General features: G+C 35.9%; 101 protein-coding genes and 2 tRNA genes (1 of these 103 running past the window's edge). 48 read left to right on the top strand and 55 right to left on the bottom strand.

Features of this window, described 5'->3' with window-relative positions:
• The 9 genes from ACFOW1_RS10310 to ACFOW1_RS10270 form a co-directional block, all read right to left on the bottom strand.
• On the bottom strand, positions 1 to 564 hold the 5' portion of the coding sequence (locus ACFOW1_RS10310; protein WP_379014078.1) for an NAD kinase. 315 nt of this gene lie to the left of the window's left edge; 564 of the gene's 879 nt are visible here — the first part of the coding sequence; its start codon is at positions 562 to 564; the stop codon falls past the left edge of the window.
• 26 nt (positions 565 to 590) lie between these two features.
• Positions 591 to 2,012, bottom strand: coding sequence for a POTRA domain-containing protein (locus ACFOW1_RS10305; protein ID WP_379014077.1), 1,422 nt, complete (start codon positions 2,010 to 2,012; stop codon positions 591 to 593).
• 285 nt (positions 2,013 to 2,297) lie between these two features.
• On the bottom strand, positions 2,298 to 2,774 hold the full coding sequence (locus ACFOW1_RS10300; RefSeq protein WP_379014075.1) for a hypothetical protein: 477 nt from the start codon (positions 2,772 to 2,774) through the stop codon (positions 2,298 to 2,300).
• A gap of 95 nt (positions 2,775 to 2,869) precedes the next feature.
• Entirely contained in the window at positions 2,870 to 3,175 is a 306-nt protein-coding gene (locus ACFOW1_RS10295; RefSeq protein ID WP_379014074.1) for a hypothetical protein, read from the bottom strand.
• Between the two features lie 230 nt (positions 3,176 to 3,405).
• Complete coding sequence (locus ACFOW1_RS10290; RefSeq protein WP_379014072.1) at positions 3,406 to 3,660, bottom strand: hypothetical protein; 255 nt, start codon at positions 3,658 to 3,660, stop codon at positions 3,406 to 3,408.
• Positions 3,661 to 3,827: 167 nt separating this feature from the next.
• The gene (locus ACFOW1_RS10285) at positions 3,828 to 4,718 is read right to left on the bottom strand and encodes a hypothetical protein (RefSeq protein ID WP_379014070.1); all 891 of its coding nucleotides are present in this window, start codon (positions 4,716 to 4,718) and stop codon (positions 3,828 to 3,830) included.
• A 424-nt stretch (positions 4,719 to 5,142) separates the two neighbouring features.
• Positions 5,143 to 6,612: a glycoside hydrolase family 10 protein gene (locus ACFOW1_RS10280; protein ID WP_379014069.1), complete on the bottom strand. Its 1,470-nt coding sequence runs from the start codon at positions 6,610 to 6,612 to the stop codon at positions 5,143 to 5,145.
• A 93-nt stretch (positions 6,613 to 6,705) separates the two neighbouring features.
• Positions 6,706 to 7,149, bottom strand: coding sequence for a MarR family winged helix-turn-helix transcriptional regulator (locus ACFOW1_RS10275; RefSeq protein WP_379014068.1), 444 nt, complete (start codon positions 7,147 to 7,149; stop codon positions 6,706 to 6,708).
• A 77-nt stretch (positions 7,150 to 7,226) separates the two neighbouring features.
• The gene (locus ACFOW1_RS10270; protein ID WP_379014066.1) at positions 7,227 to 8,258 is read right to left on the bottom strand and encodes a radical SAM/SPASM domain-containing protein; all 1,032 of its coding nucleotides are present in this window, start codon (positions 8,256 to 8,258) and stop codon (positions 7,227 to 7,229) included.
• Between the two features lie 130 nt (positions 8,259 to 8,388).
• Between ACFOW1_RS10270 and ACFOW1_RS10265 the strand changes: the two genes are divergently transcribed.
• Genes ACFOW1_RS10265 through ACFOW1_RS10255 form a run of 3 tightly spaced genes read left to right on the top strand, consistent with a single transcriptional unit; the run spans position 8,389 to position 11,274 of the window.
• Positions 8,389 to 9,627 carry a M16 family metallopeptidase gene (locus tag ACFOW1_RS10265; protein WP_379014065.1) on the top strand — a complete coding sequence of 413 codons (1,239 nt, stop codon included), beginning with the start codon at positions 8,389 to 8,391 and terminating at the stop codon, positions 9,625 to 9,627.
• Between the two features lie 3 nt (positions 9,628 to 9,630).
• Positions 9,631 to 10,911 (top strand): M16 family metallopeptidase, encoded by a 1,281-nt coding sequence (locus ACFOW1_RS10260; RefSeq protein WP_379014064.1) that lies wholly within the window; start codon positions 9,631 to 9,633, stop codon positions 10,909 to 10,911.
• Positions 10,912 to 10,923: 12 nt separating this feature from the next.
• Positions 10,924 to 11,274 (top strand): phage holin family protein, encoded by a 351-nt coding sequence (locus tag ACFOW1_RS10255; RefSeq protein WP_379014063.1) that lies wholly within the window; start codon positions 10,924 to 10,926, stop codon positions 11,272 to 11,274.
• Positions 11,275 to 11,283: 9 nt separating this feature from the next.
• Here ACFOW1_RS10255 and ACFOW1_RS10250 read toward each other — a convergent pair whose 3' ends face one another.
• The gene (locus tag ACFOW1_RS10250) at positions 11,284 to 12,714 is read right to left on the bottom strand and encodes an Ig-like domain-containing domain (protein WP_379014062.1); all 1,431 of its coding nucleotides are present in this window, start codon (positions 12,712 to 12,714) and stop codon (positions 11,284 to 11,286) included.
• Positions 12,715 to 12,784: 70 nt separating this feature from the next.
• A complete protein-coding gene (locus tag ACFOW1_RS10245; RefSeq protein WP_379014061.1) occupies positions 12,785 to 15,922 on the bottom strand; it encodes an ATP-dependent helicase in 3,138 nt (1,045 codons plus the stop codon).
• A 70-nt stretch (positions 15,923 to 15,992) separates the two neighbouring features.
• Here ACFOW1_RS10245 and ACFOW1_RS10240 point away from each other — a divergent pair, with 70 nt between their 5' ends.
• The gene (locus tag ACFOW1_RS10240) at positions 15,993 to 16,490 is read left to right on the top strand and encodes an SRPBCC family protein (protein ID WP_379014059.1); all 498 of its coding nucleotides are present in this window, start codon (positions 15,993 to 15,995) and stop codon (positions 16,488 to 16,490) included.
• A 41-nt stretch (positions 16,491 to 16,531) separates the two neighbouring features.
• A complete protein-coding gene (nagA, locus tag ACFOW1_RS10235) occupies positions 16,532 to 17,626 on the top strand; it encodes an N-acetylglucosamine-6-phosphate deacetylase (RefSeq protein WP_379014057.1) in 1,095 nt (364 codons plus the stop codon).
• Here nagA and ACFOW1_RS10230 read toward each other — a convergent pair.
• Positions 17,621 to 18,196: a peroxiredoxin-like family protein gene (locus ACFOW1_RS10230; protein ID WP_379014056.1), complete on the bottom strand. Its 576-nt coding sequence runs from the start codon at positions 18,194 to 18,196 to the stop codon at positions 17,621 to 17,623. The genes nagA and ACFOW1_RS10230 overlap by 6 nt on opposite strands.
• 86 nt (positions 18,197 to 18,282) lie before the next feature.
• Between ACFOW1_RS10230 and polA the strand changes: the two genes are divergently transcribed.
• The 7 genes from polA to fabG all read left to right on the top strand — a co-directional run bounded on the left by polA (position 18,283) and on the right by fabG (position 26,776).
• Positions 18,283 to 21,135 (top strand): DNA polymerase I, encoded by a 2,853-nt coding sequence (polA, locus tag ACFOW1_RS10225; protein WP_379014054.1) that lies wholly within the window; start codon positions 18,283 to 18,285, stop codon positions 21,133 to 21,135.
• Positions 21,136 to 21,153: 18 nt separating this feature from the next.
• Positions 21,154 to 21,444, top strand: coding sequence for a nucleotidyltransferase family protein (locus ACFOW1_RS10220; RefSeq protein WP_379014053.1), 291 nt, complete (start codon positions 21,154 to 21,156; stop codon positions 21,442 to 21,444).
• A complete protein-coding gene (locus ACFOW1_RS10215; RefSeq protein WP_379014052.1) occupies positions 21,437 to 21,784 on the top strand; it encodes a HepT-like ribonuclease domain-containing protein in 348 nt (115 codons plus the stop codon). The genes ACFOW1_RS10220 and ACFOW1_RS10215 overlap by 8 nt, the downstream gene beginning before the upstream one ends.
• Positions 21,785 to 21,789: 5 nt before the next feature.
• Positions 21,790 to 22,413 (top strand): YdeI/OmpD-associated family protein, encoded by a 624-nt coding sequence (locus ACFOW1_RS10210; RefSeq protein ID WP_379014051.1) that lies wholly within the window; start codon positions 21,790 to 21,792, stop codon positions 22,411 to 22,413.
• A 42-nt stretch (positions 22,414 to 22,455) separates the two neighbouring features.
• Entirely contained in the window at positions 22,456 to 24,240 is a 1,785-nt protein-coding gene (locus ACFOW1_RS10205) for a DUF885 domain-containing protein (protein WP_379014050.1), read from the top strand.
• A 163-nt stretch (positions 24,241 to 24,403) separates the two neighbouring features.
• A complete protein-coding gene (locus ACFOW1_RS10200) occupies positions 24,404 to 25,957 on the top strand; it encodes a GH3 auxin-responsive promoter family protein (RefSeq protein WP_379014049.1) in 1,554 nt (517 codons plus the stop codon).
• A gap of 63 nt (positions 25,958 to 26,020) precedes the next feature.
• Positions 26,021 to 26,776, top strand: a complete 756-nt coding sequence (gene fabG / locus ACFOW1_RS10195; protein ID WP_379014047.1) for a 3-oxoacyl-[acyl-carrier-protein] reductase — start codon at positions 26,021 to 26,023, stop codon at positions 26,774 to 26,776.
• An 88-nt stretch (positions 26,777 to 26,864) separates the two neighbouring features.
• Here the strand turns inward: fabG and ACFOW1_RS10190 are convergent, their stop codons facing one another.
• From ACFOW1_RS10190 to ACFOW1_RS10175, 4 genes are all read right to left on the bottom strand, one after another.
• Positions 26,865 to 27,638, bottom strand: coding sequence for a nucleotidyltransferase family protein (locus ACFOW1_RS10190; protein WP_379014046.1), 774 nt, complete (start codon positions 27,636 to 27,638; stop codon positions 26,865 to 26,867).
• Between the two features lie 50 nt (positions 27,639 to 27,688).
• Positions 27,689 to 29,131: a RapZ C-terminal domain-containing protein gene (locus ACFOW1_RS10185; RefSeq protein WP_379014044.1), complete on the bottom strand. Its 1,443-nt coding sequence runs from the start codon at positions 29,129 to 29,131 to the stop codon at positions 27,689 to 27,691.
• 119 nt (positions 29,132 to 29,250) lie between these two features.
• Positions 29,251 to 29,664, bottom strand: coding sequence for a Dabb family protein (locus ACFOW1_RS10180; protein ID WP_379014042.1), 414 nt, complete (start codon positions 29,662 to 29,664; stop codon positions 29,251 to 29,253).
• Positions 29,665 to 29,666: 2 nt separating this feature from the next.
• Positions 29,667 to 30,845 carry an N-acetylmuramoyl-L-alanine amidase gene (locus ACFOW1_RS10175; RefSeq protein WP_379014041.1) on the bottom strand — a complete coding sequence of 393 codons (1,179 nt, stop codon included), beginning with the start codon at positions 30,843 to 30,845 and terminating at the stop codon, positions 29,667 to 29,669.
• Positions 30,846 to 31,002: 157 nt separating this feature from the next.
• Between ACFOW1_RS10175 and ACFOW1_RS10170 the strand changes: the two genes are divergently transcribed.
• The 6 genes from ACFOW1_RS10170 (at position 31,003) to ACFOW1_RS10145 (ending at position 35,954) form a co-directional block, all read left to right on the top strand.
• On the top strand, positions 31,003 to 32,370 hold the full coding sequence (locus ACFOW1_RS10170) for a peptidylprolyl isomerase (protein WP_379014040.1): 1,368 nt from the start codon (positions 31,003 to 31,005) through the stop codon (positions 32,368 to 32,370).
• A gap of 768 nt (positions 32,371 to 33,138) precedes the next feature.
• Positions 33,139 to 33,546 (top strand): OsmC family protein, encoded by a 408-nt coding sequence (locus ACFOW1_RS10165; RefSeq protein ID WP_379014038.1) that lies wholly within the window; start codon positions 33,139 to 33,141, stop codon positions 33,544 to 33,546.
• A 5-nt stretch (positions 33,547 to 33,551) separates the two neighbouring features.
• Positions 33,552 to 33,776, top strand: a complete 225-nt coding sequence (locus tag ACFOW1_RS10160; RefSeq protein WP_379014036.1) for a (4Fe-4S)-binding protein — start codon at positions 33,552 to 33,554, stop codon at positions 33,774 to 33,776.
• A gap of 34 nt (positions 33,777 to 33,810) precedes the next feature.
• Entirely contained in the window at positions 33,811 to 34,080 is a 270-nt protein-coding gene (locus ACFOW1_RS10155; protein WP_379014035.1) for a hypothetical protein, read from the top strand.
• 136 nt (positions 34,081 to 34,216) lie between these two features.
• Entirely contained in the window at positions 34,217 to 35,065 is an 849-nt protein-coding gene (gene ygiD / locus ACFOW1_RS10150) for a 4,5-DOPA-extradiol-dioxygenase (protein WP_379014033.1), read from the top strand.
• A 37-nt stretch (positions 35,066 to 35,102) separates the two neighbouring features.
• Complete coding sequence (locus ACFOW1_RS10145; RefSeq protein WP_379014032.1) at positions 35,103 to 35,954, top strand: alpha/beta hydrolase; 852 nt, start codon at positions 35,103 to 35,105, stop codon at positions 35,952 to 35,954.
• A gap of 11 nt (positions 35,955 to 35,965) precedes the next feature.
• Here ACFOW1_RS10145 and ACFOW1_RS10140 read toward each other — a convergent pair whose 3' ends face one another.
• The gene (locus ACFOW1_RS10140) at positions 35,966 to 38,443 is read right to left on the bottom strand and encodes a DUF5916 domain-containing protein (RefSeq protein ID WP_379014031.1); all 2,478 of its coding nucleotides are present in this window, start codon (positions 38,441 to 38,443) and stop codon (positions 35,966 to 35,968) included.
• 277 nt (positions 38,444 to 38,720) lie between these two features.
• On the opposite strand from ACFOW1_RS10140, the gene yihA reads away from it, so the two are divergent.
• Entirely contained in the window at positions 38,721 to 39,365 is a 645-nt protein-coding gene (gene yihA, locus ACFOW1_RS10135; RefSeq protein ID WP_379014029.1) for a ribosome biogenesis GTP-binding protein YihA/YsxC, read from the top strand.
• Positions 39,366 to 39,434: 69 nt separating this feature from the next.
• On the opposite strand, the gene ACFOW1_RS10130 is transcribed toward yihA, so the two are convergent.
• Complete coding sequence (locus tag ACFOW1_RS10130; RefSeq protein ID WP_379014028.1) at positions 39,435 to 39,908, bottom strand: ribonuclease H-like YkuK family protein; 474 nt, start codon at positions 39,906 to 39,908, stop codon at positions 39,435 to 39,437.
• 279 nt (positions 39,909 to 40,187) lie between these two features.
• On the opposite strand from ACFOW1_RS10130, the gene nadC reads away from it, so the two are divergent.
• Genes nadC through ACFOW1_RS10110 form a run of 4 tightly spaced genes read left to right on the top strand, consistent with a single transcriptional unit; the run spans position 40,188 to position 42,623 of the window.
• The gene (gene nadC / locus ACFOW1_RS10125) at positions 40,188 to 41,048 is read left to right on the top strand and encodes a carboxylating nicotinate-nucleotide diphosphorylase (RefSeq protein ID WP_379014026.1); all 861 of its coding nucleotides are present in this window, start codon (positions 40,188 to 40,190) and stop codon (positions 41,046 to 41,048) included.
• 19 nt (positions 41,049 to 41,067) lie between these two features.
• On the top strand, positions 41,068 to 41,409 hold the full coding sequence (locus ACFOW1_RS10120; protein WP_379014024.1) for a translation initiation factor: 342 nt from the start codon (positions 41,068 to 41,070) through the stop codon (positions 41,407 to 41,409).
• Between the two features lie 12 nt (positions 41,410 to 41,421).
• Complete coding sequence (locus ACFOW1_RS10115) at positions 41,422 to 42,345, top strand: ABC transporter substrate-binding protein (RefSeq protein ID WP_379014023.1); 924 nt, start codon at positions 41,422 to 41,424, stop codon at positions 42,343 to 42,345.
• Positions 42,346 to 42,395: 50 nt separating this feature from the next.
• The gene (locus ACFOW1_RS10110) at positions 42,396 to 42,623 is read left to right on the top strand and encodes a hypothetical protein (RefSeq protein ID WP_379014022.1); all 228 of its coding nucleotides are present in this window, start codon (positions 42,396 to 42,398) and stop codon (positions 42,621 to 42,623) included.
• A 42-nt stretch (positions 42,624 to 42,665) separates the two neighbouring features.
• On the opposite strand, the gene ACFOW1_RS10105 is transcribed toward ACFOW1_RS10110, so the two are convergent.
• From ACFOW1_RS10105 to ACFOW1_RS10060, 10 genes are all read right to left on the bottom strand, one after another.
• Entirely contained in the window at positions 42,666 to 43,388 is a 723-nt protein-coding gene (locus ACFOW1_RS10105) for a LytR/AlgR family response regulator transcription factor (RefSeq protein WP_379014021.1), read from the bottom strand.
• Positions 43,385 to 44,452 carry a sensor histidine kinase gene (locus tag ACFOW1_RS10100; protein WP_379014020.1) on the bottom strand — a complete coding sequence of 356 codons (1,068 nt, stop codon included), beginning with the start codon at positions 44,450 to 44,452 and terminating at the stop codon, positions 43,385 to 43,387. Before ACFOW1_RS10100 ends, ACFOW1_RS10105 begins: the two co-directional genes overlap by 4 nt.
• A 28-nt stretch (positions 44,453 to 44,480) precedes the next feature.
• Positions 44,481 to 44,969 (bottom strand): hypothetical protein, encoded by a 489-nt coding sequence (locus ACFOW1_RS10095; RefSeq protein ID WP_379014019.1) that lies wholly within the window; start codon positions 44,967 to 44,969, stop codon positions 44,481 to 44,483.
• A 54-nt stretch (positions 44,970 to 45,023) separates the two neighbouring features.
• The gene (locus tag ACFOW1_RS10090) at positions 45,024 to 45,719 is read right to left on the bottom strand and encodes an ABC transporter ATP-binding protein (protein ID WP_379014017.1); all 696 of its coding nucleotides are present in this window, start codon (positions 45,717 to 45,719) and stop codon (positions 45,024 to 45,026) included.
• A 116-nt stretch (positions 45,720 to 45,835) separates the two neighbouring features.
• Complete coding sequence (locus tag ACFOW1_RS10085) at positions 45,836 to 47,311, bottom strand: DUF5687 family protein (RefSeq protein WP_379014015.1); 1,476 nt, start codon at positions 47,309 to 47,311, stop codon at positions 45,836 to 45,838.
• A gap of 37 nt (positions 47,312 to 47,348) precedes the next feature.
• Positions 47,349 to 49,751: an outer membrane beta-barrel protein gene (locus ACFOW1_RS10080; protein ID WP_379014013.1), complete on the bottom strand. Its 2,403-nt coding sequence runs from the start codon at positions 49,749 to 49,751 to the stop codon at positions 47,349 to 47,351.
• 111 nt (positions 49,752 to 49,862) lie between these two features.
• A complete protein-coding gene (locus ACFOW1_RS10075; protein WP_379014012.1) occupies positions 49,863 to 51,179 on the bottom strand; it encodes a MutS-related protein in 1,317 nt (438 codons plus the stop codon).
• A gap of 139 nt (positions 51,180 to 51,318) precedes the next feature.
• Positions 51,319 to 52,710 (bottom strand): dihydroorotase, encoded by a 1,392-nt coding sequence (locus ACFOW1_RS10070; protein WP_379014010.1) that lies wholly within the window; start codon positions 52,708 to 52,710, stop codon positions 51,319 to 51,321.
• A gap of 91 nt (positions 52,711 to 52,801) precedes the next feature.
• Complete coding sequence (locus ACFOW1_RS10065; RefSeq protein ID WP_379014009.1) at positions 52,802 to 53,122, bottom strand: DUF4907 domain-containing protein; 321 nt, start codon at positions 53,120 to 53,122, stop codon at positions 52,802 to 52,804.
• Positions 53,115 to 54,173 (bottom strand): Kelch repeat-containing protein, encoded by a 1,059-nt coding sequence (locus ACFOW1_RS10060; RefSeq protein WP_379014008.1) that lies wholly within the window; start codon positions 54,171 to 54,173, stop codon positions 53,115 to 53,117. Before ACFOW1_RS10060 ends, ACFOW1_RS10065 begins: the two co-directional genes overlap by 8 nt.
• A 324-nt stretch (positions 54,174 to 54,497) precedes the next feature.
• Here ACFOW1_RS10060 and ACFOW1_RS10055 point away from each other — a divergent pair, with 324 nt between their 5' ends.
• Together ACFOW1_RS10055 and ACFOW1_RS10050 are read left to right on the top strand one after the other, a co-directional pair.
• Positions 54,498 to 55,838 carry a DUF4270 family protein gene (locus ACFOW1_RS10055; protein WP_379014007.1) on the top strand — a complete coding sequence of 447 codons (1,341 nt, stop codon included), beginning with the start codon at positions 54,498 to 54,500 and terminating at the stop codon, positions 55,836 to 55,838.
• A gap of 37 nt (positions 55,839 to 55,875) precedes the next feature.
• Positions 55,876 to 57,159, top strand: a complete 1,284-nt coding sequence (locus ACFOW1_RS10050) for a hypothetical protein (RefSeq protein WP_379014006.1) — start codon at positions 55,876 to 55,878, stop codon at positions 57,157 to 57,159.
• Between the two features lie 61 nt (positions 57,160 to 57,220).
• Here the strand turns inward: ACFOW1_RS10050 and ACFOW1_RS10045 are convergent, their stop codons facing one another.
• The 4 genes from ACFOW1_RS10045 to ACFOW1_RS10030 form a co-directional block, all read right to left on the bottom strand.
• Complete coding sequence (locus ACFOW1_RS10045) at positions 57,221 to 57,622, bottom strand: arsenate reductase ArsC (protein WP_379014005.1); 402 nt, start codon at positions 57,620 to 57,622, stop codon at positions 57,221 to 57,223.
• A 370-nt stretch (positions 57,623 to 57,992) separates the two neighbouring features.
• Entirely contained in the window at positions 57,993 to 59,783 is a 1,791-nt protein-coding gene (locus ACFOW1_RS10040; protein WP_379014004.1) for an AMP-dependent synthetase/ligase, read from the bottom strand.
• Positions 59,784 to 59,923: 140 nt separating this feature from the next.
• Positions 59,924 to 61,012 carry a mannose-1-phosphate guanylyltransferase gene (locus tag ACFOW1_RS10035; protein WP_379014003.1) on the bottom strand — a complete coding sequence of 363 codons (1,089 nt, stop codon included), beginning with the start codon at positions 61,010 to 61,012 and terminating at the stop codon, positions 59,924 to 59,926.
• A gap of 144 nt (positions 61,013 to 61,156) precedes the next feature.
• Positions 61,157 to 62,119 carry a KpsF/GutQ family sugar-phosphate isomerase gene (locus ACFOW1_RS10030; RefSeq protein ID WP_379014002.1) on the bottom strand — a complete coding sequence of 321 codons (963 nt, stop codon included), beginning with the start codon at positions 62,117 to 62,119 and terminating at the stop codon, positions 61,157 to 61,159.
• A 118-nt stretch (positions 62,120 to 62,237) separates the two neighbouring features.
• Here ACFOW1_RS10030 and hflX point away from each other — a divergent pair, with 118 nt between their 5' ends.
• From hflX to ACFOW1_RS10015, 3 genes are all read left to right on the top strand, one after another.
• On the top strand, positions 62,238 to 63,422 hold the full coding sequence (hflX, locus tag ACFOW1_RS10025; RefSeq protein ID WP_379014000.1) for a GTPase HflX: 1,185 nt from the start codon (positions 62,238 to 62,240) through the stop codon (positions 63,420 to 63,422).
• 11 nt (positions 63,423 to 63,433) lie between these two features.
• Positions 63,434 to 63,790 carry a Rieske (2Fe-2S) protein gene (locus tag ACFOW1_RS10020; RefSeq protein ID WP_379013999.1) on the top strand — a complete coding sequence of 119 codons (357 nt, stop codon included), beginning with the start codon at positions 63,434 to 63,436 and terminating at the stop codon, positions 63,788 to 63,790.
• A 54-nt stretch (positions 63,791 to 63,844) separates the two neighbouring features.
• Positions 63,845 to 63,918, top strand: a tRNA-Asn gene (locus ACFOW1_RS10015).
• A 199-nt stretch (positions 63,919 to 64,117) separates the two neighbouring features.
• Here the strand turns inward: ACFOW1_RS10015 and ACFOW1_RS10010 are convergent.
• The 5 genes from ACFOW1_RS10010 to ACFOW1_RS09990 form a co-directional block, all read right to left on the bottom strand.
• Entirely contained in the window at positions 64,118 to 65,641 is a 1,524-nt protein-coding gene (locus ACFOW1_RS10010) for a response regulator (RefSeq protein ID WP_379013998.1), read from the bottom strand.
• Position 65,642: 1 nt separating this feature from the next.
• Entirely contained in the window at positions 65,643 to 66,785 is a 1,143-nt protein-coding gene (locus ACFOW1_RS10005) for an FIST signal transduction protein (protein WP_379013996.1), read from the bottom strand.
• A 21-nt stretch (positions 66,786 to 66,806) separates the two neighbouring features.
• The gene (locus ACFOW1_RS10000) at positions 66,807 to 71,081 is read right to left on the bottom strand and encodes a PAS domain S-box protein (RefSeq protein WP_379013995.1); all 4,275 of its coding nucleotides are present in this window, start codon (positions 71,079 to 71,081) and stop codon (positions 66,807 to 66,809) included.
• A 7-nt stretch (positions 71,082 to 71,088) separates the two neighbouring features.
• The gene (locus ACFOW1_RS09995) at positions 71,089 to 71,631 is read right to left on the bottom strand and encodes a heme NO-binding domain-containing protein (RefSeq protein ID WP_379013994.1); all 543 of its coding nucleotides are present in this window, start codon (positions 71,629 to 71,631) and stop codon (positions 71,089 to 71,091) included.
• A gap of 161 nt (positions 71,632 to 71,792) precedes the next feature.
• Complete coding sequence (locus tag ACFOW1_RS09990) at positions 71,793 to 73,139, bottom strand: sigma-54-dependent transcriptional regulator (protein ID WP_379013992.1); 1,347 nt, start codon at positions 73,137 to 73,139, stop codon at positions 71,793 to 71,795.
• Between the two features lie 695 nt (positions 73,140 to 73,834).
• Between ACFOW1_RS09990 and ACFOW1_RS09985 the strand changes: the two genes are divergently transcribed.
• Positions 73,835 to 74,629: a TIGR00266 family protein gene (locus ACFOW1_RS09985; RefSeq protein ID WP_379013990.1), complete on the top strand. Its 795-nt coding sequence runs from the start codon at positions 73,835 to 73,837 to the stop codon at positions 74,627 to 74,629.
• Between the two features lie 81 nt (positions 74,630 to 74,710).
• Here the strand turns inward: ACFOW1_RS09985 and ACFOW1_RS09980 are convergent, their stop codons facing one another.
• Positions 74,711 to 75,499, bottom strand: coding sequence for an amidohydrolase (locus ACFOW1_RS09980; protein WP_379013989.1), 789 nt, complete (start codon positions 75,497 to 75,499; stop codon positions 74,711 to 74,713).
• A 1-nt stretch (position 75,500) separates the two neighbouring features.
• The gene (locus ACFOW1_RS09975) at positions 75,501 to 75,989 is read right to left on the bottom strand and encodes a regulatory protein RecX (protein ID WP_379013988.1); all 489 of its coding nucleotides are present in this window, start codon (positions 75,987 to 75,989) and stop codon (positions 75,501 to 75,503) included.
• 228 nt (positions 75,990 to 76,217) lie between these two features.
• Here ACFOW1_RS09975 and dnaN point away from each other — a divergent pair, with 228 nt between their 5' ends.
• From dnaN to ACFOW1_RS09925, 10 genes are all read left to right on the top strand, one after another.
• Positions 76,218 to 77,333 (top strand): DNA polymerase III subunit beta, encoded by a 1,116-nt coding sequence (dnaN, locus tag ACFOW1_RS09970; RefSeq protein WP_379013987.1) that lies wholly within the window; start codon positions 76,218 to 76,220, stop codon positions 77,331 to 77,333.
• An 81-nt stretch (positions 77,334 to 77,414) separates the two neighbouring features.
• Positions 77,415 to 78,140 carry a 3-deoxy-manno-octulosonate cytidylyltransferase gene (gene kdsB / locus ACFOW1_RS09965; RefSeq protein ID WP_379013986.1) on the top strand — a complete coding sequence of 242 codons (726 nt, stop codon included), beginning with the start codon at positions 77,415 to 77,417 and terminating at the stop codon, positions 78,138 to 78,140.
• Positions 78,141 to 78,250: 110 nt separating this feature from the next.
• Positions 78,251 to 79,744, top strand: a complete 1,494-nt coding sequence (locus ACFOW1_RS09960) for a glycoside hydrolase family 32 protein (protein ID WP_379013984.1) — start codon at positions 78,251 to 78,253, stop codon at positions 79,742 to 79,744.
• 65 nt (positions 79,745 to 79,809) lie between these two features.
• Positions 79,810 to 80,883, top strand: coding sequence for an iron-containing alcohol dehydrogenase family protein (locus ACFOW1_RS09955; protein ID WP_379013983.1), 1,074 nt, complete (start codon positions 79,810 to 79,812; stop codon positions 80,881 to 80,883).
• 294 nt (positions 80,884 to 81,177) lie between these two features.
• Positions 81,178 to 82,203: a recombinase RecA gene (recA, locus tag ACFOW1_RS09950; protein WP_379013982.1), complete on the top strand. Its 1,026-nt coding sequence runs from the start codon at positions 81,178 to 81,180 to the stop codon at positions 82,201 to 82,203.
• Between the two features lie 215 nt (positions 82,204 to 82,418).
• Positions 82,419 to 83,390: an acetylornithine carbamoyltransferase gene (locus ACFOW1_RS09945; RefSeq protein WP_379013981.1), complete on the top strand. Its 972-nt coding sequence runs from the start codon at positions 82,419 to 82,421 to the stop codon at positions 83,388 to 83,390.
• Positions 83,390 to 84,193: an acetylglutamate kinase gene (argB, locus tag ACFOW1_RS09940; RefSeq protein ID WP_379013980.1), complete on the top strand. Its 804-nt coding sequence runs from the start codon at positions 83,390 to 83,392 to the stop codon at positions 84,191 to 84,193. The genes ACFOW1_RS09945 and argB overlap by 1 nt, the downstream gene beginning before the upstream one ends.
• 29 nt (positions 84,194 to 84,222) lie before the next feature.
• The gene (locus tag ACFOW1_RS09935) at positions 84,223 to 85,284 is read left to right on the top strand and encodes a M20 family metallo-hydrolase (RefSeq protein WP_379013979.1); all 1,062 of its coding nucleotides are present in this window, start codon (positions 84,223 to 84,225) and stop codon (positions 85,282 to 85,284) included.
• Between the two features lie 103 nt (positions 85,285 to 85,387).
• Positions 85,388 to 86,722: an argininosuccinate lyase gene (gene argH / locus ACFOW1_RS09930; protein WP_379013978.1), complete on the top strand. Its 1,335-nt coding sequence runs from the start codon at positions 85,388 to 85,390 to the stop codon at positions 86,720 to 86,722.
• Between the two features lie 20 nt (positions 86,723 to 86,742).
• Complete coding sequence (locus tag ACFOW1_RS09925) at positions 86,743 to 87,468, top strand: FKBP-type peptidyl-prolyl cis-trans isomerase (protein WP_379013977.1); 726 nt, start codon at positions 86,743 to 86,745, stop codon at positions 87,466 to 87,468.
• A 164-nt stretch (positions 87,469 to 87,632) separates the two neighbouring features.
• Here ACFOW1_RS09925 and ACFOW1_RS09920 read toward each other — a convergent pair whose 3' ends face one another.
• From ACFOW1_RS09920 to ACFOW1_RS09910, 3 genes are read right to left on the bottom strand one after another with little or no spacing between them, the layout of a single operon-like run.
• Complete coding sequence (locus ACFOW1_RS09920) at positions 87,633 to 88,511, bottom strand: phosphatidate cytidylyltransferase (RefSeq protein WP_379013976.1); 879 nt, start codon at positions 88,509 to 88,511, stop codon at positions 87,633 to 87,635.
• 34 nt (positions 88,512 to 88,545) lie between these two features.
• Positions 88,546 to 88,752 (bottom strand): putative signal transducing protein, encoded by a 207-nt coding sequence (locus ACFOW1_RS09915; protein ID WP_379013974.1) that lies wholly within the window; start codon positions 88,750 to 88,752, stop codon positions 88,546 to 88,548.
• Positions 88,753 to 88,756: 4 nt separating this feature from the next.
• Positions 88,757 to 89,779 (bottom strand): CPBP family intramembrane glutamic endopeptidase, encoded by a 1,023-nt coding sequence (locus tag ACFOW1_RS09910; RefSeq protein ID WP_379013973.1) that lies wholly within the window; start codon positions 89,777 to 89,779, stop codon positions 88,757 to 88,759.
• Between the two features lie 154 nt (positions 89,780 to 89,933).
• Between ACFOW1_RS09910 and dusB the strand changes: the two genes are divergently transcribed.
• A complete protein-coding gene (dusB, locus tag ACFOW1_RS09905; protein WP_379013972.1) occupies positions 89,934 to 90,971 on the top strand; it encodes a tRNA dihydrouridine synthase DusB in 1,038 nt (345 codons plus the stop codon).
• Between the two features lie 76 nt (positions 90,972 to 91,047).
• Here the strand turns inward: dusB and ACFOW1_RS09900 are convergent, their stop codons facing one another.
• From ACFOW1_RS09900 to ACFOW1_RS09865, 8 genes are all read right to left on the bottom strand, one after another.
• Positions 91,048 to 92,043, bottom strand: a complete 996-nt coding sequence (locus tag ACFOW1_RS09900) for a YncE family protein (RefSeq protein WP_379013971.1) — start codon at positions 92,041 to 92,043, stop codon at positions 91,048 to 91,050.
• Positions 92,044 to 92,120: 77 nt separating this feature from the next.
• Entirely contained in the window at positions 92,121 to 92,537 is a 417-nt protein-coding gene (locus tag ACFOW1_RS09895; protein ID WP_379013970.1) for an EamA family transporter, read from the bottom strand.
• A gap of 89 nt (positions 92,538 to 92,626) precedes the next feature.
• Entirely contained in the window at positions 92,627 to 93,058 is a 432-nt protein-coding gene (locus tag ACFOW1_RS09890; protein WP_379013969.1) for a PepSY-like domain-containing protein, read from the bottom strand.
• Positions 93,059 to 93,130: 72 nt separating this feature from the next.
• Positions 93,131 to 96,178 (bottom strand): efflux RND transporter permease subunit, encoded by a 3,048-nt coding sequence (locus ACFOW1_RS09885; protein WP_379013968.1) that lies wholly within the window; start codon positions 96,176 to 96,178, stop codon positions 93,131 to 93,133.
• A 9-nt stretch (positions 96,179 to 96,187) separates the two neighbouring features.
• Positions 96,188 to 97,117, bottom strand: a complete 930-nt coding sequence (locus ACFOW1_RS09880) for an efflux RND transporter periplasmic adaptor subunit (RefSeq protein ID WP_379013967.1) — start codon at positions 97,115 to 97,117, stop codon at positions 96,188 to 96,190.
• 3 nt (positions 97,118 to 97,120) lie between these two features.
• Positions 97,121 to 98,359 (bottom strand): TolC family protein, encoded by a 1,239-nt coding sequence (locus ACFOW1_RS09875; RefSeq protein WP_379013965.1) that lies wholly within the window; start codon positions 98,357 to 98,359, stop codon positions 97,121 to 97,123.
• Between the two features lie 107 nt (positions 98,360 to 98,466).
• Positions 98,467 to 99,723 (bottom strand): sensor histidine kinase, encoded by a 1,257-nt coding sequence (locus ACFOW1_RS09870; protein ID WP_379013963.1) that lies wholly within the window; start codon positions 99,721 to 99,723, stop codon positions 98,467 to 98,469.
• Positions 99,724 to 99,736: 13 nt separating this feature from the next.
• Positions 99,737 to 100,408 (bottom strand): response regulator transcription factor, encoded by a 672-nt coding sequence (locus ACFOW1_RS09865; protein WP_379013961.1) that lies wholly within the window; start codon positions 100,406 to 100,408, stop codon positions 99,737 to 99,739.
• A gap of 127 nt (positions 100,409 to 100,535) precedes the next feature.
• Here ACFOW1_RS09865 and ACFOW1_RS09860 point away from each other — a divergent pair, with 127 nt between their 5' ends.
• Together ACFOW1_RS09860 and ACFOW1_RS09855 are read left to right on the top strand one after the other, a co-directional pair.
• The gene (locus tag ACFOW1_RS09860) at positions 100,536 to 101,711 is read left to right on the top strand and encodes a pyridoxal phosphate-dependent aminotransferase (RefSeq protein ID WP_379013960.1); all 1,176 of its coding nucleotides are present in this window, start codon (positions 100,536 to 100,538) and stop codon (positions 101,709 to 101,711) included.
• 86 nt (positions 101,712 to 101,797) lie between these two features.
• Positions 101,798 to 103,747 (top strand): FAD-dependent oxidoreductase, encoded by a 1,950-nt coding sequence (locus ACFOW1_RS09855; protein ID WP_379013958.1) that lies wholly within the window; start codon positions 101,798 to 101,800, stop codon positions 103,745 to 103,747.
• On the opposite strand, the gene ACFOW1_RS09850 is transcribed toward ACFOW1_RS09855, so the two are convergent.
• A complete protein-coding gene (locus ACFOW1_RS09850; protein WP_379013957.1) occupies positions 103,744 to 104,079 on the bottom strand; it encodes a LytR/AlgR family response regulator transcription factor in 336 nt (111 codons plus the stop codon). The two genes, ACFOW1_RS09855 and ACFOW1_RS09850, sit on opposite strands and share 4 nt — an antisense overlap.
• 261 nt (positions 104,080 to 104,340) lie before the next feature.
• Between ACFOW1_RS09850 and ACFOW1_RS09845 the strand changes: the two genes are divergently transcribed.
• From ACFOW1_RS09845 to ACFOW1_RS09825, 5 genes are all read left to right on the top strand, one after another.
• Positions 104,341 to 105,057, top strand: coding sequence for an ABC transporter permease subunit (locus ACFOW1_RS09845; protein WP_379013956.1), 717 nt, complete (start codon positions 104,341 to 104,343; stop codon positions 105,055 to 105,057).
• Between the two features lie 44 nt (positions 105,058 to 105,101).
• A complete protein-coding gene (gldG, locus tag ACFOW1_RS09840) occupies positions 105,102 to 106,796 on the top strand; it encodes a gliding motility-associated ABC transporter substrate-binding protein GldG (protein WP_379013955.1) in 1,695 nt (564 codons plus the stop codon).
• A 39-nt stretch (positions 106,797 to 106,835) separates the two neighbouring features.
• Positions 106,836 to 107,804, top strand: a complete 969-nt coding sequence (locus ACFOW1_RS09835) for a TerC/Alx family metal homeostasis membrane protein (protein ID WP_379013953.1) — start codon at positions 106,836 to 106,838, stop codon at positions 107,802 to 107,804.
• An 8-nt stretch (positions 107,805 to 107,812) separates the two neighbouring features.
• Positions 107,813 to 110,284 (top strand): bifunctional UDP-N-acetylmuramoyl-tripeptide:D-alanyl-D-alanine ligase/alanine racemase, encoded by a 2,472-nt coding sequence (locus tag ACFOW1_RS09830; RefSeq protein ID WP_379013951.1) that lies wholly within the window; start codon positions 107,813 to 107,815, stop codon positions 110,282 to 110,284.
• 117 nt (positions 110,285 to 110,401) lie between these two features.
• Positions 110,402 to 111,067 (top strand): lipoprotein signal peptidase, encoded by a 666-nt coding sequence (locus ACFOW1_RS09825; protein ID WP_379013949.1) that lies wholly within the window; start codon positions 110,402 to 110,404, stop codon positions 111,065 to 111,067.
• Here the strand turns inward: ACFOW1_RS09825 and uvrB are convergent.
• The 4 genes from uvrB to ACFOW1_RS09805 form a co-directional block, all read right to left on the bottom strand.
• Entirely contained in the window at positions 111,064 to 113,100 is a 2,037-nt protein-coding gene (gene uvrB / locus ACFOW1_RS09820) for an excinuclease ABC subunit UvrB (RefSeq protein WP_379013948.1), read from the bottom strand. The genes ACFOW1_RS09825 and uvrB overlap by 4 nt on opposite strands.
• A gap of 252 nt (positions 113,101 to 113,352) precedes the next feature.
• The gene (locus ACFOW1_RS09815; protein ID WP_379013947.1) at positions 113,353 to 113,727 is read right to left on the bottom strand and encodes a YccF domain-containing protein; all 375 of its coding nucleotides are present in this window, start codon (positions 113,725 to 113,727) and stop codon (positions 113,353 to 113,355) included.
• Positions 113,728 to 113,894: 167 nt separating this feature from the next.
• Positions 113,895 to 114,551 (bottom strand): tetratricopeptide repeat protein, encoded by a 657-nt coding sequence (locus ACFOW1_RS09810; RefSeq protein WP_379013946.1) that lies wholly within the window; start codon positions 114,549 to 114,551, stop codon positions 113,895 to 113,897.
• A 76-nt stretch (positions 114,552 to 114,627) separates the two neighbouring features.
• Positions 114,628 to 115,083: a VOC family protein gene (locus ACFOW1_RS09805; RefSeq protein ID WP_379013945.1), complete on the bottom strand. Its 456-nt coding sequence runs from the start codon at positions 115,081 to 115,083 to the stop codon at positions 114,628 to 114,630.
• 52 nt (positions 115,084 to 115,135) lie between these two features.
• On the opposite strand from ACFOW1_RS09805, the gene ACFOW1_RS09800 reads away from it, so the two are divergent.
• A tRNA-Arg gene (locus tag ACFOW1_RS09800) sits at positions 115,136 to 115,207 on the top strand.
• Positions 115,208 to 115,343 lie beyond the last annotated feature (136 nt).

The following is a 115,343-nucleotide window of genomic DNA, read 5'->3' as shown; positions in this document are numbered from 1 at the left end:
TGTAGAACCTGTAGGTGTAGAAACAATTAACCCATCAGCCCAAAAGGTATTTAAAAACTCACCATTTAAGTAAGTGTGTATTTTAAGCATTGGCGAAGTATCTCGCTTATGTATGGCAAATTCATTTAGTGCGAAAGCTTCGTTTGGAAATAAAGTTACGCTGGCATCTAAGTGAATTAAACTACGCTTATCTTTTACAAATGTGCGATTAACAATAGCATCTACGGCAATGGTTAGTTCATCTTTACTAATACTTGCCAAAAAACCCAAGCGACCAAAATTGATACCCAAAATGGGTATTTTTTTATCGCGCACAAGTGTTACAGAATCTAAAATGGTTCCGTCGCCACCAATACTTATTAGGCATTCTACCTCTTTGCTTAAATCGTTGTGGGTGCTAAATGGTGTGAGATTGTGTAGTAAATCAGCGGGTAAAGCAAATTGCTTAAATAGCGGCTCGTAAATAAGTACCGAAATATTATGTTTTGCCAAAGCTTGTAACAGAAGTACCAATGGGTTTTCCTGTTCAAAATCTAAGCCTCTGCTATAAATTGCTACTTGCATTTTTGGGTTTTTAAATTAATGCGCTGCTAATCTCTACCACCGTGTAAATATAACCCCTCCGAACCTAACTGGTTAAAACTGAGCTCAATTTTAAAAACGAAATCATAAATAGATACAATATCTAAGCCTACACCACCTGAATATATTAATTTATTGTTTAGCAAACTATTGTCAGGATATTTATTATAAGCGTAGCCCATATCGCCAAAAGCTTTTAAGAAAAAGCGAAAGGGAATTAAATCGTGGGTTTTGCTTTTAAACGGATTTTTAAAAACGTATTTAAATACTTGTTTGTGTATTGTGGCCTTACCCAATAAACCCGCTGTACCATCTATTACATAATATTCTAAACCGCGCATTTGCAGATCGCCATAACCAAATAAACGTTGGTTAAAGTAAAATTCTTTGTCTTTAGTAAACTTTACCGTTGCCGCCCCTTCAAGATGAACAAAAGAACGACTACTTAAAGGAAACGCATACAATACTCTACCACCTATTTGCCATAAACTAGTTGTTTCGTCAAACCCACGTTTTGATACATATGCACCCGCAATAATACCGCTTGTTGGATAAGCGTTATAATCAGTTTTGGCATAACTAACTCCATAGTTTAAGGTTAAGTATTGAACTTCTTTTCTGTTTTCTGGGAAATAATTTGGATTAACTATTAGGGCGCTATCAGAAATGCCTTCATACATAAATACCGCTTGCAAGCTATGGCGCCAATATTGGTCTGGTCGGTAGGTGTAAGACAAATCTGCACGTGTAACGGTTCTTGTATAATCTTCTGCTTTATAAAACAATTGCTTGTTTAAACTAGTGTTGTAATTAAATTCTTTTTGTTCAGAATGGCCAAAGCCTACACTAAAACCTTGTTGTCTTTTTTTATCGAAAAATGGCAAGCTGTAACGCAAGCTTATTTGCTGGCTATAACCTGTAATTAACCAAATAGCTAGTTCATCATTTTGCCCTGTAAGATTGCCTTGTGTAAATTTTATACCATAGTTTACACGGTCTAAACTCGCTTTTTGGTCTACCAGCCACTGATTAAAATTCCTATCCACCAATCTAAAATATAGTAATGGAAAAAAATACCAACGCTCTTTTACATCTACCTCTACGGTAATACTATTGCCTATTTGTTGCCCCGCAGAAATAGTAGCATCTACAAACAAAGCGGTATTATATACTTGGTTTCGGCTTTGTTCTAGTTTTTTATTAAGGTCTTTTAGTAAAATAGTATCCCCTTGGTGTAGCACCATTTCACGTAAAATAATATAGGCCTTTGTACGCTTATTGCCCTTAATAACAATATTGCTTACCGTTACATATTGGTTGCTAGTAATAATAGTAGTATCAGCTAATTTATGTATCGTTAAGCTATCTTGCTGTGCCTGCAAGCTGCCGCCAAAAACAATGATTAACAATAACAAGAAACTACAACGCATTAATAAACATAGCTGATGAATGGTAAATATAAGAGAAAATGGGTTTAGGCCTTAGTTTGTCTAACCTTATTGCAAGGCGTTGCGAAGAAAGAAGCAAAGCAAAAAAGGTACGTGAAGGACACGTACCAAGGCTGAGTCTGTCCAGCACTATTATTACCTCTTGTTGGTACGCTTTTGCAAATTAGCCTTGGCTGCATCAAGGGCGAAAAGGTGTTTCGTGGGGACACGAACCACAGCTGACAATGTCCTGCCCAACTTGCATAAAACCCAATGTTGTAGGCAGTTTTAGTAGGTCTGTAAATGAAAAACTTTCTCAAACGTATTTCTAAGTCCATTCGTCATAAAAAGAATTAGTCCATAAAGTATGAGTTCAAAGAAAGGAAGAAAAAGCAAAATGTATGTCTTTGGTCCATTTAACATTGTTTTGATGCCGAAAAGTTCACATAAAAACAGAATAGCTATGAGGTAAATAAAGAAAACTAAACCAAAATTTGGTCTTAGTGTTGTTTCAATTACTGTGTCTTGTCCATTGCTACTAATACTTCCTTTAATTGTGGCAAAGTCATTTCCGAAAATTCCTCGAATATATCCAAATGTCCATTTATGTGTAAACTTAAAAGTATTGTCATTGTTAAGTGTTCCCGTAATATTATCAGAAAAGTCTGTCCACTTTTTATTTGTCACTTTTGAAAAGTCTTGAAGAACATTGTCAATTGGTTGGTTGACTGTGTATTTGTATGTTCTTGAAAAAAGAAAGTCCATAAATAAATGTATAAGAAGTCGGTAGTATTTTTAGTTTTTTTAGCCTTGGTACGTGTCCCCACGAACCACGGCTGAAAAAATATTCTAAATCAAGTTCATCCATCTGCATTCTTTTTTGATTGAGGTATAAAGTATGAAACAATTAATAATACCCCTAAAGAAGTCAAACCAAATAATGTTGCATTTTGAGTATTATAAACCTTCTCAATAGTTAAGAATTTTGTGTAATCGCTTTCCCAATTTATTGTTTTGTCAAAATACATTTTGTAGGTCTCATAAGTTATTTCTCGTTTGGGCTTAGATGGGCTTAAATAGAAATATTTTGTTTTAGCACTCATATAGCCGCTTAGTAAACCTATTAACAATGATACCCCAAAAATTACAATAAAAATTTTTCTCATAATGTTTATCATTTCATAATTGCAGCCAACTCAAAAATATACGCAAGTCCCTATTACTACTACCGCTATTTTCCTCGCTCTTCGGGATGTTCGCAAAGCGGCATCCCGAAGTTTAGATAAAACAGATGTGTCATCTGCCATCACTAATACAAAATACTATAGCATCTTAGATGCCCTTTATCTGTACTTCGACTTGTTCCGCAAGGGCAAGTCGAAGAGCGACGATACAATTAAATATCAGTCCGTTTCAGGTATTTGTCAAAAACAGCCATGACATCATTTTTTAATTCTTGTGGGGGATTGTCATTCCAACTTAATTTAACGGGTTCAAATGTATATAAATAAAAATGGGATGCTTTTTGATGATTACCCCATTGGTCTTTCAAGTCGGTGTATTTATCATCAATGTCTGCTAAGTCATTCGAGATTAATTCGTAAACTTTTGCAACGCTCTCTCCATGTTGTAATTTTAATGTTTCGTCCATTTCTTAAATATTTAAATGATAATAATTTTTTTTCGCCGCTGTTGGTGTTGCTTTCACCAACAGCATAATTAGTTGTTTGCAAAGAAGCCAATAACTGCTGTAATTACTTATCAAATTTAGTTATTAAATATGTACGTAGTGCTAGCACTACGTACATATTATACCTCTTATTCTTTCACCAATTTTACCACCACATCGGTATTAGCGCCTCTTGTTATTTTGGCGGTCATGGTTTGGCTTTTGTAGCCTGTAGCGGCTATGGTAAGCACTTGGTTGCCAGCAGCTATTTTCTCAAAATGCGCCACGCCTGTGGCATCGGCAGGTTCGGTTTTTAAAGTACTAGTAAGTGTGGCATGTGCTGTAGTTACAGGCGCTTGTGTGGCAGCATCTAAAATATGTATGCTTAGGCTATTGTGCCTTGTACCCGCAATTATTTGCTTGGCTGCAAGGTCCATCGCTTTGGCTAGCTCGCTTTTAGGAAAATACGAATGTGCCAACTCTATCAGGTGGTCAATATACATATCCATCTCATCAAGCAAAGGCTCTATTACATCTGTGCCAGCAGCTTTTTTATGTTGGTTAGCAATGGCAGGTTGTTCTTTTGCTTCGCTAAAAGCGGTAATAGTGGCTTTTATTTCGGCAATATTGGCTGCTGTAATATTGGTAAGTGTAGCCAAATTATCTTCTAACGCTTTTACAGTGGCATTTGCCCTAGCTACACTTGTGGTAGCGTCGGTTTGTACATAGTATTTTTCAGGATGGTCTAGCTGTGTAGCAAGGGCGGTATTGCCAGCACGCTTGGCTTTTACCACTGCACGGCCTGTATAAATAATAATTGTTTCGGCCATGGTGGTTTTTAGGGCTGCTTTAGTTTCGCTTTTGCCAGTAGTATCGGTGGCTTGCGTGGTTTGGGCAACTTCTAGCTTGGTAATACAGTTGTTGAGGTCGCTAATTTCTATAGCTGCCTCGGCAATAGTGGCTAATTGGGTGGCATAATTTACAGTTAGCTGCTGTATACGCTTACCAGCAGCAAATCGGGCTTCTTGACGGCTTGTCATAACTAATACTTTTATGTGTTGACTAATGGTAAGTGTGTATTTACTTACATACTTTTTTATATTGCTATGAAAGTAATATATAATTTTACAAATTGATTAATTATATAGTAAAATTTTTCTAAAAAACTTATTAATGATGCTGTTGAGTAGTGAATTGTACCTGTATATGGGCAAATCTGTGTGACAAACTGCTGTATCTAAGTGTATGCAGGGCTTATCTGTATGTTAAATGCATTTATCTATGTGTCTGCACCCTTTATCCATGTGTAATTACAACATATTTGCATGTAAGAAGGGCAAATCTGTAGGTTAAAGCCTTATTTCTGTGTGTAAGTATCACGTATCTGCATGTAAGCACGCATTATCTAAGTGTCAATATTCTTAATCTACTTGTAAGGAGGCATCACCCCAAATGCAGTTGTATCTATTTCAACTCAACCCATTCGCTCACATTATTATTGTTATCTACTGCGGCTACAAACAATCTATTGTCGGCTGGCGCTATAGATTTTGTTCTGTCAAAAGTGGTGCTTGTGGTGGTGGTTAAGTATAGCAATGTGGCTAGGTTCATTTTTGCATCTACCAAAGGCGGCAATGCAAAAAAGGCTAAGCCTTTAATGTTTTCGGTGCCTTTGTAGGCAATGTTAAACGTGGTTTTGTTTACAACGCTTACCATTGGTTTTGCAGGTGGTACACTATCTATCCAAGGCATGGGCGGTATAATGGCAGGCAAGGCGTAATAGTTTTGGCGCAGGCTATCGTTCCAGCCATTGGCATTGGTTTCAAAATTTTTACTGCTAAAATACACGCTGCCTTGTGTGGTGTTGTATTGCCTCAATGCTTGTATTTGTTTGGGAATTTCGTTTTTATCTTTCCAAGCAGCATTGGTATTTACCCTATAAATACCATGACCAATATACAAATGCTTGCCATACGTATGTTCGTTCCACCAAGCAAGTAAGGTATCGTAGTCGCACAATTTATGTCCCCTTTCCCAGTAAAGTTGAGGCACTACATAGTCTATCCAACCTTGTTTTAGCCACAACAAAATGTCGGCATAAAGGTCATCAAAGTTGGTTTGTCCTGCTTTGGTATTACTGCCTATTGGGTCTTGGGTTTTATTGCGCCATACACCAAAGGGGCTAATGCCAAACTTAACATGCGGATTTGCAGCCCGAATGGTAAGATATAATTGCTTAATAATGCTATCGCAATTGCTTCTACGCCAGTCGTCTTTATGTAATTTACTGCCGCTTTGCTCGTAGGTTTTTTGGTCAGGAAATTCTTTGCCAGTAATGCGATATGGGTAAAAATAGTCATCCATATGTATACCATCTAGATCATATCTTGTAACGAGGTCTTTTACAATATTGCTCACCAAATTTCTTACTTCGGGCAAGCCAGGATTAAAAAACTTGGTAGTGCCGTAGGTTAAAAACCATTCAGGATGTATTTTGGTAATGTGCGAAGGCGCAATAGACGATTTTGTAACATTAAATACCGCTCTGTAAGGGTTTAACCATGCATGAAATTCCATACCACGCTTGTGCGTTTCGGTAATCATAAACGCAAGCGGATCGTAAAATGGTGTGGGTGGCAAACCTTGTTTGCCCATTAAATATTCGCTCCAAGGCTCGAATTGTGATGGGTAAAATGCATCTCCTGCCGGGCGAATTTGCATGAAAATAGCATTCATCCCATTGCGTTGGTGCATATCTAGCAGGTGAATAAATTCTGCTTTTTGCTCTTCAACTGATAACCCTTTTTTACTTGGCCAATCGATATTTTCTACGGTAGCAATCCACACACCTCGAAACTCAAAATTGGTTTGTGCTTGTGTATTGCTTGTAAATAAAAAGATACCGATGATGACTAATAAAAAGGATTTGTTCATGCGGCAAAGGTAGCCAAGTAGCCAAAAGAAATGCGGCCTGTGGATGTTTTAAGTATGAGCGGCTGAGAATTCACAGCCAAGTAGCTTGATGTGTTAGCCGCGTGCTTTATCTAATAATTCGTTGAGTTGTTTGGCTTCAGCAGGTGTAAGATTTGAGATAATGCTATCTAATTTATTGGCGCTAGCATCTAGTTCTGCTAATAATGCTAAGCCTTTTTCTGTAATGGTTACATCAACCAAGCGCTTATCGAATTTGCAAGATTTTTTCTCGAGCAAGCCTTTTTTAAGTAAACGCTCTACCAGTCTACTCGTGTCGCTCATTTTATCTAACATGCGCTCACGAATTTGTAATGTGCTTAGTGGACTTTCGCCTCTTAAAATGCGTAAGATGTTGAATTGTTGTGTGGTAATATCGGCAGGTTCTAATAAGGTTTTAAATTGCTGTTGCAAAAAGTTGGAAGTATAAATAATATTAATAGTAGCTTTTTGGTACTCGTTTCTAAACTTATGCTGATTAATAGCTTGTTCAAGGCCCATGCTGTTTTAAACAATTTATAATGACGAAATGTGGTATATATTCGTTAATATCTGTTATTACAATAGGCGAAATTACATTAATCTTCCCAAACCGTTAATCCCTCGCTACAATTGCTACAAATATCAATGTTTTTGCGGCTTGTCATTAGTTCTCGCCTAAACTGCTTGTAATTATCGTTTTGCCAAATGGCTTTAAAACTTTGGCCTTTTAAATTGCCCAATTGGTGCATCGCATCTTTGTCAAAACAGCATGGCACCACTAAGCCATCCCAAGTAATTACATTGGCATGCCAAAGCTTCCAACATTGGTTTTGCAAGCCGCTTTTACTTATCACGTTACCGTTTTTGTCTTTTTTATAGCGGCTATATTTGTCTATCGTTGGTATTAATTGGTTGGGATCATTTTCAAAATCGTACACTTGGGCGGTTTTAAAACGCACTTGGTCTACGCCAATTTCTTTGGCCAATTGTTTTACTTCTTCTATTTGATGTTCATTGGGCTTTACCACCAAAAATTGAAAAAATACAAAAGGCGTTTTGCTATTGAGTGCTTTTTTCCATTTTACAATGTTTTTAGCGCCTTCAAGCACTTTGTCTAGTTTGCCACCCACACGGTACGATTGATACACATCCTGCGTAGTGCCGTCAATAGAAATTATCAATCTATCAAGTCCGCTTTCTACCGTTTTTTTAGCTTTTTCATCGGTTAAATAATGTGCATTGGTAGAGGTTGCGGTGTAAATATTTTTGTCATGCGCATATTTCACCATATCTAAAAAATCAGGGTTTAAATAGGGCTCACCCTGAAAATAGAAAGTTAAATAAATGAGTTCTTTATAAATATCGTCGATGGTTTCTTTAAAAAAATTTTGTTGTAGCATGCCTGTTGGGCGGCTAAATTCACGTAAACCACTAGGGCATTCTGGGCAGCGCAAGTTGCAGCTAGTAGTAGGTTCAAAAGAAATAGATACTGGAAATCCCCATTGAATAGGCTTTTTTAACAATTTACTTAGTTGATAGCTTGCCAATACCTTATACAAATTCCACGCACGACGTGCTGTAAACTTGGAATAATAATTAAGCGTATCTGTTAAATTGAAATAAGCCATAATGGATGTAAAAATAAGTTGCTTGCTTGTAAGTTGCTCGGTTACTTTCGTTTCTCGAAATCAATTTAGCACATTACTGTTAATGCTTTAGCGAGTAGTTTATATTTGCCGACTTTATAAATAATAGCAAATGATAGGTTACAACAGATTTGTGTTAGATAATGGCTTGCGTGTATTGGTGCATGAAGATACAAGTACACCAATGGCAGTGGTAAATGTGATGTATGATGTGGGCGCAAAAGATGAAAATCCTAACAAAACAGGTTTTGCTCATTTGTTTGAGCATCTAATGTTTGGAGGCAGCATTAATATAAAAGACTACGACGAACCTTTGCAACGTGCAGGTGGTGAAAACAATGCGTATACTACCAATGATTTGACCAACTATTACTGCAGTATGCCAAAGGAAAATATAGAGACGGCATTTTGGCTAGAAAGTGATAGAATGTTAAGCCTTGCTTTTAGTAAAAAAAGCTTAGAAGTACAGCGTAAAGTGGTGTGTGAAGAGTTTAAAGAACATTATATTAATAAGCCATATGGTGATGTTTGGTTTAAAATGCGTGAATTGGCGTACAAAGTGCATCCTTACAAATGGATGACCATTGGCAAAGAATTAAGCCATGTAGAAAACGCCACCATCGACGATGTAAAAGACTTTTTCTTCAAGCATTATCGCCCAATAAATGCCATTTTAGTGGTAGCTGGGAATGTTACAACGGAGGAAGTGAAGCGCTTAGCTGATAAATGGTTTGGACCAATACCAATGGGCGAAAAATACCAAAGAAATTTACCACAAGAACCCAAGCAAACCGAAGCTAGATTTTTAGAGCATTATGCAGACGTACCGTTGGATGCATTTGTAAAAACATGGCACATTGACTCTAGAATGAATAAAGGTTACTATGTAGCAGATTTAATAACCGAAATTCTTGGTGGCGGCGGTTCGTCTCGTTTGTATCAAAAACTAGTAAAAGAGCAGCAATTATTTTCTAACCTAGATTGTTACCATTTTGGTAGCATAGAAGGTGGTTTATTAGCTATAGAAGGCAAACTTGTAAAAGGTGTAAAATTAGAAGATGCCAATAAAGCTGTAAACGCGGAAATAGAAAAAATAAAAAGCACTTTGGTAGATGATACCGAACTACAAAAAGTAAAAAATAAAACCGAAAGCATTATTGCCTTTGAAGATATGAGCGTTATGAGTCGTGCAACAAGTTTAGCTAATTACGAATTGCTTGGCGACGCTAATTTAATGAATACAGAACTAGATAAATACCAAGCTATCACCGTAGAAGATATTAAGGCTTATAGCCAAACTATTTTTGACGACAACAACAGCAACACATTGCACTATCACAGTAAAAATTAATGGATGATTAATAGAAAAATAGCCCCACAAATATTTGATGCAGTTGATTTTAATTTACAACTAAAGCCATACACCAAATTTACATTAGACAATGGTGTAGACGTGTACAGTATAGATGCTGGCGCACAAGAAGTGGTAATGGTAGAATGTGTTTTTTTTGCCGGTAACTGCTACGAAAACAAAAATATTGTAGCTGCCACTACCAACTTTATGCTTAAAAATGGTACTACTACTAAAAAGGCATTTGCAATAAACGAGCATTTTGATTTTTATGGCGCTTATTTAAACAGAAGCTGCCATAACGAGACCGCGACTTTTACACTGCATACTTTAAGCAAACATTTGCCAAGTCTACTGCCAGAAATGGCTGAAATGCTAACTGATAGTATTTTTCCAGAAGAAGAATTGGCTATTTATAAGCAAAACCAAAAGCAACGTTTAGAAGTTAATTTAAAAAAATGCGACTTTGTCGCCAACCGTTTGATAGATGAATATATATTCGGTTTTCATCATCCGTATGGTAGATATACATCACCAACAGATTACGATAGCATACAACGAGAGGAATTAGTAGCGTTTTACAAACAGTTTTATACGCATGGTAAATGCATCATGTTTGTTGCTGGAAAATTACCAAGCGATATTGAAGCACAATTAAACAATGTTTTTGGCAAACTACCATTTAACCAACAAAACATCGTTTTACCAAAAGTAGAAGCGATAGCTGCTGAGCAAAAAAAATACCATATTATTAACGATGAAAGCGGTGTACAAGGTGCCATCAGAATGGCACGCCCTTTTCCAAATCGTCATCATCCTGATTTTCCAAAAGTGCAGGTGCTGAATAATATTTTTGGTGGTTTTTTTGGCTCAAGATTAATGAGTAATATTCGTGAAGACAAAGGCTACACGTATGGTATTCACTCGTATTTGCAAAACTTAATACAGCAAACCGCTTGGATGATAAGTACAGAAGCTGGCCGTGATGTGTGTGAAGCCACGCTTGAAGAAGTGTATAAAGAAATGGCTCGCTTACGTGATGAAAAAATAGCCGATGAAGAAATAGATTTGGTACGTAACTATATGATGGGTGGGCTTTTGGGTGCTTTAGATGGTCCTTTTCAAATTATTTCTCGTTGGAAAAGTTATATCCTAAATGACCTTGATGATGCGTATTTTTATAACAGCATTAATACCATAAGAACCGTTACTGCTGATGAATTGCAAGCACTAGCAAAGCAATATTTACAGCCTGAAGATTTTTATGAGTTAGTGGTGATTTAAAAAAGCAATGTTATGATTCGTTTCTTTCTTAAAACAATGGTTACAGCGGTGGCTGTATTAATTGCCTCTTATGTATTAGATGGCGTGAGTGTTGACAGCACGTTAACAGCTATTTTGGTAGCCATTGTTTTGGGATTATTAAACAGCTTTATCAAGCCCATTCTTATTATTTTAACGATACCCATAACCATAGTTACCCTTGGTTTATTTTTATTGGTGATTAATGTGCTTATTGTAAAATGGGCGTCTGAAATTGTCCCTAATTTCACCGTTAATGGTTGGTGGTCGGCACTGCTTTTTAGCATTATTGTATCTGTTGTAACGTCTATTATTGATGGGCTTACAAAATCGCAGTATGAATAAATCCAACCATTAAGGCACCACAATACCATCTACCTCATTATCCCAATTGGCTTTGAAATTAAACTTCTGTTTTAGCAGATATACCACTTCTGGCTGTAGCTTTTTGCTATAATTACCGCTATCCCAAATACCGTTTTTATTGGTGTCGAATAAAACACGAATCTCATATTCTCCTGGCTTAAATAGCTTTCTATAAAACTCGTTGTTAGTAAGTATCACAGATTCTGTGACCTTATCGCTTTGTACAAATTGTAGTATTGGATGTTTACCTAAATCTATCTGGCCAAAACGTAATCTAACACTGCCATATTCGGCTTCTTTTTTAGTAAAAAAACGAATAGTATCGTTTTTAGAGATTGAAACACCGTTACTATCGGCCATGGCTTCCTTTAAAATAAGTAGGTGAAAAGCCATCTCTTCTTTCCAATTGTTATACACTATTTGTACTATCTTTTTAGTACTATCAAGCGTTACCTTATAATTAGCCAAAGGCTTGTTAAGGGTATCGCAAAGCAATATTTTACTGCTATCAAATTTGGTAAGTGGTTTGGTAAATGTGAGTTCAATATTATTGCGCAGTAAGTCTTGCAAATTGCCCTCTAAACTATTGCTATAGCGCAATCTCTTATCTTCTTTTACAGCCGTAGGTTTGGTAGAAATACCTGTACCCAACTTAGTGCCAAAACTACCAGCCCCTTCTTTATTACGCTTTTCCTCATAGGTGTAAAATATTGCAGACGCTGTGGTATCGCCAATTGTAATGGTAGTATTTAAAAAGGCAAAAGGCTTGGTGCTATCTTCAAATTTTTTGTAATAATTGTTAGGAATTACGAAAGCAGCATAGGTACCAGGCTCTACATTTTTAAACTTAAAAGCACCTTTACCATCGAGCTTGGTATAATAACGGGGTTTTGTTTTTAAAATTGCTGTATCACTTAGGTTTTTATGCAACACCACAATTAAGCTACTATCAATTTTTCCGGTTTCTGCCGCTACTACCTTACCGCCAAAACTACCATTGGCGATAGTGGCACCTGTAGAAAAAACATAGCTGAAGTTTTTAGCGATATTACCCTCGTTTACATCTTTAATGGCATCCCCAAAATTGAGGCTATATGTTGTGTTTGGCTCAAGTGTGTCTTTAAATTTTACAATCACACTTCTAAGTTTGTAATCAACATTCGGTATTGACTTAGTAATGGGCGACACTACTAAATTTTCTTGAATACTTTTTACATCTACAAATTCATCAAAGTTGAGTGTGATGGTTTTGGTAACCACATTGGTAGCAGAATCTTTTGGTGAAGCATTGATTAATCTAGGTGGGATGGTATCTCTAGGTCCGCCGCTGGGTGGTATAATATTGGCGCAGCCATAACCGCTGATTATAATGATTGAAATGATAGCCGTAGTAAATATTGTAGAGAAGAAATACTTCATGTTATTTGATTGGTTTGCAAACTTAATTGCTTTCAATGGATGGCTAATCAAGGTAAATCATAATAATCACTTAAATCAACAGTAATCCCTCTTCTTCCAATTCGTGGAGTGCAACGGCCATATTATTAGTTTTTACAAAGTTACACCAATCGCAATCTGGTTTACCACAACCAGTTTTAAAATCTTGTTGTTGAATTTTTTGCCAAGTGCTTACAATTTGGTTAGTTACAGTTGTTATATCGCTGGCTTCTACTACAATTTTTGCAGTTTTATATTCATCATTTACAGGTTCTATAAACTCAAATTCTGTGCTAATGGCTTGCCAATCGTTGCTGTTATCATTATCTATTAATATTTTGTAAAATACAGCTTGTCGCCAATAATCACCTCCGTTTGGTTCTTTTTCATTTGGTGCAAATAATTTCTTTTTAGCATTATCGAAACTGCCTGTTTTATAATCTACAACGTTTACATGTTTGCCATTAAATTCAAGCTTATCTAACTTGCCATTTAAAGGAATGCCCTTTACTAAAATATTTCGAAGCGGTTTTTCTACTACAACAGTTTTGTTCCAACTGTTAATGTGATGGTAATAGTATTCGGGTAAAATTTTCTCACCATAATCGTTTTTTAGCTTAAATGCTTCAGGTGTAAACGCATCTCTATTAATGTACATATACCATTTAAAATCGCTGACTAATTTTTCAACAGGCGGAAAAACATTGTTGTTCTCACGCATCTCTTTAAACAATCGTTCAACTGCGTAGTGTACGGCACTACCAAACACCATACTATCGCTTTTTGCTGCAGGTACGCGTATTAAATTTTGATAATAAAATTTTAGTGGGCAATTAAGATAATTGTTTAAATGTGTTACACTTAAGGTATAGCTTTTAAGAACTTTGTTAATATATTCCTGCTCTACCAATTCAATTTCAGGCTTAGCTGTTTCAGCCAATTTTAATGCTAAATAATCGGTTAATACACCTTCGTCTACTTGCTGCGATTGTACTTTAACATCGCTTTTTTCAACTATTTCTGTAATAAAAGTGCTTCTAGTATGTTCCTTGTCTTTCTTGTCTTTTGCTGCGTATGAAATGTACAAATTGGTTTTAGCTCTTGTAATGGCTACGTAAAACAAACGGCGACTTTCTTCCAAATCGCTTGAGATATTATGGTTACTCATCAAATTATCTGGCAACTTATAAGTACGACTAGATGATGCATTCTTTTCATCCCAAATTTTTTGTGTACAACCAATTACAAATACATGGGCATATTCGCTGCCCTTGCTACCGTGTGCCGTAATTAAGTTGACACCATTATCGCTAGCTGTTGTTTTTACCAAAGGCATAACAATATTGTTTTTCTGCATCAGTTTTATATTATTTAAAAACTCATGTAAGTTTAACTCAGGTTTACGTTTACATTCTTCTTTTATAAAATTGAAAAAAGAAGTTAACACCTGCATCAGCCAAGGCTTTTCATGGTTTTGCATTACATAACCTAAAACACCTGCTTTTTGTATCACCATTTCTATTAAATGTTGTAAGGTTACGTTGTTAGATTGTTGTATTAATGCTTCTAAAATATCACTGGTAGCTTTAATGGCATTGTTAGCTTGATTAAATAAATCAGCTTTGATATTGGGTGTTTCAGCAATCACTCTTCTGAGTGAAAACACATCCTCTTTTCTGCTTTTATTTTTTTCATTTACTGCAATACTAAGTTTCGCAACTTCAAGTGGTTTTATGTTGAAGAAATTGTAATGCAATATTTGAAACAACAAATCATCAGCACTATAAGGGATATAATTTTCTTTGTCAATCCATGTAAGAATAGACAAGATATTTTTGATAAATGGCAGCTTTAATAAATCAACTTTTCGTTTTGTATTAACAGCAACTTTTTGCTGCTCTAAAATGGCAATAATATCTTCTACCTGTGCATGATTCCTGTAAATAACGCCAATTTCTTTACCGCTAATACCAGCGTCTATTAATCCTTTTATCTGCATTGCAATGCTTACGGCTTCTTGTGTTGTACTTGCAAATTCTACAATAACGGGCTTTACATTGATATTTTGCAAATTGCCATTACTAGCTATAAGTGCATTGTCGTTGGGTGAAATACGTTGTTGATTATGGATAATTAGTTCATGAGCCGTATCTAATATTGATTGCGTAGAGCGATAATTATTTACCAGATCAATCTGCACAATACTATCTGCATAGCGTTTTCTAAAAGCATCAATATTTTGTACGTTGGCATCCTGAAAGGAAAAAATACTTTGATCTGCATCACCTACCACAAACAAATTTGGAACATCCCAATAGCCAGTTAAAGATTGTAACAACAGATTTTGAGAACGGCTTGTATCTTGAAATTCATCTACTAGAAAATATAAAAACCGTTCTTGATAATCTAGTAGCATGTTTTTGTTCTTAGCAAATGCATCTAACACCCACAGTATCATATCATCAAAATTATAGCGGCTAATATCTGCCATCATTTTATTGTATACAGGATACAATTGTACTGCGGCTTTTAGCATTTCCATCTTCTCTTTTTCGTCAGCAATAGCACCATGTTTAGGGTCGCCTGCGGCAAATTCTTTATACTTTTTTTTGTAAAAAAAACCTTCTTTATTGGGTAATTCAGCTATATAAGCATCAATGCGTTCAAGTAAATATTCAGGTGTCCAGGCTTCTTTTTTCATCAAACTAAACAGAGATTTTAGCCTATCTTTCTCATAATACACATCACCTCTAAAACGTTTTAAGGCATTATCTGCAGGTATATTATTAATCAATTGATAATACAAATCAATCTCTTCCAAATCGCCAATTGGTTCTAAACTAAGTTTACCGAAATAGGTTGTATTGTCTTGTATTACTTCGTTACAAAACGAGTGAAAAGTATGAATTTGCACATGATAAGCCGCCGTGCCTACCATATTTAACAAGCGGTTACGCATTTCCACTGCGCCATTATCGGTATAGGTAAGGCAAATTATATTTTTAGGGCTTGTATCAGTGTCAAGCAATATTCGGGCTATTCTAGTAGCTAAAATTTGGGTTTTACCAGTACCTGGTCCTGCATTTACCATTACAGGCCCTTCAATAGTATCTACAGCCTGTTTCTGCTGCGCATTTAGTTGATTATATACTTTCTTAAAAAGTTCTTGTTGTTGTTCCGTTGTTGGCATGTTTCAAAGTTAAGGCTACACATGAAGAACATTTTGCACAAAAACTTGTTTATGTAATCAAACCTGCATTATGTCTAAAGTTTATTCGCTTAAAACCGTACAAAAAATACCTATTTCGTTAGACGCCGCTTGGGATTTTTTTAGCAAGCCAGATAATTTAAAAGATATTACACCAAGTAATTTGGGTTTTGATATTATTAGTAAGCACCATGGCAAAACCATGTATGCGGGACAAATTATTGAATACACAGTAAAACCTATATTGGGTATTCCTTTGTATTGGATGACCGAAATTACCCACGTTAAAGACCAGCAGTTTTTTGTAGACGAACAACGCTTTGGACCATACACAATGTGGCATCACCAACACCACTTTAAAGTAATAGACGGTGGTGTAGAAATGACAGATATTGTACATTATAAATTACCACTTTGGATTTTGGGCGATATAGCCAATGTGATATTGGTAAAAGCTCAATTAAGAGGCATTTTCGAGCATCGCTTTACAGCAGTAGAAGCTAGGTTTGGTAAATGGGTTGGCGCAACCAATGAGATTGTGTTTGGGTAAATGTTTTGTGGCACATGTAATTATTCTTGTTACTTTTAATGATGGCTATTTACTGCGCAGCAAAAGTTTTTACTGGGAAAGAGATACTCTCTAATCATTCAATCATTACAGATGATACGAATATTATCATCGATATTTTGCCCCAAGAAAGGTTGCATAAAAATGTTACGCAAGAACTGCCTGTTTACCCATTTATAGTACCAAGTTTTATTGATATCCAGATATATGGCGCTGGTGGAAAATTGCTAAGTGCCAATCCCAACAGTGCTTCGCTATTTGCTTTGAAGGATTATTGTTTAAAAGGTGGTGCTGCCTTCTTTCTACCAACAGTGGCTACAAATAGCTATGCAGTTTTTTACCATTGTATAGATGCCGTAAAACAATATTGGAAAGACGGTGGTACAGGTTGCTTAGGTCTACACGTAGAAGGGCCTTGGCTAAATCCTGTAAAGCGCGGTGCGCATATAGAAAGCTATATTCATATACCTACATTAGATAATGTTCGACCATTACTTGATTATGGTAAAGATGTTATCAAAATGATAACGCTTGCGCCAGAAGTTTGTAGCAATGACGTTATTGAACTCATACAATCACATCATATTATTATTTCTGCTGGCCACAGCAACGCCACTTTTCAGCAAGCTAATGAGGCATTTAACAAAGGCATTAAGGCAATAACACATTTGTACAACGCAATGAGTGGTCTACAGCATAGAGAACCAGGGTTAGTAGGTGCCAGTTTTCTACACCAATCTGTGATGGCTAGTATTGTAGCCGATGGTTACCATGTAAACTTTGATGCTATAAAAATTGCTTATAAGCAAATGAAAGGCAGACTTTTTTGTATTACAGATGCAGTTACAGAAACAGCTTCCGAACCTTATCCTCATACAAAAGATGGCGATAAATACATAAGTAATAATATTCTAAGTGGTTCTGCTTTAACTATGGCAAAAGCATTGCAGAATCTAGTTAATAAAGCTGGTATAGAGCTTGAAGAAGCATTGCGTATGGTAAGCTTATATCCAGCCAAAGTACTAGGTTTAGATGATAGTTTGGGCAAAATAGAAAAGGGCTATAAAGCTTGTTTTACAGCCCTTAATAACCAACTAGATGTTGTTGAGATATTATAAATTTTCTAGTAGCGTTTTTACACTTGGTCTTTTACGATAATCGGTATCAAAATACAAATATTTAAACTTGCCGTTTTTGTCGATAATGAATACAGCAGGTACGGGTAAAATATTGTCGTTATTGCCATTTACACTTGCAAAATCAATCCCATAGGTTTTATACTTTTCCAAAGTTTTATCGTCAACCGTAAAATTGACGCCATATTGTTTTAAAATGATATTGCTTGTATCACTAATAATGTCAAAACTCGCTTTTGTTTTTTCTATCGTTTTGTTTACAGATGTATATTTTTCAGGTGTAATTGCAATTACGGTAGCACCTTTAGCTTGTAACATTGGCAATGAATCATTCATATTGTTTAATTCTTTATTGCAAAATGGGCACCAATAGCCCCGATAAAAGACCATCACAACCGGACCATTTTTTATCAATTTTTTCAAATCTGTTTTGTTACCCGCATGTGTGATGGCAGTAAAATTTGGCGCTTTGTCGCCCTCTTTAAATTGCAATGTTTGTGACTGACTTTTAGCCACAACAAATAACAGAATAACTAGCAATAAATGTTTCATGATAATAATTTTAGTTAATAGACGAAACTTGTGAGTTTTCCTTACAAAAAAATAAAGTTCCATTTGCCAATCCTTACCTTAGCCCCATGCAAAAAAAGTTGTTTCTGTTAGATGCGATGGCACTCATTTATCGTGCTTATTATGGCTTAATTCGTAGCCCACGTATTACTTCTGCTGGGAAAAATACTAGCGCTCAATTTGGATTTACCACAACGTTAATTGACATCATTAATAAAGAAAAACCAACGCACTTAGCCGTATGTTTTGATACACATGCCCCTACAGAACGTCATACTGATTTTACCGATTATAAAGCCAATCGGCAAGAAGCACCTGAAGATTTGCTACAATCTTTACCCGATATTAAACGCATTATAGAAGCCTTTAATATTCCTGTGGTTGAATTGGATGGTTATGAGGCTGATGATATTATTGGCACTGTTGCCTGGCAAGCGGCTGATGCCGGCTATGAGGTGTACATGGTTACACCTGATAAAGACTATGGCCAGCTGTTAATTCACGACCACGTGTACATTTACAAGCCGCCATTTATGGGCAACAAAGAAGAAATTTTGGATGCCAAAAAAATCTGCGAAAAATGGGATATCCAACGGGTAGAACAAGTGATAGATATTTTGGGCTTAATGGGTGATGCGGTGGATAATATTCCTGGGATAAAAGGTGTGGGCGAAAAAACCGCAGCCAAACTGCTGAAAGAGTACGATACACTTGAAAATGTACTAGCTAACGCTGATAATATAACAGGTGCTTTGGGCGAAAAAATAAGGGCTGGCAAAGAAGATGCCATCATGTCTAAAAAACTGGCTACCATTATTACCAAAGTACCCGTAGAATTTCATGAAGAAAATTACCGATTGAAAGATTGGAACAAACCGGTATTAACGGAAGTATTTGTTGAACTTGAGTTTAAAACTTTAGGTAAGCGTGTGTTAGGAGATAGCTTCAATGCATTTCATGCGGCACCAGAAGCACAACAGACTGATTTATTTGGTGCGGTTGTAGATACAAAAAAATCAGATATAAGTCGTAAAACTGAAAGCACCGTTGCCGCTCAGTCGTCATTATTTGGTGATGATACAAGCACAGGATTGGTAGCAGAAAAAAACATCAATAATACCGATCATGATTATCAACTTGTACAAACCGATGAAGAAATAGCTAACCTTGTGAGTTATTTATCTGAGCAAGCAGAAATCTGCTTTGATACTGAAACTACGCACATAGATGCTAACGAAGCTGAGCTAGTAGGCCTAAGTTTTTCGTGCCGCCCGGGCGAGGGTTTTTATGTGCCTTGCCCTGCTGACAGAGCAGCTACAATGGCCATCTTACAGAAGTTTAAAGATTTGTTTGCTTCGCCAACTATGAAGTGGATTGGTCAGAATATTAAGTATGATTTACTAGTGCTTAAATGGTATGGTTTTGAAATAGCGGGTGAGTTGTTTGACACCATGCTAGCACATTATGTAATAGAGCCAGAAGGTAGACGTAGCATGGATTTACTAAGTGCACAATACTTACAATACGAGCCTGTACATATAGATGAGTTAATTGGTAAAAAAGGAAAGAATCAAGGAACGATGCGCGAGGTAGAGGTAGAAAAAGCCAAAGATTACGCAGCTGAAGATGCTGATATTACGTTACAACTTAAAAATATTTTCGTTCCATTGTTAAAAGAAAAAGCGGTCGAACGTGTGTTTAGCGAAGCCGAAAACCCATTGGTGAAAGTATTAACCGATATGGAATTTGAAGGCGTAAAAGTAGATGTGGGCTTCTTAAATGATTATAGCGTAGAACTTGAACGCGAAGCAAAAATTTTTGAAAACAACGTGTACGAACAAGCTGGTGTGCGTTTCAATTTGGCTTCGCCAAAACAACTAGGTGAAGTGTTGTTTGAGAAACTAAAACTTGATCCTAAAGCTAAAAAAACCAAAACTGGTCAGTATGCTACAGGTGAAGATGTGTTAAGCAAACTAGCACATCAACACAAAATAGTAGACGATATTCTAGGCTTTAGACAGTTAACCAAGTTGAAGTCAACCTATGTAGATGCATTGCCTTTGATGATAAATAGTAAAACAGGCCGTGTACACACAAGTTATGCGCAGGCTGTTGCTGTTACAGGTAGGTTAAGCAGCAATAATCCTAATTTACAAAATATCCCTATTCGTTCTGATAGAGGTAAAGAAATTCGCAAAGCCTTTGTACCAAGAGATAGTAACCATATTTTAGTAAGTGCAGATTATTCTCAAATTGAATTACGCATTGTAGCCGCTATTAGTGGTGACCCAAATATGTGCGAAGCGTTTCGCCAAGGGAAAGACATTCACACGGCTACAGCAGCCAAAGTGTATGGTATACCAGAAAGTGAAGTAACCAAAGAGCAGCGCTATAAAGCTAAGAGTGTAAACTTCGGTATTATTTACGGTCAAGGTGCTTTTGGGCTAGCAGACAATTTGGGTATTGCAAGAAGTGAGGCAAAAGAAATAATAGACAACTATAAAAAAGAGTTTACGGGCATTACCAAATACATGGATGATATAGTGAACTTCTGTAAAGACAAAGGTTATGTAGAAACTATTTTGGGCAGAAAGCGATGGCTGAAAGATATTTATTCTAGCAACTTTACTGTACGTGGTTATGCAGAACGAAATGCTGTAAACTCGCCAATACAAGGCACTGCAGCTGATATGATAAAACTTGCAATGATTAAGATTCACCATGAAATGAAGTCGCAGAAACTACAATCAAGAATGATTTTGCAAGTGCATGATGAGTTGGTATTTGATGCTGTAAAAGAAGAAGTAGATATTTTAAAGCCTTTGATTTTAAACTGCATGAAAGCAGCCTTGCCATTACCAAACGAAGTGCCTGTAGAAGCAGAAGTAGGTATAGGCGATAATTGGTTAGTGGCTCATTAAAAATTTGTAAGTTTGATTATGGACAAAAATACCATTATACAAAAATTAAGAGCCATAAAGCCATTTTTATCGGAAAAATATGGTGTAACCGAGTTGGCTTTATTTGGTAGCTACAGTAGAGATGAGCAAAAGCCGGAAAGTGATATTGATATAATGGTGGATTTTACAAAACGTCTCGGGATAGAATTTATTTATTTGACATATGATTTGGATAAAATCTTCCCTGACATGAAAGTTCAAACGGTTAGTAAGAAGGGTATCAAACCAGCTTATTTCCATGTCATTAAACCAGATTTGTTGTATGTCTAAAAGAGAAGTTGCGCTAATAGCAAATGACATGTTGGAATGCTGCAATTCAATTTTTGAGTATATCAAAGGCTTTGATTTTAATGCATTTGCAAACGATAAGAAAACCGTTGATGCGGTAGTTAGAAACTTAGAAATTCTTGGCGAAGCTTCCAGAATGATGACTAATGAGATTAAGTCTGATTATCCTGAAGTTGAATGGAAAATTCTCAACGATCTTCGTAATAGGTGTATTCACGATTATTTTGGAATTGATTATGAAATTATTTGGGATATTATTCAAAACTATTTGCCCGAACAAGCTGATTTTATAGAACAGCTTTCTAGGAAATTGTCAAAATAATTATAATGCCTACCAATCCAGCCATTGACGCTTACATTGCCAAAGCACAACCATTTGCGCAGCCTATATTATTGCATTTACGTAAGCTAGTACACAAAGCTTGCCCCAATGTAGAAGAGAAAATAAAATGGGGCATGCCATTTTTCGATTATAAAGGGCCTATGGCTAATATGGCAGCCTTTAAGCAGCATTGCTCTTTTGGGTTTTGGAAAGCGAGTTTAATGAACGACCCAGCCTTGCTTGAAACCGCCCAATCTGAAGTAGCAATGGGGCATTTGGGTAAAATAACATCGTTACAAGATTTACCTACAGATACACAAATTATAGCCTACATTAAAGAGGCGATGCAGCTAAATGAGGAATGTAAAAAAGTTGTGAAAGCAAAACCAGCATCGGCTTCAAAAGAATTGGCTATTCCTGAATATATTACCGAAGCTATCAAGCAAAATGAACTAGCTTCTGCTACTTTCCAAGCATTTCCACCAAGCCATAAAAAAGAATATGTAGTATGGATTGATGAAGCTAAAACTGAAGTCACCAAACAGAAACGTTTAGCCAAAGCCATAGAAACCATGGCAGAAGGCAAGCCATACAACTGGCAGTACATGGATAAATATAAAAAAGCATAAAACGAATAGCCTTTAAATTGTTCACACCTCATTCATTTTTTCATGAAAACATTGTACATTATTATCAGTATAGCAATAATTGCAACAGTTACAGGTTGTAAGCTTAGTAGCGATAACCAACACCACACAGCCAATACTGAGTTGGCCGCTTTGTTTGATAAATACTACGAAGAACGTTTGCAACTTTTTCCATTGGAAGCCACTTCAGTAGGAGACAATCGTTATAACGATAAACTGTATGCAGACTTTACTGATAGCTATCGCAAGAAGCTAATGGAATTTTATACGCGCTATCTTACTTATTCAGAAAAGTTTAGTCCCAAAACATTAAATGAGAAAGACCGCATTAATCATGAAATTTTCAAGTATGAGCTTGAGATGAATTTAGAAGGCTTAACTTTAAAAGATAATTATATGCCATGCAATCAGTTTTATGGTTTGCCAATAACAATGGGGCAATTAGGCAGTGGCCAAGGCAACCAACCATTTAAAACTGTAACAGATTATAACAACTGGCTACAACGTATGAAAGCCTTTCCTGTATGGGCAGATAGCGCAATTGTGTACTTTAAAAAAGGTCTTGATAACAAGGTCGTTTTACCCAAAAGTTTGGTAGAAAAAATGTTACCGCAATTACAGGATATGGTAACAAACGATGTTACCAAGCATTTGTTTTATGGCCCAATTAATACTTTACCAACAACTTTTAGCGTAAGCGATAAGCAAACAATTACTGCCAATTATACCGCTGCTATTCAGCAGCAAATAATTCCTGCTTACAAAAAACTGCACGACTTTTTAGCCAAAGATTATTTGCCGAAAGCAAGAACATCATCTGGCATAAATGCCGTAGCTGGTGGTAGCGATTTGTACGATTATTTAGTGCGCTTTAACACTTCCACCAATACAGCTACAGAAGATATTTACCAATTAGGTTTAAGTGAAGTAAAACGCATAAAAGCTGAAATGGAAAAGGTAAAGACGCAGGTAGGCTTTACTGGCGATATGGCTGCCTTTTTCGAGTTTATGAAAACCGATAAACAATTTACGCCTTATAAAACCCCACAAGAGGTTTTAGCTGCGTTTGAAACCATTCACCAAACCATGAAGCCGCACTTGAAAACGATGTTTAATAACGTGCCTAAAACGCCTTTTGAAATTCGCCAAACAGAAGCTTTTAGATCTGCAAGTTCAAGTGCAGAGTACAACCAAGGTAGCGCAGACGGCAGCAGACCAGGTATTTTTTATGTACCAATAATAGATGCCACTAAATTTAATACTACTAGCGGTATGGAAAGTTTGTTTTTACACGAAGCCATACCGGGCCATCATTATCAAATTTCTTTACAGCAAGAAGATACCTTGTTACCAAAATTTCGCCGCTTTGATATTGGCAATAATGCTTATGTAGAAGGTTGGGCCTTGTATTGTGAAAGTTTGGGTAAAGAACTTGGTTTGTATACCAATCCATATCAATACATGGGTGCTTTGGGTGATGAAATGCACCGTGCCATTCGCTTGGTGGTAGATGTAGCTTTACATACCAAAGGCATGACACGTGAAGAAGCCATAGCCTATATGATGGCCAACGAACCTATTAGCCAAGAAGGCGCTACGGCTGAAATAGAGCGTTATATGGCCATACCAGGTCAGGCGCTTGGGTACAAAATTGGTGCTTTAAAAATTAGCGCATTGCGCACCAAATACAGTCAGCAGCTAGGCGCAAAGTTTAATCTTGCTAAGTTTCACGATGCGATTTTAAAAGATGGCTCAATGCCCTTAAATGTTTTAGAAACCAAAATGGATGAATGGGCTAGCAAGCAGTAATATGCTGGATGCAATACATTGTTAAAAAATATTTATATTATATTGCTTTGTGCATATTGGTTTTATTTTAATCAACAAGCATTGCAATGGTAATAAAAGAAACACCAATAGGTCGAAGTTGACCAGTACTTTTTTATAGACACTGATGTAAATTGGCTTCATTATGTCAATTGCATTACGTATTTTGCTGCAATTACCCCCAACTGGAAAAATGAAATTGTTAAGCCCTGCCATATCTCGTCTTGCACGATTGCGTTATTGGCGCATAGAACAATGGATTAATAATCCCATAGCTACACAACGCGAGGTGCTGCAAGACCTCGCTACACATGCGCAGTACACAGAAATTGGAAGACGTTATGGGCTTACCAACATGTTTTCTGTGCGTGAGTTTAAAAAAATTATTCCCATACAAGATTATAACGATGTAAAGCCTTACGTCGATAGGCTGATAGGCGGCGAACAGCAATTGCTTTGGAACACGCCTGTTAATTGGTTTGCAAAAAGCAGTGGCACTACTAATGATAAAAGCAAGTTTATACCTATAACCGAAGAAAGTTTAACCGACTGCCATTATCAAGCATCTAAGGATGTGCTGACGATGTATTATAACTACAATCCTGAAAGCGATTTATTGACTGGTAAAGGCTTGGTGATAGGCGGTAGCCATCAAATAAATGCCTTAAACGATGAGGTGCAATATGGTGACTTAAGCGCTGTACTACTACAAAATGCACCAGTATGGGCAAGCTGGATAAGAACGCCAGAACTATCTATAGCCTTATTAGATGAATGGGAAAATAAAATAGAACAGCTTGCGCAAAGCACCATCAACGAAAATGTAACCTCAATTTCTGGTGTGCCTACTTGGACCATGATTTTAATAAAACGCATTTTACAACTATCGGGTAAGGCAACGCTGAAAGAAGTGTGGCCCAACTTAGAAGTATATATTCATGGTGGTGTATCGTTTGTGCCATATAGAGAACAGTTTAAAAAGCTAATAGGCGAAGGCGTAGATTACTTAGAAATGTACAATGCAAGCGAAGGTTTTTTTGCTGCTCAAGACGACCCAAATGAAGATGGCATGTTGCTATTTTTAAACCATGGCATATTTTATGAGTTTATGCCTGTGGAAGAATATGGCAAAGCCGAACCAAAGACCATTGGGCTTGACAAAGTAGAAATAGGTAAGCAATATGCACCCGTAATTACTACCAATGGTGGGTTATGGCGTTATTTGGTAGGCGATACGATTGTATTTACCAACACGTTTCCATTTCGCATAAAAGTAAGTGGTAGATTAAAACATTATATGAATGCCTTTGGTGAAGAAGTAATGGTAGATAATACCGATAAAGCTATTGCCATTGCTTGCGAAAAAATGCAAGTATCAGTAAATGATTACACGGCAGCACCTATTTATTTTAGCGATACCAATAATGGTGGTCACGAATGGCTAATAGAATTTGAAACAGAACCAGCTAATATTCAAGAGTTTGCATATGAGTTAGATTGTGCATTAAAAGTGCTCAACAGCGATTATGAAGCCAAAAGACAAAAAGATATAGCGCTTAAAATGCCATTGGTAAAGGCTTTGCCTAAGCATACGTTCCATAGATGGCTACAACAAAAAGGTAAGCTTGGTGGTCAACATAAAGTGCCTAGATTAAGTAATGAGCGCATGATTATAGAAGAGATACTACCATTATTGTAAGCTCGTTTTAACATCAATAGCAAATCATTACATTTGCCATCTTCAAAAACTAACACATAACAAATGAAATTATTAGATAACAAAGTAGCCATTATAACAGGTGCGGCTCGTGGTATTGGCGAGGCAATAGCCATTAAATTAGCAGAACAAGGTGCTAATATTGCCTTTACTTATATAAGCGATAGTAGTTCCGAAAAAGCAGTTGCGTTAGAAGCTAAATTAATAGGCCTTGGCGTAAAAGCAAAAGCATACCAAAGCAATGCGGGTGACTTTGCGCAGTGCGAAACCTTTGTTTCAGATGTATTAAAAGAATTCGGCACCATTGATATTTGTGTAAATAATGCGGGAATAAGCAAAGACAATTTATTGCTACGCATGACCGAACAACAATGGGATGAAGTCATAGACATCAACCTAAAGAGCGTGTTTAATATGACCAAAATGGTGATTAAACCAATGATGAAAGCCAAAAGCGGCAGTATCATCAATATGAGTTCTATTATTGGTATTCGTGGTAATGCTGGCCAAGGTAGCTATGCAGCAAGTAAAGCTGGTATCATTGGCTTCACAAAATCTATTGCTGCCGAATTAGGTAGTCGCAATATTCGCTGCAATGCCATTGCGCCAGGTTTTATAGAAACTGATATGACACACTACTTAAAAGAAGGCGCTGCTGCTGACGATTTCATGAAAAAAATTCCTTTAGGTCGTTTTGGTAAAGGCGAAGAAATTGCCAACGCAACCTTATTCTTAGCAAGTGATATGAGTACCTATGTTACTGGTCAGGTGTTAAGCGTTTGTGGCGGTATGAATATTTAAAGTCTGAACCATAATTTCAAGGATTAAACGGATTTATATAATAGAGAAATCCGTTTAATCTTTCTATTCAATGTCATCGGTGTTCCAATCAATCAAATAAGCTTTCTGCCAATACAATATTTTCAGGCTTACCGACATCAATAAATTTACTACCAGAATGGTCAAAGCTTTTGATGATGTGACTTTTAGCCAACTCTAAGTACACATCTACCATAGAAAACTTACCTTCTTGCGTTATTAATGGCAACAACTTATTACTAATAACATGCACACCACTAAATGCTTTTTTATTATAAACATCAGATAGTTTAGCTATGCGTTGCTCGCCAGTTTTATCATTTGTCCAGCCACAAAGTTCATCGGCTTTATTAAACAAAAAATAGCGAGAAGAGCTGCGATTACTCGTTGCTAAAGTAGCAAGTGGTTGTTGCATTTTGTGGCTTTGTAGCATTGCTGTTAAGTTTAAATCAGTCAATATATCTGCATTCATTACTACAAAATCAGCTACCTCAGCAAAAAAACTGCTTGCACGTTTTAAACCACCACCTGTTTCTAGCACTTCATCTGTTTCATCGCTTATAGCTACTTGGCTACCCCAGCCATTATTTTGTTGTATCGCATCAATTATTTGGTCTGCAAAATGGTGCACATTTATGATGACATTGGTAATACCATGCTGCTGTAAATATTGAATATTACGTTGTAACAAAGTTTTACCGTTCACTATCGCTAAAGCCTTAGGATGTTTATCTGTAAAGGGTTTTAGTCTGGTACCAAGACCTGCGGCAAAAATCATGGCGCGAGCGCCACCAACTCCTAAAGGGGTGGTATGATACTCGCTAGCCGTTATTATATTCCTCATTTTAAGCTTTGGTTTAGCGCTACAATATTCGCCTTTAGGGGCTAGATTGTTTATTTCACCCAATTGTCTTTATTGGTATGTGTAAGCGTTACTAGTACTTTAAATTTATTACGTAAGTGGCGGGCTGTTTGTTCTGCCGCATACACACTTCTATGTTGGCCTCCTGTACATCCAAAATTTATCATTAGACTGCTAAAGCCACGTTTAATATAATCTTCAACAGTGATATCAATTAAATCCCAAACACTGTTTAAAAAGGTATTCATTTTGGTACGTTGCTCTAAAAAATCTTGTACTGGCTTATCTTGACCGCTTAATGGTTTGTATTCATCAAAACGGCCAGGATTTAAAATGCCGCGCATATCAAATACATAGCCACCACCATTGTCAGTTTCATCTTTTGGTATGCCTTTTTTGTAGCTAAAACTATTAACAGTAATATGTAATGGCGTTTCTGCATTGGCTTGTACCGTAATAAAACGTTCAATGATGTCATCACTACCTATTAGTTTCAACATTCTATCAAACTCTGGGGTGATAATGCCCACACGCTTATGTTCTGTAAAGAATTTTAGATTTTGAAGTGCCAACGGTATGCTTGATAAGAAATGGGCTTTTCTCTCAAACAAACCTCTAAAGCCGTAGGCGCCCAATACTTGCAGTAATCGAATTAAAACGTAACCGTTGTACTGACTCACAAATGTGGTTCTATCCATTTGTCTTTCAAGCAAACCATCCACTTCATCCATATAGTAGTTAAGTAAACGGTCTTTCCAGTCTTCGCTAAGTTGTGCTTTTGCTTGCCAAAGTAAACTTGCCACATCATATTGCAAAGCACCTTTCATACCGCCTTGAAAATCTATAAAATACACATCGTCTTTTTCTACCAAAATATTGCGACTTTGAAAGTCACGAAACATAAAATACTTATTCTCGGTTTTGGTTAAATAAGTACTTAGTGCTTCAAAATCATCCAACATGGCTTGCTTATCGTAAGGAAGCTGCAACGTGTCTAGAAAATAGTATTTAAAATACAACAAATCACTTAAAATCGCTTGCTTGCCAAACTCTTTTGCTGTAAGGCATTGGCTATAATCAAGCCCATCATCACCTTTTATTTGTATACTCGCTAGGGCTTTTAAACTTTTTTCGAATAAGCTATAAGCATAGCTTTTGTGGCCATGTTGTTCTAATTTATTCAGCAAACTTTCAGTGCCTAAATCTTCTTGTATGTAAATGGTTTGCGTTTCATTTACACAAAATACGGTCGGCACAGGCAAACCCTGATTCTTAAAATTTTTACTAAAATAAATGAATGTACCGTTTTCTTTGACATTCAAATTATAGGTAGCAATAAACGTATTGTTGTTGCTTGCATAAATTCTAAAATAAATTCTATCACTACCGCTTTGAGGTAGTTTTTCTATCCGTATGGCAGCTTCGTTTGTATACGATTGATATAGCTTACCAATAGCATCAATAATTACATCCATTTGGTTGTTTTAATTTTTGGGCGAAAGTAGCAGTTAGATAGAAGAGCGAAACGTGAAATGTTAAAAGCAAAAATTGCTGAAACAATTTTTTCACATTTCCCCTCTCCCGTTTCACTTTCTTACACCGCTAGTGCATCAAACTTGATAGTTTTGATCCAAAGCTCGCCACATTCTTTTACAAATTTTTGATGTATATCATCTTTGTGATATTCGTCAATGCCTCTTGGTTCGTCAAATACCATTAATAACGATACTTGATAGCCTTTTAAAGGGTCATCCGCCTTGAACACTTGTGGCACACCTACGTGTGAATATTTAATTTGCTTTACCGTTACCAACTCATGCAAGCCATCTATTAACTTTTGCTTGTCTTCGGCACTATCTGGATTTTTTAACCAATAGAAAACTTGGTGCATCAATTTTTGTTTTGGTGCATCGTTGGTAATTGCCTTTTTATTGCTGCCAAATGCTGTGGTTGCCAAGGTTGCAAGGCCCGCTGTGCTTAAAAATTTTCTACGGCTAAAGTTTGTCATCGTTATTTATTTTTTACACTATTTATCCAATCGGTAATACCAAGATATACTTGCTTGGCTACTTGTGTTTGAAAGGTTTTTGTAATAATACGTTTTTCATCAGCAACATTGCTTAAAAACCCAATTTCTAATAAACAATTTGGAAAATCGGTTGGTGCATTTAACGTAAAATTGAAGTTGCCAATATTACCATATTCGTTCATTTTTATAGCCAACATGCGTTTTAAAATAGCAGTAGTTAATGGTCTAAAACCAATGTGTTTATAGTATGTGCTGCTACCGCTCACATCGGGCTTTGATGATGAGTTGAGATGAAAACTAATCAGTAAATCTGGGTTTTCTTGTTGAAGAAATAATACCCTATCGCTGTTGTTAAAAGTGGTGTCTTTGGTTCTCGTTTGTACAATGTTTTTAAAGCCAAGTGTTTTAAGCTGCTTTTCAAACGCTTTGGCAAATAGCAGTGTCAAATCTTTTTCAACCACATTGCTATTACTGCCGCCCGTACCACTATTTGTACCACCGTGACCTGCATCAATAGCTATTTTTAATTTTTTAATATTTACCAAATCTGGTTGGCGTTTTATTTTTATAACCAATGCTTTTTTGCTGTAGCCAATGGTATAACCCCAATGTTGCTGATGCACCAATTCTATCGTTACCCTTACTACATCGTCTTCTATTTGGTTATAGTAAATATTTTTAATTTCTTTAAGATTTTGTAATTGCGTTATCCAGTTGGTGTTGCTTTGTACACCATAAATATCTACCATGATTTTACTTGGTGCAATTTCCATCCAACTTTTATAGGGCAAGTGTTCGCCAATGCTAATAGAAGCAATATCGTAGCAGCTATCTGTTCCTTTTACATACCAACTATCGGTTAAGTAATAGGGTTTTAATTTAGTAATAGTATCTGCCACAACAAACTCTTTAGCGATGTAAGCTGTACGGTTTTTAGATAGTTGTACCAAAAACATCGATTGGGTAGAATCGATAATTTTTAATACCACATTGGTATCTAAATAGCCCATTTTAGCGCCGCCAAGTCTATCATCGCCTAGGCCATAGCTTAATGCAGGCAATTTGCCAGTTGTTTTTGCAAGCCAAAAAGATTTGGCTGTTTCTTGAGCAAATGATGCCGTACTAACTAACAACAACAGTGCGAAGGCGTATTTTTTCATAATTGAAAGATAAATAAAAGCCGCTAAAAACAAGGTTGCATAAGTGATAAATGTGTCTTTAAAACATTAGGTACTGCAACAGTTTGTTAAAAAGCTTACATCTTGCAGCTTTAGCCGTGTACAAAGCCTTATTTTTGATGTCTTAGAAGTGTTATTTATGAAGCAAATTGTTTTATTTTTTTCTTTTACAGCGGTTACTCTGTTGGCTTTTGCACAACCGAAAAAGGTAGTAGCAGACAAAATTATTGCTCAGGTAGGCGATAAGATTATTTTAAAGTCCGATATTTTAAATGCCATTGCCGATTACAAACGTCAGGGTGCAGAAGCACAATTACCAGCGAATCCTGAATGCTCATTTTTGGAAGGTCAGCTAATTCAAAAAGCTTTGGTATTGCAAGCAGAAAAAGATTCGCTACCAGTAACTGAAGATGAAATTGAAGCTGGCTTGGACTTACAAATTCGTCAGTTTATTGGCATGTATGGTTCAAAAGATGCGTTGGAAGAAATTGCCGGAAAAACTATTTACCAAATAAAAGAAGACTTTAGACAAAGTTTTAAAGAACGCAAATTAGCCGACCAAATGCGTGGTAAAATATTAGATGCGGTAAAAATTACACCTACTGAAGTAAAAGCTTATTTTAATAAAATTCCTACAGATAGCCTAGCTTACTATGAAAGCGAAGTAGAAATAAGCCAAGTGGTATTACAGCCTAAGGCTACTAAAGAGGTAGAAGAATATGTTATTAAACAATTGTATGATTTAAAACGACAAGCTGAAAGTGGCGTTAAACCATTTGCACAACTTGCAAAAGCCAACTCTGATGATAAAGGTACCGAACAGCAAGGTGGTACATTATCACTTAATCGAACAGGTAAAGACTTTGATAAAGACTTTACGGCGGCTACTTTTAGATTAAAGGATGGGCAAATTTCGCCAGTAATCAAATCTAAATTTGGCTATCATATTATTTATATGGTAAGCCGTAGTGGTGATGATGCCATTGTGCGTCATATACTTAAAATTCCGCCAGTAACAGAAGATGAAGTAAAAGCAAGCCTTGCGAAACTAGATACTATTCGCAAACAAATTATGGACAAAAGATACGACTTTGGCGAAGCCGTAAACCGTTTTAGCGAAGATGATAATAGTAAGTTTACAGGTGGTCGTTTATCGGACAGAACAGGTTCTACTTTTTTAAGTATTGACCAATTACCTGATAAAGAAATGGTAGTAGCTTTAAAAGACTTGAAAGTGGGCGATATTTCTAAGCCCCAAGCCTATATCAACGAAAGAGGTACTAAAATGGTGCGTATCATTTATCTTCAAAATCGCACAGAGCCACATAGGGAAAATTTAAAACAAGACTATAACCGTATTCAAGGAAGAGCTTTGGAAGAGAAGAAACAAGGTGTACTTGAAGCTTGGTTTAAAGAACATTTGCCGAACTATTATATTACCATTGATAAAGAATATACAACTTGTAGTGCATTAGCAGATTGGTGGAAATACGCTACAGATTTATAATAAGTATACCCTAAGATATCAAACAAAGCCCTCGCAGTACTGCGAGGGCTTTGTGTTTTGTAGCGCTTTAAGTGCTTGTAAAAAAGCATGTAGTAGTGTGTTGTACAGTATTTGTGAAAATAAAAGCGTTATACTACTACATCATCTCAAAGTTGTACATAAGATGTGTAGATATAGCTTTTAGAAACTTTTTTTAAGCTGAAACTTATAAGTATCACATTAGATGAGTTATATAAATACAAAATATACATTTTATAATCCTCGATTCAATTCTTAGAAAATCGTTTTGTAGTACTTGTTAAAATATTGCTTGTAATCGCATGTTGGTTTAGAGTAAACATGCTACTACAAAAAGCAAGTATTTGTGTAGGTAATTGAGCGGTGTTTTACTAGCTACTGGTGGTTAAACTAGTAAGACCTTTATGGTGTAATAAAACCAATATCCAAATCCTGATTTTCTAATGTTCTATGAAAAACCAATTTTGTTAATTCTTTAAAATCCTAAGACTAAAAAAGCAGTTTTTATCCTAATTACACCAATGGTTCTATGAAAAATCGAAAAGAATAGTTTAATGTTTCAAAAATCCAATAGCCTATTAAAACCAATTAAACTGTTCTCGAATCTGAAATATCTAGGAAAAACCGCTAGCCTGCCGCAATGCTAGTTCAATGTGATGTTGAGCTAAGTATTGCGGTAGTGCCATTTCTGCCATTAGTGTGCATCTATCCATTTTTCTTCTTAACTTTAATGTTCATTATGAAATAACTATGGCCACTTTACTTAGCGAGCCCCTTAGAGGCAGTATTGGCACTACTAAATATTATTGCACTATTGTATGGCGTAATGGCACATTAATAATGGACGAGCCCACAACTATAGCTGGTGGCGATAAAGGTCCTGACCCTTATAGTACTTTATTAGCCGCGCTAGCAGGTTGTACACTGTCTACTCTAAGAATGTATATTGATAGAAAGGGGTGGAATATTCCAGAAATAAATGTTACGTTGAATATGACACAAGACACAAGTGTGGAACTTGTTACCAATATCACAAGAGATATCACATTCACTGCAAATATTACAGACGAGCAAAGAGAGCGCTTGTTGGTGATAGCAAGTAAATGTCCAGTATCTAAAATTTTAGAAAATAAAATTATTATTAATACAACTGCCTAATTATTATGAATCCAAAAGAAATAACAAAAACCTATACTAACGGCGAGGTAACTATTCTTTGGCAAGCTGCATTATGCCAGCATTCAGGTGTATGTGTAAAAAATTTGCACAATGTATTTAAGCCACAAACACAACCTTGGATACAAATGGAACATGCAAGCTCAGAAGAAATTGTGGCTACTGTAGCCAAATGTCCTTCAGGCGCTTTAAGCATTGTAGAAAATAAGTAATAGCCAATATTAACCCCTTAAATACACCAATAATATGTCTCGTAAGCCATCGCTTTTACGATGTATTGTGATGGACCTGCTAGGTACAGCCACTTACATATTACCATTCTTGGGCGAAAGCTTCGATCTAATTTTTGCACCTATATCAGCAGTAATTTACTATTTCACCTTTGGCGGCAAGCTTGGTATAATGGGCGGCACCTTTAATTTTATTGAAGAAATATTACCCGGTACAGATATTATACCAACATTTACTATTACTTGGCTAATACTTAGATATAAAGAAAAGCATACCGAAGAATAAATAATAAAACGAAAATTACCTCAGCCAAATAGCATTTTCTCAAATAGCGAACGTAACTATTAGCATGCTCGTATATTTGCATATACAAATAAGGGATCACTAGATAAACCTTTTACTATACCTAACATTTACAAGTATGGCAGATACAATAACATCTCTACAAGGCTTTGGCAATCTTACCAGCAATTTCTCAACAACCGATACCATGCCTGTACTATTTCTTGGTCATGGTAGCCCTATGAATGCCATAGAAGAGAATGAATTTGTAACCGGTTTTAGAAATATTGGCGCAAGTATTACCAAACCAAATGCTATATTATGTATATCAGCACATTGGGAGACTCGTGGCACATTTGTAACTGCTATGGCTAAACCAGAAACCATTCACGACTTTGGTGGTTTTCCTAAGGCATTGTTTGATGTACAATATCCCGCGCCAGGCAGCCCAGAATTGGCGGCCACTACCAAGCAATTAATTACCAAAACTGATGTAGGCTTAACAGATTCTTGGGGGCTAGATCACGGTTGCTGGAGCGTTGTAAAACATTTATACCCTGCGGCAGATGTGCCTGTAATTCAAATGAGCCTTGACTATACAAAGCCACCACAATACCATTACGAATTAGCAAAAGAACTTGCTGTATTGCGTAATAAAGGTGTGCTTATTATTGGCAGCGGCAATCTAGTACACAACTTACGCATAGTAGCTTGGGATCAATTAGCCACTCCTGGTTTTGGTTACGATTGGGCAATAGAAGCAAGTACCAAAATGAAACAATATATTACCGAAGGCACTCATGATAAACTAATAAATTACAAAGCGCAAGGCAAAGCTTTTGATTTAGCTATCCCTTCGCCTGACCATTATTTACCACTACTATATACACTTGCCTTGCAAGCACCTAACGAGCAGGTACAACTCTTTAACGATAAGGCTTTGGGCGGTTCGATTACGATGACTTCTTTAAAAATAGACAAGGCTTAATATTGCTAGGTATATTTACCCGCAAACAACCACAGCAATGAAGCATCTATTAGTTGGTATCGCTCTATGTTTAAGTATTTGTAGTACTCAAGCGCAAATGTCTACCAAGCCTTTTATACTTGGTGTTATAGACAGCCTTGCATCAAAAGTGTTAGGCGAAACTAGAACGCTGAATATTTATTTACCAGAAGGCTACCAAGCCAACGATACCACTAAATATCCTGTGGTGTATTTACTTGATGGCTCGGCGGATGAAGATTTTATACATGTGGTAGGCTTGTATCAGTTTAATAATTTTTCTTGGATAAACCGTGTACCTAAAAGCATTGTAGTAGGCATTGCCAACGTAGACCGCAGAAGAGATTTTACTTACCCAACCACTGTTGTAGCAGATAAAAACAGAAACAAAACTTCGGGCCACTCAGAAGCTTTCATCAACTTTATACAGCAAGAGTTACAACCTTTTATAGAAGCAAGATATAAGGGCAGCGGTAACAATAATACCATCATTGGTCAATCGCTTGGTGGTTTATTGGCTACCGAAATATTGCTAAAGCGCCCAACACTATTTCAACAATACATTATTATTAGCCCAAGTATTTGGTGGGATAATGCCTCTTTATTGCAACTCAATTCACCCATATTAGATGCTAGTTTTTCGCAGCCAACTACTGTATATATTGGTGTGGGTAAAGAAGGGCTTGCACCTACAGCAGCGCCACATGTAATGGAAGTAGAAGCCAACTTATTGGTAGAAAAATTGAAAGCAAGTAAAAGCCCACAGCTTACTGTTTACTTCGATTATTTGCCTCAAGAAGACCACGCCACTATTACGCATCAAGCGATATTTAATGCATTACGATTATTATATCCTACAAAAGGGAAATAAGATATAGTTTCTTATACATTCGATTTTTTCTTCAGCTTAGCATAGTCTAAAAAGTAAATCACTTTTACTGAGAAATTATTCAGTTGATCGCTAGCAAGTGTAGATTTTAAGTTCTTGAAATAATCTCTATCTAACGTAGGATCAAAGTTTTGGATGGCATTTTTCCACCCAATATTTAAGAAACTACCTAGTGCAAACTGCCAAGTGTACACCATATCTATATTAAAATAATTAATATTATAGTTGGCTAAAGAAGAATAATCCCTAGCAGTTGTCATCAAACCGCCATCTTCTTGCAAATTATAGAATTGGTGATAATTTACGCGACTCCAATAGTGGCGCGCTCTTAGATTTACACCCATTTTGTTGTTGAAATTATATTTAAATACCCATATATTTTCTACTGAGTAACGTGTACGGCTACCCATAATACTTTTACCTGCATCTAAAGTGGCAAATCCAATATTATTATAGCGAAGCTGTATATTGGAATTCATAGATATGGTAAGCTTTTTGTTAAATCTATAGCTTTGGTTAGGACTAATATCTACACCACTTGTACCAAATTTTGATGTAGCATAGTAAGCCATTTCTAAGCCTGCAGAATATTTTTTAGCGTAGTTACTATTTAACCAAACATCTATTAAATGCTTCGCAGGTATTTTAAACACACGACCCTCTACCCGTGGCTCGTAAAAGTCGTTTTGCGCAGCGGTATACGATACATAAATACCCCCATTCCAGAGGTTTTTAAACTGACCATTAATATTGCTATTTACTTCAAACATTTGATAGCTTGAAGGCATATACCTTCTTGAATATGTGAGGTTAAAATTGAAACGTAAATTGTTGTACCACATATTGGGTTTCAACCATTTATAGCCTATCCACAAACCATGGTCTAGAAAATTATTATTGGTAGCATAGCCAAGGTCGTTTTGGCTATACTTATTATCGGTAAGGTTTTGGTATACACTAAAGTTAAATCTACCACTTGGCTTTGCAAAACCTAAGGTATGGCTATACCCAATTTGGTTACCACCATTTGGCAATATGCCTAATAGTTGGCTTACATCGGCCTGACCAGAAAAGTTCCACTTGTTTTTCTTATCGTACAAATCCCAAATACCAGCAGTTACATTGGCATCATAATCTTTGCCTGCACGCCACGTATTGGTATTAATAAGCGAGATACTTGAATTATTTTTTAGGGTTTGGTCTAATACAATAATGTTGTAATTGGTTAATGGACTTGTTTCTTCAGTACGACTTTTTCCCGTATTATCTTCAATGGTAGCGTATTGGGCACTACTTATTGCATTTAGTACGCCGATACCCAAGCCACTTGCCGTTCTACCGCTTATTTTAGTGGCATTAATTAATTTAGTAGCTGATGGATTACTAACAATGTGCTCATTACTAGTAAGGTTGTTTTGTACGTCCCAATAATGTAGTGGCTCGCCACCAATGCGCCTGCTGTAAAATAAATTGCCTTTGCTAAATAACTCAGTGCCTTCGGTAAAAAATGTGCGATTTTCATTATACTTAACTTCGAACGGCGATAGGTTAAGTACCTGATTGTCGCTTTGTATTTGACCAAAATCGGGTATTAACGTCATGTCTAGGGTAAAAGCCGCGCTAATGCCATACTTCACATCCAGCCCACCACTAATAGTAGTACTCCAAGTTTTAGGATTTGTGGTACCATCATGATTGGCGTAAGTAGCCAAGTATGGTGATAACGACAAACGCAATGGCGGCTTGATATTTTGAATATTGGTCCACAAGCCGGCTTGAGAAAATAAGGTACCCCCAACATTTGGGTTCAGAGGATACCAAAAATATTGTTTGCCGCTCTTCTTACGGTTGCGGGTAATATTAATGCCCCAATCTTGAATTTTATTGCTTGAAAAACGGATAGCTGAGTATGGAATGCGCATCTCAAATGTCCAGCCACCAGCTACAATATTGGCTTTAGATTCATATACACTATTCCAACTGCCGTCTTCACCATTGTTAGTGTATTTGGCATCGTATTGTTCACCTAGTGGTGTAATATAATAGCCAAAACCATTGATTTTATCTTTATAGGTATCAAACAAGACCCCAACATAATCATTTACCCCAATTACATCTCTGCCTACTAGTTCTTTAGAAATACTATCAACTGAAGCCTCGTGGCAAAAGCCACCTATGTAAATAGCATCGTCATCGTATAGTAAATAAATTTCAGTTTTATTTTTAGCGTCTTCAATATTCCCAAATGCTGGTCTAAACTCAACAAAATTAGTTGCTACAGGTGCTGCTAGCCATGCACTATCGTTAAGTACGCCATCTATCATTATTTTTTTATTGGTACGAACGGCGGGAATACTTTTATTGGTAATTGCGGTGGTAGTTGTTTGCGCTTGCGCAAATGAGATAGATAACAACAAGCTGCTTACGAAAAGAATTTTATCTATAAATGTATAACGTTTGTTTATATGCATTGCAAAGATATAATGGGTATAGAATGACACTTTGTTTAAGAATTGAACGTGAATGGCGCTAAAATGTTACAACAACTAAATAAATAATTACTATCTGAAAAGAATGTTAATGCTGATGAGTGGTTGGTTGTTTAAATTGGAATTTGCGATTTCGATGGCAATTAAAATGCTATAAATAGCTTTCTGCATGTTGTACATCATAACAAATAAACCACTACAATTTTGGGATAAAACCAATAACACGCATAAATACGCCTACATAAGTTACTTTTGCAGCATGAATATTACTTCAGCTACATACGTGATATCGTCTGCCGATTATTTACAATGCCCTAAGGCGGATAGACCAGAATATGCTTTCATTGGTAGAAGTAATGTGGGCAAATCATCGCTAATCAATTCTATTACACAGCGTCAAAAGCTAGCTAAAACATCGGCTGCGCCTGGAAAAACACAGTTAATCAACCATTTTGCGATAGAAAGTTCAAGTGGCCAAAAAGGTCTTAAAGACAAATGGTACTTGGTAGATTTACCAGGTTATGGCTATGCAAAACGCTCTTTAACAGATAGAAGACGTTGGGAGCAAATGATAGAACATTATTTGCGCAAGCGCGAAAATTTGGTAAACGTATTTGTTCTAATAGATAGTCGTCACAGTCCTCAAAAAAATGACCTTGAGTTTTTAAGTAATTTAGGCAAATGGCAAGTACCATTTACACTCGCATTTACTAAGGCTGATAAAGAAAAGCCAACTGTGGTTCAAAGAAATGTCAAAGCCTTTTTAGATGCCATGCGTGAAACATGGCAGTTTTTACCACAAAGCTTTGTTACAAGTGCAGAGAAAAATGTAGGCAGAGACGAAATATTAACTTTTATCGAAAACTGTAATAATGAGTTTGGTAAAGAACGCGTAGAAATATAAGTGCGTAAAAGTCACAGACGGAGATTACCCCATCCTAATTGTTGTAATAAAGTACACTAATAAGCCTATTTAGTTACACACTTTATCTGCACAACAACTGCTAGCAAAAGCTTCAGGCTTGGCTTTAAACGCAAAGCCCATCCCTAAAATATAGCCCATGGCTTCTTTTAAGGCGTCGTTACTTTTAAAGGCGGGATTGGTATTAATGTCTGCATGTACCTCCATATCTACCTTGTGCTCTATGAACAAGTCGCACAGCTCGTAGGCTATTTCAATACTTTTGGCAACTTCTACCAGCATCCGTTCTTTTAAGTGGTACCGCATTTTTGTTTTCTCGTTGTGGATATACATAAATCCACCTGCATGTTCGCGCAAGAAAACAATCACTGTGGCAAACTCAGTTTCTGAGCCCTTCACTTGGCTGTCGGTGCCAATACAAACTTTCAATCGTGTACCCTTTTCGGTTTCCTTAATAATGGCTTCCCGAACGGCTTCTTTAATAGGCAAATTGATGCTTTCTCCGTTAAATTTTCTCCAACGCATAGCACTATGTTTTGCGTAATTTAAATAATAAACATAATAGCTATGCCTTCTGTTGATTATCTTATTATTAACAGCCTGTGGGAAAGCTACAAAACAGCCTAATTTTTAGCAAAAAATTGTTATATGAGTTTTTGGTAACCATCTGTAGAACTACTATTTGGCTTTTGTTGCGTCGCACACTGCAACGCTTTTTTCATGCCTCGGCTTTTATTGTAGCGTAGATAATAGCATATCGTTCACTTAATATTTGTTTCTTTGTACCAAACTTTTAAAATTATCATGCGCCCTTTTGACGAGCAATTAGAACATTTAGTAGCCGAAGCGCTGCATGAAGATGTGGGTACCGGCGACCATAGCACCGTCAGTTGCATTCCTATTCACAAACTAGGTAAGGCAGTGCTTAAAGTAAAGCAAGAAGGTATACTTGCGGGCGTAAGCGTAGCAGAAAAAATATTTAAAATAGTAGAACCTACTGTGGTTTTTAAAGCCTATAAACAAGATGGCGATACGATGCAATATGGCGATATCGCTTTTGAGGTAGAAGCACATATACATACCATACTTACCTGTGAGCGATTAGTGCTAAACTGTATGCAACGTATGAGCGGTATTGCCACCCTCACTCATCAATACACACAAAAACTACAAGGCTATAAAACCAAGCTTTTAGATACACGTAAAACCACACCTAATTTTCGCTTACTAGAAAAAGAAGCGGTAAAAATAGGTGGCGGTATTAATCACCGATTTGGTCTCTACGATATGATTATGCTAAAAGATAATCATATAGATTATGCAGGTGGGCTAGAACAAGCTATTAATATGGCTTATAATTATGCACAATCTCTAAAGCCTAAACTTAATATAGAGGTAGAAACCCGCACATTAGCCGATGTAAAAACTGTATGCGCAGTAGGTAAAGGCAAGGTGTTTCGGGTAATGCTAGACAATTTTACACCCGAACAAATAACTGAAGCCTTAGCCATTATTGATGGTGCTTTCGAAACAGAAGCTAGTGGCGGTATTAATTTAGATACCATTCAAAGTTTTGCTGCCACTGGTGTAGATTATGTAAGTGTAGGCGGCTTAATACACCAAGCAAAGAGTTTAGATTTAAGTTTAAAAGCAGTAATTCTGTAACTTTAAAAGCATAGTAGTTATGGCTAAAAAATTCACTTTAAATACCAACGGTTTTGTATTTAGTACAGACCCAAACTTTAAGTTAGAAGATGATGAACCGATACAGGAAACCTTGCCCCCTGCCCAACAAAAACTGAGAATACGCCTAGAAACCAAACATAGAGGTGGCAAAGCTGTTACGCTAGTTACCGGCTTTATAGGTACGGATACTGACCTTGAAGATTTGGGAAAAAAATTAAAAAATTTTTGCGGAACAGGCGGCTCAGCAAAAGATGCTGAAATTATTATTCAAGGTGATCAAAGGGATAAAGTGTTACAATGGCTACTAAAGAATGATTACAAACTAACTAAGAAGGTTTAAAAATATTGTTACATGATTGTTTTGAAAATTGCGCTTGATTGGACGCCAAATATTAATCACATTGGGATTTTTATTGCCAAGGAACTTGGCTTTTACAGCGAAGTAGGGATCGATGTTCGCATTATTAGCCCTTTAGAAGATAATTACACCATTACGCCTGGTAAAAAGCTCGAGCTAGGTATAGCAGATTTTGCCATCGCACCATTTGAAACCGTTATTAGCCTTAACAATAAGCAGAATATAGTTGACGCTATTGCCGTGTATGCTATTTTACAAGAAGATATTAGTAGTGTGGTTACGCTTGCATCATCGCAAATTGATAATCCCCAACAACTTGATGGCAAAATATATGCGTCATATAAAGCTAGGTACGAAGACCATATTGTGAGAGAAATGATTAAGAACGATGGCGGTTCTGGCAATCTTAATATCATTTATCCTGAAAAATTAGGCATTTGGAATACATTGTTAACAAAGCAGGCAGATGCGACATGGATATTCAATAATTGGGAAGCCGTTGAAGCAGAAACGAAGGGCATTGCATTGAATAAATTTTCACTAAAAGCTTATAACATTCCATATTGCTACTCACCAATTATACTTGCTACAAAGCACCAAATTGATAACAATAAAGCTGCTTATACTAATTTCATACAAGCTACAAAAAAGGGCTATTTGTATGCTAAAGAAAATAAAGCAGTTGCAATAGATATTTTGGAAAAGCAACTTACACCCTACGATAAAGCAAATATAAATCTTTCAAAAGCCTTAGATGCAACAATACTTCACATTGGTGATGATGTTACTTGTGGTTTGATGCAGCCGGAAAGAGTAAATGCATTTTTAGAATGGCTTGTGAAACATGAATTAGAGCATAGTAGCATTTTGGGTCAAACACTTTTTACAAATGAATTAGTTGCTAAAGAATATTCATAATAACTATTTCATGTAAATATTGTTACCTAATTTGTAACTATTATTCAAACATGATTTTATTAAACGCCACTTCTGCTACTTATACCTTTTATGTACTTTTATTTGCAGCATTTATAGCTGCTTTGTTATATAGCTGTAAAATGTTGTATCAATCGTTACAAAGTAAAGATGAAGCTGCAGTTCGTAGAGCAAAATTCATACTCATGTTTTCGATTATTGCCCTTGTTTCTATAGGTATTGTTTGCTTTGCAATCACTGGTAAACTACCTGTAAATTAGTATTGCCCAAAGCAAATTCTCAGCAACCATCAACATCCTCGATTAATCCACCAACTTACTCTTTATAATAGCCATAAAAGCAGGCTTATAACTCTCGCCTAGTAATATTTCAGCGTTTACATTTTTAAGTGCAATAAGGTTGCCTTCGATGCCTGTAATTTTTGTAATGGGAATAATAAAGGATTTATGTACGCGCATAAATTGCTTTTGTGGCAAGCGTTCCTCAAGGTCTTTCATATTGGTATATACCAATATTTTTTGCCCATTACGATAAATGGCTACATAGTTTTTCATGCCTTCTATATAGTCAATATCGGCCAAGTTTATCTTCAGCATTTTACCTTTCGACTCTGTTTTTACAAACAAATAATCGTCTTCAATGTCCGGTAGTTCTTCCTCTTCTTTTGAAGGATGAATAAGCTTTAATGCTTTTTGCGTGGCCGCTAAGAAGCGTGGCATACTGATAGGTTTCAATAAATAATCTATTACTTCTAAATTGAACCCTTCTACAGCAAATTCAGTATAGGCAGTAGTAAGAATTACTTTGCTTTTATTGCCAATGGCTTTTATAAAATCAATGCCAGAAATCTCTGGCATCTGAATATCAAGAAATATTAAATCAATAGGCTTGGAAGCTACTATTTGCAAGCCTTCGATTGGGTTTAAAGTAGTGTCTACAAGTTCTAAAAAAGGTGTTTGCTTAATATAGTGTACCAAGATGTCAATAGCGTGTTGCTCATCATCTACTACTAAACATTTTATCATAACTTATTAATGATTAATTCGGTGGTATAAAAGTCTGCTTCGTCTATAATGTTGATATTGTATCTATTATGGTACACCATATCAAGACGCTTTTTGGTATTATCTAAACCGATACCAGTAGATAGCTCTTTAGGGCCAGTTTTCTTTTTGTTTTTGCAAACAAAAGTTAGCACATCGTCTTCGACTGTAAGCTTTATTTCTATCGGATATTCTGGGTTTTTTAAATCGCCATGCTTAAAAGCATTTTCAACAATAGTAATTAACACAAATGGTATTAGCATTACTTCGCCTACGAAACCATGTACCTCAAAATTAACGTTAAGATTGTTACTAAAACGGAGTTGGTTTATTTTAATTACATTGCGTAAATGTTCTATTTCATCTTTTAGCAGTACCTTACCATCAATGGCATTGTCTTTACTTAGTGCGTAGCGCATTATTTGCGATAGTGTTAAAATCCCATCGGATAATTCTTCTGAATAAGGTAAAGATTTTGCGTAAAAAAAGTTAAGTGTATTGTGTAAAAAATGCGGATTAATTTGTGCTTTTAAAAAATTATAATTGGCTTGAAGACTTTGAATTTCTAATATTTTCTGCATTTTTTTATCGTCTCTAAGACTGTTTAAATATGCAATTAGTAAACTTATACCCAATAAAAACATGGTGGCAATAACAGTTGAAAAAATTATAAGACTAATTGTAAGAGGTGTCTTAGACGTACTTGGTACTATATAAGGCATCATTTTATGTGACAATAAATAATACGCCTCACAAGCTATTAATACTAATAAACTGTAAACAATATAATGCCATGCTTTTTTCTTCAATACGATTAATCTATGGAAATAATTGAGGGTATAGTAGAAAAACACAATATTAAAAATAGTGCCAATAATTAATTGTACGATGCTTTTTATGGTTGTAAAATCTTCAAGTTTATAGGGTTGGTCTGGCACTTTTACAAATGCAATTACAAACAAACTAAAAAACTCAAGTACAATATTTAATCCTACACACCAAAGTGTCACTTTTAGTAGGGAATAGCGTTTCTTTTTAAAATGCATATTACTATAAAATTAAGCCTTTATTCATTTAAACAAATGAAAGGTGATCGCCACTATTTTCCATGGCAATGGGTAAAAATAGATACCAAAGTATTGCGTGCAAAATAATAGCAGTGTTTGTATAGCTTTCGGTAATTTGTGTAACCACCTTGCTATTATGGGTTTTAAGCCCGTATGACAAAATATCTTTGCCATCTTTTTGTAACGCCCATTCAGCCATGGGATTGTTGCGTACATGTAGCTGGTAATTGTTTAAACCCCACTGCACTATAAAACAACTTGAATACCACTTTTCTGGCACAATGGTAATAATAGTATTATTAGATGCATTGGTAACAGCTATGTGGTTTTTCCACAGGTTGGTTTGTTTGATGGTAAATGATTCGCCATTAATGGTTACCAAAGCTTTTCTGCTGTTACTTTTATAATCAACAAAGAAGCTTGCAAGGGCTTCATCATTATGTTTAAATTGGTAATGACCTTCACCAGTTTTTACCCAATGTTTTATCGGTGTCATAAAAATATTTTATTAAAACTTTCCAAGATTCTAAATCTTAGAAAGTCCACTTTCTTATACTTTAAAATAAGACTCTAACTCATGAAGTGTGTCTTCACTTGTTTGCATATCTTTAATAATTCTGCCTTTTTCCATTACCAAAATACGCTTGCATACATCGGTTATATGGTTTAAATCGTGGCTACTTATTAGAATCGTCATACTTTTCTTTTCGTGTAGTTCACGCAATATTTGTAGTAATCTACTTTGAGAAGAAGGGTCCAAATTTGCAAAGGGCTCATCTAGAATGAGTAACTCAGGATTTTGTAACATACAAGCGGCAATACCTACTTTAAATTGGTTACCTTTTGATAGATCTCGTAAGTACTTGCCGCTCTTTAAAATAGCACCATCAAAAAAACTAGTAAAGCCTTGTAAAAACTCATCTACATCCGCTTTAGAAAGGTTATTTAATTTACCTACAAAATAGAAATATTCTTCTGGTGTAAGATAGTTTATCAAGAAGCCTTCGTCTAAATAAGCGGCTGTGTATTGTTTCCATTCTTCACTTTTGGTAATACTTTTATCTTTCGATAAAATCTCACCACGATCTGCCCTAATTAGGTCTAAAATCAAACGAAAAAAAGTGGTTTTACCTGCACCGTTATTGCCTGCAAGGCCAATGATTTCGCCTTGTTGAATGTGTAACTCGTTAATGTCAACAGCTATTTTACCGTTGTAGACTTTTCCTATATTGTTTACTGTAAGCATGATATTTTAGTTTTATAATTTGAAGTTTGTGGTTATGTCGTTCTATTGTTTTGTGTTCTGTGTGTTTTGTTGCTTTTTATCATGGTAATCACACCAATCATCTTAATCAGCGGTTATTATTCCTCTCTAAAGCCTTCTAGTATTTTGTATTTGCGTAGCATAAATTCTTTGGTTAAAATATCCATCCACCAATCTTGTAGCAAGAAGCTTATTAACCCAAGTAAACCAACCGCAATAATGCCTGCCCAAGGATTTACAAAAAAGCCAAGTGGGAAATACAATAAACCGCCTATTAGGAAAATAGCTAAGCTGTATAACCATTGTGCCGCCCCGGTACCTTGGTAGTTAAAAGTGGCTGCTTTGCCCAAATCGAGGCCTTTGTAGCTGCGTGTTGCAAAATAGATGCATATAATAGCATGAATACCTACGTTGAAAAAATACGCTGCTATTTGTATAGGAATAATACGCCAGTTAATAAAACCATACGGAAGAGATATCAACATAGCAATAGTACTAAAAGCAGTAAGCAAATAGAACTTGCTTTTAATAAAGGTTTTAATGTTGGTGTTGCTAGCCATAATGCCATCAAAGTGTACACTTTGCCAAGCAAATAGAAACTGCCCAAAGCTAGCCATAAACATGCCTGTAATAATTATGCTACCCATTAATACCATGCCTAGCATGTTTTTTTCAAAATATGCTTGCTTATAAAAAATAAAACCATAAGCCAAGAATATTACAGAGAGCATTAGCAATGAACGTGGTCTTTTATTACGGAGAATCAGTTTAAGATCTACCGCTATTAAATCACCAATATTACCAAAGCGTTGTAGCCAAGAGAATTCGTTTGAGGTTTTGGCCTTTGCTGATTTGCTGATTTCTTCGATGTACAAATTGTTGTACAAAAAGTTACTGTTATTAATAAACGCAAGTGCTGCAAAAGCAATAGCTACAAAGCATAGCCATGCATTGTGTAGAATACCAGTAAATAAAAAAGCAGATACTTTTTGTAGTGAGAAAATACCAAAATAATCACCTAGCATAAACAACACTACAGTTACAAAAAAGCCAACCATCCACCAAGCATTTATTACCGTTTTGCGTTTTACATACAGTATTATAAAGTGGTTGAATACACATAAGCTAATGATACTTACTACAAACCCTGCAGCTACTGCTGCACCATAAGCTTTGCCAATACCTGTAATAGAAAAAGGGATAAATAAGATAAGTGGCAACAGGTTTAAAAAGGTGAACAAAGAACGCCAGTTTAAAAACTGTACCAATTGCTTGCGCTTAATGTTGTGTGCCAAATAAGGCTGCACAGCAATGGTAGGTAACTTTTGCAGCATGAAGCGTATTAAAATATCGAAGGCGAAATAATATAGTATAAAACCGCTGAAAACAGTCACTACATCTTGACCTGGTACTAGCTTTGTAATAATGGCTTTTACTGCAAAGCCAAGTAGTAAGGCACTACCTAACAAATACAACATTAAAAAGCCCATAAAAATTTGAATGGCAACGCTTTTGCCAGCATTGCGGCTTCGCCAAAAAGCCTTCCATTGGTGTGATAATAAGAGTGAAATCATAACGATGCTATTTTAAAATTGATGGTGTATAATTGGGTTAGTTGTTACCTAATCTGCCTTTTTCCTCTTCAAGACCAGTGGTTCTTGTTTTGCTTGCACGTACTCTATTATTACCAAACTTGTAAGTAAATACAAGGTTTACAAAGCGACTTTCGTTTTTATTGTAGGTATGAATAGTGCCGCCGTTATACAAGGTGTTAATGCGGTATTCAAAGGTGTTAAATATGTCTTTTACGTTGCAGGCCAGCGTGCCTTTGCCATTCATTATTGGTTTACTTAGGCCAATGTTTACTTGTAGCATACCATCAATATTATAAATGCCCGAAGCAATTGGTGTACTATAATATGCTTGTATTTCAGCTTTCCATTTTTTTGGTAATGCAAATGTGTTGGTAGTATTGATATAGCCTGTAACCCTTGAATTTACTGCATTTCCAAAAGATTGTGCATCGTATTTAGCATAAAAAGAACCTAGCGTATTTACGCTACCCCATTTGCCTTTAAAAAAGCTTTTTTGACTTGTAACTGTCAATGAAACGACAGTTGCATTGTTTAAATTATCATAAGTACTTATTACAGAACTATCGTTGCCAGGTTTATATACTTGTGCCAAGGTTTGTGTAATGTGTGAGTAGCTTAAGGTAGTAAATAATTTGTATTTATAAACATGAGTTAGCTCAAAAGAGTGTACAAATGTTGGTAGAATTTTCGGGTTGCCTTGTGTATAGCTAAATTGACTTTGGTACACCACAAACGGGTTCACTATTTCGTAGCCAAAACGCTGAATGCTTTTGCGATAGCTTAGCTTAAACATGTGCGAAGCAGACTTAGTATAGGATACTGCTACATTTGGAAATAAGCTAATGTATTGGTTGGTATTGTTCTGGTTTATAGTTACAGATGTGCCATTGGTGCTTGTATATTCCGTGCGAAGTCCTGCTTGAAAGCTATACTTTTTTATAGTTTTATTAAGGTTGATATAACCTGCCAAAATATTTTCTTTATAAATAAAGTGGTTAGTTTTATTAGCATCTACTTGCCAATTATTGCTTATTTGTTGTTCCCAAAGTACATCGTTGTCAGTTTTAGCAAACGATGCTTTTGCACCTGCTTCCCATTTACCAAATTTGGTAGTGTTTGTAAAATCGGCTGTGATAGATTTTAGTGTGACAATAGATGGCGAATTATCTCTTAAGTAAAATGGTGGTTGGTATTGCAAGCCTTTATCATCGTAATAGCGTGTAGTAAAGTCATCGTTCCACTCTCTGTTGTATTGAAAATAATCTGCGTTAAAAACAATGTCTTTTTTGCCTGCACTATCTAATAGTTTTTTATAATATACGTTAATTGCAGGATTAAAAATGGTTGCTGTGCCAGAGGTTGTAATGTTAGAAGTACTGTCTTTTGCCATGCCTGTAACATGTAAATCCGTATTGTGCTCTACTTGTCTATCTCTTATCACCGAAATACCTTTTGCTAAAAAGCCAAAAGAACTGCGTTTGTTTATGTCGTAATCAAAACCAATTTTATAGTTGTGATTACTGCGTTTTCTTACTTCGTATTCTGTTTCTGCAAGGGTTGCATTACTGCCAATATTTCTATCAGATGTACTCTGAATGTACTGCGGATTGTAAGCATAGTCGTAACTGCCGTAAATATTGGATTTTACATCTCTATGATTAAGTGTTAGGCCAGTATTGCCCCGTACATATCTGCCAGTACCTACCCCAAGTGTGGCAGTGCCATTGGTGCCCAGGTTTTTATTTTTTGCCAAAATTATATTTATGACACTTGCACCTTGTGCATCGTATTTAGCCGAAGGATTTGAAATCACTTCTACTTTTTCTATACCATTGGCTTGCATAGCCGATAGACTCGTTTTTAAATCTTCGCCAGTAAGGTTTGATGGACGACCGTTAATTAAAACCGTAACCGATTTGCCATTTAGGCTGAGGCTATTGTTTTGCTCCACTACGCCCGGCGCTCTTAATATGACATCGTAAGCATTACCACCAGCAGCAATCGGGCTAGATGCTACGTTTAAGGTTAGCTTATCCGCAGACATGACGATAAATGGCTTGGCAGAGGTTATTGTTACTGCTTTTAAGCCTTGTTGGTCTAAAATAAGTTTATGGGTAAATGCTTGTGTAGGTTCGCCATTTACAGTAATACCTGTAAGGCTTGCCGTCTTATAGCCAATATATTGAACAGAAAGGCTGTAAGTGCCATTGCCAAGATTTTTAAAGGTATAAGCGCCTTTGTTGTCAGATATGGTGGTTTTTATAGTTGTAGTGCTACTAGATAAAATTATAGTTGCATTTGGTAAAGCTTGCTTGCTCAAACTATCAATAACGGTACCCGTTATCTGATTGGTTTTGTTTTGTGCCAATGCACTTAAACTTGTAATAAAAAGAAAAGCGGTAAAAGCGAAGCGGCTCATTTTTTCAGTTTTGTAGTGCAAACATATAGGCGCCTGCAATTTTGGCTGAAAATATTGTACAAAATGGCTTTTTCTAAGTATCAACTATGGAAAAACAATGTATTTATAAGCTTATAATGCGTCTAAAAGGGCGACAACACCTTCTCTTTTTAATATTAAATAACCCAATCTATCATTGCTAATGCCTTTTTTTAGTTGATAGCTAAATACTAATTCGTTATCAGCAACATTGGTTTCAAAAAAGCGAAAATCGATATTAGGATATTGTTCTAATTGAACGCCTATCTCATATAAATGGGTAGATAAAATAAATAAGGCATTAGGCATTTTATGCAAGCCTTCAATAACGGTCGTGCTACATTTCATCGCATCCTGTACGTTGGTGCCTTTAAACAATTCGTCTATTAAGATAAGCCAACGTTTACCGTCGCTTATTTTTTCAATGGTGTTTTTAATGCGCTTTACTTCGTTAAAAAAGTAGCTTTCCCCCTTCATAATATTATCTTCTACATTAATATTACTTAACAAGCCATCAAATAAACTGAGTTGCATGTTTTGTGCAGGAACGCCCATGCCAATATGTGCTAAGTATACACAAACACCTACTGCTTTTATAAAAGTGCTTTTACCAGCCATGTTTGCGCCAGTTAGAAATAAAAAGTTGGTATCCTTATTCAACGTTACATCGTAACTCACAGGTACGTTTAGTAGCAAATGCCACAAGCCTTTGGCTTCAATAAATGGTTGTGTTGTAGCTTCAATTACAGGAAAAGTAAACTGGTATTTTTTGCTAGCAATGGCAAGGCTTAAATACGCATCTAGTCTTGCATAGATATCCATTAAATCGGAATTTTTTTGCTTAAACTGACTGCGCAGATAGCTACCAAATTCTAGTATTTTGTACTGAGGTATACTATCTTGTTTTTCGTATTGTTGTATGGCTTGTATGTGATGGTTTGATAATAAATAAGTAATTCTATCGCACCAAGTCTGTATTTGCTTACTTGTGTTTTGTTGTTGTAATAAGTTTACTATTTGTTGTAACCCTTTAAAAAATGTAGCAAAATGTTCTACAGAGTATTTTGTAAGTGAAAAATCAGATTTACTGATAATTGCGTATACAAAACTATTCAAACCATTGGGATTTGTAGGATAAGCATCAAGCTGCGTCTCATAAAACTTATCCATTACCATCATCGTACCATTGGTAATAGTGGTAGGAAAATTATCTATACAAGTAATTAACGTTTGAATGGTCAATTGCGCATCTTGTATATCGTTAAGATTATCTAATGGGCGACCTAAAATCCAACGCAAATACTCTCTGCCATCATTGGTTTGGGTAAAGTTAAGTTTATGAAAAACCGACTGTTCTTCATCGCTATGAAAAATAGAAAGATCTTGTAAGGTGGTTTTGTCTATTTGCATATTAGTTAGGTTGCTATTGTATTAGCATTAGCAAGTAAAATTCAAGATATAAATGGTTTAGATACAAGATTTACTTTTTTCCATAAAATTTATTTGTAACCTCAGAAGTTCGTATCTAGAACGGTTTGTGTTGTATTACTTAACTTCTATCAAATTGTAGGCGCAACCCTTTGACAGATTCATTAAATTGACCATTTTGATAGGCTAAATGACCGCTTACAAAAGTGTGTGTAATACTTGCAGGTACTGTAAAACCTTCTAAAGGGCTCCAAGCACATTTGTATAGAATATTGCTTTTGGATATGGTTTCTGATTGATTTAGGTTCACCATTACTAAATCGGCAAAATAGCCTTCTCTAATAAAGCCACGCTCTTTTATTTGGAAACAGATAGCCACATTATGACTCATTTTTTCAACCACTTTTTCAATGCTGATTTTACCTTCTTTTACATAGTACAACATGAGTTGTAAGCTATGTTGTACCAATGGAAGTCCTGCATGTGCTTTTTCGTATAAGCCTTCGCCTACAGCAATTAGAGGGCGTTTCGGGTCGTTGGTTCTCACACATCCTTTTTCTTCCAATATATGGGGCGCATGATCGGTAGCAATTACATCTAATCTATCGTCTAGCAAAGCCTCCCAAAGCGCTGTTTTATTATTGGGTGATTTGATGGCAGGATTACATTTTATTTGATTGCCTAATGTGGCATAATCATCGCTTGTAAAATGCAAATGGTGTACACAAACCTCAGAAGTAATTCGCTTGTCTTTTAAATCAATCATATTGCCAAATAATTGTAATTCTTTGGCAGTGGTGATGTGTAAGATGTGTAAGCGACTGTTGTACTTTTTGGCAAATTGTATGGCCTTAAATGACGATTCAAAACAAGCTTCTTCATTGCGAATGATAGGATGGTCACTTGGTTCTAGTTCTGCTTTCTCTGCTTTTATTTTTGCTAGATTGGCCTTGATAACACTTTCTTCTTCACAATGCGTAGCAATTAATAATTCACTTCCTTCAAATACACTTTCAAGCACCAATGGGCTATCTACTAGTAAATTTCCAGTAGAACTACCCATAAATATTTTTACGCCACAAACCTCATGTTTTTTTGCGTTCGTTTTTAAAATTTCGTCTAGGTTATTGTTAGACGTACCCATATAAAAAGAGTAATTGGCAAGTGCTGTTTGCTTACCAATCTCGTATTTCTGTTCAAGCAGTTCTTGTGTAAAAGCTGGTGGATTGGTATTTGGCATTTCCATAAAGCTTGTTACACCGCCGGCTACAGCTGCTTTTGCTTCTGTATAAATATTGGCTTTATGTGTTAAACCTGGTTCACGAAAATGCACTTGATCATCAATACAACCTGGCAGTACATATTGGTTAGTACCATCAATTTCTATCACTGCTTCTGAAGTGCTAATATTGGTGGCAATTTTTTCTATACGCTGATTTTTAATCAATATATCACCATGAAATTGTTTGCCTTCGTTTACTATAGTGGTATTTTTTATAAGATAATTTGCCATAAACAGGTTTTAAATTCGCCAACAAGATTAAGGAATATGTGGTAATTTTTAGCAATAAAAAAGGCTTGGCAAATTTGCCAAGCCTTTTTTATCATCGTACAATATTTAAACTGTCTAATTCAAAGTCTGTAATAACGGGCCGTAAATTATTTTTCATTTTTGCCACCATCAAATTCCCCACTTTTAAAGCGTCTTTTTCTGATGCAAATGTTTTTCGCCCAGTAATTGATGGAATTATATCTTGTGATATATAAACAACATCTTTAACATAGATATCATAACCCCAACCACCTGTACTTAACTGTTTTGCTTTAGCTACAATCGCATTTTGTCGATGCTTTTGGTATTCTGTAATTGTAAATACAATAACAGATAACGCAAAAAGTACGTATATCCAATTCTTTTTAATCATTTGCATTGTAAGTTGCATCTGGTTGGAATTCTTCAATATCGTCGAATGGTAAACCACTAGCTCTACCAGTAGATACAAAACCTCTACCCTTAATTGTAAATCCTATGGCACCTGAACGCGCAGAACGTTCGAAATCGTGTTTGCGTGACCATCTATCTGTTGCAAAATCGTAAGCCCAAACTTTAGAAGTATAGCCACCAATTTCACCAGTTGCTAAGAAACCTTTGTCACCAATTACAAATGCAACAGCATTTGTGCGAGCGATGTCAGTATAATCATCATCAAAACTGTCAGTACTAACGTTGGTGATTTTGTTTAAAGCAGTCCAAGGTTGAGTTGGGTCGGCAGCATTTGGATCATAAACATAGAAGTCATTTAAATTAGTACCACTGCTAGAACCAGTAACCAAATATGCTTTATTGTTATATACAAATGCAACAGCAGCAGAACGCTTTGAACCTGGACTAGCGATTTCAGTTTGCCAAGTATCATTTGCTGGATTATAAGAATACATATCTTTTTGTGTACTACCATTATAACCACAAGTAACAAATCCCTTTTGTACGCTACCTACTGTTAAAGTAAAAGCAGTTGCATCGTATCGACCATCGCTATTACCAGTACCTGCGTTAACTGGTTCTGGGAAATCTTGTTTTTGGGTCCAACTGTTACTAGCAGGATCATACTGCCAAGTATCTTTTAAGCGTTTTGTGCCATCGTAACCTGTCGTAATATAGCCTTTGCCATTTACAGAGAAACCAGCCGCAGAGTTACGCGCTACACCGCCAAACGTTGCTTTTAGTGTCCAAGTATTATTATCTGCACGGTAAGCCCAAACGTCACGGTAACGGTCTGTACCATTGTAGCCTGTAGCGAGATATGCTGTATCACCTATCGTAAATGATGTGGCTTCATAGCGCGCATCACCATTTAATTGAGAACGCGTAACCCAGTTACCAACTAAGTCGGTAGAATCACTGCCTTTAGAACAAGAGATTGCCAATAAAACGATACTGGCTGGTAAAAAGAAAAAGTACTTTAAATGCTTCATGATCAGTTAAAATTTTGCTGAAATTATTAGTAGGCTTGTCAAAGAAATAGTTAATATGGATTTTTAAATAGTATTTGTAGATGAATAGTTTCATTTTGTCTACTAACTATTAAAAATTAGATTACCTATATTTGCAAACGGGCTGCAAAATAAGGGAAATATTTATTTCGGTATGATGTTGCTACTAATAGACAAGATTAGGCATTTTATCGGGTAAAACAATTTATTTATCCATACTAACAATTTTGTAACAACGGGGAAGCCTAACATTGTATATTCTATTATTAATAGTATTGATCGTTTTAAAACGCATAAAAAGCCAAAATGCAGCAGAAATTTTCCATTATTGTTTTACTGTCACTTATCATCGGTACAATAGCCTGCAAAAAGGTTGATATTCAATTTGGTAGCGATTTTGTAGATGCAGGTACCACGCAAATCATTAAAGTTGATACGTTCAGTGCAGAACTATCCACCGTATTTGTAGATTCATTTGCCACATCTGGTTTAGGCACCACACTCATTGGTGGCTACAAAGATCCCATTTTTGGCACTATCGCTACACAAACTTACTTTCAAGTAGGGCCGCCTAGTTATCAAGATATTTATGACAATGTGATATTTGACTCATTGACATTGATTCTTAAATTAAATAAGCATTTTTATGGCGATACTACAAAGCCTGTTCACATAGATATATCGAGAGTGACCGATAAAATACAACCTTACGACAACGGTACAACTCTATACAATGTGAATTCGTTTAACGTGAATCCTACAGTTTTGGGTGCAAAAGATGTGATTATCAACCCCAATCAAACAGATACCATCTATATTAAGTTAGACCCAGCTTTAGGACAAGAAATCCTGGATATGTATACTAGAAAAAGTGATACTATTAAAACAGCTGAAACATTTCTAAATTACTTTCAGGGTATTCGTATCAGTAGTAATAATAGCAGTCAGTTAGTTTTTGGTTGTAGCGATAGTGCTAAATTTCGTATTCAATATAGAAAAAAGGATTTGTATTTGATCAATAATAATATCGATTTTACAATCAATAATAGAAGCCTCCATTTTACAAATATTTCTGTAGACAGAAGTACTGGTTCTGCAAATATCAAAGACTTAGGGAATGGCATAGGTCAGGTGAAAGAAAAGAGTAGTAGGCTAACTGATAATGTGGCTTATTGTCAATCTGCAGGTAGTGTTATTACAAAGATTAAGTTTCCTTCAATTAAAGATGTTGTGAAAGCACCCAATTTTGCCAAAATTCTTAGTGCTAGATTGATTATAAGACCTGTAGCGGGTACCTATGACAGAAATTTCTTTTTGCCGCCTTCATTAAGATTATCTACCACAACCGCGCTTAACATGATAGGTAGCGATTTAACGGTCTTAAATTCGAGTGGTACACAACAAACGCAACTTGGTAATTTATACATAGATTATGCTTATGGGGTAAGCACAGCCTACACTTACGATGTAACAAACTATATAAAATATGCTATTAACAATCCTAATAATGATTATGACGGATTGTTGATGTCGCCACCAAATAGCAATTACCAAACATTGTTTGATAGGGTAGCAATTGGTAATAGTCTAAACAATATTCCTAATAGTAAAATAGAGTTGCAGATTTATTATGCAGCCATACAATAAACCCACAGCTATTGGTTATTGCTTAAAACAACAACACATGAAACTTAACATACTTTCTGGTTTATTTATTATTAGTTTATTTGCTGGCAGTAGTGTACTTGCACAAAACAATGCGTCTCCATATTCCATTGTAGGGATTGGTGATATCGAAAAAAGTAGTTTTGATAGAACAAGTGGTATGGGGTATGCTGGTGTTGCCTTATCATCCGATGCTACAAATCGGTTTTTATACCATGCAAATCCAGCATCTTATAGTGGCATGCAAGATAAGTTTTTTAACTTTGAAGTTACGGCACGTTATAAAGGTGTAAGTTACTCTGGTTCTCCTATCTCAAATGCATCGGCAAGTCAATCATCAGATTTACAATTTAAAAAGCTAGTAGTTGCTATAAAAATCAAACCGCGTTGGGGTGCTGCTATTGGCTTATTACCTTTTAGTACTTCTAATTATTCTTTTTATAGTACCAAAACCGTAGTTGGTGCACCTATTATTGTTCCAACTTATAACCAAGGTACAGGCAGTACAAATCAGTTTTTTATTGCTAATAGTTACAAAATTAATAAGCACCTTTCTGTGGGTTTGCACACGGCATATCTTTTTGGACAATTGGATCAAAAAGAAACATTAATTAATAGCATCAGTGATAGTTCACTAGTAACAGATAAAAATATTCTGCTTGGTAATTTTTTCTTTAAAGGAGGTATCCAGTATCAAACAAATATTAATAAAAAAATACAACTACTTGCAGGCGTAACAGGATCGTTAAAAACGGCTTTAAAAGCTAATAATCAATTAAAAGTAACAGATGGTACAACGGCTTTATTAAGTAATAATCATTATAACGATACTTATTTTAACCTACCACTTTCTTACACAGGCGGTCTTGCAGTGAAAATTAAAAATAAATATACTGTAGCAGCAGATTACAATTTTCAAGGTTGGGCAGGCGCAAATGCGAACGCTTACAACTACCAATTAGTAAATAGTAGTAGGTATTCGTTAGGTTTTGAATATTCTAAAAAAATAAATTTTAGAGACTATCAAGGAAATATTTTAAGTGCTGAGAAATATTTTATGCAAGCTGGTTTGTTTTATTCTGATTCTTATTTAAAAATTTACGGCAAACAAATTAATGAATATGGTATTACGTTCGGTGGTGGCTTTAATACTGTAAAGAGTAACCTTGGCTTGCAACTAGGTTTAGAAATTGGTAGAAGAGGTACCACAGATATAGGCTTAGTAAAAGAAGTATACACTCAATTTCATGCAACATTTGTTTATAGAGATTTTTGGCGTGTAAAACTTAAGCGCTACAACTAATAAATTTTGAAACAAAAAAGCAACCCAAATCAGGTTGTTTTTTTGTTTTTAGTGCTATTTTTTATTCAGCTTCAAGTTCAGCGATTAAGGCTTTTACCTTGCTTTCTATATCGTCTCTTACCTCGTTAAATTGAGCTGGTTCCATATGTTTGGGATCCGGAATAACCCAGTCAACAAAGCGTTTTGCTGGCATCCAAGGGCAAGCGTCTCCGCAGCCCATGGTTATTACCGCATCAAAAGGAGCGTAGGCTTTTACTTCTTCAAGGCTTTTGCTATCGTGTTTAGAAAGGTCATAGCCAATCTCTTTCATGGCTGCAATAGCTTTGGGATTCACAATACCACTGGGTTTGCTGCCAGCGCTGTAAGCTTCAAATGCATTGCCCCCATGAATAATGGCAAATGCTTGACTCATTTGGCTACGATTACTGTTTTCGATACAAACAAATAAGAGTTTCTTTTTCATGTATTATTTTTAGTAAATTAAAATAAACACATACTGTTTTATTTAAAATCGTATCTCCTTTTATTTAATAGTATTGATTGATTAAATTCAACAACTCCTGTATACCGCTACCCTAACTAATATTGTACCATCCAAAATTTGATATTGTATCTAAAGTCGAAGCGCATATCAAAAAACGAACATTTTTGGTATTTATACCACTAAATCTTTTTTAACTATGTCAAATTTGATGATGTACTTAAAAGCATATTTGCTCTATCGGTTTTTTACGATAAGACAAATGTATCAATCACATTTGAATATCATCGTATTTTTACGATAAATATTTTTTAAAAAAATGCATCGATAGAAAACGAGGCATTTAAATAGATTAGTCTTTATAAATATGTTCTATAGCTGCAACACATTTTTCCATTACTACCTTTCTTTTTAAACTCAGTTTAGGCGTCATTTCACCTGTTTCAACGCTCCATTCTTTATCGAGTAGTTCAAATTTTTTCACTTGTTCTACATGGTTAAAATATTGATTGAAATCTTCAATGATAGACGTGTACTTTTCTAAAACAGCAGGTTGTTTAATGGCGTCGGCATTAGTCGTAAAAGGTAGTTCTTTGTGTAGCATCCAAGCTTTTAAATGTGTAAATGATGGAACTATTAATGCACCCACAAATTTGCGTTCGCTACCCACAATCATTATTTGCTCTATAAAAGGGCTTTCTTTAAACTTGTTTTCTATAGGTTGTGGCGCTACATATTTGCCACCACTTGTTTTAAACAGTTCTTTTTTTCTATCGGTAATTTTTAAAAATTTATTATCTACCCATATGCCAATATCGCCAGTATGTAACCAACCATCAATTACTGTTTCTGCTGTTAAATCTGGGCGTTTAAAATAGCCTTCCATAACACTTGGTCCAGCTACTAAAATTTCGCCATCTTCAGCGAGTTTTACTTCAATACCATCTATCGGTGGCCCTACCGTGCCAAATTTAGTACCGTCTTTTGCCTTGCGATTAACACATATTACTGGGCTATTTTCTGTGGGGCCATAACCTTCATACACAGGTATTTTGCCAGCATTGAATATACGTAACAATTTTACCTGACAAGCGGCCCCGCCAGTAACAATAAAGCGAATATTACCACCTAAAGCTTCACGCCATTTTTTGAAAATGAGTTTGTTGGCTAGGGCAAGCTGCAAATTGTACCAAATGCCACCATCTTCTAGATTATCGTATTTTTCAGCCACACTTACAGCCCAGTAGAATAATGTTTTTTTAATTCCCGTCAATTGGCTACCCGTGGTCATTATTTTTTCAAAAACTTTCTCTAACAAGCGTGGTACTGTGGTAAATCCATCGGGCTTAATTTCTTTTAAATTATCGCCAATAGTGTCTAAACTTTCTGCATAATAAATACCTATACCACTATACAAGTAGATATACGTGACCATTTTCTCGAAAATATGATTGAGTGGTAAAAAGCTAAGCACTTTGCTTTCTGGTGCATCTTCAAAAGGAAAGCTTTCTTTACTAAGTTTTACATTACTAAAAATATTATTATGACTAAGTAATACACCTTTAGGAACACCTGTAGTACCAGACGTATAAATAATAGTAGCAATTTGTGATGTGGGAATGCTTGCCCTTAAGCTAGTAACTTGCTGTAAAGAGGCCTCATTAGCAGATGCTGTAATGTTGCTCCAATGCTTACAACCGTCAATATTATCGAAGCTATAAATACCTTGTATCGAAGCTACTTTTGGTGCTACACTTTGAATTTTTGTAAGCATTTCTTGGTTGCTTACAAATACATATTTTACCTGTGCATCGTTAAATATAAATTCAATTTCGTTAGGATTGGTAGTAGGGTAAATGGGCACTAAAATAACCCCAATTTGCTGTGCGGCTAGGTCGGTAAAAACCCATTCTGGTCTGTTGTTGCTAATGATGGCGATTTTGTCGCTGCCCTCGGCCGTCATATCTCTTCCGCTTAAGCCAAGATTGAGTAAGCCAGCACTGAAATTGTTAACAATGTCTTGAACTTGTTGGGTGCTGTAGGTAATCCATTGCCCATTTTCTTTGGCACCAAACATATCTGTTTTAGGAAATTTTCGTAGCTGCAAGTCTATGCAATCAAACAAACGCATTCTATCATTCATGGCTCAACCGTTTAAAATCGTTAGGGTAAAAAACAAAAATAGCTAGATGAAGGTTTAAGATAGAGGTAAAAATAGACAAGATTCAAGAAACAAGCAAAATAGTGCCTGCAACTTGAATCTTGAATCTATAATTTAATTTTTTATAAGTATTTATCGCCTTTCGTTCTTTTCACTTCGGCTACATATTCTTTAATAGCTTGTTCTTTTTCTTTTTTGCATATCATCAATGCATCTTTTGTATCAATTACAACAAAATCATCTAACCCTTGCAATACCAAAAGTTTGTCAGAAGGGGCACTAATCATACATTTAGTAGCGTCAATGATGATTGTATTGTCGCTAGCTACGGCATTACCTAAGGCATCTTTTTCAAGGTTATCGTAGGCGCTGGTCCAAGTACCTAAATCGCTCCAGCCAAAAGAGGAAGGAATCACATACACATTTTGTGCTTTTTCCATAATAGCTACGTCGATAGCCACATTTTTACACAATGGATATATACGATCTATTGCTTCTTTTTCATTTGGTGTATTTAGATTCTCTTTTTCAGCGTCAAATAATTCAAAAGTGTCCGTATCGTATTTTTCAAATGCTTCCACCACATCGGCGGCTTTCCAAATAAAGATGCCGCCGTTCCACAAAAAGTCGCCACTTTCTAAGAAGCTTTTTGCAATTTCCAGACTAGGTTTTTCGGTAAAAGTTTTTACTTTAAAAATACCATCACCAGCATCGTTTTGTTGGTCAAATTGAATATACCCGTAGCCAGTATTTGGGTAAGTTGGCTGGATACCAAGTGTTACAAATGCATTATTTTGGTCTACAAAATTTAGTGCCTTTAAAGAAATATTTCTAAAGGTGTCTGTATCCATAATCATGTGGTCGCTTGGTGCCACAATTAACGATGCATTGGGGTTTTGCTGCTTTAATTTAAAAGTAATATAAGCCACACAAGGAGCTGTGTTTTTTCTGCTTGGTTCAGCAATAATATTTTCTTTAGGAATATCCGGCAATTGCTCTTCGCAAATATGACTGTATTCAGCAGCGGTTACTACATAAATATTTTCTTTAGGAATAAATGCAGCGTAGCGCTCAAAAGTCCATTGAATTAAACTTTTGCCAGTATTTAAAATATCTAAAAACTGTTTCGGGTAGCCTACACGGCTTTGTGGCCAAAAACGACTGCCAATACCGCCAGCCATAATGGCTACATAGTGATTTGGATTATTCATAATGTTCATTAGGTTTTATAAAATCAAATATAAAGAATGTATGGTTGTTAAAGAATTTTATTAAAATTGATAAGAACAAGGTAACATCCATACAATTTTTCTGCCGTTTATCGTTCATTGTCCGGCAAATACGCATATCGATATTTACATAATGCCTTCTTTTATTAAGTCGTGCAAATGTAGTACACCCAAATAAGTATCATTTTCAACTACAAGCAATTGGCTTATGTCATGCAAAGCGAAAACATCCAATGCATCTACAGCCATACTATTTGGTGCAATGGTTTTTGGGTTACTTGTAAGAATGTCTGAGGCTGTTATGGTATCATAGTTGGTACTGCGTTCTAACATACGTCTTAAATCGCCATCGGTAACAATGCCCTTAATGGTATTGTCGGCATCAACTACGGCAGTAACACCAAGGCGCTTTTGAGTAATTTCCAAAATCACCTCTTTTAGCGTAGCTGTAGGTAATACTTTTGGTGAAGGATTGTGTGGGTAAATATCACTTACTCTAAGATACAATCGTTTGCCTAAATTACCGCCAGGATGATATTTTGCAAAATCATCACCTTTAAAACCTTTTAGCTCCATTAAACATACAGCTAATGCATCACCCATTACCATTTGTGCGGTTGTACTTGTGGTAGGGGCCAAATTATTAGGACAGGCTTCTTTATCAATTGTGGTGTTAATGATGTGATGACACTGGCTAGCTAAGTAGCTTTTTAGATTGCCAACCAAGCCTATCAGTATATTATTAAAGCTTTTTATCAAAGGTACAATCGCTTTTATCTCAGCACTTTCTCCGCTCTTACTTATTAGTAATACAATGTCCTCGGGCTGAATCATACCAAGGTCGCCATGAATGGCATCGGCTGCATGCATAAACAAAGCTGGAGTACCAGTAGAGTTGAGTGTAGCTACAATTTTTTGTGCTACAATAGCGCTTTTGCCAATGCCACTTACCACCAAACGACCTTTAGATTGGTAAATCAATTCTACCACCTTTTCAAAGTCTGCATCAATAAAATTGCCCAAAGCTGCAATAGCTTTTGCTTCTACAGCAATGGTTTGTTTGGCGGTTTGTGCTATATCCAAGTTCATGTATTGTAAAGGTAAGTGGCGCAAATGTAAAATGTTGCTAGCATACCAATACTGATATGTATGGGTGAATATGAATCAAGACAGCAAAACCAACTACTTTTGTACAAATTATTTGTAATTGATAGAGAAACAGAAAATAAAGGACGAAGAACGTGCTGTATTGGTAGGTTTGGTACAAAAAGACCAAACGCCCGAACAAGTAGAAGAATACTTAGACGAGTTGGCCTTTTTGGCAGAAACAGCTGGCGCAAAAACAGTAAAGCGTTTCACACAAAAAATGCTACGTCCAGATAGTAAAACCTTTGTGGGTAAAGGTAAACTTGAAGAAATAAAAAACTATATACAAGGTAAAAATATTGGTTTAATAGTCTTTGATGATGAGTTGACTGGTTCGCAAATAATCAATATTGAAACAGAACTTAAAACCAAAACCCTTGATAGAAGCGATTTGATTTTAGACATTTTTGCCCGCAGGGCAAGAACAGCTCAATCTAAAGTACAGGTAGAACTAGCACAGTATCAGTACATTTTGCCACGTTTAAAAGGTATGTGGAAGCACTTAGAAAGGCAAGGTGGTGGTATAGGTAGTAGAGGCCCGGGCGAAACCGAAATTGAAACGGATAGACGTATTGTGAAAGATAAAATCTCGTTGCTGCGCAAGCGTTTACAGGAAATTGATAAGCAATCTTTTACCCAACGTAAAGAGCGTGGTGAATTTATTCGAGTGGCTTTGGTAGGTTATACCAATGTTGGAAAAAGTACCTTAATGACTTTGCTGAGTAAAAGTGAAGTTTTTGCAGAAAACAAATTGTTCGCAACACTAGATACCACCACAAGAAAAGTAGTATTTGAAAATACGCCTTTTTTGTTAAGTGATACGGTTGGATTTATTCGAAAACTACCGCATCACTTGGTTGAAAGTTTTAAAAGTACTTTAGATGAGGTACGTGAGGCAGATATTTTGCTGCATGTAGTAGATACATCTCATATAAAATATGAAGAGCAAATAGGTGTTGTAAACAAAACTTTGCAAGATTTAAAAGCGTTTGAGAAGCCAATATTGACCATTTTTAATAAAATGGATCTGTACGAGCAGAAATATTTTGACGAATGGCTAGATGATAGCATAAAAGAACAACTACGCCGTGAATTAAAAGAGCGTTGGGAGGAGGAAACTAATAATAATTGCGTCTTTATATCAGCTATTGAGCGCCAAAATATTGACTTATTGCGAGAAACTATTATGGAAAAAGTGAGAGAAATGTATGGTATTAGATACCCTTACAAAACCATTCATTTTTAGTAGTAAATTTTATGGGCGATAAAAAAGTAGTTTGGTACAAAATTGCTGAAAGCGAAGATGCTATTGCTTTTCAAACTAATAGTATGTGTGTAGTAGAAGCCGATGGTAAAAAAATATCATTAGCTAAATTTAAAAATGAGCTATTTGCCTTTGCATATAAATGCCCGCATGCAAGTGGTATTATGGTAGATGGTTTTATTGACGCACTTGGCAACGCCGTTTGCCCATTACACAGATATAAGTTTAGTCTTAAAAATGGCAGAAACGTAACAGGCGAAGGGTATTTTTTAAAGACCTATGCTGTAAAAAACACTCAGGAAGGCGTATTTATAGGATTTGAAGAAAAAAGTTTTTTCAATTTTTTATAAAATATTTTGCCAAAATAAATTATCCCCTATTTTTGCAACCCCAAACAGGGAAATTCTTCCTTAGCTCAGTTGGTTAGAGCATCTGACTGTTAATCAGAGGGTCGTTGGTTCAAGTCCAACAGGGAGAGCAACGAGGTACTAGCAATAGTACCTTTTTTATATCTGGATTCGATTTTCAAGTACAAAATAATGACTATCAAACTGATTCTAGCCTTTTATTTACAGCTATCATGGCTACTTTGCCCAGCTAACATTAAATAAAATAGTCGCATTGAAAATGAAGCATTCTTGGTAATTCCAATTGGCTAAAAAAAGCTGTTATCGATTTTATAATACTAAGTGGCGTTTTAGCTTTAAATAAAAATCGTTGGGATTAAAAGGTTTGGTTACATAGTCTTGCATGCCCACTGCCAGTACTTTTTCTCTCACGTTGGTGGTTGCAGATGCTGTAAGTGCAATGATGGGTATTGCGCTATTAAACTCTCTAATTTTTGTTGTGGCTGTATAACCATCCATAACGGGCATTTGTAAATCCATTAGTACCAGATCAAAATTGGTTCCTAGTAGCTTTTCTGTTGCTAATAGTCCATTTTCTGCTACGTCTATGGTTGCATTCCAGCTTTCCAATAGCTGTGTCGCAAATAGAATATTAAACTGTGTATCTTCAACTAACAAAATACGTTTGCCTTTTAAATCAAAATCAATTACATCTTCCGCAGCTATGGTGTTTTGGTTTATTTCAGCAACTTTTAATTGTAATGTAAAATAAAAAATAGAACCGCTACCTGGCTCTGAACTAACATGGATATCAGAATTCAGTAAGCCCAAGATACGTTTGGTAATGGCCAGTCCCAAGCCTGTACCACCATATTTTCTAGTAATAGAGGTAGACGCTTGCATGAAAGGCATAAAAATGCTATCTAGCTTGTTTGAAGCAATGCCTACACCCGAGTCCTTTATCGCAAAATCAATTTCTGCTTGTTTATCAGGTAATAGTTTATTCAGTTTGGCGCTAACAGTGATAGTACCCTTTTGGGTAAATTTTACCGCATTAGAAATAAGATTATTAAATACTTGGCCAAGCCTTAAGCCATCACCAATATAGTGTTGCGGAAGGTTTTGATCAATGTCTAAAACAATCTGGTTTTCTCGTTCGTCGGCTGCGTTTTTATTACCAGTAATAATATCGCTAATAATTTTTTTGATGCTAAATACCGACTCTTCTAACTCTAACTTGCCCGATTCTATTTTATTAAAGTCTAAAATATCATTGATTAATACTAGCAAATGGTCGGCTGAGGTTTTTAGCGCTCTCAAATTGCCTATCTGATCTTCTCGAGGGTTATTTTTCAATAATAAATGCCCCATACCTATCACTGCATTTAGCGGTGTACGTATTTCATGGCTCATGATAGATAAAAACTCAGACTTAGCTTGGCTAGCAAGTTCGGCATCGTTTTTTGCAAGTATCAACTGGCTTTCTACTTCTTTACGTTTGGTTATTTCATCATTCAATAAATCTACTATTTGTAGTAAATCATCATCTTGGTGAATAATGGCACTGTTTGCTTTTGTAGATATATTATTTAATGCATCTTTTAGTTTTTTGATAAAAACATTCTTAAGTTCAAATTCTTCTTTGAGCTTTTCGTTTATTTCAGAAAAATCTTGTTGGCTAATGGTGAATGAATGGTCAGATAATTCTTTGTCTTTATCAAAAGCTTCGTACGAATCGCTGACAGCTTCAACGAATTTTAAAAAATGCTCATTGGCAAGTAGTTCGGGGCTACTATATTTTTTTAGTTGCCTATTTACTAATTTATGATATGATTGTTTAGGATTAGGCTGCATTTTATTCGTTAAAGGTTGTGATAGTCATGGATTGATTATTCAGCTCGCATTTGGTATTGGCACTAAGTGGTGATATTTCACCGTACGAATAGAAGCCCGTAATAATCGTTTCATTGCAAAAAATATCTTTTACGGTTTCAATTTCTTCGTCTGTTCGCTTACTTAAAATTAATTTTCTACCTACGCAGCTAATTAGTAATGCAAGCTTAGGCTTAGTGGTAGTGTTGAATTGAACCAAAGCATTGTTTGCAGCCTGACTAGCAGCATCTATAATTTTGTCAAAATTGGCTTTCATAAATCGTACATATGCGCCTTCTGGAATATCACCCGCAAATACCATCTCTTTTTCATGTTCGTTGATAGATAAAATAGTACGCACTAAATAGCCCTCTTGTCCTTCTAATCGTACACAAAGTGGAAAAAGAAGTGCCGAACCAGGCAATTCATCTACGTATTTTCCAAGGTATTTTTTGTATAAATCTAAAGCGCTGCCATTATCTATCTCGTATAAGCGATTAGCTACAGAGCGTGTAACCTTTTTCTCGGGCCCAAAAATTTCCCAGCCACCCATCGAGCCATGACCAACTTGTAAATTACTACCGTAAAAGCCAATTGCCACAATATTACCTTCTGTAGGCGGTTGATTGCAACCTACTAGTGTAGAAATAAATCTGGCGGCATCGCCAGCCAGACCACCCGTTACGGGTATTTTACCATGGTTAATATCTTCAATACCTCTTACTAGCTCGCTACCGTTTACTAAGCCACCATCTGAAATGATTAATACATAAGAAAGGTTGCCAAGAAAATTTAATTGGGTAAATAATAATTTGCCAGCTTCAAAACTATTGGGCTGGTCTTTGATGTTTATATTAAGTGTTGTGAAATGTGTTTTTTCAAATTCTATGGCTACAACCGATACGCTGTCATCGTAAACACTGTCATTATAAATTTCGCCAGCTGTTGAGCATAGTACAATGTCAGATTGTGGGTAATCTTGTTGTAAATGTTTGAAAATAGTATCGTCTTGCAGCAATGTTTTACTACCAAATCCTAATACAAGTTTTTTGCTGTTGCTACTAAGCGTATCTCCAGTTGAAGGCGTAAAATGCCCATTTGTAAACAGTTTTTGTGCTACTTTCATGATGCAATAGTTTAGGTGTTGTTACAAATCAGAGTATATATTACGCATTTGTGCTATTACTTTAACAACAACGTCATGGCATAATTGTAGCAATTCTGGCAGGTTGGCTAATAATAGTTTACCTTTTCCTACTGCTTCAATATCTCTTACAACTTGTTTCAACGAATTTATAGCTAAATTATCTATACTTGGTTTAATCTTATGCGCTAATGCACCCATTTTTTCTAATTCATTTGCCGCAAATGCTTGTTGCATTTCCTGAACCATCTGTGGTGTTTGTTCGCAGAATATAGCTAACATTTTCTTAATAAAAACCTCGTTACCACCACTTATGGTATTTAAGTTAGTTAGGTCAAACAAAAGTTCATGGTTGATATCTGGCATAGCAAAGTTAGTTTCTACTGTTTTTGTAGGGGGGGGTACTGATTCGGCACCAAGCCACTTGGCTATTACTTTCAATAAATCTTCCTCCTTAAAAGGCTTCGGCACATAATCATTCATACCAGACACAAAACATTTGTCGTTTTCGCCTTTTATTGCATTAGCTGTTAACGCTATAATAGGTACATTATTGCCTTGTTTTCTTATGGTTTCTGTTGCTTCAAAGCCGTTAATAATTGGCATTTGTAAATCCATTAATACCAAATCTGGCTTAACGCTATTCACCTTCTCTATTGCTTCAGCTCCATTAATCGCTTCAAATATTTGCGTGCCGTAATTTTCTAAAATAATAGATGCTACCAGTCGGTTCATATCATTATCATCTACTATTAGTATTTTCTTATTGGCCAAGAAGTTTTTCTTAAACTCAATGATTTCTTTGGTTTTTAAATCAGCATTAGTGCCTTTGTTGAGCGTGAGTTCAAAACTTATAGTTGTGCCCACCCCTTTTTTACTGGTGGCGTATATTTTGCCACCCATTAGTTCTACAAGGTCTTTGCAAATGCTCATACCTAAGCCAGTACCACCATATTTTCTACTTACCGATTCGTATTCTTGGCTAAATTTTTCAAATAAACGTTGTACAAATTCGTCGTCCATACCAATACCTGTATCTGTAATGGTTATTTTTATGAGTTGCGATGTTGATGTATCGCTTAATACGGTTAGTGTTACATCTACAGTGCCTTTTTCGGTAAATTTAATCGCATTGCTTAATAAATTTAGCATGATCTGGTTTAGTCTGTAAGGGTCGCCAATTAACACCTTAGACACCGATTGATCGAAATATGAATTTGTGAGTTTTAAGCCTTTTTCGTCTGCTTTATTGGCAAGTACTTGCATAGCATTTAGTACAAATAAATGCGGTTCAAAACCAATGTTTTCAAAACTTAGTTTGCCTGCTTCAATTTTCGATAAATCTAAAATATCATTAATAATTACCAATAAATTATCTGAGGCAGAATTAATGGTGTTTAGATAAAATTGTTGTGTGGAATTAAGCGGTGTTTTGCCAAGTTGGTTAGCCATTCCCATAATGGCATTCATTGGTGTGCGTATTTCATGACTCATATTTGCCAAGAAATTTTGCTTGGTTTTTGCCAGTTCTTCGGTAATTTTCTTAGCTTTTTTGAGTTCTTTTTCAGCTAAAACCCTATCGGTAATATCAACGGAAAAACCGATTATATATGGTGGTTTGCCTGGTTCTTCTTTCAAAAAGTTATTGTAAAGTGTGTAAATTATCCGACCACTTTTATTCAAAACTCTTAAAATACCATTTGCTTGTTTTTGGGCAATGATGTTATTTAGATAAACTGTTTTAAATAATTCTTTGTCTTCGGGCAGCATAAATTCATCAATGCCATGGCCAATCATTTCTTCGTCGGTGTAGCCATAGAGCTTGCCCACCATTGGGTTTACGGTTAAAAATTTACCTTCTAAATCGTGTGTGGTAATAATAGCCATACTATTATCAATCACATCTCGATAGCTTTTTTCGCTTAGGGCTATCTGCTGTTGAATAGTTTTAATTTCTGTAATATCTACACCATACCCAATTACCAATTTCACCTGTTGATTGCTATCTAGTACAGGATACATATTTCGTAATATATATATCTTTGAGCCGTCGGCAGTAGTTCTTTCTTCTTCCCAGCTCTTTAATTGTTTTGTTTGCGACACACCATTAAAAATACGGCGTCTGCCCTCTAAAATGCTTTGAGGTAGGTTTCTAAGTTGAATATAATCTTCATCTTTTTTGCCCACCATCCATTTTCTTAATTCTACATCTTTAATGGCTTTGGGATTTAGGTATAAATACCTGTGTTCGTTGTCAAATACTGCTATATCAGATGGGATATTGTCCAATATTTCTTCGTAAAATACACGTTGGTCTTCAAGTTTCTTTTCCGCAGTAAGTTTTTCGGTAATGTCGTTATACACCCATAAGCTGCCCACAAATACACCTTGGTTCCATATAGGTATAAAATCTCTTACAAAAGTGCGACCATCTACTAGCTCTAGTTTATCACCCGTTACAAGCTCCTTGTTTTTATAAATAGTGGTAATGCCGTCTATAAAGGCTTCTGCATTTTTAAACAAATGTTTGGAAGCAAGTGCGGCCTCTGTACAACTGGCGCCTACTAGTAAAGCTGGGTCTATTTCTATGCCAAATAATTCGCAAAAACGTTTATTTACAAGTGTTATTTGCTTGTCTTCGTTTTCTAATAAAATGCCCGCTTGTAAGTTGGCAATAAGCGACGACATACGACTTGCGGATGCTTCTACCTCTTTTTCAATTGATTTCTTTGCAGTAATATCAGTATGCGTACCTATTATACGTATTGGTATATTATGAATGGTTTTCTCAATTACCACACCTCTATCTAATACCCATCTTGTAACCCCACTCTTATCAATTACGCGATATTCTAATGAGTGGTGGTCTATTTCGCCTTTGCGATATTGTTTATCGGTATTAAGTACTATATGCTTATCTTCTGGGTGTACACAATTGTACCAAAGTTCTGCATTGTTATTAAAGTCTTCTGAGGAATAGCCTAATAATTCAAATTCTTTTTGCGAGAAATTGGTTAAATTAGTTACAAAATCGTGTTCCCATACATTATCGCCCATTTTTTGTAAAGCAAGGTTTAGGCGCTTATCAAATTCTTTTAATTTTCTATCTGCTTCACGTTCTTTCGTAATATCTTCCTCAATGGCAAAAAACTGAATTAAATTTCCATCTTGGTCAAAAATGGGCTGAGAGTTAATACGAAGCCAATAGCCTTCGCCACTTTTTTTGTAATTATATATTTCACAAGTAAAAGGCTGTGCATTGCGTACTTTCTCGCGTATATAAAGTTTGGTTTCTTGGTCTGTGTCGGGTCCTTGTAAAACACTGCCAGGGGTTTTACCTTTTACTTCCTCTAACGCATAACCTGTATTTTTAATAAATCCTTTATTCACCCATTCAATGTTGCCCTTTGCGTCGGTAATTACTATGGGGTTAGGTGTTTGTTGAATGATATATGAGAGTTTATGTAACTCTGCTTGGTCCTTTTTAAATTGTGTAATATCTCTACCGTAAATATTAATATAGCGTTCTTCTACAAGTGGTTTACATATAAAAGAAAAATCTCTATTGCTTGATTTGGTCTCAAAAGTCCACTCTTGGTTGTCGCCTTTAAATCTTTTCGATACGAGTATAAAAAAATCTTTATAACTATATTCTACACCATTGTCGTAGAAAATTTCTAATTGTTCTGCGGCTGGGTTTCTTGTTAAAACATTGCCTTCTAAATCTATTCTAATTAAGGGGTTGGGTGTGAGGCGAGAGAATAAAGCAATATCATGTATTTCTTTATTGGCTTTTTTAAGTTCGTTTTTTTGTTTGTTGACTGTTTTTAGTACTTGTTTTAAATCGTCAGAAGTAATTTCTTGCGTTTTTAATACATGTAGTAAATCTATCATAGGATCATGATAGGCAAAATCATCAAGTGTTAGATTGTTTTCTATCACTTCTTCGATTGATCCAAACCAGGGCGAACCCAAAAACAAAAGCTCCTCAGTGTTTTCTAAATATTCAATTTGGCCTCTTATTTTAATGCGCTTTTCGTTCAAGCATTCAATAATAACTTGTTGGCCAGCTATATTTTTGAGTGCATTAAAGTTTAAACCTATATCTGCAGGACGCTTAATAACACAACTATAACTTAATGGTAAATTTTGTCTATTAGGAAATACTTTTTGAAGGGTTTGGCCATAGTCTACTATATCCAAATTTTGGTTGATACGGATATAAAACGGAAATAACCGATTAAACTGCTGTTTTTCAAAAAGGAATTGATTTGCCAAAATATAATTACCAAATTAGTTTAAAAATCTCATGACCATCCTCTCCAATTTTCTCTTGCACTAATTCAATTGCTAATGGTGTGTTATACATTTTACCTAAACCCAAAAGTAAACCTCTCACAAACTCTCTCAATCCAGCTCTTTTAGAAAAATAATGCACATATAATTGATGTTCTTGTACATCACTAATTCTAAATTCTGGCGGTGTTAATTTAGGATAAATCATCATTATCCTATTATGAAACACGGGCAAGTTAATTAAAAATTCTTTTAAATTTTTACCTCCCGCTGCCATTAATCCGCCATATTTTTCTTTGCCAATTTTTAAGATCCACCATTCGCCAAATGCATTAAAAACATCGTCTATGTGTATATCCATTTCTGCCGACACAGCATTGGCCAACAAAAAGGTTATTTCGTCGTCGTAAGGCTCGTTGCTGATAAAAAAATCTATATCAACACCACTACGGTCTTTTATTGCTTGCCATTTAGCTTCGCCAAAATTTTCAATAACCAAATCTTCTATTGCTTTATTTACGATACCGTACATAGTATGCCTTTATTTACTTATGATTCAACCTTTATGTAGAGCATAAATTGTACCCAAGTAAATATCGCAATAAGTGTTTCATTATCAGTTGTTTATAGTTATAAAAGTGCGTTAACAATCCAATAACTGGAAGGTTTGTCCATTTTTTGGAATTATGTCTTTTACTTAATGTCGCCGTCTTGAATCATCTTGTATATCGTACTCTTACCAATATCAAGTTTTTTGGCGGTTGCTATCACATCATTATTGTTTTTTTTCAAATAGAATTTAATGATGTCAAGCGAATATTCTCGTAATGTTTTTTCTTCAATTATAAAATTATCTTCACTTCTTGTAGCGTTAAAAGTAATGTCGTCGGCTACAATTTCGCTACCGTCGCACATTACAGCTGCAAGTTCTACCATGGCTTTTAGCTCTCTTATATTGCCTGGAAAGTTGTAGCGTAGCAATTTATCTTTGGCGCTTTGGGCAATATTAATACTACCAAGTTTGTTTTCTTTAGCAAAGTCGTCTAAAAAATACTTCGCCAATATCAAAATATCATTTCCTCGTTCTCTTAATGGTGGCAAATCAATGGGCAAGCCGATAATGCGATAGTATAAATCTTCTCTAAAATTACCTTTTTTTACCTCTTCTGCTAGGTTTTTATGAGTAGCTACTAATAGGCGTATGTCTAGTTTTATTTTCTCGTTGCCACCTATGCGTACCACTTCTCTTTCTTGCAATACCCGAAGCAGTTTACTTTGTACGCTTAAATCTAGCTCTGCTATTTCATCTAAAAAAATTGTACCACCATTTGCCTCTTCAAATTTGCCTATTTTTCTAGTTACGGCGCCAGTAAATGCGCCTTTTTCGTAGCCAAATAATTCGCTTTCTACCAGTTCTCTTGGTATTGCAGCCATATTGACTGGTACAAATGTTTTCCTTTTTCTATCACTGTTGTAGTGAATAGCTTTTGCCACTACTTCTTTACCTGTACCTGTTTCGCCACTTATTGATACATTGATATTGGTTTTAGACGCTTTTTCCATGATTCTGAAAATATTTTTCAGTGCATCACTTTGGCCTATCAATGTTTTTTCAAACGAAAATTTTTGCCCCAATTCTTCACGCAACTGCGCTACTTCTTTGCGAAGTGATTGGTTTTCCCTAATGTGAATAATGCTTTTCCATAGCAAGTCTTTGGTCGATTCATCTTTTACCAAATAATCACTCACGCCCATTTTTAACAAGTTTACAGCCACGGTGATATCTTCTTGCGAACTGATAACAATTACGGGTACTTGCTTGTCTATCTCACGAATTTTTTGGTATAGCTTATCGCCTTGCATATCTGGTAGCGATATATCTATGGTTATTAAGTCTGGCAGTAGGTATAGTTTGTTAAGGCAGTCTTTTGCCGTTTCAAAGCGCGTTATTTTATAATCTGGGTTCAGGCTTATATGGTACTGTAGCAATTCGCCATACCATTTGTCGTCCTCAACCATAAAAATATTATAAGCACTCATAAGCTAGCAGATTAGAAAAAATGGGTAATGCTGTAAAGATTGTCCATTTTTTAGAATTTCTTTCCAAAAAATAGATATTTCTCGTATTTCCTCAAAGATTTTTTATTGATTATCAATGGTTTATTTTCTGGCACTAGCTTTGGAAATGTATTGGCACGAAAGGAATTAAGAAATAGCAACATGAGAATTAACAAACAATCCTAAACCTTTTGAAAAACAAAAACCTTAAAAAACAGACACTTTAAATCCTAATTAAAAAACAGAAGGAAAGTCCAGCATTCTACGAAAGAGCCACCACCAAAATCCTATTAAAAACAAACTTAGTGCTTTAGAAAACAGTGTAGCAAGAAAAGATGGTATGAGTTATTGAAAAAGTTCATGCCCTATACTAAAAGAAATACCCCTATTCTTTTGGTAACCCTAATAAAACTATTGTCGAGTTATTTACTCGGCAATAGCTTTATTACAATTTGAGGATTAATTTATACGAATATTTAAATTTTGTACTAGGAGCACTCGGAAAGAAATACCCCCTAATCCCTAGTTGTTTACGAACGACAACCATCTGCCCACGCGGATGGTTTTTTATTTTTAGGAACTCAATTTTCACAAAATCTTGGTGCATATTTTTGACATGGTTATTTAAAGTAGGTATCAAATATTTATTTTTGAAATCACTAAACAAATAAATAATCATGATACAAAACCACGAAATAGACTACCGCATTTTAGGCGAAGAAATGCAATATGTAGAAGTAGAATTAGACCCCAACGAAACCGCAGTTGCCGAACCGGGTGCTTTTATGATGATGGATGATGGCATACAAATGCAAACCATTTTTGGTGATGGTAGTAGCCAACAAAATGGTGGTTTATTGGGTAAATTATTTAGCGCAGGTAAGCGGATGCTTGTGGGCGAAAATTTATTTATGACAGCTTTTACCAATGTATCATATGGAAAAAAGCATGTGAGCTTCGCATCGCCTTATCCGGGCAAAATTATTCCATTGGATTTGTATCGTCTTGGCGGTAGCGTTATTTGTCAAAAAGATGCATTTTTATGCGCCGCCAAAGGCGTAAGTGTCGGCATAGAATTTCAACGAAAATTAGGTACAGGTTTATTTGGTGGCGAAGGTTTTATTATGGAAAAACTAGAGGGAGATGGTATGGCTTTTATGCATGCTGGTGGTCATGTAGTACAAAGAGAGCTGCAGGCTGGCGAAATTATTAAAATAGATACTGGCTGTATTGTAGGCTTTACCGCTACAGTGAACTACGATATTCAGTTTATTGGTGGCATTAAAAACACATTATTTGGTGGCGAAGGTGTTTTTTTTGCAACATTACAAGGTCCTGGTACTGTGTGGATTCAGAGCTTGCCAATTAGTAGATTGGCAAGTAGAATTTTACAATATGCTACGGGACCAAGAAAAGAAGAGGGTAGTATTTTGGGAGGTTTGGGCAATTTAATTGATGGTGATGGCTGGTAAAACTTAACAATATTTTTTGAAGCGAATTACATGGATTTTTCAATTTATTATCATTCGTGTAATTCGCTCCAATTTGTATCATCAAAGTATCTTAAACCCATCGGCGTCTTTTAAGAAAGGAATGCTTGCTATTGTTTTTTCTAGAGATTCTTTATCGAGTGTGATGGTAAAAATGTCTTCATCATCAGCTTTGTGATATAAAGTTTCGCCTAGCGCATTTACCACCATACTATCACCGCTGTGATAAATACCGTTCCCGTCCTTACCCACACGGTTGACACCTACCACATAGCATTGGTTTTCTATGGCTCTAGCTGTTAATAAAGTTTTCCAAGCGTGGCTTCTTTTTTCTGGCCAGTTGGCTACATACAGTAAAATATCGTATTCAGGAGTCTCGTCTTTATTGGCTTGCTGCCTTGCCCACACAGGAAAGCGCAGGTCGTAGCAAATTTGTAAGTTTATTTTAAACCCTTTTACTTGAGCTATCAAGCGTTTATTACCTGCTGTGTAATGCTGATCTTCATTGGCATAGCCAAATAAATGGCGCTTATCGTAATAGCCCATTTGTCCATTTGGTAATATCCAGATAAGTCTATTGTAATATCTACCACTTTCTCCTATCATTAAGCTACCAGTAATAATTACGCGCTTTTCTATGGCAGTTTTCAGCATCCATCGTACCGCTTTACCATCCATGGTTTCTGCTAGTTTTTCTGGCTGCATGCTAAAACCTGTGCTAAACATTTCTGGCAGTACAATTACTTCGGTTTTAGTGGTAATGCTATTAATTTTTTGGGTAAATTGTTCTAAGTTGGCATCTATATTTTCCCAAACTATATCTGCTTGTATAATGGTAATCGTTAATGACATACTACTTGTTTTTAGAATTGTCTCTTATTTTTGCAATAGCGGCTGCAATTAATTTCGGCTCAAAGCCACGCTGTAATAGAAAGCTAGTGGTTTTAGCTTGTCGGTTTAAGTATTGCTCACTTTTTAGGCTATTCCATTTTTTTTCGGCTAATGCTTGTAAGGTAGCTAAATAGTCTGTTTCATCAATACTTTGCATGGCTTTGGTAATATTATAGCTACTCACTTTATGTTGCTGCATTTCATATTTTATTTTTATTCTGCCCCATTGCTTTATCTTAAATCTGCCACTTACAAAGGCAATGGCATAGCGTTCCTCATTCAGGTAATTCTCTTCTATTAGTTGTGATAACAATATGTCAACATCTTTTTTATACAACCCTAAGCTATACAATTTTTGCTGTGTTTCGTAATGGCTACGCTCTTGATAGCCGCAAAAGTGTTTTAATTTTTGCAGCGCTTCTTCTGTTGTTACTTGCTTTTTAAATGTCACTGCTGTACCTGCGTTTATCAATTAAAGCCAAGAATATCTAGGCATTAAAACCCATTGTTAACAATCAAAAATAATGGCTTGTTGGCAATCACTCAATCATTCAAATCATTTTCCTAATTCACACAATAACCACATTCTCTCTGCGAAATCTGTCTTGCACCAATATCTCTCTTAAGAATATTACCAAATTGCAGTACGTTTGTTGCCAACACAAAAAATTCTGTTCGAATGAAGTTTATTGTTTCGTCATCCTCGCTGTTAAAGCACTTGCAACAAATTAATGGTGTTATTAATGCCAATACAGTGCTGCCAATTTTAGAAGATTTTCTATTTGATATTGAAGATAAAAAACTAAGTATTACCGCCACCGATTTAGAAACGGTAATGCGTGTGCAAATGGAAGTAGAAAGCAAGGCAGATGGTAAAGTGTGTATTCCTGCGAAAATTTTAATAGACAGTTTAAAAAATATTGCTGACCAACCATTAACATTTAACATTGATAAAAACTTTGCAGTAGAAATTACCAGCGATAATGGTAAATACAAAGTGCCAGGCGAAAACCCAGATAATTTTCCTAAAGAGCCTGCAAGCGATGATACCACTGGTTTTACGATGAAAAGTACAGCTTTGGTAACAGCCATCAACAAAACCTTATTTGCTGTAAGTAACGATGATTTGCGCCCTGCAATGACAGGTGTATTTTTTGAATTAAGTAAAGAAGGTGTTCAGTTTGTGGCTACCGATGCACATCGTTTAGTACGTTACAAACGCACGGATACATTTGCTACAAAAACCGACTCATTCATTGTTCCTAAAAAGCCATTAAACCTACTACGAAATGCTTTGCCAGATAACGATGATGAGATTACTGTAAGTTATAACAGCAACCATTTGTTTGTAAATCATGGCGATGTACAAATGATTTGTCGCTTAATTGATGCACGTTTTCCAGATTATAAGGTGGTCATTCCTGCTGATAATCCATACAAACTAATTGTTACAAAAGCTGATTTTCAAAGTGCATTGCGCCGTGTAAGTATTTTTAGTAATAAGAGTACCAATCAAGTTGCGTTAAGCATTACTGGTAGCGAATTGCAAATGGCAGCGCAAGATGTTGATTTTAGCTTTGAGGGTAACGAACGGATGAATTGCCAATACGACGGCGAAGACTTGCAAATAGCATTCAACGCGAAGTTTTTAATTGAAATGCTAAATGCAGCAGAAACTAGCGAAGTAAGATTAGAATTATCAACACCTACTAAAGCGGGTTTAATTAAACCTAGCGAACAAGCTGAGGGCGAAGATTTATTAATGCTGGTAATGCCGTTGATGTTGAACAATTAATTGATAGAACAAAATATAATCCCTAAAAATCCTCTCAGTGCTTGGGGGGATTTTTAATTTTAGACTAATAATCATAGACTCATGAAGATAATAGCAATGATACCTGCACGTTACGGTGCTACACGTTTTCCTGCTAAGTTGATGCAGCCATTAGGTACTAAAACTGTAATACGTCATACACACGATAATACCTTTGCAACCGGCTTGTTTGACGATGTAATTGTAGTTACCGACAGCGAAGTGATTTACGACGAAATTGTAAATAATGGTGGCAAGGCGGTAATGAGTAAAGCACAGCACGAAAGCGGTAGCGATAGAATAGCCGAAGCAGCTAAGCTTATGGATGTAGATATTATTGTAAATGTGCAAGGCGATGAACCTTTTGTTAAAAAAGAGCCGCTTGAAAAATTATTGCAAGTATTTGAAGAGGATTTAGAAAGCAAGGTGCAAGTGGCTTCGCTAATGCAGGTGCTAAAAGATAAACAGCTTATTGCAGACCCAAATTATGTAAAAGTAGCTGTAGATAAAAATATGAACGCGATGATGTTTAGTCGTTCTGTTATTCCTTATCAACGAGATAAAAATGTAACACCTACTTATTACGAACATATTGGTGTATATGCGTTTAGAAAAGAGGCTTTACTCACCTTTACTCAATGGGACATAACACCTATGGAAGCGGCGGAAAAAATAGAATGTTTGCGCTATTTAGAAAATGGTGTAACCTTAAAAATGGTGGTTACGGATTATATGGGTGTAGAAATAGATACACCTGAAGACTTAGAAAAAGCAGTTAAACTTTTATAAATAAAATTATTCATATCGATTAATTTTTCAACCTCAAACGTTTGCAAATCATAACAAAAGCTGATAGCGAGCTTTATACGTGATATTTATGGTTATACAACAGTTACTATATGAAATATTTCGCTATTTTATTGCTTTTGGCAAACCAGTCATTTGCACAAACCAAATTATACCAAGAAACCTACCGACCACAGTATCATTTTACTACACCACAAAACTGGATTAATGACCCCAATGGTTTAGTATATGCTAATGGTGTGTACCATTTATTTTACCAGTCAAACCCTTTTGGTAATGTGTGGGGTCACATGACATGGGGCCATGCTACCAGTAAAGATTTATTGCATTGGCAACACCTGCCAATAGCTATTACAGAAGAAAATGGTATCATGGCTTTTTCTGGTTCGGCAGTATTAGATGTAAAAAATACATCTGGTTTCTCGGTAAATGGTGCGCAACCTTTAGTAGCTATTTATACTGGTCACACAGATACATTACAAACACAAAACCTTGCTTTTAGTAACGATAAAGGTCTTACATGGACTAAGTTTAAAGGCAATCCTGTACTCAATTATCACAAGAAAGATTTTAGAGATCCTAATGTATTTTGGAACCAGCATAAGCAACAATGGATCATGGCTTTGTCTTTCCCAAATGAACACCAAGTGGGCTTTTTTGCTTCGAAAAATTTACAACAATGGCAGCAAATAAGCAGGTTTGGGCCACTTGGCGACACCAGTGGTGTGTGGGAATGTCCAGATTTAATGCAAGTACCTATACAAGGTCAGTCTGGCAAATACAAATGGGTACTGTTTACCTCTCAAAATGCCACTATGCAGTACTTTGTAGGTGAGTTTGATGGTACACATTTTACCAATGAAAACCCTGCTACTACAATTTTTAAGCAAGATTATGGCACAGAATATTACGCTGCTGTGGCTTATCACAATACACCAAGCAAGCAGCCTGTAGCTATTGGTTGGGTAAATAACTGGTATTATGCCAATGATATTCCTACCACACCTTGGAAAGGCGCTATGGCTTTGCCGCGTAAATTATCTGTGAAGAAGGTAAATAACCAATGGCAGTTAATACAACAGCCAATTGACAATATCAAAACGTTGCGAAGTGCTTTGTCTAGCTTCGCAAATATTATGGTCTCAAATAGCTATGAGCTGCCGGTTAAAAGTCAAGTATTTGAAATGGATTGTATCATGCAGCCTACTAGCGGCGAAGCAGGAGTGAAAATTGCAGTAGGTAATGGTCACTATTTTACCATTGGTTACGATGCTGCCACTCAAACACTTTTTACTGATAGAACCAATGTGGGCACAACGTCCTTTAATAAAAATTTTGATAGCCTTGCTATTTGCAGAGCCAAAGTACCGTTGGTAAATGGCAAACTACAGTTGCACATTTTTTACGATAAAAGCATTGTAGAAATTTATGCCAATGATGGCTCGGTGGTATTTACAGTACAGCTATTTCCTGATGAAACTAATAACGGTATTGAGCTATATAGCAATGGTGGCACTACTATTTTCCAAAGCGAACACCTTTGGAAAATGAACAGCGTTTGGCAAGCATCTTCAAAAAGCAAATAAATTGAGGCCAACTTAATTCGTGTAATTCATGTAATTCTCTCAATTTCGTGTAATAAATAACGGATATGCAGTTTAGAAACTTTAAGATGGTAAGCTATGTGGTATACGGTAGAGGTAGCTTTAACCAGTTAGACGAAATATTAGCGCCACAGCGTAAGGTCGATGCGCCAATGATTTTCTTTGTTGACCATTTTTTTGAAGGTAAAGCTTTGCCCAATCGCATACCATTGCGTGGTAAGGATAAAATAATATTTGTTGATGTTACCTATGAACCTAAAACTACTCAGGTAGATGCATTGGCACAACAGCTAAAAGCTGAGTTTGGTATGGTAAGTGGCATCATTGGCATTGGTGGCGGTAGTACGATGGATTTGGCAAAAGCCGTAAGCTTAATGATGACAAACCCAGGTTCTAGTGCCGATTATCAAGGCTGGGATTTGGTGAAATTTCCCGGTGTGTACAAAGCTGGTATTCCTACATTAAGTGGTACAGGTGCAGAAGTATCAAGAACAACGGTGCTTACAGGCCCTACACGCAAGCTTGGTATGAACAGCGATTTTACACCGTTTGACCAAATTGTGCTTGACCCTGAATTAACCAAAGATGCGCCTGCCAATCAGCGTTTTTACACTGGCATGGATTGCTATATTCATTGCATAGAAAGCCTTGAGGGTAATTTCATCAATGAGTTTAGTAAAAGCTACGGCGAGAAAGCATTACAGCTTTGTCAAGATATTTTCTTGGGTAAAAAACCTTGGACAGACGAGCACGACGATAAATTAATGATGGCATCTTATGCGGGCGGTATGAGTATTGCCTATTCGCAAGTAGGTGTTGCGCATGCGGTAAGCTATGGCTTAAGTTATTTGTTAGGAACTAAGCATGGCATTGGCAACTGTATAGTGATGAATCATATTGAAGAATATTATCCAAAAGGTGTGGCTGAATTTAAACAAATGGTAGCTAATAACGATATATTCATTCCTGAGGGCATTTGCAAAAGCTTATCTGATGAACAATTTGAGGCTATGATAAATGTAAGCCTTGGTATGAAACCACTATGGGAAAATGCACTTGGTAAAAATTGGGAGCAAATAATGACTCGTGAAAAGCTAAGAGCCCTTTACGAAAAATTATAAATTTTCAATGATTATAACGCCGCCCTTGCGGCGTTTTTTATTAGTTATTGAACACAAGCATATGTTTAAATCTCAGCATTTGTCCCGCTTTGCACTGCAAGTCCTCGGCTTCGTGCCTCAGCCTGTGGGCTTTCCGTTGCAATCGGGTGTAGATTAGCAACGTTAGATGCTTTTATCGGCATAAGAAATGCTAACACAAAAAGTTAGCAAAAAATACTAAAATAATTAGTGTTGATAACTAAATTCTATTACTTTTGTTCCATTATTATATTTGATAGATAAAAAATACGACCAATGAGCAATGTAGAAAAGTTGAAAGCCTTGAAGCTTACAATGGATAAAATAGACAAAGACTATGGCAAGGGCAGTGTAATGATGATGAATGAAAAAAGCAAAGAACCGATGGCAGTTATTTCCACAGGTTCTATTGGCTTAGATGCTGCATTGGGCGTAGGCGGTATTCCTAGAGGAAGAATAATTGAAATTTACGGTCCAGAAAGTAGTGGTAAAACTACCTTAGCGACACATATTATTGCTGAAGCACAAAAGCTTGGTGGTATGTGTGCCATTATAGATGCTGAACATGCTTTTGATAGTGCTTATGCGCAAAAATTAGGCGTTGATGTAGATAATCTTTTAATCTCTCAGCCAGACTATGGTGAGCAAGCATTAGAAATTGCCGATCGTTTAATTTTATCAGGTGCTTTAGATGTGGTAGTTATTGACTCAGTAGCAGCTTTAGTACCTAAAAGTGAACTTGAAGGTGAAATGGGTGACAGTAAAATGGGCTTACATGCACGTTTAATGAGCCAAGCTTTACGTAAGTTGACCGCTACTATTAATAAAACCAACACCATTTGTATTTTCATTAACCAGCTGCGTGAAAAAATTGGGGTAATGTTTGGTAACCCAGAAACTACTACTGGTGGTAATGCATTAAAGTTCTATGCATCTGTTCGTTTAGATATTAGACGTTCGGCACAAATTAAAGACGGTGATGAGGCAATAGGTAACCATGTAAAGGTAAAAGTGGTAAAAAACAAGGTAGCGCCACCATTTAGAGCTACTGAGTTCGACATCATATTTGGTGAAGGTATTAGTAAAGTAGGTGAGATTATTGATATGGGTGTAGAACTTGGTATTGTTAATAAAAGCGGAAGCTGGTTTAGCTACGAAGGCAATAAATTAGGTCAAGGTCGTGATTCTGTGAAAGGTTTAATGAGAGATAATCCTGAACTAGCCAACGAAATTGAAGCAAAAATTAGAGCAAAAATTGCTGAAAACGTAGGCGGTGGTATTGTAATAAAAGAAGAAGAATAAACACATTCGGTATACGGATTAGTAAGTAGAACAGCCATCTCTTGTAAAAGAGGTGGCTTGTTTTTTATAGCAATTGTAGAAAGCAATGTTTGTTAAATAATCGCGTAGATTTCTTTTTAAAAGCTAAAACATGCAGGATTGTTATATTTGGCAACTTGAAAAGTGCTATACATATTTTATAATCAATATAATAATGACCTCTTTGGGTGTAGGGTATGAAACAATTTATATCAGTTAAAGATGTTGCCAACATCAATAGTATTGTAGAAAAGGCATTGGCATACAAAGCTAATCCATTGGTAGATAAAGCATTAGGGGCAGATAAGCGTATAGGCTTACTTTTTTTAAATCCAAGCTTACGTACAAGATTAAGTACACAAGTAGCAGCCAAAAACCTTGGAATGGAAGCTATTGTATTTAATGTAGACAAAGAAGGCTGGGCATTGGAATTTGAAGAAGGAGCCATCATGAGCGGTAACACTGTTGAACATATTAAAGATGCTGCACCTGTAATGGGTGAATACTTTGATATGCTTGCCATTAGAACTTTTCCAGGTTTGCAAAATAGAGAAGATGACTACAGCGAAATGTACATTAGCCAGTTTATTAAATATGCTGGTGTACCAGTAGTAAGTTTAGAAAGTGCTACGCTACATCCATTACAAAGCCTTACGGATGTTATTACTATACAGGAAGATTTGATTAACAGTCAACGGTCAACGGTCAAAAGTCGGCCAAAAGTTGTGTTAACTTGGGCGCCGCATGTAAAAGCTTTGCCACAGTGTGTTGCTAATAGCTTTGCAGAATGGATGACGGCTTGGGGTGAAGTAGATTTTGTAATTACACATCCAGAAGATTATGAGTTGGCTGAAAAATTTACTGTAGGTGCCACTATCACGCATAATCAAGATGAAGCATTGAAAGATGCTGATTATGTCTATATCAAAAACTGGAGTACTTATAACGATTATGGTAAAGTGTACGAAAACGACCCTAAATGGATGATGACCAATGAAAAACTAGCATTGACCAATAATGCCAAAGTAATGCATTGCTTACCAGTAAGACGTAATGTAGAATTGAGTGATGAAATTTTAGATGGACCAAATAGTTTAGTTACGCTAGAAGCAAGTAATAGAGTTTGGGCTGCACAGGCAGTATTATCAGAAGTATTGAAGTCTTTGTAATGGAGAAATTATATGTCATAAAGATTGGCGGAAATATTATTGACGATGATCAGAAGCTAGTAGCTTTTTTAAAAGATTTTGCAGCTGTTAAAGGCTTGAAAGTTTTAGTACATGGTGGCGGAAAATTAGTTACTAAAATGGCATCACAGCTTGGTATAGAGCAGCAAATGATAGATGGCAGAAGAATTACAGATGCTGAAACCCTGAAGATTGTAACCATGGTATATGCTGGCTTAATTAATAAAAACATTGTAGCACAATTACAAGGCAATGGTTGCAATGCTTTAGGATTGTGTGGTGCGGATGGCAATACCATACAATCACACAAACGAGGTTCTAACTCCCCTTTAGGGGTTGGGGGCATTGATTATGGTTTTGTGGGTGATGTTGATACTGTAAATACAAGTTTATTACAAAGTTTATTAGCGCAGCAAATAGCTATTGTTTTGGCGCCAATTACACACGATTTAAACGGCTTGCTATTAAACACCAACGCAGATACTATAGCACAAGAAACAGCAAAAGCACTAAGCACTATTTACAACGTAGAATTGATATATAGCTTTGAGAAAGCAGGTGTATTGCTTGATATCAATGACGATACTTCTGTAATATCATCTTTAACACCCATTTACTACCAAGAACTGAAAGAACAGCACCGCATTTTTGCTGGTATGATACCAAAGCTTGATAATGCTTTTGCAGCTATTAACAATGGTGTAAGTAAGGTAATCATCGGCAAGGCAGAACAATTACAAGAACTCATTAGTGGTAATAGTGGTACAGCTATTATTAATGTATAAAAATATATTCATTACCTTCAAATACAACAATGACAAGTATTACAGCAGATGCAATTGATTTACTAAAGCAGTTAATTGCAACGCCATCTTTTAGCAAAGAAGAAAACGATACCGCAGAAATTTTGTGTGCTTTTTTCCAAAATCACGGTATTCCTTTTGCTCGTGTGGGTAATAATATTTATGCTAAAAACAAGCATTACGATGTAAATAAAGAAAGCATTTTACTCAACTCGCACCATGATACGGTAAAACCCAACAAAGGCTATACCGTTGACCCTTTTTTTCCGCTGGAAAAAGATGGTAAAATATTTGGTCTTGGTAGTAACGATGCTGGCGGCTGTTTGGTAAGTTTAATAGCGACGTTCTTACATTTTTACCACGAAGAAAACTTGTTGTACAATGTGGTATTTGCTGCTAGCGCTGAGGAAGAGATTAGTGGTGTAAATGGTATTGAATTGGTTTTGCCGTATTTAGGTAACATCAACTTTGGTATAGTAGGCGAGCCAACTAAATTAGAAATGGCGGTAGCCGAACGGGGCTTGATGGTGATAGATTGCACAGCCGAAGGAAGAGCAGGTCATGCCGCACGTAAAGAAGGTGAGAGTGCTTTGTATAAAGCTGTTGACGATATCAATTGGATACGCAATTATAAATTTGAAAAAGTAAGTAGCCTTTTAGGTGAAAGCATGCTGACTGTTACAGTAATTGAAACAGACAACAAGCAACACAATGTTGTACCTGCACAGTGCAAGTTTGTGATTGATGTACGTGTAAATGAGCTCTACACCTTTGATGAAATTTTGAGCGAACTTCAAAAGAATTTGAAGAGCAAGTTTAAGCCACGTACTACAAGAATGAAATCGACATCAATTGCTTTAGACCATCCTTTGGTAAAAGCTGGTATGGCTTTGGGTAAAGGTTATTATGGCTCGCCTACAACTAGCGACAAAGCGTTGATGCCTTTTGCTACCTTAAAAATGGGTCCTGGTGATAGTGCCAGAAGCCACACTGCAGATGAATACATTTACATAGCTGAAATTGAAGATGGTGTAGCAACGTATATAAAGCTGTTGGATCAAATTATAAGATAATTGCTAGTTACTAGTTGCATAGCGATAAGAACGTACAAGTGTGCGACGCAACAACAGCTTAATAGCAGCAGAATAGCTGGTTACCCCAAAAGAAACTTTAAACATGAAACTCTGGCAAAAAGATATAGCCTCGTTACAAGAAGTAGAAACTTTTACAGTTGGCAAAGACCGTGAAATGGATTTATTGCTAGCGCCTTACGATGTGCTAGGTAATATTGCACACGCTGAAATGCTTGCTACCATTGGACTGCTTACCGTTCAAGAGAAAGATATTTTAGTAAAAGAGTTACGCTCAATTTACCCAAGTACACAAAATAATAGTTTTGTTATTCAAGATGGTGTTGAAGATATTCACTCACAAATTGAATTTTTATTGACACAAAAACTCGGAGAAGTAGGTAAAAAGATTCACGCTGCAAGAAGTAGAAACGACCAAGTTTTGGTGGATTTAAAACTCTTTTTGCGCAGCGAAATAGAAACATTGGTAAATACAATTATACCTTTTTTTGAATTGCTGCAACAGCAGAGCGAAACTTTTAAAAGCGATTTATTACCCGGTTACACGCACTTGCAATTGGCCATGCCATCATCTTTCGGTTTGTGGTTTGGTGCTTATGCCGAGGGCTTGGTAGATGATGTGATAACGTTACAATCTGCCTACAAAATTGTTAATAAAAATCCTTTGGGTTCAGCGGCTGGTTACGGTTCCTCTTTCCCAATCAATAGAAGCTTAACTGCGCAATTATTGGGTTTTGAGAACTTGAATTACAATGTGGTGTATGCACAAATGGGTCGAGGAAAAGCTGAACGCATAACTGCACAAGCTTTGGCAAATGTGGCTGATACATTAGCGAGATTGAGTATGGATATGTGCTTGTATTTAAATCAAAATTTTGATTTTGTATCTTTTCCTGCTGAGCTTACAACTGGCAGTAGCATTATGCCACACAAGAAAAATCCAGATGTATTTGAGTTAATTCGCAGCCATTGTAATCGTATCAAAGCATTGCCAAACGAAATAACCATGATGACTACTAACTTGCCAAGTGGTTATCATAGAGATTTACAGCTGCTAAAAGAACATTTATTCCCTGCGTTTAAAACCTTGAAAGATTGTATTGCAATGGCTACTTTAATGCTTAGTAACATTACTGTGAAACAGAACATTGTCGCTGATGCAAAATATCAATACATTTTTAGCGTTGAAGAAGTAAATAAACTAGTGTTACAAGGTGTGCCTTTTAGAGATGCTTACAAACAAATTGGTCGTGGTATTGAAGCAGGTAAATTTGAGTATTCATCGGCTGTAAATCACACACACGAAGGATCAATAGGTAATTTGTGTACCAAAGAAATTAAAGCGATGATGGACACAACACTTAGTACATTTGGGTTTGAGAAAGTGCATGAAGCCATTAAAAAATTAGTTAATTATTAAAAACACATACAACAAGTAACATGAAAAAAGTTGCGATTATTTTGACATTTACAGCTGCTGCCATTTCTGTAACTGCTCAGGTAAAAAAACCTGCTGCTAAGCCTACAGCTACCACAGCCAAACCATTAGCAGTAGTAAATCCATTAAAAAACAGCACCGATAGTGCGAGCTATGCATTGGGTGCTCGTATAGCCCAAAACATTAAATCACAAGGGTTTGAAGGTATCAATCAAGTGGTATTTCAAAAAGCCATAAACGACGTGTTAAAAGGTAATAAACTAGCAATTGTTGAAGAAGGTTTAGATGCTTGTATCGGCACATATCAGCAAAAAGCACAAAGTGCAAAGTCGGCAGTGGCTAAAGCTGCTGGTAAAAAGTTTTTAGATGCTAATGGCAAACGTCCAGGTGTGGTTACATTGCCTAGCGGTCTACAATACGAAGTGGTAAAAGCTGGTACTGATACCACCAAACCAAAAATGGGTGATAAAGTAAAATGTCATTATCACGGTACATTGATTGATGGTAAAGTATTTGATAGCTCTGTAGATAGAGGCGAGCCAATTGTATTTCCTGTGGCTGGCGTAATTAAAGGCTGGACAGAAGCTTTACAGTTAATGACTGTAGGTAGCAAGTGGAAATTGTACATCCCTTCAGAACTAGCTTATGGCGACCAACAAGCTGGTCCATCAATAGCGCCAGGTTCTACTTTAATTTTTGATGTTGAATTAATTAGCATCGAGAAATAATCTCTTTACAAAACGCATATCAAGCCATTGTTCTTAAAAAGAATGATGGCTTTTTTGTTTACCAGCTTTGGTACCACTATTTAGCGTCTGTTGTGTCACACTACCGATAGCTATCGGTATGTACGCTTTGTTTTGTCTTCAGCTTTTACCGTAGCGTATGTTATTTAACCCATTATCAACTTTAAAAATAGCCATACAAAAGGCGTAGCCAATAACAAAGAATCGAATCGGTCTAGAAAGCCACCATGTCCAGGCATTATTTGCCCACTATCTTTTACGCCAGCCATGCGTTTTAATTTGCTTTCTAGTAAATCGCCTAGCGTACCAAGAACCGCAGCAATTGTAGCAATACCAATGATTTCAACGTCAAATTGTTTGGTGATAAAAAAAGGAATGAATGCAGCAAGTACGATACACAAAAACGAGCCACCAATGGTTCCTTCCCATGTTTTTTTAGGTGAGATTTTAGAGAATGGTGTTTTACCAATAAATGACCCAACTAAATACTGCATCGTATCATTAATCCAAATGCTAGCTATTAAACCCACAGGAACGGCCCATCCAAAATCTAAGAATAAGCTGGTGCCTTTAAACAACATGCCATCGTTTCTTAAACTCATCATTAACCCCCAACTTAATGAGATATAAACTAAGCCAAAAGCAGAATACGCTAATGCCCTTACATTCAAGTTCTTTTTTAATAAGATTTCATTTAAGCAAAAAACAATAGTAAATAACATAATACCATACCAGCCAATGGCGTGAACAGGTATGCGACCAATTCTGTAGGCATCATTCGTCATGAACAGCAGGAAACTCCAGCCTAATAGCATGATGGTATTTCTATGAAAAGACGAGATGGTTTGATACTCAGGATCTATTAAACCAATTAGTTTCTGATACTCTATCCAGCAGCCAAAATGTATTACTGTAAACAACACTAAAAAACTCCAATGATTGTACAGCAAGCCAGCTAGCATTACTGCTACAAATATGATAGCCGTTAAAGCACGTGTTTTAAAAGTTTGAAAATTAAAAGCCATAATGCAATTTGTAAAGTGTAATTTATTGTAGCACCTAGTTTAGCAAAGCCTTGTCTAAAAGGCTTTGGGCGACATCTTTTAGCCCCATTGGCACTAAAATTTCTATATCGCCAAAATTGAGGTAGCTGCTATCTTGCTTGTTCAATAACTGAACAGGAATTTGATTCTCAGCCAACATACCTTGAATAATATTGGCTTCTGCGTAATTACGTGTTTTGTACAATAAATACCATTGCTGCATATTGCTAAGCTGTTTCTAGTTGAATTTTTGCTAATATTTTGTCGCTTTCTTTTTTAAAATAGCCTAGCCATACAATCATAGCTACTGCACTTGCAATACCAACTAACGCTATTTGCCAGCCGCCAAGCTGCGATTTATCTAAATCTTGTAATACTTTTTTATCAACCTTACCCGAAAAAGACAAAAAGTATATCTGAGAAATGGCGATAGCATTGTTAAAAAAATGTGCTAGAATATTGGTCCAAATATTTTTACTGTAATAGAATAATAAGCCTAAAACGGCGCCCAACATTGCTCTTGGCAAAAAACCAAAATAACTAAAGTGTACTGCGCTGAATACAACACTTGTAACGGCAATTGCTAGCCAAGGCTTTTTAGTCCAATTCGTAAGTAATTGCTGCAATGCGCCTCTAAAAAATAGTTCTTCTAAAATAGCTGGCGCCAATGCGATAATTAATAACCCAATGATATAGTCTGTTGCAGTTTTTATTTGTACCATCGATAGCATTTCATCAACATATTTATCTTCTAATACCTGAAAATAATGTCTGGCACTTTTACTGATTGGAATTAATTGGTTGAGTTCGCCTAAAGCGCCACTTAAAAATAGACCTGTTCCCGCAATTAATACAACAAGTGCAATCTGCTTAAGTGACACTTTTTTATTAAACCCCAAATAACTTAATGGTTTGCCATTTACTATTAGTGCAAAGAAAAATGCAGGTGTAAAAAACAAAAACAACGTGCTTACTAGTTGTATGACCTTGTTAATATTGGCATTTTCTGGCTTCAGCATTTCTGACTCTGTAAGTGATGAGAGACCGCCACCTTTCATAGCAATGAAAATAATTATAGATATAATGCCGCCAACAACTAAACCACCACCTGAAAGACCAAGTAATATGGCAAGCTGGCCAAAATAGCTGATTGGTTGTTTTGCAGTTGGTTGCGGCTTTGGTATATAGTCTTCAAAAGTTGTAATAGGTGTTTGCCCTTCTTGAGGCAATTGTGCATCATTTACTTCCATAAAAAATAAGCTTGTAAATTTGTTGTTTGAATCAAAGATACACAAGCATAAGTTACAAGTTTCATGTTACAGATTTCAAGCGATTTATCTCAAAATCTCTACACACTTAAACTACTTGTAATTGGCTTCTAGTAACTCATAACATTAATTAATTATGGTATTAATAGATAAAATAGCATTACCCGATTTTCCTTTATTGCTAGCGCCAATGGAAGACGTGAGTGATCCGCCATTTCGAGCTGTTTGTAAAGATAATGGCGCGGATTTGATGTATACAGAATTCATCAGCAGTGAAGGGCTTATTCGTGATGCGATTAAAAGTCGCCAAAAGTTGGATATTTTTGATTATGAGCGTCCAGTTGGTATTCAAATTTTTGGCGGTGATGAAGATAGCTTAGCCCTGGCAGCCAAAATTGTAGATGTCACTAATCCTGATTTATTAGATATCAATTTTGGTTGCCCTGTAAAAAAAGTAGCTTGCCGCGGTGCCGGTGCGGGCGTATTAAAAGATATTGATTTAATGGTTCGCTTAACAACTGCGGTAGTAAAATCAACCTCTTTACCAGTAACTGTAAAAACCCGCTTGGGCTGGGATGACGATAGTAAAAATATTGAAGAAGTAGCTGAAAGATTGCAGGATTGCGGTATTAAAGCTTTGGCAATTCATGGTCGTACACGCAGCCAAATGTATAAAGGCGAGGCAGACTGGACACTGATAGGAAAGGTAAAAAATAATCCGCGTATTAATATACCAATTTTCGGCAATGGCGATATTGATAGCCCGCAAAAAGCGGTAGACTATAAAAACCGATATGGCGTTGATGGCGTTATGATAGGTAGAGCAGCCATTGGTTATCCTTGGATTTTTAGAGAAATTAAACATTTTGTAAATACTGGTGAACTGATGCCGCCACCAACCTTAGGAGAACGTATTGCCGTTTGCAAAAAACATTTGATTAAAAGTGTAGAATGGAAAGGGCCAAAAGTGGGCATCTTTGAAATGCGCAGGCATTATGCTAATTATCTACGTGGCTTACCCAATATTAAAGATTTTAGAGCTAGACTTGTAACCTTAATGTTGCAAGATGAAATTATTGAGGTTTTAGATGAAATTCATAGATATTATCATGGATTTGAGATTGAACATAGTCCAATAGAATTAATTAATTATCACGAGAACTGCCCATTGTAATGTTAACTATTGACAATAAAAAATGACTTCTTTTTTGGAAGCCATTTTTTATTAAGTAATTTATTATATTATAATTTTATTTACCTACAACTAAAATTTGAAATGTACCAGGAATCATCTTTGGTCTGCCATTACCTGTTGCTGGTTCAGTATCTGATGCTGGTAAATATAATTTATGCGTAGCAACATCGATATCCATTGTTCTCGCACTCTTTTTTGTAGGGATGGTTTCTATAACGCTAAATTTATCTTTCGAGTCTTCGTGAATAACAGTGATTGTGCCATCGCTACCATTTGAAGTATAAATATTTTTTAAAGTTGGGTCAAAAGATGCGCCGTCGCAACCTTTTCCAATTGGTAATTTATCTACCAGTTTACCAGTTTCTGCATCAAGTATTACTAAAAAATTATTATCGCCGCAGGCGGCAAATAAACGTTTTGTTTTATTATCAATTACCAAGCCCGTTGGTGATTCGCCAGGTAGTAAAGACCAATGTCCTTCTACTTTAAATGTTTTTGTATCAATTGCTACAATTTCATTTTTATCTTCAATATTTACAAAAACTTTACCTGCTCCGTTGCTAACAGCTGTTTCTGGTTTGCCGCCAACAGCAACTGTCGCTACTACCTTTTGCGTAACAGGATCAATAAAAGATAAATCGTTACTACGACCATTGCAAGTAATTAATTTTTTGGAAAAGTCATCATAAAAAATAGCATCAGGGTTTTTGCCTGTTGGAATAGAATCTAAAACAGCCAATGTTTTTAGATCGAATACAAATACATTATTTAATCTACCATTACTAGTGTAACCTTTGTTCAACGCTGGTATAAAAGCAATTCCATGAACGCCAATGGTTCCTGGAATAAAACCTAAAGAATCGCCTGTGGTTTTGTCTAACACGTTTACTTGGTTGCCATGAGAAGTAAATACACGATTGCTGTTTGGCTGAACTGAAATATAATCCCAGCCACCATTGCTAGCGATTTTAAAACTATTAATAACTTTAAATTGTGCATTGCTAGTAAAAGCGATAATAGCAAGCATTGTAAGCGATACGATGTGTTTCATTTTATTTATAATTTAGTTTGTACTTAAGCCGTATAAATTGCAATTAAAGGAGCTATTCTGACGAAATTTTGAAGCCCTTATTTAAATACTAAAACCAAGGTACCAGCAATAATTAGTAATGAACCAATTACTGTTTTTACGGTGAGTGCGTCTTTTAGAAAAATGGCCGAAAGTATAATTGTTAATGCAATACTTAATTTATCTACAGGTGCTACTTGTGACACTTTACCCATTTGTAAAGCTTTAAAATAAAATATCCATGAAAAGCCAGTAGTAATACCAGAAATTACTAAAAATAAGAGGCTAGATTTTGAAATAGTGATGATAGATTTTGCTTCGCCTTTGGCAAGTACAATACCCCAAGCCAGTATGACAATAACAATAGTACGGATAGCGGTGGCCAAATTTGAATGCACATTTGCAACACCTAGTTTAGAAAAAATGGCTGTAAGCGAAGCAAATAGTGCTGATAATAAAGCGTAAATCCACCACATACTACTTATTTTTTATACCATTAATTTAAAGGGGGCTTTCGCCCGATAAAACTATACAAATTTATTCTAATACAAATAATGATTTAGTTTTAGTCCTCCTTTATAAATACGCCCTTTTCATCAAAAATTAAATCTTTCCCTTTTATTTCTACTTCAAACATATGTTTGCCAGCTGCGTCTGTCACCTTACCAGCTTCTAGCATTTTCATGCCCTTGTAGTTTTTAGCAATGTAAGGGGCAATGGATGCAGGTAGTTCATTAATTTTCATAGCTACAACTATTTCTACAAAATTGGCCGATGGTGTAAATACTGCAGAGTTATCCTCGCCAGATTTTCCACCCCAATTCGCTTCGTAGTTACCTTTTTCCATCTCCCAGCTTACCTTTTTTGCATCAGGATATTTTTTCATAAAAGCTGCTTTTACGGTTGCGGGAACATTTTTTTCTTTTAAATCCTGTGCAGAAACAACTGTGGTGGTAGTAACGGTAACCAGAGATAGTAGCAAAATTAATTTTTTCATTTTTCGTTATTTAAGATGATTTAATAGCTGTAAGTTGCTATCTAAATTTGTATATATTCTGATTATTCCATCTTATGATTTGTTAATGGTTTTATCTTGTAAAAACCGCAGTTTTAATAAACTTGGTAATACAATTAGCAACAAAGGAAGCGCCACTATAAAACCGCCAATCACTGCAATAGCAAGCGGTTGGTGCAATTGGGCGCCAGTACCTATGCCTAGAGCAATAGGCATTAATGCAATAATGGCTCCTAATGCTGTCATTAATTTTGGGCGAAGCCTTGTTGAGATAGAATAAATAATAGCTTGATTGACATCATTTGACAAATCATAGGACTCTTTAAACTGTAAATAAGTAAAAATGGCATTTTCGCCAATAATACCAACAATCATAATCAACCCAGTATAACTACCTACGTTTAAAGCCGTATGGGTAAAATACAAGCCCATATAACTTCCAGAAATACCCAATAGCGCAATGAACAAAATGATAAATGAAATCGCAAAATCTTTGAAAAGAAATAGTATCACACAAAATACCAAGAGGCTTGCAGTTAATAAAATAATCAACAATTCTTTAAACGATTGTTGTTGTTCGGCATAGGAGCCGCCATATACAATGGCATAGCCTTGTGGTAAAACTAATTTTGATGTTACTTGCTCTTGAATATCCTTGATAACCGTGCCTAAGTCTCGGCCTTCTAACCTTGCAGTAACTACGCCCATAGATTGCAAGTCTTGCCGTTGAATTTCTGCATCACCAGTGTTCAAATGCACACTAGCTAATGAGTTAATTGGCTTTAGTTTGCCGTTTGGTAAAAATACTTGCGTATTGTTTACGTCTGCAACGCTCAGCTTTTTGCTATTTGGATATAATAGGCGGACATTAGAAAATTGTTCTTTATCGTAAACGGCACCTACCACATTTCCTTCTAGAGCAGTTTGTAATTGGTATTGTAAATTAGCTGGTGTGATCCCATACTGTGCAAGGTTTACACTATTGGGTTCTACATTTATAGATGGGCCAGCAATTACCACGCCATCAAATACATCGGCAGTGCCTTCTACATGTGATACAATATTTGCCAACTCTTTGGATAGTTGTTGCAACTTGACTTGGTCAGTACCAAAAATTTTTACTTCTATGGGTTGTACCGAACTCATCAAATCGCCTAACATATCCCCAATTACTTGCCCAAAATCTATTCGCAGAGCTGGTTGTGTGGCTTCTACTTTTTTACGTATGTCGCTGATAACCTCCTCAGTTGTTTTATCTCTTGTTTTTTTCAGTTGTATTAAATAATCACCACGGTTAGGTTCTGTAATAAAGAAACCCATTTGTGTACCAGTTCTTCTTGAGTATGCATCTACTTCTGGTACCGTTACTAAAATTTTCTCTACCTCACGTAACATCCTATCGGTTTCTTCTAAAGACGTGCCTGGTGGTGAGTTATAATCTAGCACAATACTGCCTTCATCCATTTCTGGTAAAAAGCCAGTTTCTAGTTTAGGGAAAATATACATTATCGATGCTCCTAATACAAGGATAAATAAAATACTTAGCCACCAATGTCTAATAAAAAATGCTACCCAAGCTTGATTTTTTACATTATGCGGCTTACTTGTTTTATTAGGTTTGATAACGTCTGCATTACGCGTAAATAACAAGTATATCACTGGTAATATGAGCCAAGTAACAAAAAAAGAACAAACCAATGTAATAATCATTGTATCGGTTAATACCTTAAAGTATGCGCCTGCAACACCCGTCATTAACACAAAAGGTAGAAAAATAACAATGGTACTTAACGACGAACCTACCATTGCTGGAAACAAATATTTGATGGCTTTTTGAATGAGTAAACTCGTTGGCTCATTGGGATGTTCTTCGTGTGTTCTGTGTATCTGTTCTACCACCACAATTGCATCGTCGATAATTAGTCCTATGGCTGCTGCCAATGCACCCAAAGTCATAATATTAAGTGTTTGACCAGTAGCGTAAATGATAATAATACTTAATAGCAAGGTAACAGGAATGGTAATTAATATAACGCTGCTAGCTTTAAACGACTGTAAGAAAATAATAGCCACTAAAATAGCTAGGCCAAGTCCTATCCATAAACTATCAGTCACGCTTTTAATCGAATCTTTTACAAAATCTGCCTGTACATAATATGGTAAAACCGCTACATCTTTTGGAATGATTTTTTTCAACTCGGTCAACTTTGCTGCCATTTTTTCAGATAAGTCTACAAGGTTAGCGTTGGGTTGTTTTATAATCGCTAACAAAATGCCTTCATGCCCATTGGCATTTACTTTCACGTACTCTTTGGCTTCTTGTATTTGTACGTCGGCAATGTCTTTTAGTAGCACAATTCGTTTACCATTATTGCTAATAACGATATTTTGCAATTGATCTTTCGACGTAACTGACGCATCGGTAACTGTTAAATATAAAAGTCGATAATCGGATAAATAGCCATTGGATTTTATAAAATTTGTTTGGCTTAAGGCTGTGTTAATATTATCTGGCGTGATGCCTAATGTTCCCATTTTTTGAACATTTAATTGCAGCCAGTATTCTTTGTTTTTACCGCCAATCACACGCACTTCCGAAACCCCGTCTACTTGCGATAAAAAGGGTTTGATGGTGTACATCGCCAATAATTTCATTTCTATCGGCGTTCTTGTTTTACTTTCCAACGAATAGCCGATAATTGGAAGAATAGATGGGTTCATCCTTTCAACAGTAATCTGCACATCGGGTGGTAAAGTGTTTCGTATTTCATTAATTTTCGATTCAATGCGTTGTTGACTAATATCGATATTGGCTTTCCAACTCATAAAAGCCGAAATTTCGCAACTGCCTCTACTGGTAGTACTACGGATACTTTGCAAATCGGGTACTTGCTTAATCGCATTTTCAAGTTGCCGAGTTACCGTTATCATCATTTTTTTTACAGGCTGCTGGCCAGCATCAGCAATAATTTTTATCTTAGGAAAAGTTATTTCTGGAAACAATGCTGTTTGCATATTACTATATGCATATAAGCCACCCAAAATAATGAGGACAATGAGTACAGTAATGGGATTTTTATAAACAATAAAAGGATTACGCATGTGCTTATATTATTTGATGACATTGACTTTGGCAGTATCTGGCAAGCCATAATTGCCCGTTAATAGCACCTTATCGGTTGATAATAATTTGGGTGATAAAATCTCTACTTTATCGGCCGTTTCTAGACCCTTTGTAATCGGTATTTTTACCGCTGTTACACTATCTATCAGCTTCATAATCCAATATTGCGATTGCGTTTCATCCGTTAAAACGGCAGCTTTAGGTAGTGATACAACATTGTTTTTTGAGGTTTTTACAAGGCTTACTTTGGCTATTAAGTTTTCTGGGATAGCTTTATCTGTATTCACTTTAATCATGTAGCTCTGTGTTTGCGAAACGGCATCAACAGTAGGCATTTCAGCATCTATATAACCATTTAAAATAGTGCCATCTGGCAAGCGTAATTGTAGATTTTTATTGTTCGGTAAATATGGTTTTAACTCGTATGGTAAGTCAAGTAGAAATACAAAATTTTTCGTATCAGTAATGGTTGCCAATTGTTCATTATCTTGAACATAATCGCCTACTTTGTAAGGTAACTGCGTTACATAACCACTACCAGAAGCTTTAATGTGCAAAGTACCTTCAAAGTGAAAAGCGGTGTCTATTTGGTTGATTGTATTGCCAAGGCTTTGGGCATCTCTTGTCTTTATTACAAACAATTCTTGTCCTTTTTTAACATACTTACCAATTTGTGTATTTACCGCTATTAAATAACCTGTTGTATTAGCTTTTACATAGTTTTTAATCAAAAATGCAGATACTGCGTTTACTTCAACGGTCTCATTCATGCTGCCACTGGCAACGGCAGCTAACGTAACAGGCGTTCCTTGTGTGGCTGTGTCTTTGGGTGTTACTTCTTTATTTTCTGCTTGATTTTTACAGCTTGAAAATACTACTAGCAGCACTAATACTGGTGATATATATAATAATCGCATAGTTTATTTTTTTCTATTCCAATAATTGAGTTGGTTAATTATTTGAAGCTTGTTAATATTATTTTGAGTAATGCTATTTTTTGTGGTTATATAATTAGTGATTGCTAAAATATAATCTGGAATTCTTGCATCACCAGTAGCCAGCAATTTGCGATTAGCATCAATTAATGTTTCGATATATTTTATTTGGTTAGTTGTTTCAGTAATTAACTGTTCAGTGGCCTGTAATTGCTGCATTAATTGTGCAATTTGCTGTTGGTATTGCGATTTAAAATAGGTTTGATAATTACTGATTGTTTTTTGCGCAATGGCATTTTTATCATGCTGCAATTTTTTTTGCTTGCCATCGTAAATTGGTACCGAAATATTAATCCCGAAGCTCGTACCAAAGTTTTTGTAAGGGTCCAGTTCAAAGGTGCTTACATGGCCAGCATCGGCATATAAGTTTACTTTTGGTTTATAATTAAACTCAATTAAGGCATCGTTATTTTTCAACTTTAGGCTATCAATGGTATATTGTTCGTAAAAAACTGTTTGCTCAATATTTGGCAGGTCTAATGGTTCTAATTTAGGTGTAGCAAGAGTTGTAAAAGATGTATCTCTTATGCCACTTAGGTAATTAAGTGTCGCCAGTTCGTTTTGAAATTGAATTTTTATTTGGCTAATGGTTAATTGTTGTTGTTGTTCCGTTATTAAAAAAGTTAAATAATCTGTTTGGCGGTAAACATTTTTTTCGGTGAGCTTACGCAAAATAGTGTCCTCTTTTTTTAATACATCTAGCACTTCTTTATTAAATAAGTACTGCTGCCAAGTGCCATATGCGGTAATGTATTGTGTGCCAATAGCACGTTTAATATCTTGTTCTGTTACTTTTCCTAAAACCTGTAACGTTTGATTTTGTAGATTGATAAGTTGATATTGATTTTGTAAATTTTCTTTGCTTACTAAACGTTTTGTAACACTTATTAATTGGCTAAAATTTCCACCATTTGTTATTGCACTTTCATAACCATAACCTTTATAAGTAGGTGCATAGGTATTACTACTTGTAGCTACTACTTGGGGCTTGTAACTTGCATTAATACGTAAGCTATCAATGGCGTTACTTTCGGCCTGATTTTTATAATCCTTTAATAAAGGGCTATTTAAGATGCCTGATGAAATATAAGCATCTAAACTCCTAGTTTGAGCAAGTGCGGTGACAGTTTTTACTAAAAAAAAGACAATCAATATGTATTTCATTATCTCAATATGTATTTATAGCGCGTTAAATATAATCAATGGTTAATTTTAAATAGCTTTCCTAAATTGCGGTAAAGCAATTAAAGAATTCTGAACACAACTTGAAGCTAAAAGGAAATTGTGAAAATATGTTGCTGTGCTATGTAGCTGTATTGAAATCGATAATTTGCTACTTCACAAATTTGTTTGATAATAGATAATCCCAACCCATTTCCATTAAGCTTAGTGGCAGGATGGCGGTAAAAACGGTTACCTACTTTTGAAGCATCTAAGTCAGGCAGTAGGGATGTGTTTGACACCACGAGTTGGTTATTCATCACTTGCACAGAAATGCTACCGTTTTGGATATTATATCTTATGGCGTTGTTAAGTAAATTACTAATTATAATATCTGCTAGGTGTGTATGAAATTGTGTGCTTTGAGGCTCTATATGTGTATGCAAGTGAATTTTTTGAGCCGTGATTAACTCTTGAAGTTCTTGCAGCTTTTGGGCTATTAAATCATGCCAATGAACTGTTTCTGTTAAGCTAAAGTGTTGGTTTTCTATTTTGGCTAATAATAAAAGTGATTGATGCAGTTTTGACAACTTGCTCACGGATTGTTCAATGATAGCAATGCTTTGATGGTGATTTTCTAATACCATATCGTCTTGCATCAAAGCATCAGTAGTATTGGCTATTACTGCTAAAGGTGTTTGCATTTCATGTGCCGCATTACTTGTAAATTCTTTTAGGGTGTCATATTCTGTAACAACGGTTTTTGCCATTGTATTAAAGCTACTATTTAGTAAATCAAATTCTTCAATTTTTGTAACTGGTAGTTGTAATGCCTGTTTTTTTGAAAGTTGAAATGCACTGATATTGGCGACCGTGCAATAAAATGGCTGCCAAAGTTTTTTTAGAATAATTCTATTGATAGTAAAGTTTGCAATAATTGTAATCCCAATCATAATGGTGGCTATAACTATCATTAGCTTTAGTAATTCTTCTGCTTCCACTTGCGATTTTGTAACAATTGCTGTATAATTTTTGCCACCTACATTAATGCCAAACGTTAATGTTCTTAAAAGTTCAAATTCTTTTTCGCGAGGCACCCAAATTTTTTTGGATGCAAAAATTGGTTTACTAATAAACGTTGTAGAAGGCTCAAACCGTATTTGCTGTTCGGTAGTATTTACAATTTCGGGTAGCTCAGTATGTTCTTTTGTGTATAACAGTATTTCTGTTCTTTCCGAACGTAAACTTTTATCTAATTGTCTTATTAAAACATAGCTAAGTACAAAATAAAAAACCAAACACCCAACTAAAAATATTAAGATGGATGATATAATATTAATACGATTATACTTTGTAGATAGCTTCATAATCGACTATTTATTAAGAAAATTTATAACCCATTCCGTATACACTTTGTAGATAGTCGCCTGCGCCAGCGGCCAATAGTTTTTTTCGCAAATTTTTTATGTGTGTGTAAATAAAATCGTGATTGTCTGCCATATCCATATCGTCGCCCCAAAGATGCTCTGCTATTGCATTTTTTGATACTACTCTATTTTTATTTATCACGAAGTATAAAAGTAAATCGTACTCTTTTCTTGTTACCACAACGGCATTGTCTTTTACTACCACGGTTTTTGCAAGCACATCAATCGTAATATCTTTAAAAAAAAGCACATTGTTGCCTTGCAAATTTTTTCGCCTAATAATGGCTGCAATTCTTACACTTAATTCGGGCAAGTGAAAGGGTTTTGTAAGATAATCATCTGCACCTGCTTCAATGCCAATGATCTTATCGTCAAGCTCGTTTCTTGCCGAAACGATGATAACACCATCGGTTTTGCGATTATCTTTTAAATGATGCAATAACTGTAAGCCATTGCCATCTGGTAGGCCAATGTCAAGCACAATGCAATCGTACTCATAACTTTCAATTTTTTCAAGTGCATCGTAATAATTACTTACCGATTCGCATAGGTATTGCTGCTTGGTTAAAAAATCAACCATGCTTTTATTTAAAGAGATTTCGTCTTCAACAATGAGAATTTTCACAATTAAATTTTGTCAAATAACGTTAACAATTTTGGAGAAAAGTAGAAGCGTCTTATTAGAACAATATGAAAACAAAAAATTTTGACACATCAAAATCATCGCTAAATTGCCTTACCAATATCTGTCCATGTTCAATCAATCTGCAATTAACTTTACGGTTCTGCGAGAGCGAGCCTTTAATTTACGTTGGGCAAGTGTACCAAGTGATGTTATTCCATTAACCGCTGCTGACCCTGACTTTCCCTGTGCTCCTGAAATTGCAGAAGCTATCGCCAAATATGCATCAAGTAGATATTTTTCATATGCTCCTGCCGAAGGTTATTCTTTTTTTAAAGAAGCTATGGCCAATTGGCAAAACAAACACAGACAAGTTCCCGCAAAAGCTGCTTATTTGTATCCTGTAGATACGGCTGCTTTTGGTATTTACAATGTATGTAAAGCGTTTTTATCAATTGGCGACGAAGCCATCATTTTTGATCCAGTAGATTTTTTATTCAGGTATTCTATAGAAACTTGCAATGCTAAAGCGGTACCATTTAGTGTGCCTTTAAATCCAGAAACGGCCTTTGATTACGATGCGTTAGAACAACTAATTACACCGAATACCAAAATGCTATGCTTGTGCAATCCTTTAAATCCAACAGGCAAGGTATTTACAAGACAAGAACTTGAAGCAATTGGCGCAATAGCAGTAAAGCATAGCTTAATTATTTTGTCTGATGAAATATGGAGCGATATTGTATTTACACCACATCAATATGTTAGCGTTGCAGCCCTTGACGAAGCCATCAGAAAGCAAACAGTTATTGTTACGGGTTTTAGTAAATCGTATGCTTTGGCAGGGTTACGTATTGGTGTAGTTATCGCTTTTAGTGAGCCCCATTATCAATTATTAATGCAAGCATCTAATCATCAATCTACTATTCATGGCAGCAATGTGTTTGGTCAAGTAGCAGCTGCTACAGCCTTAAATGACTGTGGTTATTGGCTTTCAGCTTTTATTACGCATTTACAAAAGGTGCGTAATATTTGTGTCAATGGATTAAATGCTATTGAAGGGGTTAGCTGTTTTATGCCACAAGGTTGTTATTTGGCTTTTGCCAATATTGAAAAGACAGGCTTAAATAGTAGCGCCATGCATGAACTATTATTACACAAAGCAAAAGTAGCAGTTGTACCTGGCTTACCTAAATGGTTTGGTGAAGGTGCAGCAGGCCATATCAGGCTGAGTTTTGCTACCTCTGAAGAACTTGTAACAAAAGCAATAGCGCGTATTAACAAGACAATATCCGAATCAATATAATATGGTTGTTAATAATGTTCAGGAAGATTTTTACTGATTGCGACTAACTGTAGCATTATAGAACTGAGAAACTAAAAAATTAACACATGAAGATTGTAGTAATAGGAGGGGGTATCGCTGGCATGTCAATAGCTATTCTGTTGCATCATCAAGGGATGCATGTAGTGGTGTGCGAACGTGATGAGGAGATACCTGCAAGAGGTAATGCATTTTTAATGCACGCAGAAGGATTATCGGTGTTAGAAATCCTGAGAAAGGGGAATAAATTAACGGCGCTACCTGGTAGATTGATTGATACTTTTCACTTAAAACGACCAGATGATACTGAGGTTAAATACTTGAAACTCGAACCTTGGCAATGTATTAAGCGTAGCGATATTATTGCGTTTTTATATTGCCTTTTTCCAAAGGAAAATATCAGAAAAGGATATTTATTTTCACATTTTAGATATGATAACAATAGAGCGGTGGCTGCTGTATTTGCAAATGGCGAAGAAGAATTCGGGGATATTTTTATTGGGGCAGATGGTGCTTATTCGGCTGTTCGACAACATCTTTTTGGTAAAACAAATTTCACACCAGTAGTAGTTAAAGAAATTGTAGGTGTATTGAAACATCCTGCTTTGGTACAAAGCCTTGGCAGTACATTTAATAAGTATTTGAGTAAAGACAAAGGCTTGTCTTTTGGCTTTATTCCTACGTCTTCGGAAGAGTTGGTTTGGTTTGTACAATTTGATGTGAATCTACTACCAATGACCTGTACTAGCGAAGATATGATGCGAGCTTTTTGTTTAGAACTGTTGAAAGATTTTCCAGAAATAGTGCATGAAATTGTACGGTATAACGATTTTACCACTAGCTATATTTGGAATGCAACCGACTTTGATTTGCTGCCAAGCTTTCATAAAGAAAATATTGTATTAATTGGTGATGCTGCCCATTTAGCTGTACCGTTTACAAGTGCAGGTACTACCAACGCATTGATAGATGCAAAGGTGCTTGCCACATGGTTAAGCCATACAGATGACTACCAAACTGCATTCACTGCCTACTATCAAGAACGCGCTTTTTTAGTAGAAGAACATACTAAACTCGGAAGAGAGATTAAGGAGAATTTTTTACATCCCACTACCGAAGTGGATGACGATATTAAAGTGCCACTAATCGTAAACCCTACAACAAAAAAAACGATCACACCCAAACAAAAATGTGTGCATTTACTGTATTTTACAGATCCTGTTTGTTCTACCTGTTGGATAATTCAACCGCAGTTACGCAAGTTAAAAATTGAGTATGGTGCGTATTTAGAAATTGAATATTGCATGGGCGGCTTATTACCATCTTGGGATAATTATAATCGTGGTGGCATTAGCAAACCTAGTGATGCAGCTAATTATTGGCAAAAAGCTTCCGAAAAATACGAGATGCCAATTTATCCAGATATTTGGGTAGATAACCCGTTAACATCCTCATACCCACCATCTATTGCGTTTAAGGCTGCGCAAATGCAAGACACGGATAAAGCCATTATTTTTTTAAGGCGCATTAACGAAATGCTGTTTTTTGAAAATCAGAATATTGTAGAAAAAAAGTTGCTAAGACAGGCAGCTTACGAAGCAGGTTTAGATGCCGCAAGATTGTTGCGAGACATTGAAGGTAAAGCCCAACTTTTGTTTGAAGCAGATTTAGAATTAGTGAAAGAATTAGAAATAAAAGTATTACCTACATTTATTTTCACAGATAAGTACAACCATTCAAAAGTATTAAAGGGCTTCCAAGCCTATGAACAATTTGAAGAAGTGTTGCTTGCGTTTATTCCTGATGCTGAGAAAAAATTATCCAATGGAAACATTATTGATTTATTTACTAAGTATCCAACACTGACAACAAAAGAAGTATCATTTTTGGGTAATTTAGATATGCAGCAAACTGATGAAAACTTACATAACTTATTTGCCGAAGGCTTATTAGTAAAACATGCTATTAATAAAGGCGACGTGATATGGCGGCTAAATGCTGCTAGCTATAGTAGTTAGGAATGTTTTTGAATCACCTCGTCTAAAGCCGCACGAAACGAGTTGCCAATAGGTATATGATTACCATTAATATTAATCTCGTTGCGACTGATATAATCTACCTGACTCATGGCTATAATGTAAGAACGATGTACTCTCACAAAGTCGTCGGGCGGTAGCTTACTTTCAAATTCTTTAAGATTTTGTAGTGTTGTTAAAGGTGATGCTTTACCTTTTAAATAAATTTGTGTGTAGTCTTTTAAACCCGATAAATATAAAATATCACTGAGGTTAATCTTAATTAACTTGTAATCTGATTTGATAAATAGATAAGTGATTTTGTCAACATTCATACTCATTCAACTTGCGGCTTGTAAACATAAACTAAAACACAAGCATCACAAAAAACTAGATATTTGATTAGAAAAGCTTTTAATTTTTTTAACAAGTTAGATTTCGATCACGGTTGATTATTTATGAATTTATAGTATGCATAAGTTTTAATAAATAAAACTCTGAAATTTTAAAACGACGTGTAATCTAAGCATTCTGTTAAATAAAAAGCAGTTATATATTTTTAAATGCCCAACTAGGTTATTTTTGAACCCATGTGGATGATTTGCAAAAAAGAATGGCAACAATTTTTTGGTAGCCTTACAGGTTATTTGGCAATTATTGTGTTTTTATTGCTTAATGGCTTGCTATTGTTTGTTTTTCCAGATTATAATTTGCTCGATTTTGGCTACGCCTCTCTTGGAAGCTTCTTCAATTTAGCGCCATTTATCTTGCTATTTCTAGTGCCTACCGTTACTATGCGCAGTCTATCAGATGAATATAAATCTGGCACGTTTGAAATTTTAAAAACCTTACCACTTAAGCCTTTTGATATTGTCGTTGGTAAGTTTTTTGGCGCTTTGCTTATTGTGGCTGCAGCTTTAGTGCCAACAATTATTTATGCAGTTAGCCTACAACAATTAAGCAGTGTAGGTGGGATAGATGTAGGTGCAACTATTGGGAGTTATATTGGTTTAATATTATTGGGTGCAGTATACACCGCAGTGGGTATTTGTGCCAGTAGCTTTACGAATAATACCGTGGTCGCTTTTATTGCTGGTGCTTTTGTTTGTTTTATTTTATATAGTGGTTTTGATGCCGTTAGTAAGTTGCCTTTGTTTAAAACGGGTTTAGATTATTACATAGAAATGTTAGGGATTAATTTTCATTATCGTAGTATTAGCAGAGGTGTGGTAGAACTCCGAGACGTGATTTATTTTTTAGGTCTAATTAGTTTGTTGCTGCTTATTACTAAACGCAATTTGGTAAAGCGTTAAGTTTCTTTTTTAGAACAATAAGACCAATTTTCAGAATAATTAACATGAAGAAATTAGTAGCAAGTAAATACGGTTGGATTATATTAACAATAGCTTTTATAGCGATTGTTTACGCATCGCTTTTTGTTTCTTATCGAATAGATTTAACTGCTGAGAAGCGCTTCAGCCTTACAAATAGCACAGAAAAGCTGGTTAAGAAATTAGATAGCCAAGTAACCATCGACGTTTACTTAACAGGCAATTTAACTGCTGGGTTAAAAAAAGTTGCCAATAGTGTAGATGAAACTTTACAACAATACAGAAACTTTGCCAGCGGTAATATTGCTATTCATTATATAGATCCATTTGCAATTGAAGATGATTCTTTAAAAGGCCATTTATTAGACTCGCTAAAACGGTATGGGTTAACACCTTTTACACAAGTGGCACAAGAGAAAAAGGGTGCCGAACAAAGCCAACGGTTTGTAATTCCTGGTGCTTTGGTAACATCAGTAAATGGTACGTATCCTATCAACTTTTTAAAAGGCGCAGGTAATAGTGGTGATGAAGGTTATTATAACAATATTGAATCGCTACTTGAGTACAAATTTTCAAGTGCGATAGAAAAAGTAACGCGCAAAACCATTCCTCATATTGCGTACGCATTAGGTAATGGCGAATCGCTTGGTTACGACGCATCGGAAGCCATTTTTACATTGGCAAGTGATTATAAGTTAGATTCATTTAATCTTAAAACAAATCCAATTATTCCTCAAGATATTGAATGTCTGGTTTTATTACAACCTACTACTGTTTTTACCGAGAGTGATAAGTTTAAAATAGACCAATATTTGCTACATGGTGGTACTATTTTATTGGCAACAGATGTATTAACCGCATCGCTGGATAGTTTAAATTTAAAACCACAAACCGTTGCTTTTGATAAAGGATTAGACATATATGATTTGTTGTTTAAATATGGTGTAAGAATTAATCCAGATTTGGTACAAGATTATCAAGCTACGGATATTAGTTTGGTGGTTGGTTCTGTAGGCGGCAAGCCGCAAAATCAGTTGCTAAAATGGCCATATTATCCTTTGGTTTCTGGTAATAATGCCCATCCAATATCTAAAAATTTAGATCCTGTTTTTGGTAAATATGTTAATTCCATAGACACAGTAAAAGCGGAAGGAATTACTAAAACCATTTTATTAGCTACTTCTCAAAACGGCAAAAAAATAGGCACACCCGCAATGATCAGTTTTGAAAGCTTAAAATATGCTGACGATATAAAGGAATTTACCGAACCTAATATCCCCGTAGCAGTGTTGCTTGAAGGCAAGTTTAAATCATTATTTGCTAATAGACTTTCTGCTGCGACATTAGATTCGTTGCAAAAAGCGAATAGTCCTTTTTTACCAAAGGGCGACAAAGCAGGAAAACTCATTGTGATAAGTGATGGCGATATGTTTTTAAATGAGTTAACGCAGAAAGGCCCACTGCCCATTGGCTTTAATAAATACACCAACTACACCTTTGCCAACAGAGATTTTATGCTGAATTGTATGGACTTTTTAGTAGGAAAAAACGGCATTTTTGAAAGTAGAAATAAAGATTTTACATTGAGGTTATTAAACAAAGAAAAAGTAGAGGCTGATTATACTAAATGGCAACTGATAAATATTGTCGGGCCAATTATTATAGTTATTATTATTGGACTGATGTTACAATGGTTAAGAAAGCGTAAATATGCAGTATAATTAAATGGCATAAATGCTACTCTTACTCAATAATATATCATGAATTCACAACAAATAACATATTTAGTTTTTGGCTTAGTATTGGTGCTTGCACTGGTATTTGATTTAGGGTTGCTAAGCAAAAAAAACCAAGCAATTACTATTAAGCAAGCTTTAAATCAAACCTTGTTTTGGGTGGCTTTGGCGTTAGGCTTTTTTGTATTTATGTGGTGGGAAGAAGGTCAAAAACCTGCCTTGGAATATGTTAGTGCCTACCTGATGGAATGGAGTTTAAGCATTGATAATATTTTCGTGTTCATACTCATTTTTAATGCATTTAAAGTAAAAGAAAAATTTTATGGCCGCGTATTATTAATCGGTGTGTTGATGGCCATTGTTTTTAGAGTATTATTTATTACAGTAGGTGTAGGCTTGGTAGAAAAATTTACTTGGCTATTGTATGGCTTTGGCGCTTTTTTATTATACACGGGTTTTAAAATGTTTACAGCCAATGAAGACGAAGAGTTTAAACCTGAAGAGAGCAAAATTTATAAGGCCATGCAACGCTTTTTACCGCTTACATCAGGCGATGGTAATGGTAAATATGTAATTCGCGAAAATGGCAAGCCTCTGTACACATCTTTATTTGTAGTAGTAGTAATGTTAGCTGCTATCGATTTAGTATTTGCGCTTGACTCAATACCTGCAGTAATGGGTATTTCACGCAATAAAATGGTTATTTACACCTCAAATATTTTTGCTGTTTTAGGCTTAAGAAGTTTGTTCTTTTTGTTGAGAGGCGCCGTAAGCAAGTTCGATTATTTACAGCAAGGTATTGCTATTGTGTTGGTGTTTATTGGCGCAAAAATGCTTGGTGAACATTGGATTAGCGAATGGATAGATAAAAACACACAAGTGTTTATATCCCTTGGTGTCATATTGGTTTGTATCTCTGGCTCTATTTTCTATTCTTTATTTATGAACAAGAAAGGGGGACTGAAAGATACAATAGACGAATCTGTAAAATAAACGCAGTATTGCCTTACTCAATAAAACATATTGCTCAAATAATATCTGCGTCTTGTGCTGTTTTGGAAGAAGCTAGCATTGTGTATTTGTTAATTGATAGTCGGAAAATTGTTTTCCCAGAAACGTCTTTATTTTTTGCATTAACTGGTCCAAGACGTGATGGTCATTCTTACATACATGAAGTGTATAAGCGTGGTGTAAGAAACTTTGTTGTCAGCCAAAAGATAGACACAACTCTTTACCCAAATGCTAATTTTTTATTGGTAAATGATGTGCTGAAAGCATTGCAAACGTTGGCTTCACACCATCGTAGTCAGTTTCATTATCCTGTAATTGGTATTACTGGTAGCAATGGTAAAACCATTGTAAAAGAATGGTTATATCAGTTACTGCAAGGCGAGGAAAATATTGTACGCAGCCCCAGAAGTTACAACTCGCAAGTAGGTGTTCCATTAAGTGTTTGGCAAATGCAAAGACAGCATACTTTGGGTATTTTTGAAGCAGGTATTTCTACCGTTGGTGAAATGGAAGCTTTGGCAAATATTATTCAGCCAACCATTGGTATTTTAACCAATATTGGTGAGGCACATAGCGAAGGTTTTGCTAATGATGAAGAGAAATTAAAAGAAAAATTACAACTTTTTACGCATTGCCAGCAGTTAGTGTATTGTAAAGATGCATTGCCTACCGGTAATAATATTGAAGCATTACTTAACCCTTCTATCCAATTATTTTCTTGGAGTAAAAAAGATATTGCAACCGTTCAAATTACTAGTGAAACGAGGCTTTTAAATCAAACAGAAATTTTTATCCTTTATCAAGAAAAATCTTTCTCAATATTTATCCCTTTTACAGATACAGCTTCAATAGACAACGCCATTTCGTGTATTTGTGTGATGCTATTAAAAGGTTTTGAGATTGCAACAATACAAAGCAGATTGCTTCAATTGCAACCTGTAGAAATGCGTATGCAATTGAAGAAAGGTGTAAACAATACCTATATTTTAAACGATAGTTATAGCAACGATTTGTCGTCTTTAAGTATTGCTTTGGATTACCTAAAACAGCAGTCTGGCAGTGCAAATACTACTGTTATTTTATCTGATATTTTGCAGGCTGGTATTGCAGATGATAAGCTATATGTAATGGTTGCAAATGAATTGCAACAGCGCCATATTCATCGGTTTATTGGTATAGGTAAAGTTATTAGCAAGTACCACGTAGTGTTCAACAATATTCAGCAAACTAGCTTTTACAATACCACAGATGATTTTTTGCAGCAAGCTACACATCATCAATTTAGCAATGATTATATTTTGTTAAAAGGTGCACGTGTATTTGCTTTTGAGCGAATTAACCATTGGCTGGAGCAAAAAGTGCATCAAACCGTTATGGAGATAAATCTCTCTGCAATGGTGCATAATGTAAAGCAGTACCAACAAAAATTGTTGCCCACAACTAAACTTATGGCAATGGTAAAAGCTTTTAGCTATGGCAGTGGCAGTGTAGAAGTAGCAAGGCTGTTACAGTTTCATAAAGTAGATTATTTGGCTGTGGCTTACGCAGATGAAGGTGTTGACTTACGCAAAGCTGGCATTACTTTACCCATTATGGTAATGAATGTAGATGAAGCTGGTTTTGATGCATTGGTTGACTATAACTTAGAACCAGAAATTTACTCGTTTAATATTTACAATAGTTTTCAACAATACTTGTTTCAGCAAGGTATACAACAATTTCCTATACATATTAAGTTTAATACAGGCATGAACCGTTTAGGTTTTGAGGTTGATGACGTAGAAATTTTAGCGAAGCAATTAGTTAAACAACAAACATTTGTAGTTAAAACAGTTTTTAGTCATTTAGTAGCAAGCGAATCCGCCGAACACGATGGTTTTACGCAACATCAGGCCATCTTATTTAATACTGCTTGTGCAGTATTGGAGCAGCAATTACCGAATAGATTCATTAAGCATTTGGCAAACTCTTCTGGTATATTTCGCCATCCAAATTTGCAGTACAATATGGTGCGCTTAGGCATTGGTTTGTATGGTGTAGACAGTGCCAATGGTACTGAATTGCATTTGCAACCTGTAGCTACTTTAAAAACGACGATTGCCCAAATAAGAACTGTAAAAGCCAATGATACCGTAGGTTACAATAGAAAGGGTAAAGTGCTGCGAGATAGCAAAATTGCCACCATTCGTATTGGTTATGCCGATGGATTTAATAGACAACTTGGTAATGGTGTAGGTAAAGTTTGGTTGCACCATCAACTAGCGCCTGTTATTGGTAATGTGTGTATGGATATGGTAATGATAGATGTGACCGACATTGTAAACGTTCAAGAAGGTGATGAGGTGGAGGTTTTTGGTAAACATTTGCCCATACAGCAAGTGGCAGTTTGGTGTAACACGATTGCTTACGAGGTAATGACCACTATTAGCCAACGCGTAAAAAGAGTATATATAGAGGAATAAGAAAGTCAATTCGTCATTTGTCAGTTAGCAATGTTTACAAACCCTTAAACTTTTTGAACTATAAAGCCCAAACTATAAACTCTATTATATTTGCCCGACCTTAATAATTCGCATCAAATGAAATCGAAACATCTACTTTTTATCATATTAGCTATCATTTTTGCTGACCAAGCTTTAAAATTTTACATCAAACTCAACTATTATGCTGGTGAGCATCACAATGTTTTAGGCTCTTGGTTCCAACTACACTTTGTAGAAAATGAAGGTATGGCTTGGGGCTGGAAATTTGGAGGTGGTATTGGTAAAATTGTCTTAACCCTTTTTAGATTGGTGGCAGTTGTTTGGGGTACTTTTTTATTAAAAGATTTTATCGCCAAAAAATACCATAAAGGTTTTATTATTTGTGCAGGCTTAATCTATGCAGGTGCTTTAGGCAATTTGCTCGATAGTATGTTTTATGGATTGATATTTGAAAATAGTGACCCATTTATTAATAACGTTGCTAAAATATTCCCTAAAGGTGGGGGTTATACAAGCTTTTTACATGGTAAGGTGGTAGACATGTTGTATTTTCCATTGGTAGATACCATATTGCCTAGTTGGGTACCTTTTCTTGGCGGTAAACCTTTTACCTTTTTTGACCCAGTATTTAATCTTGCTGATGCTTCTATATCTGTAGGTGTTATTACTATTTTAATTTTCCAAAATACATTTTTTCAGAAAGAAGAAGTTGCTAAAAAAGAAGCAACTGTATCGGTAGAAGATGCATCACAAGTTAGTTAAGCCTTCATTCCTTCTAATTCTTTTTGCATCCTAAACATCTCGTCACGCAGTCTCGCAGCTTCAATAAAGTCAAGGTCACGGGCAGCTTTCTCCATTTGCTTCTTTGTTTGGGCAATGGCTTTTTCTAGTTTTGGTATGGTTTTATATTCTACCTGTTCTTCTGCTGCAATATTTAAGCTGCCATCACCAAATACGGCGTAGGGTTTATTAGGGTCAAAGCCTTTAATATCAAGCACAGATGTTTGTTTCATTATCTGATCTATGCTTTTCTTCACCGTCTTTGGTGTAATGCTATGTTGAATGTTGTAAGCTATTTGCTTCTCTCTTCTACGGTTTACTTCATCTATGGTACGCTGCATACTTTCAGTCATTTTATCGGCGTAAAAAATAACCTTACCATCTACGTTTCTTGCAGCACGACCAGCGGTTTGTGTTAAGCTTCTTTCGTTACGTAAAAAGCCTTCTTTATCTGCATCTAAAATGGCTACCAAACTTACTTCTGGTAAGTCTAAACCTTCGCGCAGTAAGTTTACACCTACCAATACATCAATTTCACCCAACCTCAACTGGCGCAGTATTTCAATACGCTCAAGGGTATCTACATCACTATGTATATACTTCGATTTTATATTGATGCGACCAAGATATTTATCCATTTCTTCGGCCATACGTTTGGTTAATGTGGTTACCAAAATGCGGTCGCCTTTCTTAACTGTTTTGTCTATTTCGTCTAATAAATCATCTATTTGATTTACAGACGGTCTTATCTCAATAGGTGGCTCTAGCAAGCCTGTAGGCCTTACTACTTGTTCTACTACCACACCACCAGTCATCTCTAATTCGTAATCACCCGGTGTGGCACTTACAAATACTGTTTGCCCTATTAAGTTTTCAAATTCATGGAAATTTAATGGTCGGTTGTCCATGGCACTTGGTAGCCTAAAACCATAATCTACCAGCACCATTTTTCTACTTCTATCACCACCATACATGCCAGCAATTTGTGGTACGGTTTGGTGGCTCTCATCTATTAAACACAAAAAATCTTTAGGAAAATAATCTAGTAAACAGAATGGCCTAGTGCCAGGTGTACGTCTATCAAAAAAGCGAGAATAGTTTTCAATACCGTTGCAATAGCCCAATTCACGAATCATTTCAAGGTCAAACTCTACGCGTTCTTTTATACGTTGGGCTTCTATAAATTTACCAATACCTGTAAAATAATTTACCTGCGCCATCATCTCATCTTGTATTTCGTTGATCACCTGTTGCATAATATCTTTTGGCGCTAAGTACAAGTTGGCAGGAAAAATGGCAGCATTATCTAATATGCCAATACGCTTACTGGTTTCTTTTTCAAGGCTTTCTATTTCTTCAATTTCATCGCCAAAAAAAGTTACTCTGTAGGCGATGTCTAGGTAAGGTAAGTTAATATCTACGGTGTCGCCTTTTACCCTAAAAGTACCTCTGGTGAAATCGCCTTGACTTCTTGTGTACAAGCTATTTACCAATGCGTGTAAAAAACCTTGTCGAGAAATGACCTGACCTTTATGAATACGAACAATACCATTTTCAAATTCGGTAGGGTTTCCCATACCATAAATGCAACTTACGCTTGCAACCACCACAATATCTCTTCTACCACTTAATAGTTCGCTGGTGGCTTGTAGGCGTAATTTGTCAAGTTCTTCATTAATGCTTAAATCTTTTTCTATATATGTATCGCTGACAGGCATATAAGCTTCTGGCTGATAGTAGTCGTAATAGCTTACAAAATAGCCTACTGCATTGTCGGGAAAAAACTGCTTAAACTCACCGTATAATTGCGCTACAAGGGTTTTGTTGTGAGTTAATACCAGCGTGGGTCTTTGTGTTTGTTGAATCACGTTGGCCATGGTAAATGTTTTACCACTACCAGTTACACCTAGCAGGGTTTGAAACTGTTCGCCACGGTTAATGCCTTCTACTAATTGTTGAATAGCAGAAGGTTGGTCGCCTGAAGGCTGGTAGGGTGATTGCAATTGAAACGGCATAGTACGAAGATAACAAGTTGTGATGTTGAATGTTGTGTACTACTGGCAACTTAATAGCATGAACGATGCATCGTGATTCTAAATTTAGTTGCGTATATTCATGTTTCCAACTCACCAAAGAAAAGGAGGTATTCATGCAATCTACAGATCAGTCATGGAAGCTTCAGGTTAGCATTGGTTAATCTAGCTTATCCATCAAATAATCTGCTGACAAAAAAGTCAGAGAGCCATCTGCTATAGCAGGTGGCTTTTTTATTCGGCCACTATGCGTTTTCCAAAAGGCATTAACGACAATTCTACCAATTTAAAATGTTGACGCCCCCATGGTAAGCCAATAATTGTAATAGATAGCAAAAAGCCAAAAAGAAGATGCATTAAAGCGGTATACAAACCGCCTGAAAACAACCAAATGATATTAAATAATACCGATAGGCAACCTGTACTACTGCTGTCGCTAACTACTTTGCTACCAAATGGCATGAGCACCATAAAACCGATTTTAAAACACTGTAAGCCAAATGGAATGCCAATAATGGTACAGCTCAAAATAAAGCCACCCAAAAAATAGCCTAGAGCAGATATTAAGCCGCCAAATAGTAGCCAAATAAAATTACCAATAAAGTTCATGCGTATAAAAGTTTAAACTGAAAATAGATAAGATTCCTTACTGCGAACTATAAACTGTCTAAAGGTACTGAAACTTCGTTTCGGTAAAAGTTGATGGCATAAAAAAGCGCCGCAGTGTGCGACGCAACGATGTTGAAAAAAGATATACAGCTGGTTAGATATAACTACTAACCTGGCATACGAGATATGTATTTTTCTATATCTTTTATTTGGTCAATAACTTGTTGTGTTTTTGGCTTACAATCTTTTGCTTTGCGGAAAAAATCTTTAGCCGCTTTAAATTGACGCTTGTTCATAAAAATCTGCGTCATACTTAAATAGGCAACAGCTAAACTTTCTTTATCCGAAATGCCTAAACGCAGTGCAGCACGTATGTACGATTCGCCTTGTTTCAAATCGCCTTTTTGCATCGCCATCATCCCAAGTTGCAATTTATTGGCACCTTCTGCTTCGGGCATGGGACTACCCAATTCGTTACTCTGTTTTAAAAACTTTTCTGCACCATCAAAGTCTTGCTTCATCATAGCCATATTGCCCTTAATAGTATAATAAGTACTGCGAACAGGTTTGTATAGCAAATTGGGGTACCAAATACTATTCATAATACGTTCAACTTCTTCAATATTACCTGCTTCCATTGGCTCTTGAATTAAGCGCATAGGGCCAATAAAAAAATGGCTTGCCAAACCAATGAGACCAACAAAATATAGCGGAAATACAGGCCAAAAACCAGATACACCCGTTACTTCAAGCAAAATACCGCCTACTATAGCAATAATGCTTAGCCAGAAACGATATTTAATTAATAAATTATAAAACTTCATAGTTAAGCCTTTTAAAAAGTTGGCAAATATAACATCTGAACTAAGATTTGGTATGATTAAATTGTTTTTGCCAGAATTAGTCTTTCGCATCGTTTATCTCTACCCAATAACCATCTGGATCTTGTAGCCATATTTGCTGCACACCATCTACACGAATAGTAATGGCCTCTTTAATGCCATTAACATTTTCCCATGAAATATTGTTTTTCTTCAATACTTCGGTAAAGTCCTTGACCGAATCTACACTGAAACAGGTATGTTGGTTTTTATAATAATCCTTTTTGCTTTCAGCACCTTGAATCACGTGCATAGCAATACCAGCTCCTGTTTTAAACCAAGCATGTTTACCATCGTGAAAAGGTTCTGGTATAGTATCTAGCCCAATAATATCTTGGTAAAAATGTTTACTAGCCGCAAGATTTACTACGTATACAGCGGTATGGTTAATTTTTGCGTTTGTTTTATTTTGACCTAAAATACTAGTAGTAATTAGTAGTAGTATGCTACAAGTAAGTGTTTGTTTTTTCGTCATGGCAAGAATGTTTTTTTAAGATGCTAAAGAAACGATTATTTTCGCAGTAAATGGTCCCGTAGTTCAATGGATAGAATAGGAGTTTCCTAAACTCTAGATCCAAGTTCGATTCTTGGCGAGACCACTTGGCTAGATTGATGGCGATTCTTGATGGAATCGCCATTTTTATTTTCTGTTGTATCCTTTACTACCGTTGGGATTGCAGAGAATAAACTATTAGTTTTAGAAGTTCGAACCACACTATTTTCTTTGTTATACAT

It is taken from the genome of Parasediminibacterium paludis (genome assembly GCF_042651445.1).
GTDB classification, from domain to species: domain Bacteria; phylum Bacteroidota; class Bacteroidia; order Chitinophagales; family Chitinophagaceae; genus Parasediminibacterium; species Parasediminibacterium paludis.
Note: the sequence above shows the minus strand (reverse complement) of the source record. Positions and strands in the feature narration are given on the sequence as shown.

Excerpts from the sequence above, each read along its gene's own strand:
- ACFOW1_RS10260 (WP_379014064.1), top strand. The coding sequence starts at position 9,631 with ATGATTAATAGAAAAATAGCCCCACAAATATTTGATGCAGTTGATTTT.
- ACFOW1_RS10115 (WP_379014023.1), top strand. The coding sequence starts at position 41,422 with ATGATTGTTTTGAAAATTGCGCTTGATTGGACGCCAAATATTAATCAC.
- nadC (WP_379014026.1), top strand. The coding sequence starts at position 40,188 with ATGCGCCCTTTTGACGAGCAATTAGAACATTTAGTAGCCGAAGCGCTG.
- ACFOW1_RS10035 (WP_379014003.1), bottom strand. The coding sequence starts at position 61,012 with ATGAATAATCCAAATCACTATGTAGCCATTATGGCTGGCGGTATTGGC.
- ACFOW1_RS10145 (WP_379014032.1), top strand. The coding sequence starts at position 35,103 with ATGAAGCATCTATTAGTTGGTATCGCTCTATGTTTAAGTATTTGTAGT.
- ACFOW1_RS10140 (WP_379014031.1), bottom strand. The coding sequence starts at position 38,443 with ATGCATATAAACAAACGTTATACATTTATAGATAAAATTCTTTTCGTA.
- ACFOW1_RS10285 (WP_379014070.1), bottom strand. The coding sequence starts at position 4,718 with ATGACAAGCCGTCAAGAAGCCCGATTTGCTGCTGGTAAGCGTATACAG.
- kdsB (WP_379013986.1), top strand. The coding sequence starts at position 77,415 with ATGAAGATAATAGCAATGATACCTGCACGTTACGGTGCTACACGTTTT.
- ACFOW1_RS09880 (WP_379013967.1), bottom strand. The coding sequence starts at position 97,117 with ATGCGATTATTATATATATCACCAGTATTAGTGCTGCTAGTAGTATTT.
- ACFOW1_RS10275 (WP_379014068.1), bottom strand. The coding sequence starts at position 7,149 with ATGGGCCTTGAACAAGCTATTAATCAGCATAAGTTTAGAAACGAGTAC.
- ACFOW1_RS10050 (WP_379014006.1), top strand. The coding sequence starts at position 55,876 with ATGAAACTTAACATACTTTCTGGTTTATTTATTATTAGTTTATTTGCT.
- ACFOW1_RS10070 (WP_379014010.1), bottom strand. The coding sequence starts at position 52,710 with ATGGCAAATTATCTTATAAAAAATACCACTATAGTAAACGAAGGCAAA.
- ACFOW1_RS09825 (WP_379013949.1), top strand. The coding sequence starts at position 110,402 with ATGAAATCGAAACATCTACTTTTTATCATATTAGCTATCATTTTTGCT.
- ACFOW1_RS10230 (WP_379014056.1), bottom strand. The coding sequence starts at position 18,196 with ATGAAACATTTATTGCTAGTTATTCTGTTATTTGTTGTGGCTAAAAGT.
- ACFOW1_RS09955 (WP_379013983.1), top strand. The coding sequence starts at position 79,810 with ATGCAGTTTAGAAACTTTAAGATGGTAAGCTATGTGGTATACGGTAGA.
- ACFOW1_RS10185 (WP_379014044.1), bottom strand. The coding sequence starts at position 29,131 with ATGGATGTAATTATTGATGCTATTGGTAAGCTATATCAATCGTATACA.
- ACFOW1_RS10190 (WP_379014046.1), bottom strand. The coding sequence starts at position 27,638 with ATGAGGAATATAATAACGGCTAGCGAGTATCATACCACCCCTTTAGGA.
- nagA (WP_379014057.1), top strand. The coding sequence starts at position 16,532 with ATGGCTATTTACTGCGCAGCAAAAGTTTTTACTGGGAAAGAGATACTC.
- ACFOW1_RS10255 (WP_379014063.1), top strand. The coding sequence starts at position 10,924 with ATGATTCGTTTCTTTCTTAAAACAATGGTTACAGCGGTGGCTGTATTA.
- ACFOW1_RS10240 (WP_379014059.1), top strand. The coding sequence starts at position 15,993 with ATGTCTAAAGTTTATTCGCTTAAAACCGTACAAAAAATACCTATTTCG.
- ACFOW1_RS09900 (WP_379013971.1), bottom strand. The coding sequence starts at position 92,043 with ATGAAACACATCGTATCGCTTACAATGCTTGCTATTATCGCTTTTACT.
- ACFOW1_RS10200 (WP_379014049.1), top strand. The coding sequence starts at position 24,404 with ATGTCAATTGCATTACGTATTTTGCTGCAATTACCCCCAACTGGAAAA.
- ACFOW1_RS09995 (WP_379013994.1), bottom strand. The coding sequence starts at position 71,631 with ATGTACGGTATCGTAAATAAAGCAATAGAAGATTTGGTTATTGAAAAT.
- ACFOW1_RS09895 (WP_379013970.1), bottom strand. The coding sequence starts at position 92,537 with ATGTGGTGGATTTACGCTTTATTATCAGCACTATTTGCTTCGCTTACA.
- ACFOW1_RS09850 (WP_379013957.1), bottom strand. The coding sequence starts at position 104,079 with ATGAATGTTGACAAAATCACTTATCTATTTATCAAATCAGATTACAAG.
- fabG (WP_379014047.1), top strand. The coding sequence starts at position 26,021 with ATGAAATTATTAGATAACAAAGTAGCCATTATAACAGGTGCGGCTCGT.
- ACFOW1_RS10300 (WP_379014075.1), bottom strand. The coding sequence starts at position 2,774 with ATGGACTTTCTTTTTTCAAGAACATACAAATACACAGTCAACCAACCA.
- ACFOW1_RS09845 (WP_379013956.1), top strand. The coding sequence starts at position 104,341 with ATGATTTGCAAAAAAGAATGGCAACAATTTTTTGGTAGCCTTACAGGT.
- ACFOW1_RS10205 (WP_379014050.1), top strand. The coding sequence starts at position 22,456 with ATGAAAACATTGTACATTATTATCAGTATAGCAATAATTGCAACAGTT.
- ACFOW1_RS10075 (WP_379014012.1), bottom strand. The coding sequence starts at position 51,179 with ATGCAAATAGACAAAACCACCTTACAAGATCTTTCTATTTTTCATAGC.
- ACFOW1_RS10105 (WP_379014021.1), bottom strand. The coding sequence starts at position 43,388 with ATGATAAAATGTTTAGTAGTAGATGATGAGCAACACGCTATTGACATC.
- ACFOW1_RS09910 (WP_379013973.1), bottom strand. The coding sequence starts at position 89,779 with ATGGAAGTAAATGATGCACAATTGCCTCAAGAAGGGCAAACACCTATT.
- ACFOW1_RS09890 (WP_379013969.1), bottom strand. The coding sequence starts at position 93,058 with ATGAAAAAATTAATTTTGCTACTATCTCTGGTTACCGTTACTACCACC.
- ACFOW1_RS09985 (WP_379013990.1), top strand. The coding sequence starts at position 73,835 with ATGATACAAAACCACGAAATAGACTACCGCATTTTAGGCGAAGAAATG.
- ACFOW1_RS10160 (WP_379014036.1), top strand. The coding sequence starts at position 33,552 with ATGAATCCAAAAGAAATAACAAAAACCTATACTAACGGCGAGGTAACT.
- ACFOW1_RS10090 (WP_379014017.1), bottom strand. The coding sequence starts at position 45,719 with ATGCTTACAGTAAACAATATAGGAAAAGTCTACAACGGTAAAATAGCT.
- ACFOW1_RS10290 (WP_379014072.1), bottom strand. The coding sequence starts at position 3,660 with ATGGACGAAACATTAAAATTACAACATGGAGAGAGCGTTGCAAAAGTT.
- ACFOW1_RS10080 (WP_379014013.1), bottom strand. The coding sequence starts at position 49,751 with ATGAGCCGCTTCGCTTTTACCGCTTTTCTTTTTATTACAAGTTTAAGT.
- ACFOW1_RS10305 (WP_379014077.1), bottom strand. The coding sequence starts at position 2,012 with ATGCGTTGTAGTTTCTTGTTATTGTTAATCATTGTTTTTGGCGGCAGC.
- uvrB (WP_379013948.1), bottom strand. The coding sequence starts at position 113,100 with ATGCCGTTTCAATTGCAATCACCCTACCAGCCTTCAGGCGACCAACCT.
- ACFOW1_RS10215 (WP_379014052.1), top strand. The coding sequence starts at position 21,437 with ATGTCTAAAAGAGAAGTTGCGCTAATAGCAAATGACATGTTGGAATGC.
- ACFOW1_RS10270 (WP_379014066.1), bottom strand. The coding sequence starts at position 8,258 with ATGGCTTATTTCAATTTAACAGATACGCTTAATTATTATTCCAAGTTT.
- polA (WP_379014054.1), top strand. The coding sequence starts at position 18,283 with ATGCAAAAAAAGTTGTTTCTGTTAGATGCGATGGCACTCATTTATCGT.
- ACFOW1_RS10010 (WP_379013998.1), bottom strand. The coding sequence starts at position 65,641 with ATGCAGCCTAATCCTAAACAATCATATCATAAATTAGTAAATAGGCAA.
- argB (WP_379013980.1), top strand. The coding sequence starts at position 83,390 with ATGGAGAAATTATATGTCATAAAGATTGGCGGAAATATTATTGACGAT.
- ACFOW1_RS09815 (WP_379013947.1), bottom strand. The coding sequence starts at position 113,727 with ATGAACTTTATTGGTAATTTTATTTGGCTACTATTTGGCGGCTTAATA.
- ACFOW1_RS10045 (WP_379014005.1), bottom strand. The coding sequence starts at position 57,622 with ATGAAAAAGAAACTCTTATTTGTTTGTATCGAAAACAGTAATCGTAGC.
- ACFOW1_RS10060 (WP_379014008.1), bottom strand. The coding sequence starts at position 54,173 with ATGAAGCATTTAAAGTACTTTTTCTTTTTACCAGCCAGTATCGTTTTA.
- ACFOW1_RS10110 (WP_379014022.1), top strand. The coding sequence starts at position 42,396 with ATGATTTTATTAAACGCCACTTCTGCTACTTATACCTTTTATGTACTT.
- ACFOW1_RS10245 (WP_379014061.1), bottom strand. The coding sequence starts at position 15,922 with ATGCCAACAACGGAACAACAACAAGAACTTTTTAAGAAAGTATATAAT.
- argH (WP_379013978.1), top strand. The coding sequence starts at position 85,388 with ATGAAACTCTGGCAAAAAGATATAGCCTCGTTACAAGAAGTAGAAACT.
- recA (WP_379013982.1), top strand. The coding sequence starts at position 81,178 with ATGAGCAATGTAGAAAAGTTGAAAGCCTTGAAGCTTACAATGGATAAA.
- ACFOW1_RS10295 (WP_379014074.1), bottom strand. The coding sequence starts at position 3,175 with ATGAGAAAAATTTTTATTGTAATTTTTGGGGTATCATTGTTAATAGGT.
- ygiD (WP_379014033.1), top strand. The coding sequence starts at position 34,217 with ATGGCAGATACAATAACATCTCTACAAGGCTTTGGCAATCTTACCAGC.
- ACFOW1_RS09935 (WP_379013979.1), top strand. The coding sequence starts at position 84,223 with ATGACAAGTATTACAGCAGATGCAATTGATTTACTAAAGCAGTTAATT.
- ACFOW1_RS09980 (WP_379013989.1), bottom strand. The coding sequence starts at position 75,499 with ATGTCATTAACGATTACCATTATACAAGCAGATATAGTTTGGGAAAAT.
- ACFOW1_RS09810 (WP_379013946.1), bottom strand. The coding sequence starts at position 114,551 with ATGAAGTTTTATAATTTATTAATTAAATATCGTTTCTGGCTAAGCATT.
- ACFOW1_RS09870 (WP_379013963.1), bottom strand. The coding sequence starts at position 99,723 with ATGAAGCTATCTACAAAGTATAATCGTATTAATATTATATCATCCATC.
- ACFOW1_RS10030 (WP_379014002.1), bottom strand. The coding sequence starts at position 62,119 with ATGAACTTGGATATAGCACAAACCGCCAAACAAACCATTGCTGTAGAA.
- ACFOW1_RS10065 (WP_379014009.1), bottom strand. The coding sequence starts at position 53,122 with ATGATTAAAAAGAATTGGATATACGTACTTTTTGCGTTATCTGTTATT.
- ACFOW1_RS10130 (WP_379014028.1), bottom strand. The coding sequence starts at position 39,908 with ATGCGTTGGAGAAAATTTAACGGAGAAAGCATCAATTTGCCTATTAAA.
- ACFOW1_RS09920 (WP_379013976.1), bottom strand. The coding sequence starts at position 88,511 with ATGGCTTTTAATTTTCAAACTTTTAAAACACGTGCTTTAACGGCTATC.
- ACFOW1_RS09925 (WP_379013977.1), top strand. The coding sequence starts at position 86,743 with ATGAAAAAAGTTGCGATTATTTTGACATTTACAGCTGCTGCCATTTCT.
- ACFOW1_RS09805 (WP_379013945.1), bottom strand. The coding sequence starts at position 115,083 with ATGACGAAAAAACAAACACTTACTTGTAGCATACTACTACTAATTACT.
- ACFOW1_RS09835 (WP_379013953.1), top strand. The coding sequence starts at position 106,836 with ATGAATTCACAACAAATAACATATTTAGTTTTTGGCTTAGTATTGGTG.
- ACFOW1_RS10175 (WP_379014041.1), bottom strand. The coding sequence starts at position 30,845 with ATGAAAAAATACGCCTTCGCACTGTTGTTGTTAGTTAGTACGGCATCA.
- ACFOW1_RS10170 (WP_379014040.1), top strand. The coding sequence starts at position 31,003 with ATGAAGCAAATTGTTTTATTTTTTTCTTTTACAGCGGTTACTCTGTTG.
- ACFOW1_RS09875 (WP_379013965.1), bottom strand. The coding sequence starts at position 98,359 with ATGAAATACATATTGATTGTCTTTTTTTTAGTAAAAACTGTCACCGCA.
- gldG (WP_379013955.1), top strand. The coding sequence starts at position 105,102 with ATGAAGAAATTAGTAGCAAGTAAATACGGTTGGATTATATTAACAATA.
- ACFOW1_RS10085 (WP_379014015.1), bottom strand. The coding sequence starts at position 47,311 with ATGATTTCACTCTTATTATCACACCAATGGAAGGCTTTTTGGCGAAGC.
- ACFOW1_RS09945 (WP_379013981.1), top strand. The coding sequence starts at position 82,419 with ATGAAACAATTTATATCAGTTAAAGATGTTGCCAACATCAATAGTATT.
- ACFOW1_RS10210 (WP_379014051.1), top strand. The coding sequence starts at position 21,790 with ATGCCTACCAATCCAGCCATTGACGCTTACATTGCCAAAGCACAACCA.
- ACFOW1_RS10040 (WP_379014004.1), bottom strand. The coding sequence starts at position 59,783 with ATGAATGATAGAATGCGTTTGTTTGATTGCATAGACTTGCAGCTACGA.
- ACFOW1_RS10220 (WP_379014053.1), top strand. The coding sequence starts at position 21,154 with ATGGACAAAAATACCATTATACAAAAATTAAGAGCCATAAAGCCATTT.
- dnaN (WP_379013987.1), top strand. The coding sequence starts at position 76,218 with ATGAAGTTTATTGTTTCGTCATCCTCGCTGTTAAAGCACTTGCAACAA.
- ACFOW1_RS10250 (WP_379014062.1), bottom strand. The coding sequence starts at position 12,714 with ATGAAGTATTTCTTCTCTACAATATTTACTACGGCTATCATTTCAATC.
- ACFOW1_RS09960 (WP_379013984.1), top strand. The coding sequence starts at position 78,251 with ATGAAATATTTCGCTATTTTATTGCTTTTGGCAAACCAGTCATTTGCA.
- ACFOW1_RS10020 (WP_379013999.1), top strand. The coding sequence starts at position 63,434 with ATGGGCGATAAAAAAGTAGTTTGGTACAAAATTGCTGAAAGCGAAGAT.
- ACFOW1_RS10055 (WP_379014007.1), top strand. The coding sequence starts at position 54,498 with ATGCAGCAGAAATTTTCCATTATTGTTTTACTGTCACTTATCATCGGT.
- ACFOW1_RS10165 (WP_379014038.1), top strand. The coding sequence starts at position 33,139 with ATGGCCACTTTACTTAGCGAGCCCCTTAGAGGCAGTATTGGCACTACT.
- ACFOW1_RS10120 (WP_379014024.1), top strand. The coding sequence starts at position 41,068 with ATGGCTAAAAAATTCACTTTAAATACCAACGGTTTTGTATTTAGTACA.
- ACFOW1_RS10005 (WP_379013996.1), bottom strand. The coding sequence starts at position 66,785 with ATGAAAGTAGCACAAAAACTGTTTACAAATGGGCATTTTACGCCTTCA.
- yihA (WP_379014029.1), top strand. The coding sequence starts at position 38,721 with ATGAATATTACTTCAGCTACATACGTGATATCGTCTGCCGATTATTTA.
- ACFOW1_RS10180 (WP_379014042.1), bottom strand. The coding sequence starts at position 29,664 with ATGACAAACTTTAGCCGTAGAAAATTTTTAAGCACAGCGGGCCTTGCA.
- ACFOW1_RS10095 (WP_379014019.1), bottom strand. The coding sequence starts at position 44,969 with ATGACACCGATAAAACATTGGGTAAAAACTGGTGAAGGTCATTACCAA.
- ACFOW1_RS09860 (WP_379013960.1), top strand. The coding sequence starts at position 100,536 with ATGTTCAATCAATCTGCAATTAACTTTACGGTTCTGCGAGAGCGAGCC.
- ACFOW1_RS09915 (WP_379013974.1), bottom strand. The coding sequence starts at position 88,752 with ATGCAGCAATGGTATTTATTGTACAAAACACGTAATTACGCAGAAGCC.
- ACFOW1_RS09885 (WP_379013968.1), bottom strand. The coding sequence starts at position 96,178 with ATGCGTAATCCTTTTATTGTTTATAAAAATCCCATTACTGTACTCATT.
- ACFOW1_RS10265 (WP_379014065.1), top strand. The coding sequence starts at position 8,389 with ATGATAGGTTACAACAGATTTGTGTTAGATAATGGCTTGCGTGTATTG.
- ACFOW1_RS10155 (WP_379014035.1), top strand. The coding sequence starts at position 33,811 with ATGTCTCGTAAGCCATCGCTTTTACGATGTATTGTGATGGACCTGCTA.
- ACFOW1_RS10280 (WP_379014069.1), bottom strand. The coding sequence starts at position 6,612 with ATGAACAAATCCTTTTTATTAGTCATCATCGGTATCTTTTTATTTACA.
- ACFOW1_RS09855 (WP_379013958.1), top strand. The coding sequence starts at position 101,798 with ATGAAGATTGTAGTAATAGGAGGGGGTATCGCTGGCATGTCAATAGCT.
- ACFOW1_RS09990 (WP_379013992.1), bottom strand. The coding sequence starts at position 73,139 with ATGAGTGCTTATAATATTTTTATGGTTGAGGACGACAAATGGTATGGC.
- dusB (WP_379013972.1), top strand. The coding sequence starts at position 89,934 with ATGGTATTAATAGATAAAATAGCATTACCCGATTTTCCTTTATTGCTA.
- ACFOW1_RS10100 (WP_379014020.1), bottom strand. The coding sequence starts at position 44,452 with ATGCATTTTAAAAAGAAACGCTATTCCCTACTAAAAGTGACACTTTGG.